Source organism: Crossiella sp. S99.2 (genome assembly GCF_023094165.1).
Lineage (GTDB): Bacteria > Actinomycetota > Actinomycetes > Mycobacteriales > Pseudonocardiaceae > Crossiella.
This window is the reverse complement of record NZ_JALMDK010000004.1, coordinates 1-114,085: the sequence shown is the minus strand read 5'-3', so window position 1 is coordinate 114,085 and position 114,085 is coordinate 1. Positions and strand designations below refer to the sequence as shown.

General features: G+C 70.2%; 115 protein-coding genes and 2 pseudogenes (1 of these 117 cut by a window edge). 60 read left to right on the top strand and 57 right to left on the bottom strand.

The window, feature by feature from the left end:
* On the bottom strand, positions 1-548 hold the 5' portion of the coding sequence (locus MZC64_RS16315) for an alpha-ketoglutarate-dependent dioxygenase AlkB (protein WP_247757557.1). The gene continues 76 nt to the left of window position 1, outside the view; only the first 548 of its 624 coding nucleotides appear in the window; its start codon is at positions 546-548; its stop codon lies beyond the left edge, outside the window.
* A gap of 318 nt (positions 549-866) precedes the next feature.
* On the opposite strand from MZC64_RS16315, the gene MZC64_RS16310 reads away from it, so the two are divergent.
* On the top strand, positions 867-1,478 hold the full coding sequence (locus tag MZC64_RS16310; protein ID WP_247757556.1) for a TIGR03086 family metal-binding protein: 612 nt from the start codon (positions 867-869) through the stop codon (positions 1,476-1,478).
* Here MZC64_RS16310 and MZC64_RS16305 read toward each other — a convergent pair.
* Positions 1,475-1,843: a helix-turn-helix domain-containing protein gene (locus MZC64_RS16305; RefSeq protein WP_247757555.1), complete on the bottom strand. Its 369-nt coding sequence runs from the start codon at positions 1,841-1,843 to the stop codon at positions 1,475-1,477. The two genes, MZC64_RS16310 and MZC64_RS16305, sit on opposite strands and share 4 nt — an antisense overlap.
* Before the next feature lie 128 nt (positions 1,844-1,971).
* Here MZC64_RS16305 and MZC64_RS16300 point away from each other — a divergent pair, with 128 nt between their 5' ends.
* On the top strand, positions 1,972-2,826 hold the full coding sequence (locus MZC64_RS16300) for an SDR family oxidoreductase (protein ID WP_247757554.1): 855 nt from the start codon (positions 1,972-1,974) through the stop codon (positions 2,824-2,826).
* 103 nt (positions 2,827-2,929) lie between these two features.
* On the opposite strand, the gene MZC64_RS16295 is transcribed toward MZC64_RS16300, so the two are convergent.
* Positions 2,930-3,901: an aldo/keto reductase gene (locus MZC64_RS16295; protein ID WP_247757553.1), complete on the bottom strand. Its 972-nt coding sequence runs from the start codon at positions 3,899-3,901 to the stop codon at positions 2,930-2,932.
* Between the two features lie 76 nt (positions 3,902-3,977).
* Here MZC64_RS16295 and MZC64_RS16290 point away from each other — a divergent pair, with 76 nt between their 5' ends.
* Positions 3,978-4,808, top strand: a complete 831-nt coding sequence (locus MZC64_RS16290; protein WP_247757552.1) for a helix-turn-helix transcriptional regulator — start codon at positions 3,978-3,980, stop codon at positions 4,806-4,808.
* Between the two features lie 214 nt (positions 4,809-5,022).
* Here the strand turns inward: MZC64_RS16290 and MZC64_RS16285 are convergent, their stop codons facing one another.
* Together MZC64_RS16285 and rox are read right to left on the bottom strand one after the other, a co-directional pair.
* Positions 5,023-5,745 carry an alpha/beta hydrolase gene (locus MZC64_RS16285; protein WP_247757551.1) on the bottom strand — a complete coding sequence of 241 codons (723 nt, stop codon included), beginning with the start codon at positions 5,743-5,745 and terminating at the stop codon, positions 5,023-5,025.
* Between the two features lie 207 nt (positions 5,746-5,952).
* Positions 5,953-7,380, bottom strand: a complete 1,428-nt coding sequence (rox, locus tag MZC64_RS16280) for a rifampin monooxygenase (RefSeq protein ID WP_247758259.1) — start codon at positions 7,378-7,380, stop codon at positions 5,953-5,955.
* 379 nt (positions 7,381-7,759) lie between these two features.
* Between rox and MZC64_RS16275 the strand changes: the two genes are divergently transcribed.
* The gene (locus tag MZC64_RS16275) at positions 7,760-9,391 is read left to right on the top strand and encodes a recombinase family protein (protein WP_247757550.1); all 1,632 of its coding nucleotides are present in this window, start codon (positions 7,760-7,762) and stop codon (positions 9,389-9,391) included.
* A gap of 99 nt (positions 9,392-9,490) precedes the next feature.
* Here MZC64_RS16275 and MZC64_RS16270 read toward each other — a convergent pair whose 3' ends face one another.
* The 33 genes from MZC64_RS16270 to MZC64_RS16115 all read right to left on the bottom strand — a co-directional run bounded on the left by MZC64_RS16270 (position 9,491) and on the right by MZC64_RS16115 (position 34,868).
* Entirely contained in the window at positions 9,491-9,760 is a 270-nt protein-coding gene (locus tag MZC64_RS16270; RefSeq protein ID WP_247757549.1) for a hypothetical protein, read from the bottom strand.
* Positions 9,757-10,029 (bottom strand): hypothetical protein, encoded by a 273-nt coding sequence (locus MZC64_RS16265; protein ID WP_247757548.1) that lies wholly within the window; start codon positions 10,027-10,029, stop codon positions 9,757-9,759. The genes MZC64_RS16270 and MZC64_RS16265 overlap by 4 nt, the downstream gene beginning before the upstream one ends.
* Before the next feature lie 140 nt (positions 10,030-10,169).
* On the bottom strand, positions 10,170-10,403 hold the full coding sequence (locus MZC64_RS16260) for a hypothetical protein (protein ID WP_247757547.1): 234 nt from the start codon (positions 10,401-10,403) through the stop codon (positions 10,170-10,172).
* Positions 10,404-10,407: 4 nt separating this feature from the next.
* On the bottom strand, positions 10,408-11,094 hold the full coding sequence (locus MZC64_RS16255) for a peptidoglycan-binding protein (protein WP_247757546.1): 687 nt from the start codon (positions 11,092-11,094) through the stop codon (positions 10,408-10,410).
* Positions 11,094-11,216 (bottom strand): hypothetical protein, encoded by a 123-nt coding sequence (locus tag MZC64_RS47830; RefSeq protein WP_282105432.1) that lies wholly within the window; start codon positions 11,214-11,216, stop codon positions 11,094-11,096. Before MZC64_RS47830 ends, MZC64_RS16255 begins: the two co-directional genes overlap by 1 nt.
* A gap of 95 nt (positions 11,217-11,311) precedes the next feature.
* Complete coding sequence (locus MZC64_RS16250; RefSeq protein WP_247757545.1) at positions 11,312-13,561, bottom strand: hypothetical protein; 2,250 nt, start codon at positions 13,559-13,561, stop codon at positions 11,312-11,314.
* Between the two features lie 4 nt (positions 13,562-13,565).
* Complete coding sequence (locus tag MZC64_RS16245) at positions 13,566-14,390, bottom strand: hypothetical protein (protein WP_247757544.1); 825 nt, start codon at positions 14,388-14,390, stop codon at positions 13,566-13,568.
* Between the two features lie 3 nt (positions 14,391-14,393).
* Positions 14,394-17,300: a hypothetical protein gene (locus tag MZC64_RS16240; protein WP_247757543.1), complete on the bottom strand. Its 2,907-nt coding sequence runs from the start codon at positions 17,298-17,300 to the stop codon at positions 14,394-14,396.
* A 3-nt stretch (positions 17,301-17,303) separates the two neighbouring features.
* Positions 17,304-17,633 carry a hypothetical protein gene (locus MZC64_RS16235; protein ID WP_247757542.1) on the bottom strand — a complete coding sequence of 110 codons (330 nt, stop codon included), beginning with the start codon at positions 17,631-17,633 and terminating at the stop codon, positions 17,304-17,306.
* Positions 17,634-17,704: 71 nt separating this feature from the next.
* The gene (locus MZC64_RS16230) at positions 17,705-17,989 is read right to left on the bottom strand and encodes a hypothetical protein (protein WP_247757541.1); all 285 of its coding nucleotides are present in this window, start codon (positions 17,987-17,989) and stop codon (positions 17,705-17,707) included.
* A gap of 11 nt (positions 17,990-18,000) precedes the next feature.
* The gene (locus MZC64_RS16225) at positions 18,001-18,627 is read right to left on the bottom strand and encodes a hypothetical protein (RefSeq protein ID WP_247757540.1); all 627 of its coding nucleotides are present in this window, start codon (positions 18,625-18,627) and stop codon (positions 18,001-18,003) included.
* 144 nt (positions 18,628-18,771) lie between these two features.
* The gene (locus MZC64_RS16220; protein WP_247757539.1) at positions 18,772-19,212 is read right to left on the bottom strand and encodes a hypothetical protein; all 441 of its coding nucleotides are present in this window, start codon (positions 19,210-19,212) and stop codon (positions 18,772-18,774) included.
* Positions 19,209-19,517: a hypothetical protein gene (locus MZC64_RS16215; RefSeq protein ID WP_247757538.1), complete on the bottom strand. Its 309-nt coding sequence runs from the start codon at positions 19,515-19,517 to the stop codon at positions 19,209-19,211. The genes MZC64_RS16220 and MZC64_RS16215 overlap by 4 nt, the downstream gene beginning before the upstream one ends.
* A 6-nt stretch (positions 19,518-19,523) precedes the next feature.
* A complete protein-coding gene (locus MZC64_RS16210) occupies positions 19,524-19,829 on the bottom strand; it encodes a hypothetical protein (RefSeq protein ID WP_247757537.1) in 306 nt (101 codons plus the stop codon).
* A gap of 7 nt (positions 19,830-19,836) precedes the next feature.
* Positions 19,837-20,316 carry a hypothetical protein gene (locus tag MZC64_RS16205; protein ID WP_247757536.1) on the bottom strand — a complete coding sequence of 160 codons (480 nt, stop codon included), beginning with the start codon at positions 20,314-20,316 and terminating at the stop codon, positions 19,837-19,839.
* Complete coding sequence (locus tag MZC64_RS16200) at positions 20,313-21,206, bottom strand: P22 phage major capsid protein family protein (protein ID WP_247757535.1); 894 nt, start codon at positions 21,204-21,206, stop codon at positions 20,313-20,315. Before MZC64_RS16200 ends, MZC64_RS16205 begins: the two co-directional genes overlap by 4 nt.
* A 55-nt stretch (positions 21,207-21,261) precedes the next feature.
* Entirely contained in the window at positions 21,262-21,774 is a 513-nt protein-coding gene (locus MZC64_RS16195) for a hypothetical protein (protein ID WP_247757534.1), read from the bottom strand.
* A gap of 150 nt (positions 21,775-21,924) precedes the next feature.
* Positions 21,925-22,638 (bottom strand): hypothetical protein, encoded by a 714-nt coding sequence (locus MZC64_RS16190; protein WP_247757533.1) that lies wholly within the window; start codon positions 22,636-22,638, stop codon positions 21,925-21,927.
* A 10-nt stretch (positions 22,639-22,648) separates the two neighbouring features.
* Positions 22,649-24,034, bottom strand: coding sequence for a phage portal protein (locus MZC64_RS16185; protein WP_247757532.1), 1,386 nt, complete (start codon positions 24,032-24,034; stop codon positions 22,649-22,651).
* 16 nt (positions 24,035-24,050) lie between these two features.
* Positions 24,051-25,727 (bottom strand): Terminase, encoded by a 1,677-nt coding sequence (locus tag MZC64_RS16180; protein WP_247757531.1) that lies wholly within the window; start codon positions 25,725-25,727, stop codon positions 24,051-24,053.
* Positions 25,717-26,154 carry a hypothetical protein gene (locus MZC64_RS16175; RefSeq protein WP_247757530.1) on the bottom strand — a complete coding sequence of 146 codons (438 nt, stop codon included), beginning with the start codon at positions 26,152-26,154 and terminating at the stop codon, positions 25,717-25,719. Before MZC64_RS16175 ends, MZC64_RS16180 begins: the two co-directional genes overlap by 11 nt.
* Before the next feature lie 19 nt (positions 26,155-26,173).
* On the bottom strand, positions 26,174-26,836 hold the full coding sequence (locus MZC64_RS16170) for a protein Mom (RefSeq protein ID WP_247757529.1): 663 nt from the start codon (positions 26,834-26,836) through the stop codon (positions 26,174-26,176).
* Positions 26,837-27,335: 499 nt separating this feature from the next.
* Positions 27,336-27,569, bottom strand: coding sequence for a hypothetical protein (locus MZC64_RS16165; protein ID WP_247757528.1), 234 nt, complete (start codon positions 27,567-27,569; stop codon positions 27,336-27,338).
* Positions 27,570-27,574: 5 nt separating this feature from the next.
* Complete coding sequence (locus MZC64_RS16160; protein WP_247757527.1) at positions 27,575-27,952, bottom strand: HNH endonuclease signature motif containing protein; 378 nt, start codon at positions 27,950-27,952, stop codon at positions 27,575-27,577.
* A gap of 118 nt (positions 27,953-28,070) precedes the next feature.
* Positions 28,071-28,712: a hypothetical protein gene (locus MZC64_RS16155; protein ID WP_247757526.1), complete on the bottom strand. Its 642-nt coding sequence runs from the start codon at positions 28,710-28,712 to the stop codon at positions 28,071-28,073.
* A gap of 80 nt (positions 28,713-28,792) precedes the next feature.
* Positions 28,793-29,548, bottom strand: a complete 756-nt coding sequence (locus MZC64_RS16150; protein WP_247757525.1) for a hypothetical protein — start codon at positions 29,546-29,548, stop codon at positions 28,793-28,795.
* A 169-nt stretch (positions 29,549-29,717) separates the two neighbouring features.
* On the bottom strand, positions 29,718-30,524 hold the full coding sequence (locus MZC64_RS16145) for a hypothetical protein (RefSeq protein WP_247757524.1): 807 nt from the start codon (positions 30,522-30,524) through the stop codon (positions 29,718-29,720).
* 156 nt (positions 30,525-30,680) lie between these two features.
* On the bottom strand, positions 30,681-31,091 hold the full coding sequence (locus tag MZC64_RS16140) for a hypothetical protein (protein ID WP_247757523.1): 411 nt from the start codon (positions 31,089-31,091) through the stop codon (positions 30,681-30,683).
* Between the two features lie 339 nt (positions 31,092-31,430).
* Positions 31,431-32,432, bottom strand: coding sequence for a hypothetical protein (locus MZC64_RS16135; protein ID WP_247757522.1), 1,002 nt, complete (start codon positions 32,430-32,432; stop codon positions 31,431-31,433).
* Positions 32,429-32,947 (bottom strand): hypothetical protein, encoded by a 519-nt coding sequence (locus MZC64_RS16130; protein WP_247757521.1) that lies wholly within the window; start codon positions 32,945-32,947, stop codon positions 32,429-32,431. Before MZC64_RS16130 ends, MZC64_RS16135 begins: the two co-directional genes overlap by 4 nt.
* Positions 32,944-34,098: a hypothetical protein gene (locus MZC64_RS16125; RefSeq protein ID WP_247757520.1), complete on the bottom strand. Its 1,155-nt coding sequence runs from the start codon at positions 34,096-34,098 to the stop codon at positions 32,944-32,946. Before MZC64_RS16125 ends, MZC64_RS16130 begins: the two co-directional genes overlap by 4 nt.
* 114 nt (positions 34,099-34,212) lie before the next feature.
* A complete protein-coding gene (locus tag MZC64_RS16120; RefSeq protein ID WP_247757519.1) occupies positions 34,213-34,437 on the bottom strand; it encodes a hypothetical protein in 225 nt (74 codons plus the stop codon).
* Positions 34,434-34,868: a hypothetical protein gene (locus MZC64_RS16115; RefSeq protein ID WP_247757518.1), complete on the bottom strand. Its 435-nt coding sequence runs from the start codon at positions 34,866-34,868 to the stop codon at positions 34,434-34,436. The genes MZC64_RS16120 and MZC64_RS16115 overlap by 4 nt, the downstream gene beginning before the upstream one ends.
* A gap of 574 nt (positions 34,869-35,442) precedes the next feature.
* On the opposite strand from MZC64_RS16115, the gene MZC64_RS16110 reads away from it, so the two are divergent.
* Positions 35,443-35,880 (top strand): hypothetical protein, encoded by a 438-nt coding sequence (locus MZC64_RS16110; protein ID WP_247757517.1) that lies wholly within the window; start codon positions 35,443-35,445, stop codon positions 35,878-35,880.
* Between the two features lie 167 nt (positions 35,881-36,047).
* Positions 36,048-36,401 (top strand): hypothetical protein, encoded by a 354-nt coding sequence (locus MZC64_RS16105; RefSeq protein WP_247757516.1) that lies wholly within the window; start codon positions 36,048-36,050, stop codon positions 36,399-36,401.
* Here the strand turns inward: MZC64_RS16105 and MZC64_RS16100 are convergent.
* Positions 36,398-37,741: a hypothetical protein gene (locus MZC64_RS16100; RefSeq protein ID WP_247757515.1), complete on the bottom strand. Its 1,344-nt coding sequence runs from the start codon at positions 37,739-37,741 to the stop codon at positions 36,398-36,400. The genes MZC64_RS16105 and MZC64_RS16100 overlap by 4 nt on opposite strands.
* 316 nt (positions 37,742-38,057) lie before the next feature.
* On the opposite strand from MZC64_RS16100, the gene MZC64_RS16095 reads away from it, so the two are divergent.
* From MZC64_RS16095 to MZC64_RS16070, 6 genes and pseudogenes are all read left to right on the top strand, one after another.
* Entirely contained in the window at positions 38,058-38,705 is a 648-nt protein-coding gene (locus MZC64_RS16095) for a bifunctional DNA primase/polymerase (protein ID WP_247757514.1), read from the top strand.
* Between the two features lie 237 nt (positions 38,706-38,942).
* Entirely contained in the window at positions 38,943-39,092 is a 150-nt protein-coding gene (locus MZC64_RS16090; protein WP_247757513.1) for an albusnodin family lasso peptide, read from the top strand.
* Between the two features lie 61 nt (positions 39,093-39,153).
* The gene (locus tag MZC64_RS16085) at positions 39,154-40,965 is read left to right on the top strand and encodes an albusnodin/ikarugamycin family macrolactam cyclase (protein WP_247758246.1); all 1,812 of its coding nucleotides are present in this window, start codon (positions 39,154-39,156) and stop codon (positions 40,963-40,965) included.
* 2 nt (positions 40,966-40,967) lie between these two features.
* Entirely contained in the window at positions 40,968-41,720 is a 753-nt protein-coding gene (locus MZC64_RS16080) for a lasso peptide biosynthesis B2 protein (protein WP_247757512.1), read from the top strand.
* A 10-nt stretch (positions 41,721-41,730) separates the two neighbouring features.
* A complete protein-coding gene (locus tag MZC64_RS16075) occupies positions 41,731-42,303 on the top strand; it encodes a GNAT family N-acetyltransferase (RefSeq protein ID WP_247757511.1) in 573 nt (190 codons plus the stop codon).
* Between the two features lie 129 nt (positions 42,304-42,432).
* Positions 42,433-43,401 (top strand): annotated as a pseudogene (locus MZC64_RS16070) (Rv2578c family radical SAM protein); the annotation flags it as partial.
* A gap of 85 nt (positions 43,402-43,486) precedes the next feature.
* Here the strand turns inward: MZC64_RS16070 and MZC64_RS16065 are convergent.
* A complete protein-coding gene (locus MZC64_RS16065; protein WP_247757509.1) occupies positions 43,487-44,002 on the bottom strand; it encodes a PaaI family thioesterase in 516 nt (171 codons plus the stop codon).
* A gap of 60 nt (positions 44,003-44,062) precedes the next feature.
* On the opposite strand from MZC64_RS16065, the gene MZC64_RS16060 reads away from it, so the two are divergent.
* On the top strand, positions 44,063-44,500 hold the full coding sequence (locus tag MZC64_RS16060; RefSeq protein WP_247757508.1) for a helix-turn-helix domain-containing protein: 438 nt from the start codon (positions 44,063-44,065) through the stop codon (positions 44,498-44,500).
* 1 nt (position 44,501) lies between these two features.
* Here MZC64_RS16060 and MZC64_RS16055 read toward each other — a convergent pair whose 3' ends face one another.
* The 6 genes from MZC64_RS16055 to MZC64_RS16030 form a co-directional block, all read right to left on the bottom strand.
* Entirely contained in the window at positions 44,502-44,819 is a 318-nt protein-coding gene (locus MZC64_RS16055) for a hypothetical protein (protein ID WP_247757507.1), read from the bottom strand.
* A gap of 274 nt (positions 44,820-45,093) precedes the next feature.
* On the bottom strand, positions 45,094-45,642 hold the full coding sequence (locus MZC64_RS16050) for a GNAT family N-acetyltransferase (RefSeq protein ID WP_247757506.1): 549 nt from the start codon (positions 45,640-45,642) through the stop codon (positions 45,094-45,096).
* Between the two features lie 41 nt (positions 45,643-45,683).
* Positions 45,684-46,265 (bottom strand): DUF4865 family protein, encoded by a 582-nt coding sequence (locus MZC64_RS16045; protein ID WP_247757505.1) that lies wholly within the window; start codon positions 46,263-46,265, stop codon positions 45,684-45,686.
* A gap of 112 nt (positions 46,266-46,377) precedes the next feature.
* Positions 46,378-47,499 (bottom strand): hypothetical protein, encoded by a 1,122-nt coding sequence (locus MZC64_RS16040; RefSeq protein WP_247757504.1) that lies wholly within the window; start codon positions 47,497-47,499, stop codon positions 46,378-46,380.
* Positions 47,496-48,026: a hypothetical protein gene (locus MZC64_RS16035; protein ID WP_247757503.1), complete on the bottom strand. Its 531-nt coding sequence runs from the start codon at positions 48,024-48,026 to the stop codon at positions 47,496-47,498. Before MZC64_RS16035 ends, MZC64_RS16040 begins: the two co-directional genes overlap by 4 nt.
* A gap of 64 nt (positions 48,027-48,090) precedes the next feature.
* The gene (locus tag MZC64_RS16030) at positions 48,091-48,528 is read right to left on the bottom strand and encodes a nuclear transport factor 2 family protein (RefSeq protein ID WP_247757502.1); all 438 of its coding nucleotides are present in this window, start codon (positions 48,526-48,528) and stop codon (positions 48,091-48,093) included.
* A 208-nt stretch (positions 48,529-48,736) separates the two neighbouring features.
* On the opposite strand from MZC64_RS16030, the gene MZC64_RS16025 reads away from it, so the two are divergent.
* From MZC64_RS16025 to MZC64_RS15990, 8 genes are all read left to right on the top strand, one after another.
* Positions 48,737-49,348, top strand: coding sequence for a TetR/AcrR family transcriptional regulator (locus MZC64_RS16025; protein WP_247757501.1), 612 nt, complete (start codon positions 48,737-48,739; stop codon positions 49,346-49,348).
* Positions 49,345-50,133 carry a TIGR03084 family metal-binding protein gene (locus MZC64_RS16020; protein ID WP_247757500.1) on the top strand — a complete coding sequence of 263 codons (789 nt, stop codon included), beginning with the start codon at positions 49,345-49,347 and terminating at the stop codon, positions 50,131-50,133. The genes MZC64_RS16025 and MZC64_RS16020 overlap by 4 nt, the downstream gene beginning before the upstream one ends.
* Entirely contained in the window at positions 50,126-51,820 is a 1,695-nt protein-coding gene (locus MZC64_RS16015; protein WP_247757499.1) for an acyclic terpene utilization AtuA family protein, read from the top strand. Before MZC64_RS16020 ends, MZC64_RS16015 begins: the two co-directional genes overlap by 8 nt.
* A 5-nt stretch (positions 51,821-51,825) precedes the next feature.
* Entirely contained in the window at positions 51,826-52,974 is a 1,149-nt protein-coding gene (locus MZC64_RS16010) for an acyl-CoA dehydrogenase family protein (RefSeq protein ID WP_247758244.1), read from the top strand.
* On the top strand, positions 52,971-54,569 hold the full coding sequence (locus tag MZC64_RS16005) for an acyl-CoA carboxylase subunit beta (protein WP_247757498.1): 1,599 nt from the start codon (positions 52,971-52,973) through the stop codon (positions 54,567-54,569). Before MZC64_RS16010 ends, MZC64_RS16005 begins: the two co-directional genes overlap by 4 nt.
* Before the next feature lie 11 nt (positions 54,570-54,580).
* Positions 54,581-56,557: a biotin carboxylase N-terminal domain-containing protein gene (locus MZC64_RS16000; protein ID WP_247757497.1), complete on the top strand. Its 1,977-nt coding sequence runs from the start codon at positions 54,581-54,583 to the stop codon at positions 56,555-56,557.
* Between the two features lie 5 nt (positions 56,558-56,562).
* Entirely contained in the window at positions 56,563-57,717 is a 1,155-nt protein-coding gene (locus MZC64_RS15995) for an acyl-CoA dehydrogenase family protein (RefSeq protein WP_247757496.1), read from the top strand.
* 73 nt (positions 57,718-57,790) lie between these two features.
* Complete coding sequence (locus MZC64_RS15990) at positions 57,791-59,353, top strand: 4-coumarate--CoA ligase family protein (RefSeq protein WP_247757495.1); 1,563 nt, start codon at positions 57,791-57,793, stop codon at positions 59,351-59,353.
* Positions 59,354-59,530: 177 nt separating this feature from the next.
* On the opposite strand, the gene MZC64_RS15985 is transcribed toward MZC64_RS15990, so the two are convergent.
* Both MZC64_RS15985 and MZC64_RS15980 read right to left on the bottom strand, forming a co-directional pair.
* Positions 59,531-60,874: a threonine/serine exporter ThrE family protein gene (locus MZC64_RS15985; RefSeq protein WP_247757494.1), complete on the bottom strand. Its 1,344-nt coding sequence runs from the start codon at positions 60,872-60,874 to the stop codon at positions 59,531-59,533.
* Positions 60,875-61,045: 171 nt separating this feature from the next.
* Positions 61,046-62,092: a zinc-binding dehydrogenase gene (locus MZC64_RS15980; RefSeq protein WP_247757493.1), complete on the bottom strand. Its 1,047-nt coding sequence runs from the start codon at positions 62,090-62,092 to the stop codon at positions 61,046-61,048.
* A 150-nt stretch (positions 62,093-62,242) separates the two neighbouring features.
* On the opposite strand from MZC64_RS15980, the gene aspS reads away from it, so the two are divergent.
* The 6 genes from aspS to MZC64_RS15950 all read left to right on the top strand — a co-directional run bounded on the left by aspS (position 62,243) and on the right by MZC64_RS15950 (position 69,871).
* Positions 62,243-64,042, top strand: a complete 1,800-nt coding sequence (aspS, locus tag MZC64_RS15975; protein ID WP_247757492.1) for an aspartate--tRNA ligase — start codon at positions 62,243-62,245, stop codon at positions 64,040-64,042.
* A 5-nt stretch (positions 64,043-64,047) separates the two neighbouring features.
* Complete coding sequence (locus MZC64_RS15970) at positions 64,048-64,989, top strand: DUF389 domain-containing protein (protein ID WP_247758243.1); 942 nt, start codon at positions 64,048-64,050, stop codon at positions 64,987-64,989.
* Between the two features lie 209 nt (positions 64,990-65,198).
* On the top strand, positions 65,199-66,407 hold the full coding sequence (locus tag MZC64_RS15965) for a phosphotransferase family protein (RefSeq protein ID WP_247757491.1): 1,209 nt from the start codon (positions 65,199-65,201) through the stop codon (positions 66,405-66,407).
* A gap of 130 nt (positions 66,408-66,537) precedes the next feature.
* Positions 66,538-67,860, top strand: a complete 1,323-nt coding sequence (locus MZC64_RS15960) for a pyridoxal phosphate-dependent aminotransferase (RefSeq protein WP_247757490.1) — start codon at positions 66,538-66,540, stop codon at positions 67,858-67,860.
* Between the two features lie 92 nt (positions 67,861-67,952).
* Entirely contained in the window at positions 67,953-68,750 is a 798-nt protein-coding gene (locus MZC64_RS15955; RefSeq protein WP_247757489.1) for an SGNH/GDSL hydrolase family protein, read from the top strand.
* Positions 68,751-68,773: 23 nt separating this feature from the next.
* Positions 68,774-69,871: an alanine--glyoxylate aminotransferase family protein gene (locus MZC64_RS15950; protein WP_247757488.1), complete on the top strand. Its 1,098-nt coding sequence runs from the start codon at positions 68,774-68,776 to the stop codon at positions 69,869-69,871.
* On the opposite strand, the gene MZC64_RS15945 is transcribed toward MZC64_RS15950, so the two are convergent.
* A complete protein-coding gene (locus tag MZC64_RS15945; protein ID WP_247757487.1) occupies positions 69,852-70,601 on the bottom strand; it encodes a metallophosphoesterase in 750 nt (249 codons plus the stop codon). The genes MZC64_RS15950 and MZC64_RS15945 overlap by 20 nt on opposite strands.
* A 108-nt stretch (positions 70,602-70,709) precedes the next feature.
* Here MZC64_RS15945 and MZC64_RS15940 point away from each other — a divergent pair, with 108 nt between their 5' ends.
* On the top strand, positions 70,710-74,291 hold the full coding sequence (locus MZC64_RS15940; RefSeq protein ID WP_247757486.1) for a S8 family serine peptidase: 3,582 nt from the start codon (positions 70,710-70,712) through the stop codon (positions 74,289-74,291).
* A 65-nt stretch (positions 74,292-74,356) separates the two neighbouring features.
* Here the strand turns inward: MZC64_RS15940 and MZC64_RS15935 are convergent, their stop codons facing one another.
* Together MZC64_RS15935 and MZC64_RS15930 are read right to left on the bottom strand one after the other, a co-directional pair.
* Complete coding sequence (locus MZC64_RS15935; protein ID WP_247757485.1) at positions 74,357-75,988, bottom strand: alkaline phosphatase; 1,632 nt, start codon at positions 75,986-75,988, stop codon at positions 74,357-74,359.
* Positions 75,989-76,245: 257 nt separating this feature from the next.
* On the bottom strand, positions 76,246-76,842 hold the full coding sequence (locus MZC64_RS15930; RefSeq protein WP_247757484.1) for a uridine kinase: 597 nt from the start codon (positions 76,840-76,842) through the stop codon (positions 76,246-76,248).
* A gap of 119 nt (positions 76,843-76,961) precedes the next feature.
* On the opposite strand from MZC64_RS15930, the gene MZC64_RS15925 reads away from it, so the two are divergent.
* The 7 genes from MZC64_RS15925 (at position 76,962) to MZC64_RS15895 (ending at position 84,914) form a co-directional block, all read left to right on the top strand.
* Positions 76,962-78,293: a replication-associated recombination protein A gene (locus MZC64_RS15925; RefSeq protein WP_282105480.1), complete on the top strand. Its 1,332-nt coding sequence runs from the start codon at positions 76,962-76,964 to the stop codon at positions 78,291-78,293.
* 233 nt (positions 78,294-78,526) lie between these two features.
* Positions 78,527-78,940, top strand: coding sequence for a DUF948 domain-containing protein (locus tag MZC64_RS15920; protein WP_247757482.1), 414 nt, complete (start codon positions 78,527-78,529; stop codon positions 78,938-78,940).
* Positions 78,937-79,491 (top strand): hypothetical protein, encoded by a 555-nt coding sequence (locus MZC64_RS49115; RefSeq protein WP_374205748.1) that lies wholly within the window; start codon positions 78,937-78,939, stop codon positions 79,489-79,491. The genes MZC64_RS15920 and MZC64_RS49115 overlap by 4 nt, the downstream gene beginning before the upstream one ends.
* Positions 79,492-79,573: 82 nt before the next feature.
* Positions 79,574-82,255 carry an alanine--tRNA ligase gene (alaS, locus tag MZC64_RS15910; RefSeq protein ID WP_247757481.1) on the top strand — a complete coding sequence of 894 codons (2,682 nt, stop codon included), beginning with the start codon at positions 79,574-79,576 and terminating at the stop codon, positions 82,253-82,255.
* 70 nt (positions 82,256-82,325) lie between these two features.
* Entirely contained in the window at positions 82,326-82,838 is a 513-nt protein-coding gene (gene ruvX, locus MZC64_RS15905; protein ID WP_247757480.1) for a Holliday junction resolvase RuvX, read from the top strand.
* Positions 82,835-84,025 carry an endolytic transglycosylase MltG gene (gene mltG / locus MZC64_RS15900; protein WP_247757479.1) on the top strand — a complete coding sequence of 397 codons (1,191 nt, stop codon included), beginning with the start codon at positions 82,835-82,837 and terminating at the stop codon, positions 84,023-84,025. Before ruvX ends, mltG begins: the two co-directional genes overlap by 4 nt.
* On the top strand, positions 84,012-84,914 hold the full coding sequence (locus MZC64_RS15895) for a shikimate dehydrogenase (protein WP_308301014.1): 903 nt from the start codon (positions 84,012-84,014) through the stop codon (positions 84,912-84,914). The genes mltG and MZC64_RS15895 overlap by 14 nt, the downstream gene beginning before the upstream one ends.
* A gap of 35 nt (positions 84,915-84,949) precedes the next feature.
* On the opposite strand, the gene MZC64_RS15890 is transcribed toward MZC64_RS15895, so the two are convergent.
* From MZC64_RS15890 to MZC64_RS15875, 4 genes are all read right to left on the bottom strand, one after another.
* Positions 84,950-85,738 (bottom strand): SGNH/GDSL hydrolase family protein, encoded by a 789-nt coding sequence (locus tag MZC64_RS15890; RefSeq protein ID WP_247757477.1) that lies wholly within the window; start codon positions 85,736-85,738, stop codon positions 84,950-84,952.
* Positions 85,739-85,898: 160 nt separating this feature from the next.
* Positions 85,899-86,177, bottom strand: a complete 279-nt coding sequence (locus MZC64_RS15885) for an HPr family phosphocarrier protein (protein WP_247757476.1) — start codon at positions 86,175-86,177, stop codon at positions 85,899-85,901.
* 27 nt (positions 86,178-86,204) lie between these two features.
* Positions 86,205-87,479 carry a PTS transporter subunit EIIC gene (locus tag MZC64_RS15880; RefSeq protein WP_247757475.1) on the bottom strand — a complete coding sequence of 425 codons (1,275 nt, stop codon included), beginning with the start codon at positions 87,477-87,479 and terminating at the stop codon, positions 86,205-86,207.
* A 13-nt stretch (positions 87,480-87,492) separates the two neighbouring features.
* Positions 87,493-88,296, bottom strand: a complete 804-nt coding sequence (locus tag MZC64_RS15875) for a GntR family transcriptional regulator (RefSeq protein ID WP_247757474.1) — start codon at positions 88,294-88,296, stop codon at positions 87,493-87,495.
* Here MZC64_RS15875 and MZC64_RS47825 point away from each other — a divergent pair.
* The 9 genes and pseudogenes from MZC64_RS47825 to MZC64_RS15825 all read left to right on the top strand — a co-directional run bounded on the left by MZC64_RS47825 (position 88,177) and on the right by MZC64_RS15825 (position 95,871).
* Positions 88,177-88,737 carry a glucose PTS transporter subunit EIIB gene (locus tag MZC64_RS47825; protein WP_308301013.1) on the top strand — a complete coding sequence of 187 codons (561 nt, stop codon included), beginning with the start codon at positions 88,177-88,179 and terminating at the stop codon, positions 88,735-88,737. The two genes, MZC64_RS15875 and MZC64_RS47825, sit on opposite strands and share 120 nt — an antisense overlap.
* Positions 88,734-89,186 (top strand): PTS glucose transporter subunit IIA, encoded by a 453-nt coding sequence (locus tag MZC64_RS15865; protein WP_185007021.1) that lies wholly within the window; start codon positions 88,734-88,736, stop codon positions 89,184-89,186. Before MZC64_RS47825 ends, MZC64_RS15865 begins: the two co-directional genes overlap by 4 nt.
* Before the next feature lie 1,267 nt (positions 89,187-90,453).
* Positions 90,454-91,122 carry an A24 family peptidase gene (locus MZC64_RS15855; RefSeq protein WP_247757472.1) on the top strand — a complete coding sequence of 223 codons (669 nt, stop codon included), beginning with the start codon at positions 90,454-90,456 and terminating at the stop codon, positions 91,120-91,122.
* A 25-nt stretch (positions 91,123-91,147) separates the two neighbouring features.
* Positions 91,148-92,335, top strand: coding sequence for a chorismate synthase (aroC, locus tag MZC64_RS15850; protein ID WP_247757471.1), 1,188 nt, complete (start codon positions 91,148-91,150; stop codon positions 92,333-92,335).
* A pseudogene (locus tag MZC64_RS15845) lies at positions 92,332-92,847 on the top strand (shikimate kinase); the annotation flags it as partial. The gene aroC and the pseudogene MZC64_RS15845, both read left to right, overlap by 4 nt.
* A gap of 242 nt (positions 92,848-93,089) precedes the next feature.
* The gene (gene aroB / locus MZC64_RS15840) at positions 93,090-94,196 is read left to right on the top strand and encodes a 3-dehydroquinate synthase (RefSeq protein WP_247757470.1); all 1,107 of its coding nucleotides are present in this window, start codon (positions 93,090-93,092) and stop codon (positions 94,194-94,196) included.
* Entirely contained in the window at positions 94,193-94,621 is a 429-nt protein-coding gene (gene aroQ, locus MZC64_RS15835) for a type II 3-dehydroquinate dehydratase (protein WP_185007011.1), read from the top strand. Before aroB ends, aroQ begins: the two co-directional genes overlap by 4 nt.
* Positions 94,618-95,163 carry a GNAT family N-acetyltransferase gene (locus MZC64_RS15830; RefSeq protein WP_247757469.1) on the top strand — a complete coding sequence of 182 codons (546 nt, stop codon included), beginning with the start codon at positions 94,618-94,620 and terminating at the stop codon, positions 95,161-95,163. Before aroQ ends, MZC64_RS15830 begins: the two co-directional genes overlap by 4 nt.
* 168 nt (positions 95,164-95,331) lie before the next feature.
* Positions 95,332-95,871 carry a GNAT family N-acetyltransferase gene (locus MZC64_RS15825; RefSeq protein WP_247757468.1) on the top strand — a complete coding sequence of 180 codons (540 nt, stop codon included), beginning with the start codon at positions 95,332-95,334 and terminating at the stop codon, positions 95,869-95,871.
* Positions 95,872-95,936: 65 nt separating this feature from the next.
* Here the strand turns inward: MZC64_RS15825 and MZC64_RS15820 are convergent, their stop codons facing one another.
* On the bottom strand, positions 95,937-96,350 hold the full coding sequence (locus tag MZC64_RS15820) for a B-4DMT family transporter (RefSeq protein ID WP_247757467.1): 414 nt from the start codon (positions 96,348-96,350) through the stop codon (positions 95,937-95,939).
* Between the two features lie 40 nt (positions 96,351-96,390).
* On the opposite strand from MZC64_RS15820, the gene MZC64_RS15815 reads away from it, so the two are divergent.
* The 3 genes from MZC64_RS15815 to nusB are packed head-to-tail and all read left to right on the top strand — an operon-like array spanning position 96,391 to position 98,515.
* On the top strand, positions 96,391-97,485 hold the full coding sequence (locus MZC64_RS15815) for a Xaa-Pro peptidase family protein (protein WP_247757466.1): 1,095 nt from the start codon (positions 96,391-96,393) through the stop codon (positions 97,483-97,485).
* 41 nt (positions 97,486-97,526) lie between these two features.
* A complete protein-coding gene (gene efp / locus MZC64_RS15810; RefSeq protein ID WP_247757465.1) occupies positions 97,527-98,090 on the top strand; it encodes an elongation factor P in 564 nt (187 codons plus the stop codon).
* Entirely contained in the window at positions 98,090-98,515 is a 426-nt protein-coding gene (nusB, locus tag MZC64_RS15805) for a transcription antitermination factor NusB (RefSeq protein WP_247757464.1), read from the top strand. The genes efp and nusB overlap by 1 nt, the downstream gene beginning before the upstream one ends.
* 196 nt (positions 98,516-98,711) lie before the next feature.
* On the opposite strand, the gene MZC64_RS15800 is transcribed toward nusB, so the two are convergent.
* Positions 98,712-99,200 (bottom strand): transcriptional regulator, encoded by a 489-nt coding sequence (locus MZC64_RS15800; protein WP_016698573.1) that lies wholly within the window; start codon positions 99,198-99,200, stop codon positions 98,712-98,714.
* Between the two features lie 343 nt (positions 99,201-99,543).
* On the opposite strand from MZC64_RS15800, the gene MZC64_RS15795 reads away from it, so the two are divergent.
* The 13 genes from MZC64_RS15795 to metK all read left to right on the top strand — a co-directional run bounded on the left by MZC64_RS15795 (position 99,544) and on the right by metK (position 113,809).
* Positions 99,544-101,034 carry an alkaline phosphatase family protein gene (locus tag MZC64_RS15795; protein ID WP_247757463.1) on the top strand — a complete coding sequence of 497 codons (1,491 nt, stop codon included), beginning with the start codon at positions 99,544-99,546 and terminating at the stop codon, positions 101,032-101,034.
* Between the two features lie 103 nt (positions 101,035-101,137).
* Positions 101,138-101,746, top strand: coding sequence for a bifunctional pyr operon transcriptional regulator/uracil phosphoribosyltransferase PyrR (gene pyrR, locus MZC64_RS15790; RefSeq protein ID WP_308301036.1), 609 nt, complete (start codon positions 101,138-101,140; stop codon positions 101,744-101,746).
* On the top strand, positions 101,743-102,675 hold the full coding sequence (locus MZC64_RS15785) for an aspartate carbamoyltransferase catalytic subunit (RefSeq protein ID WP_247757462.1): 933 nt from the start codon (positions 101,743-101,745) through the stop codon (positions 102,673-102,675). The genes pyrR and MZC64_RS15785 overlap by 4 nt, the downstream gene beginning before the upstream one ends.
* The gene (locus MZC64_RS15780) at positions 102,672-103,961 is read left to right on the top strand and encodes a dihydroorotase (protein WP_247757461.1); all 1,290 of its coding nucleotides are present in this window, start codon (positions 102,672-102,674) and stop codon (positions 103,959-103,961) included. The genes MZC64_RS15785 and MZC64_RS15780 overlap by 4 nt, the downstream gene beginning before the upstream one ends.
* Positions 103,961-104,461, top strand: coding sequence for a transporter (locus MZC64_RS15775; protein ID WP_247757460.1), 501 nt, complete (start codon positions 103,961-103,963; stop codon positions 104,459-104,461). Before MZC64_RS15780 ends, MZC64_RS15775 begins: the two co-directional genes overlap by 1 nt.
* On the top strand, positions 104,458-105,588 hold the full coding sequence (carA, locus tag MZC64_RS15770; protein ID WP_247757459.1) for a glutamine-hydrolyzing carbamoyl-phosphate synthase small subunit: 1,131 nt from the start codon (positions 104,458-104,460) through the stop codon (positions 105,586-105,588). The genes MZC64_RS15775 and carA overlap by 4 nt, the downstream gene beginning before the upstream one ends.
* The gene (carB, locus tag MZC64_RS15765) at positions 105,588-108,905 is read left to right on the top strand and encodes a carbamoyl-phosphate synthase large subunit (RefSeq protein ID WP_247757458.1); all 3,318 of its coding nucleotides are present in this window, start codon (positions 105,588-105,590) and stop codon (positions 108,903-108,905) included. Before carA ends, carB begins: the two co-directional genes overlap by 1 nt.
* A complete protein-coding gene (pyrF, locus tag MZC64_RS15760; RefSeq protein WP_247757457.1) occupies positions 108,902-109,738 on the top strand; it encodes an orotidine-5'-phosphate decarboxylase in 837 nt (278 codons plus the stop codon). Before carB ends, pyrF begins: the two co-directional genes overlap by 4 nt.
* A gap of 346 nt (positions 109,739-110,084) precedes the next feature.
* Positions 110,085-110,402, top strand: coding sequence for an integration host factor, actinobacterial type (gene mihF / locus MZC64_RS15755; protein ID WP_247757456.1), 318 nt, complete (start codon positions 110,085-110,087; stop codon positions 110,400-110,402).
* Positions 110,399-111,016, top strand: coding sequence for a guanylate kinase (gene gmk / locus MZC64_RS15750; RefSeq protein WP_247757455.1), 618 nt, complete (start codon positions 110,399-110,401; stop codon positions 111,014-111,016). Before mihF ends, gmk begins: the two co-directional genes overlap by 4 nt.
* Positions 111,013-111,300, top strand: coding sequence for a DNA-directed RNA polymerase subunit omega (rpoZ, locus tag MZC64_RS15745; RefSeq protein ID WP_086789245.1), 288 nt, complete (start codon positions 111,013-111,015; stop codon positions 111,298-111,300). The genes gmk and rpoZ overlap by 4 nt, the downstream gene beginning before the upstream one ends.
* Positions 111,297-112,547, top strand: a complete 1,251-nt coding sequence (coaBC, locus tag MZC64_RS15740) for a bifunctional phosphopantothenoylcysteine decarboxylase/phosphopantothenate--cysteine ligase CoaBC (protein WP_247757454.1) — start codon at positions 111,297-111,299, stop codon at positions 112,545-112,547. The genes rpoZ and coaBC overlap by 4 nt, the downstream gene beginning before the upstream one ends.
* A 65-nt stretch (positions 112,548-112,612) precedes the next feature.
* Positions 112,613-113,809, top strand: a complete 1,197-nt coding sequence (gene metK, locus MZC64_RS15735; protein ID WP_247757453.1) for a methionine adenosyltransferase — start codon at positions 112,613-112,615, stop codon at positions 113,807-113,809.
* Positions 113,810-114,085: the final 276 nt, after the last annotated feature.

Sequence of the window (114,085 nt, the reverse complement as noted above, 5' to 3'; positions counted from 1 at the left end):
TCCCAGGTTCGCTGGCAGGAGCCGCCCATCACGATGAGGTCGCCGTGGCCCAGGGAATGCCGGAGGACCTCGCCGCCGCCGCGGGGGCGGAGTAACAGGGGACGTGGGGCGCCGACGGACAGGATGGCGACCATGGTGTCCTCGGTGGCGCCCCGGCCCAGGGTGTCGCCGTGCCAGGCGACGCTGTCCTGGCCGGTGCGGTAGTAGCACAGGCCCGCGGTGCGGAAGGGTTCGCCGAGTTCGGCGGTGTAGTGCTGGTTGAGGGCGTCCCGGGCCGCGGTGAGGGTGGCGGTGGGCAGGTCCGAGTGTTCCGGGTAGAAGCAGAGCAGGCGGGGGACGTCGACCACGCGGTCGTACATCTGGCGGCGTTCGGACTGCCAGGGCACGGCTCGGGCGAGTTCGTCGAAGAGTTCGTCGGCTCCGGTCAGCCAGGCGGGCAGGACGTCGATCCAGGCGTTGTGCGCGAGATGGGTGCGCTGGGTGCGGGCGAGTGGGGAGAGGCCGGGGGTGGCCTGGTCGAAGAGGGAGGTCTGCAGGGCTGGGGTCATGGCATCGAGACTAGCCTGGAATCGAACAGGTGTTCGATAGCCTCTGCCTGGAATCTTCCATCGTGTGACCCGATGTCGCCGAACCGGGTGGGGGTTGGTTGCGGTGGGTCTTGGGGTGGATGTGAGTCAAGGCTGTGAGCAGGGGGAATCCAAGGAGGCTCGGTCCTGCCATCGTGGTGACCGTGATGGTCAAGGCGGGATTGGCTGCGGAGAGTAGCGCTGTGGTGGCGATGCCCGGTTCACCGATGATTTCCGGCCGCTTTCCGGGTCTGTACTGACAAGTGCCGGCGGTCGGTGCGGGAAGGGGAACCGGCGGCCATGACGGGGACGGGCGGGGCGCCGCTGCTGGGCGGGGTCGACCTGCTGGAACGTGCGGTCCGGTACGCCATGGGCGGCCTGGACCTGGTGACCCCGGCGACCCTGGCCTGGCCCACCCCCTGCCCGGACTGGGACGTCCGCGCGCTGCTGCACCACCTGGAGGACTCCCTGGCCGCGCTGGCCGAAGCCGCCGATCTGGGCCAGGTCGCGCTGACCCCGGCCCGCCGCGAGCGACCCGCCGCCGACCTGGTCGGCAGCCTTCGCCAGCACGCCGCCCGGCTGGTCCGGAGCTGGCGCCGCCGGGACGGTCCGGACCTGGTGGCGGTGGCGGGCTGTCCGGTCACCGCGACTCTGGTGCTGGTCACCGGCGCGGTCGAGGTCGCCGTGCACGGCTGGGACCTGGCGGTGGCCTGCGACGGCGACCACCCGCTGCCGGAGTCCCTGGCTCGCGAACTCCTGGCCCTGGTCCCGCTGTTCGTCACCCCGGCCGACCGCCCGCACCGCTTCGGCCCGGTGACCCGCGAGGGCCCGGATGCGGGCGCGGGCGAGTTCCTGCTGGCCTACCTCGGCCGCGATCCGGCCTGGCGCGGCCGGTCCCGCTGGAGCGCCTAGCGCGCCGCCGCCTTGGCCTGGTCGAACTCGGCGCGCGCGGCCAGCACCTCGCCCATGTGCTCGCGGGCCCAGCGGTCCAGGTAGGTGACGGTCTCGGCCAGGTTGTGCCCCAGCGGGGTCAGCGCGTACTCCACCCGCGGCGGCACCTCGGCGTAGGCGGTGCGGGTGAGCATGCCGTCGCGCACCAGGCTGCGCAGGGTCTGGGACAGCACCTTCTGCGAGATGCCGGTGATCACCGCGCCGATCTCGGTGAACCGGCGTGCGCCGTCCCGCAAGGACAGCACGATCAGCACCGTCCACTGGTCGCCGATGCGGTCCAGTAGCTGCCGGGCCGGGCAGTCCCGGTCGTTCGGATCGAATTCCACGACGTCAGCTCCTTTGGTTCCCTCTAGATAGTAACTGACTTCAAAGTCATTACTAACTTTGGGGAAGTATTGGGATGCGGGGCCGGTTGGAGCGAATGGAAGAACCCCCACCGCCCGAGGAGGCAGTAATGACGATCGTGGTGACCGGCGCTACCGGACAGCTCGGCAGGCTCGTGGTCCAGCACCTGCTGACCAAGGTCCCCGCTGATCAGGTGATCGGCAGCGTGCGTAACCCGGACAAGGGCGCCGACCTGGGCATCGAGCTTCGCCAGGGCGATTTCGACCGTCCGGGGACCCTGGCCGCCGCCTTCGCGGGCGCGGACAAGCTCCTGATCATCTCCACTGACGGGGAGAGCGCAGCCGACCGGGTGCGCCAGCACACCAACGCGGTCGAGGCGGCCAGGAACGCCGGGGTGAAGCACATCTTCTACACCTCGCTGACCGCGGCGGACACCGCCAGCATCGCGCTGGCCGAGACCCACCGCCCGACCGAAGAGGTGGTCCGCGCCAGCGGCATCCCGTACACGATCCTGCGCAACAACTGGTACTTCGAGAACGACCTGGGCACCATCGCGGGCGCGCTGGCCACCGGCGTGCTGGCCACCTCCAGCCAGGGCGGCCGGTTCGCGCCCGCCGCGCGCGCGGACTACGCGCGGGCCGCGGCGGCGGCGCTGACCACCGACGGCCACCAGAACACGATCTACGAGCTGGGCGGCCCGGTCTCCTACAGCTACGCCGACCTCGCCAAGCTGATCGGCGAGGCTGCGGGCAAGGACGTCCAGTACACCGAGGTCAGCCCGGCGGAGGCCAAGGCGGGACTGCTCGGCGCCGGTCTGCCTGCGGGCTTGGTCGGGGTGATCGTGGACTTCTACCGGGCGCTGGGCCTGGGCGAGCTGGACGTGCCGCGCGGGGACCTGGAGAAGCTGATCGGCGGGCCCGCGCTGTCGCTGAGCGAGTTCGTCGCCCAGGCGGTGCGTGGCTAGCGGGTGCGCAGCCGGTCCTGGCAGATGAGCGGCGTGCCCTCCTGCCAGGACCGGCAGCGCGGCGCGTTGCGGGAGACCGCAGCCGAGCTGATCGGCTGAGGTGTCAGCGGCCGTCCAGCCGGGTCGCGGCGTTGCCGAAGCAGAACGGGGCGGGTTCGCATTCGGCGATGAAGTCGCCGGGGAAGCCCAGCTCGAACGGCGCGGCCGATTCCAGGCGGTCCAGGGCGTCCTGGGGGAGGACCAGGTCGAGCGCGGCCAGGTTCTCGGTGAGCTGGGCCAGGCTGCTCACCCCGACCAGCGGCAATACCGCCTTGGACCGGCTGCGCAGCCAGGCCAGCGCCACCTGCGCCGGCCGCGCGCCCAGCTCTTCGGCGACGGTGCGCACGGCTTCGGCGGCGGCGAGTTCGCGCGGGGTGAGGGTGGCCGGGTCGACCCGGTTGGACTCCGCGGTGGCGGTCAGTTTGCCCGAGGCCAGCGGCGCCCAGGCGGTCACGCTCATCCCGAACGCCTCGGCCATCGGCAGCAGTTCGCGCTCGATATCGCGGCTCAGCAGGTTGTAGGGGACCTGGAGACCGGCGAACGGGGTCTGGCCGCGCCACTCGGCGAGGGTGTTCGCCCTGGCCACCACCCAGGCGGGGGCGTCGGAGATGCCGGTGTAGAGGATCTTGCCCGCGCGCACGGCGTCGTCCAGCGCGCGCATGGTCTCCTCCAGAGGAGTGTGCCGGTCCCAGAGGTGCGCCCAGTAGATGTCGAGGTAGTCGGTGCGCAGCCGGCGCAGGCTCTGCTCCAGCGAGCGGGTCAGGTTCTTGCGGTGGTTGCCCGCGGCGTTCGGATCGTCGTGGTCGCGGGAGAGGGTGTACTTGGTGCCGAGCACGAACCGGTCCCGGCGGGTCAGGATTTCACCCAGAAGGGCTTCGCCGTCACCGTAGGCCGAGGCGGTGTCCAGCACGTTGCCGTCGGCGTCGGCGTAGGCGTCGATGATGCGCCGCGCCTCGGCCTGGTCGCTGAACACCATGGTGCCCAACAGGATTTCCGAGACGCGCAGGCCGGTCTGGCCGAAAAGTCGGTACCGCATGCCGTCCATCCTGCGGGTGGCGGGCCTGTGGATGGGAGACCGTGCGAGGGACCCTTTCCGCGTAGGGTCGAGGATCGTGGCGGACAACGTGCTGGGTGGGTTCCTGCGGGCGCGCCGGGAGGCGGTGACCCCGGCGGAGGTCGGGCTGCCTGCCGGCCCGCGCCGGCGCACACCCGGACTGCGGCGTGGTGAGCTGGCGGAGCTGGCCGGGATCAGCGTGGAGTACCTGACCCGGCTGGAACGCGGCAGCGACCGGCACCCCTCGGGGCAGGTGCTGGGCGCGCTGGCCGACGCGCTGGGCTTCACCGCGGACGAGCGGGTGCACCTGTACCGCCTGATCAAGGCGAGTGCCGGGACGGCCTGTGCGTTCGCCTTGAGCCAGGTGGCCGAACTGCGGCCGACCGTGCGCACGTTGCTGGACCAGCTCGACCCGGCGCCGGCGTGCGTGCTCACCCCGCAGGGCGAGGTGCTGGCGAGCACCTCGGGGTTCCGGCGGCTGGCCGCGGCGACCGGGTTGCTGGATGAGGAGCCGGTCAACCTCACCCGGTTCGTCTTCAGCGATCCGCGCGCCCGCACCCTGTTTCCGGACTGGGCCCGGGTGGCGGACGAGCGGGCCGCGGTTCTGCGCACCGCGGCGGATCTGGGCGACCATCCGGCGGCGGTGCTGGCCGAGGAGCTGGCGATCATGCTGGGCGCGGAGTTCAGCCGCCGGTACGCCGCGGCCGTGGTGCTGCCCGCGTGGACCGGTGTCGAACACTGGGCGCATCCGGAGGCAGGGCCGCTGACCCTGGGCTACGAGAGCCTGCCGGTGCCGGGCACGGACGAACTCCGGCTGCTCGTCTACCTGCCGGTGGACCAGGCCACCGCGGAGGCACTGGCCGCGTTGCAGTCCGGGGCGGTGGTGTGATCGAGGAGCTGAAAGCCAGTCGCGCCAACGGGAAACCCGTGCCGCTGTGGTGATGTCCGTTGCCGGGCAACGAATCCGGTGGATCCACCGCTGACCGGTACCGCCGTGGCCGATCGATGTCGGCCACCGCCATCGAGGAAGGCCGGGACCTGTCCTCGATGAGCGGCGTCGTGGTCGGCCGGCTACCGGCTGCCGCCGGTCTGACGGCCCGGCCTCACTTCAGGTGCCGGGTGAAGAATCGGGCCGCGTCGTCCACCTCGAACCACGGGGTGCCGGTGTGCCCGCCCAGGTTGGCGTGCAGCGTTTTCTCCTGGGCGCCGAAGGTGTCGAACAGGTCCAGGGCCTGCTGCCGGTCGTTGCCTTCGTCGTCCCACTGCAGCAGGAACTGCAGCGGCACGGTGACCCGCCGGGCTTCCTCGCGCAGGAGTTCGGGCACGAAGCTCATGCCGAAGAACACGGCGGCCGAGACGCGCGGCTCGACCATCGCCAGCCGGATGCCGATGGAGTTCATCCCCTCGTAGCCGACCGGGCCGCCGATCTCGGGCAGTGACAGGAGGGCATCGAGGATGGTCCGCCATTCCGGGACCGCCTTGTCGACCATCGGGACGATGAAGGCTTCGAGGATCTCCTCGATCGGCTCGCCGGCCTCCTTCGCTCGGCGGAGGTCGGCGCCTGTCTGCTCGTCGGCGGCGGAACGGGGCCGGTCACCGCAGCCGGGGGCGTCGATGGCGGCGGCCGCGAAGCCGTACTCCGCCGCGTAGTGGCGGGCTCGGGCCACCAGCCGGGGAAGCCTTTTGTGGAAGCCGCCGGGGTGTCCGATCAGGATCAGCGGGGCCGGTTCGGATCCAGGCGTCCACAGGATGCCGGGGATCTCGCCCAGGGTGAATTCGCGTTCGAGGACGCCGTCGTCGAGGCGCTGTTCAGCGGTGAATCGCACGGTCGTGCCTTTCGGGAGTGCTCGTGAACGGCGCTCCCGGACGACCTAGCGTCCGACCGTGACCCCGGAGGGGAGCACCCATGTCGCTACGTTCACGGGTACCACCTCCTCGTTCTTTCGCACGGCCGCCGGAAAGCTAGCAGCGGTCGTCGTGGTCCGCCAACGGGTTTTCGCGGCGGCTCCTGTGTTTTTGCTGCCCAGATGACCTCAGGTGGCGGGGCGGCCGAACCAGCGGGCGAGGTGGTCGTCCAGATCCTGCTGGTGTTCGCCGATCCAGGCGACGTGGCCGTCAGGGCGGAGCAGGAGGGCCGGAACATCCAGTGCCGCGGTGGGATCCGCGATGAGGTCGACTCGATCCGACCAGCCCTCGACGGTCAGCCATTCGGTGCGGTCGAGCACCAGGCCGCGGCCCCGATGTAGCTGGTCGTAGAGGCGGCCTTGTTTCAGGTCGAGGTCGCGCAGGCGGCGGCCGAGCAGGTCGAGGCCCGCGCCGAAGTCGTAGCGGATGCCGATCGCGGTGATCTTCTCGATCAGATGGCGGTTCACCTCGTCGAAGTCCATCAGTTCGGTGAGCAGCCTGCGCATGGCCCGCGCGCCCGGTTCAGCGGAACCCAGCAGCATCTGGGCGCGGGTGTTGTCCAGCACGTCCGCGGCGACCGGATGACGTTCGGCCTGGTAGGTGTCCAGCAGGGTCTCCGGCGCCCAGCCGCGGATCTGTGCGGCCAGTTTCCAGCCGAGGTTGATCGCGTCCTGCACGCCCAGGTTCAGGCCCTGCCCGCCGGCGGGCGGGTGGATGTGCGCCGCGTCGCCGGCCAGCAGCACTCGCCCGACCCGATACCGCTCGGCCAGCCGGGTGGCATCGCCGAAGCGGGACAACCAGCGTGGGGAGTGCACGCCGAAATCGGTTCCGGCGATGGCCCGCAACGCTCGTCGGAAATCCTCAAGAGTGGGTGGCTCCGCGCGATCCTGGCTGACTTCCGTGGCCGGGACGACGACGCGATAAACCCCTTCGCCGAAGGGGTCGAGACTGAATACCTTGTTGGTCTCGCGAATGTGGGTCACCTTGGCGGCGATCTCCTCCTGTGACACACCCACTTCCAGCTCGCCCATCAGTGTGTCGGTCCGCGAGGGTTCGCCGGGGAAACCGACGCCGAGCAGGGTGCGCACCGTGCTGCGCCCGCCGTCACAACCGACGAGATAGCGGGAACGCAGCCGCTCCCCGTCGGCCAGTTCGACGGTCACCCCTTCGTCGTCCTGCTCGACACCGGCCACCGCGCAACCGCGCCGGACCTGCGCGCCCAGTGCGATCGCATGTTCTTCGAGCAGGTGAACGATAACCGGCTGCGGGATACCCAGCAAATAGGCGTGCGCGGTATCCAGGCCCTCGGGCGCGGGTTTGGCGATGGCGGCGAAGAAACCGCCTGCCGGACGCTGTCTTCCGTGTTCGAGAATGCGATCGAGCAGTCCGCGCATGGCCATCAGCTCGATACTGCGAATATGCAGGCCGACGATGCGGACGAAAGAAACGGGCTTGGTTTCCTTCTCCAGGACGAGCACCCGCATATCGTGTAACCGTAGTTCGGCGGCCAGCATCGCACCGGTCGGCCCACACCCGGCAATGATCACATCGAACATGAACCGTCCATTCGGAAAATTCTGTCCCATCCAGTCGGCATGTGTTCCTAATCCAGTGTGCGGCACCCCCGGGTCTTGTCGCAAGCGATATATGGTGAAACGGGAGGGGGCTTGTCCGATTGATTTCGAGAGCGTTCGGCGAACCGGGAATTCGACGCTGGCCGGTGCGGCGGCGGGACGCGAGCCAACCTGAGCTTGCGTTCGAATCGAACGTATGTTCGACTCGCTGGCATGCGATGGGAAGCGCAACGGGTCGACGCCGGGCAGCCGGCGCTGCTGTCCCTGTCCGGGTTCATCCGCTCGGTCCGCGCGCCTGAGTTACCCCGAGTGTGTCAACCAACCACACTCGAACGGGCAACTACCAGCAAGGACACCGAGCATGAGTGCACCCACCCCCCGTAGGCGACGCCGGTTTAAGAAGCAGGTTAGCGAGCGACTGCCAGCCATCCCGTTTACCCCTGAAGACGATGCGTCAGTGTGCTATTCCCGGCAGTCGCATTTCTCGGATGAAAGCACGTCTAGTGAAAGTCAGAACCGTGACACGCATCGATGGTCGAACGCCTACGATGTTCCGATCGCTGCTACGGTAGAGGACCTTTCTGTTTCCGGCGACCTGGAACCCCACAAGCGCAATGGACTCAAGGTATGGCTGTGTGATGCGCCGCCGAAGCCGTGGAAGACGTTGGTTGTCTCTAAATTGGACCGCCTGGTTCGCAATGTAATGGATGCGCTGACGCTGCTGGAGTGGCTTAGGTCGCGGGGAAAGCGGCTAATTTCCATCGCCGAGGGAATCGACTCCAGCAACTCAATGTCCGAGTTTCTGATCACGTTGATCGCGGCATTCGCTCGCATGGAACGTGAACGGATGAGGGAACGTTTTCGTTCGTCGAAGGCGACCCTTAAGGCGGCGGGTCGTTGGTCGGGCGGAGGTCACATTTATGGCACTATGCCAGTTGAGTTGCCTGGTGGTGGCTGGTTTCTCGGGATTGATCAGTATGCGGTCAGGATTCTGCATAAGCTTTCCAAGATGGCGCGGACTGGGGTGAACCTCACCGATATGTGCGCCTGGTTGAACGAAAACAAGGTACTGAGTCCAACGGACCGGCAAATTCAGTTGTATGCAGAGCGGCAGCGGAAAGACCCTGAAACGACCGAATTCAAAGGGTACAAGTGGCAAAGGACCGTGGTTCGCCGATTGTTGGAGCATCCGGACCTGGTCGAGCTTGGCATCTTTGAGCCCGCCGAGCAGGCGGAGATTTCTGCCAGGCTAGAAGAAAAGTCGCGACGGAAAAATCGGGGAAGCAATCAGCCTCGCGCTTTTTCTGGGGTGCTGGTGTGTCCGGATTGCCTTGAGCCTCTGTGGCATCGTGGCCACCATGATGAGCGGATTCGTGCTGACGGAACCGTGGCTGTGTACGACTATCGGTACTGGCGTTGTGGCACTCCTGAACACGGTTTTGCGATGCGTGCGGATGAGATTGAACCTTTGGCAGAGCAGGCTTTCTACAAAATCTTCTCAATGGTTCCGGTCCGTGAGCGCATCGTGATGCCACCAACCGATCACGCGAACGAGATCGCGAAGCTGGAACGGGAATACACCAAGGAGATGTCCAAGGTAGCGCGCGCCGGTAAGCCGGAAGATCGAAGTAAGGCCATGGCGAACGGAGCAATGATCTTGGCGGATATCGACACGCTCAGGGCGCTTCCGGTCGACCCGGGGGGTGTGCAGTGGGTGCCGACCGATCGGACCTGGAAGGAAGAGCTAGAGGGGCTGCAATCGCAGGACCGGCGGCTGAGGTGGCTGGAACTGGGGTTCCAGTTCGCGGCCAAGAAGCGGCCGGATGGTTCCTGGTCGGCCCGCTGGCGGTTGCCTGACGGCTGGCAGGAAGCAATGCCGGAACTGGCCGCGTGGAACGAACGGGTAGCCGACAACGGCGCAACCATTGAGATCGCAGACTTGCTCAGCCCGACGCCGACCGGGCGCACCGAGACGCAGCCCGGGGACAGCTAGCGCTCGGCCGAAACGACAACAAGGACCCCCTCCGCGCAAGGCGGAGGGGGTCCTTTTCTATGGGAAGCAAGGGAATCCGCTGCCCCGGCAGATGGTTCGTTACCGGAACGGCCGTGCTGGGCTCAGGAGGCCGCACACGGCGCTGATCCTGGCGGCCACCTGGTGGACGTCCGCGCCGTCCACGGAGAGCCACAGGCCGCTGTCCTGCTCTGCGGCGAGCGTCGCCGTGATCGGGCTGGCGTCCTCCGTGCGGCCCTGCCTGGTCAGGGCAGGGCCTGGACGCTGCGGCGTGCCGCTGAGGGCCTGTACGGCCCGCACAGCGGCCACCATGTCCGGACTCGGCGCGTGCAGGGTTGCGCCGCTACTCACCTGGTGGCCTCCCCGGTGTCGAGGGTCAGGGCACGGCCGGAGTCGTCGCGCGGGTCGGCTACCGGGGTGACGCGCCGTTCGGTGACCAGCACGATGCCGAACGCGCTGAGCACGGCGACCACCGCGCCGATGGCACCGGTGAGGGCATCTCCCTGGATGCCGGTGAGCAGGCCGGAACCGACCAGTCCGGAGATCAGCGCGGACAGGCCGCCGATCCAGGACGCGGCGGTGCGCAGCGGGCGCGGTCGCGCGGGGGTGGGGGTGGGCAAGGTGGGTGGTTCTCCTTTGTGGTGGTGTGGGCTGGCTTCGGGGGTGTTGATGAGCCAGCGGGCGGTACGGGAGAGCAGGAACCCGGCGAGGGCACACCCGAGGAAAGTCAGCTGTGCGAGGTCGCCGAGTTGGTGGGGGTTCAGTCCTTGTGTTCCAGCTCGGCCAGGCCGGTGCGGATGACGTGCTCGGCGTGGTCGACGTAGTCGCGGAGCTTGCGCCCGAGCACGATCACGACGACGCCTGCGATCACGACCAGTGCCCGCCCCACTGCGCGAGGCCGGCGGCAGAGCTGCCGGGCGGAAGGCTCCGCCCGGCACTCTTCCTGCAGGCGGTTCGGGTCGGGCGGGGTGGTGTCCGCGGTCGGGGCGGTCATCGGCTCACCCACCCAGCAGCTTGCGCCAGGTCAACGGGCCGACGATGCCGTCAGCGCCGAGTCCGGCGCGCTGCTGCATGTAGACCACCCGGGCATGGGTGGCCGGACCGAAGACGCCATCGGTGGCCAGCCGGGCGAGCTTGGGGTACCAGGCATTGAGGATGCGCTGGACCTCGGCCACGGCCGGGCCAGTGCTGCCGCGCCGGATGGTCGGACGCCCGCCCGGGTTGGTTCCCGGCCCTGGGCCGGGGCCACCGCCGGAGAGCCCCCAGCCCTGGGTGGCGTCATAGCCGGACTGGGTCAGGCTGACGGAAATGTGGGTGTGGTTCACGTGGGGGTTGGTGCCGGTGTAGGTGCGCCAGGACCAGCCCGAGGCCGGGGACGCGATGCGCCGGGCGGAGATCACGTAGGAGCCGTTGCCCAGCGCGGGGTGTCCGCGCTGTCCGAGGGTGCGGACATGTTCGGCGATGTGCAGGCCGATGCCGGTATCGCCCCCGTGGCCGGAGTCGAAGTCATAGGCGCGGACCACGCCCACACCGTTGCTGTCCTTGACCCACGGGTTGTGGTCGGACTTGCGGGAGGCGTGGGCCGGGTCGCCGATCCAGCCGTCGCTGGCCTTGTCGCGGCCGGGCCACCGGGCGTTGACCTCATCGCGGAGCACGGCCAGGCAGCGTGCGAGTCGGTAGGCCATTAGCCGGTGACCTCCTCGCCCATCAGGGATTCCGGGTTGTCGTCCTCGCCCGGGGCGAAGTCGGAAACCTCGACCTCGGCCGGGTGGTGGTCATCGTCGTAGAGCACGTCAGGTGCGGTCACAGAGTCCTTTCAGCGTTGCGGGGCAAGGGATTGTGTGAAGGCGTGCGGCATCACCTCCTCGGCCTGTGGTGCGGGGAGGGAGTGCGCGCCGTGGCTCAGGGGGCCGGGGGTTCGGCGCGCAGGGTGAGGGAGTCGGACAGACCGTCTGCTGTGGACAGGGTTCGGCGGATGCCGATCACGCTGGCGCGGATCGGTCCGCCGAGTCCGTCCGGGTCGAGCACGGTCACGACGTCGCCGAGCTGCAACCGTGGATCACCCGGTACGGGGATCTCGGCCAGCACGGGTGTGGGGTCGGCCAGGTCGGTCAGCAGCGAGCGCGCCACGGCAGCGGCGGAGCCGGGTTCCTGACGGAAGGCGTTGCCCTGCAAGGCCAAGGTCCGTCGTCCGTAGCGCTGCGCGGAGGCCGGGTTGTCCCACAGGTGGTCTGTGGCCGGTTCGTCGCTGATCTCCAGTCCGTTGATCCGCAACGTGGGGCGGTCGCCGAGGGCAAAGCGGATGGTGAACGGGTGCGGGTTGGTGATGTCGAGCTGCACTGTGGATTCGTCCTCGAACTGCCGCACCCGCACGATGACGCCGTCGGCGAACTCGCCGCTGCTGGCGTCTACGGCCACGAAGGAGTGGCGGACGTCGTCATCCCAGGCTTGCGGGGACAGGGCGTGCAGGTCGGCCTGGGCCACCTGGACCCGGCGCGACATCTGCACGGTGACGAAGAACTGTCCGGTGATGGTGTCGAGCTGTTCGGGGGTGCGGGGTTCCCACACGGTCACGGCGCTGGTGACTTGCAAGCGGGGGGCGGTGCTGGCGCTGACGGCGTTGCGGACGCTGTCCAGGGAGGTTGAGACGGTCAGGCCGGACAGGGACACGGCCGCGTCCAGGGTGCGTACCGGGGCGGCGCTGGCGCGTCGGCGGGCGCTTTCCCTGTTGGCGAAGCGGAAGCGGCCGGACTCGTCGAACTCGACCACGCCGTACTCCGCGCCCACGGCGGTGCGGATGACCTCCCAGGAATCGGCGGAGACGACATCGGGCAGGCCGTAGATCCAGTTCAGCCCCGTGTCCAGGTCGGCTTGGGAGGCGTGCGGGGTTCCCCAGTCGGCAGGGATCTCCGGGGCGTAGCTGATCTGCATGCACTGCACCGGAACCGGTGACGCACCGAGGACGGTGGCGTGCCTCCCGCCGGTGTAGGTGGACAGGGTGCCGATCGTGGCCGTGTACGGGCCGTGCCGGACACCGTCCACGTGCCAGACGGCGGTGAAGTCGTGGACCTCGGCGTCCCAGTGCACCCAGCAGCCGACCGCGTGCCAGGCCGGTTCTCCGGTCAGGCTCGGCCCGTCCAGGGTCAGCACCTTGTTGCCCTGGGTGTGGACCTCAAGGGTAAGAATTCCGTTGGCGCGCAACAGGATGTCGAAGGTTGTGCCGAACTGGTCCTGGTGCCCGCTGGTGCCCATCCCCAGCAGCAGGCCACTGGAGTTGCTGGACAGGGCGTTGCTGGCACCGGCCAACAGGTGGAACTCAAAGGCGTGCCCGGCCCCGTGACCGGGGCGGAACTCCCGCACGCAGCGTGCGAGGAACTGCGCGAACATCTTGCTGGTTCCGTTGAGCGCCAGGCCGTAGCGGCCCGGTACGTACTCGGGGGTGCCGGGTTCTTCGGGGAAGCCGGTGACGTCACCACGGTTGCCGACGTCCGGCCATGCGCCGCCGTGCCCGGTCATGGCCCACATGCAGTCCGTCCGGGGCGGCGGGGAGAAGTAGATTCCGTTGCGCCGCAACACGTAGTCGATGACCCATTGCGTGTTCGTCCTGTTGCGCCACGGCCAGATCCGGCGGTTGTAGTAGGCGGATCGGTGTTCCGCGCCGAGTGGGAGCGTGACCGGGTTGCGTAGGCGCTCAGCCGGGTCGAGCGCGTCCAGGGTCACCGTGCGCTCGGCGGAGTTGATGCTCAAACCCCGTGTGGTGCCGTGGAACTGGGGCACCAGGCGCGGGCCGTCCTGGGTGGCCAAGCCGATCTCAGCGCGGACCGGGGTGTCTTCCCGGGGCCGGGCGTGCAGCGGGCTGTCCCGCCGGTAGGGGGAGAGCAGGCGGGCGATGTCGCGCGGGTCGCCGTTGCGCGCTCCGGCCAGGGTCGCCGACAGGCGGGCGGTGGTGTAGCCCTCGACAAGGCGACACTCGGCCGGGAGGTCCCCGGTCAGGGAGCGGTCCACGGTCACCGACTCGGTGACCTCGGTCAGGTCGGCGAGCGGATGGGCGTAGCGGCCGTCGCGGTCCCAGTCCGCGCGCAGGCGCACCAGAGGGGTGCGCACCGCGCCGTGGGTGGCCGCGGCTAGGGCGGTGTCCTCGGGCATCTGCACCGGCTCACACCTCCCACAGGGTCACGGTGGTGCCGTGCAGGCCGGGTAGCGGGTAGGCGGTGGTCACCGAGTCCAGCGCGACCACGGCGGACCCGCCCCCCGGCGCCCACGGCGTGGGCTGCGGGGCGGCCTCGGCCTGCCAGGCTTGGGTGGTGACCGCGCCGCCCGGCCCGCCCGTGGGGAGGAGCAGGCCGAGGCGGAGGTATGCGGCCGTGGCGGGCACCAGCGCCGTGACGTGGGTGCGCCGCAGCGTCGGCCCGGGGGTGATCGGGGTGCCCTCGGTCAGCGTGAGTTGCGCGCCGCTGGCGGTGTAGGCGGCCACTACCGCGCGTACCGCCACCTCGGCGGAGACGTAGGCGGAGAAGGTGACCGGCTCCCCCGGCAACGCGGGAACCTCGGTGTCGGCGGTGAGCTGGCCACCGCCGGGCGGGGCCTCCCAGCGCAGGCCACCGGAGAGGGGTAGCGGGCTGGGCTGGGAGATCCACCGCAGGGTGCCGCCGGTGGCGGTGAAGCCCTGCACCGAGCGCAGGCCGGTGCCGGTCGCGGCGGCCTGCACCGGCAACCTGTTGACCCGCTGCGGGTCGATCAGCCACAGCGGGCCGTCCAGCAGGCCCAGGTGCAGCGCGTCCAGGTAGGCCGCCGAGCCTGGGTCCAGGTAGGGCCAGGACAGCACCCAGGTGCGCCGCACCGCGATCCGGTCGATCGTGGGCCGCCCGGTCAGCGAGCGGTGTACCGCACCCACCCGGGTCGCGGTGGCCTCCGGTGCCTTGTCCGGGGCCGGGGACGGCAGTTCCCGCAGTGCCCCGAGCGGGCCGAGGAAGAACGGCACGGCTCACCTCCTTGCGTTGCTGGTGTTGGTGGCATTGACCAAACGGGCCACCCCGGAGCCCTCCACCCGTAGGCGGGCGTGGTCGAGTGCGGCCATGACTCCGGCCGTGACGGCCGCCTGCATCACCTCAGCGTCCACAGTGGACGATGGGCTTCCGTTGCTGGGCAGGGTGGGACGTGCCTCGGGCAGGGCGGTCACGCCCTGACGGGCCACCCGCTGTGCCATGGCGGAGGCTGCGGCGGCCGGGATCGCTGCGGTGTCCTCGATCCCCAGCGCCAAACCGGCGCTGACCTGGGTACCGATCTTGGCGAACACCGTTGAGGGAGAACGGATGCCCAACCACTGCATGACCTGGTCGATCAGGCCACTGACCTTGGAGCGGAGCCAGTCCACCACCCAGTTCCACCCAGCCTTGAGGCCGTTGATCAGTCCGTTGATCATGTCGCGACCGGCTTGCATCAGCCAGGTACCGGCACCCCCGAACACGTTGAGGATGCGCTCATTCAAGGACATGACGAAGCCCACCACGCCGTTGATGGCAGAGCGCACCACGCCCGAAATGGCCGTCCAGATGCCAGACACGATGGTCTTGAGACCGTTCCACGCCCGGTCCCAGTCGCCGGTGATCAGGCCCAGCACGGTTTCGATCACGCCGCGTACCACCTGCATCGCACCGCCGACGATCGCGGCCAGAGAGCCGAACACCGTTGTGGCAACAGCGATCAGCCCCTGTAGCACAGGCACCAACAGGTTGATGATCAGCTCCACCAGAGGAGTGATCGCGGTTACGAGGGTGGCGAACAGGTGTGCGCCCTGAATGATCACCGGCATCAGCGAGGTCAACAGGTTGATCAACGGGGGCAACAGCGCGGTCACGATCTGCAACACGATGGGCAGCAACGGAAGCAGCGCGTTGACCACGGCAAGAAACGCCTCGGCCAACGGCGGGATCAGCGGTGCCAGGCCGGTGATCGCTTGAGTGAGCACCTGACCCACCAGGGTGCCGACTTCGGCCAGCACCGGTGTGGCGGTGGCCAGGGCGGTCGTGATCACCTCGGCGAGCTGGGTGATCGCGTCGACCAGCACGGGCAGCACGGGCATGACGGCGTTGAGCGCGGCCAGCAACACCGTGCTGAACACGTTGGACAGTGCGCCCAGGATCGGCAGGACGGCGGTCAGCGCCTGCACCAGCGCCCCGCCGACCTGGGCCACGATCGGCACCAGCGCGGCTGCGAAGGTAGCCAGGGCTGGGGCGGCCTGTGCGATGGCTTGCACCATCAGGCCGCCGAGCTGGCTCAGCAGCGGGGCCAGTACCGCGGACAGGGCGGCGATGACCGGCGCGAGTTGTGCGATAGCTCCGCCGATCGCACCGCCGAGCAGGCCGATGACCTCACTCAGCGGCGGGGCGAGTGCTTCCACGACCGGGGCCAGCGCGGCCACGGCGGGCACCAGCATGGAGGCGAACGCCTGTGCCGCAACGGCCAGCACCGGGGCAAGCGCGGCGATCATCTGCCCCAGCGGGGCAATAGCCGGGGCCAGGGAGCGCAGCGCGTCGCCGAGCATGGGTCCGATCTGGGCCACGGCGGGCGCGAGCGAGGTCACCAGGGCCTCACCGATGGCGGCCACGATCGGACCGAGGCCAGCGGCCACGGCGGCCAGCCCGCCGAAAATCTGTTGCAGCGCAGTGATTCCCTGCGCTGATTCAAGGAACTCGGCTACCTGGCCGGTGATGTTGACCAGTACCGTCAGCATGTTGCCGCCGGATGCGGAAGCGGCGGAGAACACCGAGGTGACGATGCTGAACACGTTGCCCAGCAACGCACCGAGCTGGCGCAACACATCAATGGCGGCAGAGATCCATCCGGCGAGCTTCCCGGATTCCCTTGCTGTGCTGATGAATTCGCTGAATGACTGCGCAGCACCGATCGCGCCGGAAGTGAGCTGCGGCAGGAAGGTGCTGCCCACGGTGGCCACGTCGGTGAAAGCCGAGACCAGCGGGGCGACCGCGCCGGTCAGGTTGCCGATGGCGGTACGGGCGTTGCCCAGGATGAGTGTGATGTCAGCGGCGGTGTCCCACTGCTCCAGAAAGCCTGTGACCTGGCCAGCTGCGATGTTGAGTTCGGAGGCCACTCCGGTCAGGGCGGTGCGCAGGATCGGCAGGTACTGACCGCCGAGGTCTCGCACAGCGAACCCGAGTCCAGCGAACAGTTCGTCCTGCACGTCCAGGCGCATGCTGTCGAAGGCCGGGCGCAGCGCGCGCACCTCGGTGGCTGCGATGCGGGCGTTCGGCGCGAGCTTGCCGAGGGCTTCGGCGAAGGCTGCCGGGGTGCTGGCGCTGAGCGCGTCGGAGAACCCGGTCAGCCCCAAGCGCAGGGTGTTGATCGCGACGGCGGCGGCCAGGCCCGCAGCGGGCATCACCAGCAGCGCGCCGGAGGCGGTGGCCGCCGCTCCGCCGAGCGCGCCGACGGCTCCGGCGGCCTGGGCCAGGGCGGCGGCCATGACCGCGCCGCGCAGGGTGGCCGCGCCCACGGCCGCCGTCATCGCGGTGAACTGCGCCGTGGCGCGGTTGCTGCTCTCTCCGAGGGCGGAGAGGCTGCGTACCGCTGTGCCCACCGAGCTGTCCAGGGCTACCCGCACGTCAATGTCCCGAGTGGACATACGGCGGATCAGCGCGCCGAAGGCAACCTCTGCGGGCTGGGAGATCAGCTCGGCCAGGATGTGCAGCGCCGGGCGGCCACCCTCGCGGGTGGCCGCCTGGACCTGCTGGCGCAGCAGCGCCGTACTGAGTTCGGCGGTGATGCCCAGCGCGGGCGCGGCCCGTTCGCCCTCCCGGACTCCGTCCCGGATCACGCGGGAGATTCCGCGCAGGGACGGGAGAAGCGTCAGGTAGGCGTGCCCGACGTTGGCCATCGATCACGCTCCCCTCATCATGAGCGCGATCTCTCGCAGGGGGCGTGTTTCCGGTTCACCCCCTCCCGGTGGAGAGGGGTTTTCGGTGGTGTTGCCGGGAATCAGCGGCGGGGCTAGCTGGTCTTCGGTGAGCTTCTGGCCGAGCATCCCGGCCAGCAGCGCCCACACGGCGGTGAGCCTGCGTTCCACGGCCAGCAGCAACAGGTCTGTGCGCGTCCAGTCGGCGTCGGGGGCCAGGGTGCGCCACAGGGCCGCGTCCTGGGGCAGGTGCTCCACCAGCAGGCACACCCTGCGCAGGGACAGCTGTCCCCGGTAGAGGTCAAGCAGATCCACGCCGTAGACGCGGAGTAGGTCGGCTTCCAGGGCTTCGGCGGTCGCGCGCTGGCCGAGCAGGCGCGCGACCGTTACCGGTTTCCCCGCCCCAGCTCCCCGACCAGGGCGGCGGAGAACTCCTCAGCATCGGCCACGGTTCCGGCCACGGTGCGCCACTGCGCGTACTGCTCGGTGCCCAGGATCAGCCGCAGCGCCAGCAGAGGCTTGCCGTGTTCCTCGGCCTCGACGGCATCCAGCGGGAACGCCTCGGCCCGGGGCAGAGTGAAGCTGAGGCCGCGCCAGGTCACGGTGGGGTCGTTTCCCTTGCCGGTCTTGGGTTTGGCCTTGGTGGCCTCGGCGCGCTGGCGGGTGGTCATGGTGGGGCTCCTCACTTCTCAGCTGCTGCGGCAGGACCGGCGGGCGGGGTGGTGGCGGCCAGCACGGCGGGATCGTTGGTGAGCCACACGGCCAGGACGGTCGAACCAGACGGCGGGGCCAGGGCGGAGAAGGTCAAGCCCCAGCGGGCTTCCTGGGTGCGCGACCACTGCGCCTCTTCGGTCTCGGTGACCTCGGCGCGCGGGAGGTAGAGCCGGTGGGCGTAGACCTCGGTGTCACTGACCTGATCCGTCCAGTCCACGCACAGCGCGCGGGCGTCGCCGCGTGGGATGGTGGACAGCTCCGCCCGGAACTTCTTGGACCCGGCTGCGGTTTCGGCGAAGACCATGCCGGAGAAGTAGGCGCTCAGCACGGCCGCCTTGCTCTCCTGGAGGGCGGACTTCACGGTCAGCTCGTGGGACTTGAGGATGAATCGGGCGGGGGTGAGGGTCTGCCAGTGCTCGGTGGGCTCGCGCTCGATCTTGCGGCTCAGCGTCACGCCGTCGGAGGTGGTCAGCCCGAGGCCGGTCCAGGCGGCCGGAAGTGGGCTGGTGGCGTCGGTGGGTTCGGGTGTTCCCGGTGCGGCTAGGTACAGCTCGCCCGTGCCGGGCACGCGCACGAAGGAGGAGTTGAGGGACAAGAGGAGGAGCCTCCGTAGGGGGTGGGGTCGGGGCGGTGTGCTCCGCCCCGCTCGGCGAGGCCGGCGGGGACCGACCCGGGCGGATGATGGGCGCCGCTGCCCGCGACCGCGGACACGCAGACGGGGCGGTGTGGCAGCCCCGGGTCAGCCGGGGCCGGGACGGCGGGCGGGGGTGCGCACCAGCAGCACCGCGTTCGCGGTGGCCAGCGGTTCGCCGGTGTAGGGGTCGGTGCCCGCCACCGGGCCGGTGTTCGGCTCGGCCGAGATCAGCGCCCCGGTTGCGGTGGCGGGGTTGCACAGCACCCCCAGTGCCAGGCCCACCAGGGCCACGGCGGCGTGTTCGGTGTGGTGCCAGGCAGTCAGGCGCAGCGTGGCGCGCTGGATGGCGGGCCACTGCCAGGTGTGCCCGTCCACCGCGACCAGCAGCCACGGCAGGGACGGCGGTCCGCCGTCTCGGCCCCGGCCCACCTCGGTGGAGACCTGCACCCCGGTGGCGGGCGGGTCGGTGTGCGCGCCGAGCTGGCGGCGCAGCACGCGCGCGGCCAGCTCGGCGACGTCGACCGGCACCGGCATGGGTCTGCTCACTCCGGCCCGTCCCCGTCGAGGCCGAGCGCGGTCAGGCCGTTCTCCTCGGCCGAGCGGGACAGCAGGCCGTGCCGGGCTTGCATGCCGATGCCTGCCGGGTGCGGGATGCCCACCGAGACCCGCGCCCGGTCGGTGTCGGACTCGGCCGCCACGGTGACCGGCACCGGCTTGCCGCTGGCCAGCAGGCGGCCCTGTGCGCGGGCGGTCTGCGCCACGGCCTGCGCGGTGGTGGTCAGCAGCTCCCGGACTTGCGGGCTGGTCAGGAGTTCCGCGATCCCTGCGTGGTCAAGGCGTACCTCGGCCATGGCCTCTCACCCCTCCACATGCCGTAGGTCGGTCTCGTAATGGATGTGGCCGTGCCGGGGTTTCCACCGTTCAGGTTCGCCCTGCACGTCGTAACTGCGGCCCTTGTGCACGATGCGTTCGCGTGGGTACACCGGGTCGTAGGTGAACAGCCACGAGATCGAGCCGATGGCGTGCCGCCCGACCTCGGCGGTGTCGGTGGACTCGCGTGGTTGGAGCAGGCCGCGTAGCGGGCGGCGTGCCGCGCCGGGGCCGTAGTCCAGGCGCGGCACCGGGTTTCCGTAGGCGTCGGGGAGTTCGCGGGGGCTGATCACGATCAGCTCATGGGGTAGGTGCAGGCGGGTCCTCCCAAGGGAACGGTTCTCCGGTTCGGCCGTAGCGGTAGAGCACGGGGAGCCGGTAGGGCGGGTCGGTGTGTTCTCCGGCCCCATACGGGGTGCGGGTGGAGCGCAGGCCGCTGCGGCGGGACAGGCGACGCAGCACGGCGCGTTCCTCCTCGGTGAGGTAGACCCCGGTCACGGCCGGGTCGCCGTAGCGGTAGGTGTACTGACCGGCCGTCTCGGACTGGAACCCATCGGGGTTGCGCACGGCCCGCGCTGCCGACTGGCACACCACCGCGACCACGGCCGGGGGTGTGGTGGGGATCAGCAGCGCGGGCGGCACTTCGGCGCGCACCAGCGCGGAGGCATCGGCCAGTGCGGCCAGCGCGCCGTCCTCATCCGGTGTTCCGGCCAGGGGGCGGCGCATCCGGGTTTCCAGCTCGGCCAGGCTCGCCAGCGGCGGCACGGCCGCAGCGGTCATGCCGCTGCGGTGGTCAGGCGCAAGGAGCGCTTGAGCACGCCCTCATCCAACGTGGTCGTGGTACCGGCCAGGGTGGAGACCACCGAGCGGTCCTGCTGGTAGCCCGGGTCATAGTCGCGGATCAGGCGCAGGGCAATGTCGTTGTAGGTCATGGACTCCCCGAAGGACGCGCCGGAAGGAACCTCCATAGCCCTTGTCACCAAAGGGAATCCTGTGCGGTGGTAGGCCACGGCGGAGCCATCGGCGATGTAGACCGAGGGGACCACGTTGAAGCCGTACAACCGGCCGATGACCGCTTCGCGCAGGGCGGCCGTCCAGGTGTCGCTGTCAGCGTTGATCAGCCGCTTGTTCGGGTCGTCCAGGATGACGGCCTCGATTTCGGCGCTGACAGCCAGGAAGCGGTCTTCGCGGGGAACACCGGCCTTGTTCAGCCGGGTTCGGGCGGCCAGGATCTGCCGGTGCACGTCGCTGCCGTCCGGCTTGAACGTCAGGGAGCCGGTGAGCGCGTTCATCTGCGCGGCAACCATCACCTCGACCTCGGTGGCAACGGACTTGGCCTGTGGCACGGCAACGCGGGTGGTGAAATCGGCGATGTGCAGGGAGAGCTGTTCGTCGGTGACGGCGACGCCCTTGTACAGGTAGTCCGACAACTTGACGTCCACCGCGTGCTCCACCACGTCGTCAATGACGATGGGCTTGTTCTCGGCGCGGTTGTAGCGGCGGGCGGGGCCGACCACGGTTCCGGTGCGCACGGTGACGGTGTCGCCGCGCTTTCCGGCGAAGTCGGCTTCGGCGTCGCGCCACGTGGTGGCCGCCAAGACGGTTTGCTGTTCCAGCGCGGCCAGCGATGCCGACGCGATTTGCTTGGGTGTCAGTAGGACGTTGGGCATACGGGGTGGTCAGTCTCCTTGGGATGGTAGGCAACAGCCGGGGGATGAGCGGGCGCTACTTCTTGCCCCAGACCAGCCGGGCAATCTGTTCGGGGGTGTCCTGCACCGGCACCGAGTCGCCGACCGGGGAGGCCGGGCGCAGGGACTCCACCGGCCGCACCGGCGCGACCGGCGCAGGGGCAGGGGCAGCGGCGGGGGCCTGCGCGGCGGCCAGGGCCGTCACGGCGGCCAGCACGGCCGAGGCGTCCTGGCTCAGGGCCTGTTCGTCCTCGCCGCGCAACCGGTCGGCCAGCACGTCCGGCAGACCGACCGCGCGAGCGGCCACCAGCTGATTCAGCCGCTGCTGGGCTGTCGCAGCCTCCGAGCGGGCCTGCTCATACCTGCTGGTCAGGTCGCTGACTTGGTCCTGCAGGACGGTCAGATCCCCGCCCGGTTCGGCCCTCGCCGGCGGCGCGGCCTCGGGCGGGGGACTCACCGCGGCCGGGGCGGGCACCGGCGGGGACTCCGGTGGAGTAGGGGGCGGTGCGGTGGGCGCCGGGCTGGTTTCGGGCGGACTGGTCTCGGACACGGGGGCCTCCTCGGCAAGCGGGGTGAGGTGGGAAGCCCCGGGGTGCTGCGGCGTGGGCCAGCAGCACCCCGGGGAGGAAGGGCCGTCCCGGCCCCGGGCAGGAACCAGCAGGGGTGTGGTTGGTCTGGTCTGCCGGGGCCGGGAGGCGGGTCAGGTGGCCGCGCGCCGGTCGGCTTCGTAGGCGCGGCGGAAGGCGTTGCGCGCCTGTTTGGCGGGCAACCCTTCGGCGTGCTTCTTGTAGAGCTGGGCGAAGCGGCGGGAGGCTTCCGGGAGGGCGGGGGTGGTGGTGTAGACCGGCTCGGCCTCGCACCCGCATCCGTCGTGGTAGCCGTCCTCCGGGTTGCCCTTGTCGGTCAGGGCCGAGGACTTGGTGAGGTAGACCGCGCCCCGGCTGGCCAGCATCGCGCAGAAGGCGCACGGGTCCCCGTCGGTGACGCGCATGTAGCCCAGGGCGCGGGGGTCGCTGCGCAGGTAGGCCAGCATCGCGGCGCGACCGGCGGCGCGGGCCTGCCGCACGGTAGCGGCGGCCACGGCCGGGGCGGCATGGTCGGCGGCCTGCCGTGGGTCCATGCCGCGCCCGGTCAGCCGCTTGATCCGGACCGGGCCGGTCACCAACAGGGAGACCAGCAGCGCGGCCCGCCAGGCCGGGGAGTCGGTCAGCCTCGGCAGGCTCCACCCGTCTCGGCCGATCTCCAGTCCCCGAAACCGTTGGTAGTACTGCGCGCTCAGCCGCTGGGAGGTGGCGCGGTGGCGCGCGATCTGGTCGGCGACCCGTGCTGTCCAGGTGCGCGCGGTGGCATCCAGGCGCAGCGGGTCCAGGGTCTCCCAGACCGAGAGGACGTCCTTGATCACCAGTCCGGCCAAGCTGCCTTGCCTACGGCGGTGGTCCTGGGTCGCCTGGGCTGCCGCTGGATTGGTTGCCATCGAAAGGATTGCCTCCCTCCGTGGTACTGGCCTCGGTGTGGCGGGTGAGGGTTTCGGCCAGCAGCGCGTGACCGTCGAGGCTGGCGGGCATCTGCGACCAGCGCGCCACATCGGTGTCGGTCACGCCCGGGATGCGTTCCCAGGCCGCGCGGGGCGGGATCTCCAACATGGTCACCGCCTTGCCCCAGGCGTCCATCACGGCGGAGAGAGACCGGTTTTGCGTTTCGCGCCAGTGGACGTGTGCGGCCAGATCGCGCCAGCCCTCGGCGTCTCCGGCGACCAGCGCGCACAGCCGCAGCACCTGTGCCCAGGACTCCCCATAGGAGGTGCGCCGTTCGCCGACCCTGCGTTGCAAGCCGGACTCGGCCGCGTCCAAAGCATCGGCGGCCAGGTTGGTCAGCGACCCGTGCAGCGCGTGCGGCGGGGTCTGGGTCAGGGCGGCCAGGTGCCGCAGGATCTGTTCCAGGGCATCGATGTAGCCGCGCAAGTCGGTGTGCTCGAACGTGCCGAACCTGGTCTCCGCACTGTCCGAATGCAGCAGCCGGTCCGGGCCGATCGCGGGTTCGGTCTCCTCGTCCAGCTCAAGGCCAGCGGCCCACCGTTGCCGGTGCGCCCCGTGCTCGCCGGACTGCATCAACAGAAACGTGCTGTAGTTCAACCGGTCCTGCACATCCAAGATGGGTTCCACCACACCGGGGCTGTCCCCGTCCAAGTCCTCCTCGTCTACAAAGGACACGACCGGGCACAGGCCAAGTCCGTGTTCCTGGTGGGAGATGTAGGCCAGGCCGGTGTCATCCTCGGCCAGGTCATAGACCGCCTGGTCATCGATGAGCCGGTACAGCGTGCGCGGGCCGGACGGTGTCCAGGACACCGAGCGGGCCACGGCGTAGACGGGCCACTCGTCGCGGTCATCGGCGTAGACCGCCGTCATGCGCCGGGGCGAGTAGCCCCGGATCACCGGCGACGGTTCGCCCGGCAGCACCAAAGCGAAGGCCAGGCCGTATTTCAGGGCGGAGCGATGAACCGCGGCTTGGTACCGCCCCATGGAGTTGGCCACCCAGTGCGACCAGGCGGCCGGGGCGGGGCTGTTGGGGTCGGTGGCGCGGTAGCCGTCCACGATCAGGTTCTGCGACAACAACTGCACCAGCAACCGGCACCAGTTGGTGCGGCTGCGCTTGAGCGTCCACAGGTAGGCCGCACGTGCATGCTTGGGCGCGAACGGCAGATCGTGCTCCCCGCGCACGTAGCGATGGATGCGCTCGTGTCGTTCCTTGTCCGGCCACCGATCGATCACCCTGGCCGCGACGTCGGCCGCGTCTTTCTGGCTCAGGGCCACATGATCACCTCCTGTATCAGGTGAAGATCCGCAGTTTCCCGGCGCGCTTCTTGGCTCGGTCGGTCCACTTCGGACTGGCCAGTACCAACCGGCGGACGTGGCGTGCGCCGATCAGGCACACACCGAGGTCGATCTTGTGGGGCGATTCCGCACCCTCCTTGCCGATCAGCAGGCCGAAGCGGGTCGGCCTGCGGCGAGCGTTGAGCATGTGCCTGCGCAGACGCAGATCCCCGTCGTGTGTCAGGGTTTTCTGGCGGATGTCGACCAGGGCGCGTTTCACCGCTGGCGCGAAGTCGGCGGTTCGGCCACGCATGTCATAGCCCACGGCGTGGCGGTTACGTCCGGTGGTGGCCTCGATCAGCAGCCGGTCCCCGTAGCTCAATGCCCAGTCGTCCACATAGGACTCAAACTCGGCGACGTCGGCGAAGAAGGCCACCACGTCGAATCGGGCGAAGGCTTCGTGAACGGCTAGGTCTGCCTCGGTCTTGTTGACCCGCCAGCCCTTGCCCTGCAAGCCATCCGGCTTTTCCTGACAGTGCACCACGGCCGGATGCCCGTCAGACATGCGCACGGCGACAAGGCACGTGGCATCATCGGAGGTGGAGCCGTCGAAGAAGAGAACCACCGTGTCCTTGTCGGACAAGGGTTTTCTGGCGGCGTCAGCGCAGGCGTCCCATTCCTGCGCGGTGACGAAGGCAGCGGCGGCCGACCCGCGCTGGTTGAAGAAGTACCGACGGGACTCCTCGACCAATTTGGTGACGTCCCAGAACTCGTTTTCCACGATGCCCGGCAGGTCCATCCAGTCGGCGGACGGGCCGTAGACCTCGGCCAGCGCGGCGACCATGCTGTCCATGTCGGTCATGTCCACTTCCGACGGTGCTTCGCGGTGATCCCACAGCAGCCGGGTAGCGCGGGTCCGCTTCTCGCGGATCGCTTGTGCTTGCGCGTCAACGGCTTCCAGTGAGGATGACTCGCCCTGCTGGTACATGGTGGAGGTCATCAGCGCCCACGGCTCAGCGGCCCGGCGCTTGCGCAGGTTGCGGTCCACGGTCTTGAACATCTGCCGCAGCTCGTTCGTGACGTACAGGTGCGGTTCGTCGAACACGCACATGGATTCCTTGCCGCCGTCCTTGGACGCGCTGGAGGCGGTGGAGGGGATGATCTCCCCGCCGCCCGGCAGAGCGATGCGGGTCAGCCCTACCGCGTTGCCGCTGAGCGCCTCGCCTAGCTTGCCTTCGGAGAGGTTGTAGTGCACCACGTCATAGGTGTTCCCGGCCTGACTCTCTTCTGTTGCCAGGCAACGAATGTAGGGGTAGGTGACCGCCTTGCCCATGGGCTCGCCCGGGGCGTAGACGTAGGTGAAGTCCAGCCAGGTGAACACCTCGCCCCCCTCGGCGAACCCGGCGAAGCGGGCGGGACCGAATGCCTCGAACAACACCACGGTGCCCGCAAGCTCGCTCTTGGCGCGGCCCTTCGGGCGCACCAGCGCGGCCCGGGAGTACAGCCGACGCCCGGCGCTGTTGAGCGCGTAGGCATCGGCGATGAACGCGGCGAACTCGTCATCCAGGGCGAGCGGATCTCCTTGCACATCACCGGGTCCGTGTACTGCGAAGTGCTCGATCCAGGCCGAGGCCAGGAAGCCGAGGGAGCGCATGCGGTCGTGTCCGGGTGCGTAGACCAGTTCACGGGGCACCGCCTAGCCTCCGACGTCGATCGGCCAGCCGGGTCACGGCCGCAGGGTCAACGGGTGCGGCCTGGCCCTGTTCCGGGCTGGTGTAACGGATGCGGAGCTTGAGCCGGTCCTCATGGGTCAGGCCGAGCTTGCCGTAGCGCAAGCGCAGTTCGGCGGCCACCTTGGGGTTGCCGGACCAGTACTGTTCCACCAGCACCACGGTTTCCAGCGCGAACAGCCAGTCACCTTCGGTCCACAGGCGACAGTGCGGCATGCGCCGGACTGCCTCCCACCACGCCAGAGTCCTTGCATGCCAAGGGGTGTCGTCGTTCTCGGGCAGGTCCGGGGACTCGCCGGTGTAGGGGGTGGCCTCGACCGTGGTCCACTCGTAGGTCTTGGCGTTGCGGTTGCGGGGGTTCTCCGATGGCGGGCGGCCGGTCAGTGCCACGGCACACCCCCTTGTCCCGTCAGCGGTCGGGCTTGGGGTAGGGCTTGGCCAGGTGCGCGATCCTGCGGCGCATCGTGCGCGTGAGCGGCAGGACGTAGCGGTGCTTGAGGCTGGCCACCTTGAGGTGCTGCACCTCGGGGTCGATCGTGCGGCGCACGAAGTCCTCGGCCTTCTCCCCGGGCGGCCGGTTGACGGCCATGTGCCGCAGCGTCCGGCCATGCACCACCCGGCCGCCGGAGAGCCGGTAGTAGGAGTTGTAGGGCGAGGTCATGCCGGTGTAGATCCAGTTGCCTGCCTGGTAGATCCCGCCGTGGTGGCCGTGCTCGGTGTCGGCGTAGGAGACCACGGCCAGCAGGCCGGGACAGGCTGCGCGGAGCTGCCGCAGCGCGGCGGCCACCATGCGCGTGACCGGTTGTTCGTGCTCCCGCAACGCAATGCGCGTCAGCTCCACACATTGGGCCTGGCTCAAGTTGTAGGGAGAGCCGATGTTGTTGGTTGCGCCTCGGCCGAACAGGATCGCCCCGGTGAACACCCCGTGCTCCCAGACACCGAAGCAGGCGTTCTTGCCTGCGGCAGGCATGCGGGCGCTGTAGTGCCAGTGGCGGACGGCATGGCGCGCGGCCGAGGTCCGGCAGGGGGCGACCAGCAGCGGCACCGTGGGGTCAGTCTGGGGGCTGTCCACTTCGCGCCAGGCGGGCCGCTCGGGCGCGGGGGGACTCGCGGCGAACCCAGGTGATCCGGTCCAGCTCGGGGAGTTCGTCAGCGCTGGTGGGGCGGAAGTCAAGGTCGCTGACCTCCGTCCCTCGGGGTGCCGGGATGGGGAACAGCGGTTCGGTCACGCGCGGGTACTCCGGGACAGGGGTGGTGGGCAGGGCGGAGCTGGCCGCCCGGGGGTTGGCGCCCGCGGTCACACGGGCAGGGCGGCCAGCCCCGCCCTGGTGAGCGAGGCCGGCGAGGAGGTCCCCGGGCGGGAGAGGCCGCCCGGTGCAGGCGACCGCGGTCAGGCTGACCGGGCGGGACACGGCACGGTGGCCCACCCGACGGGGTGGCCAGGGTGAGCAGCGGCGGCAGGGGTGCCGGGGCCGGGCCGGAAGTCTGGAGTTTCGTACACGCCGCGAGCAGCTATGACGTACCGGTTGGGCTGGTCAGGGGCAGGGGGGTACCCCCCACCCTGGGCAGGCTCAGCCCGTCCGGCGCGGCCGGTTCGCCTTCCCCCCACTCACCGAGGGTGACTGATCCGGGGTCATCTCGGGGTTGTCGTCGGGCAGCTCGGCCCCGGCCTGACTGGTCTCGTCGTCCTGGTGCTCACGCACAGCGAACCCGGTGGAGAGCAGCCACTCAGCGGAGGCGTGGTCACGCTCGACCACGGTTCCGGCCCGGTGGCCTCCGAGGTCATGAAGCAGGCGGATCAACATCACGGTCACCTTTCGATCAGGCCGGGGTGCGGCTCGGTGGGTCGGTGGGTCGGCTCGCGCTGCGCTGCGGACGCACGGCCGCCTTCCCTGCCGCTCTTGCTGGCGTGGCAGGCCGCGCAGATCCCGCGCAGGTTGGCGTCGGAGTGGTCGTCTCCCGGCCTGATGTGGTCGACCTGGGCAGAGGGCACCAGCCAGCAGACACAGCACGTGGGGTCACGGCGCAGGATGCGGGCGCGGATGCGCGGCCAGTCGCGGGGAAGCCGGGAGGCACGGGTACTTCCGGACCAGGCGGCCACCAGCACCACCCCCTCCGGCAACGGCACGGCGGCAGGCCGGGCGGGGACAGGTGGGAGGGTCAGCGCGGGCCGGGTGGCCCCGGACATGACGGAGCCCCGGCACCAGGGGGGAGAGGTGCCGGGGCTTCCATGGTCAGCGCGTCAGGGGGGTAGACGTCACCGACAGTTATTCACCTTACGTTCGGTGCAGGTCAGGCGCAAGTGGTTAGGCGGGCGGGTGTTGCGCCCGGTAGTCGCGGACGTGTTTCAGGGCGGTGGTGTAGGCCGTGCCGGTCCGGCGCTGGACCTCGGCCACGGACAGCGTCTCGCCCTCGGCTTCGGCCTCGGCCAACAGGGCGCTGATCCGCCCGGCAACCTGGCCTTTGGGGATGGCGTCGGTCGAGCCGGGCGGCCTGCCCCCGCGTGGCGCGGACGCGCGTTCCTGCCGCCGCTGGCGGTGGTCCAGGACAGTGGAGCGCAACCAGAACTCGGTACCGCACACCACCGCGTCAGCCGGGGGCACCAGCATCGTGCGCTCCGCATCCGGCGCGGCTTCGCGCTCCTGCTTGGCGTAGGCGTGCCAGGTCCCCGCTGAGATGCCCAGCAGGGCAGCGGCTTCGGTGACGTCCAACAGGTCGGCCGCGTCCTCTGTGGAGGGAACCGGCGGGATCGGCTGACCGGCCGCGTGTGCGCGCACCTGGTCCAGGTCCCACAGACGCGGGTGGCCCCGGCTCGGCGTGCCCGTGGTCAGGGTCGGCGGGTGCTTGGGGTGCTCCCACGGCTTCAACCGCTTGAGCTGGTGAATGCTCAGTTCGTAGACCTCGGCCAGTCCGGCCACGTCCACCGCTGTGCGGCCTGCGGGAATCACGGTCCTGCCTCCCTGTTCCTGTGGTGCCGGGAATGCCGGTGCCCCGGCTCCCTGGGAGGGGAGCCGGGGCACCAGGTCTATCAGTCGCGCACCGCGCGCCGGACGTCCGGGATGTTCACCCCGTCGCGGGGGACGTAGCCGGTCATGCGTCCGGCGAGCCATCCGTCCTCACGGAGCTTGATCCCCTTGTCCATGTGCAGCACGGGGTACAGCTCAGCGAACTTCGCCTCCACCCGCACCTGTTCGGCCACCTGGATCTCAGCCACGGTGTCGGAGTCGGTGAAGCCGTTCCGGATCTCCCTGTGCAGCTTGCGAACCATGAACGCCACGCCGTACCCGAACCCTGCCATGTAGGAGCGGCGGAAGTCGCGTCTCACGCCGTTGATGCGGCCGTCCTTCCGGTCCTTCAACTCGGCGTTCATGACCTGGGAGGACAGAACGTCCACCGTGGCAACGATCTCCGGCAGCACCAGGCCCAGCGCCTTGCGGGCCGAGACGGTGCCCACGATCAGCACCACGCGCGGCGTGTCCTTGTCCTTGTTGAACTGGTTGTTGATGGTGGCCACCTTGCAGCCGAAGGCTTCGGCCACGGCCGCGACCAGTTCGGCGCGCGCCTTGCCGTGGTAGCCGTCTTCGCTGATCTCGTACCGCAGCACGTTGACGGCTTCACCCTTCTTGCCGTCGGTGTAGCGGTTGATGGCGTTGGCCAGCACCTCCCCCAGCAGCCCGCGCAGTGAGGTGACGATGATCTGTCGCGCGGAGTGCCCCCGATCGGCCGTGCCCTCTTCGCGGAGGGCCGCCAGCGTCAGGCGGATGGTTTCCTTGTACTCGTTCATGACTCTCTTTCCTTGTTGCGCAGAGGGTTTCGGTCTGCCGGGTCCGGTTTCCTATTCCGTTCCCGACAACAAGAACTATACAAGCAATGCGGTGCACTTGGCGAGTGAGTGTGGTCCGCCCCACACCCGGTGTCCCGGTCCCGCAAGGGAACCGGGACACCGGAGTTCATCAGAGTCCGAGCTCCCTGCGGAGTTCGGCAGGCAGTGCGCGCATGGGGTCCTCGGTCTGCCACACGCTCTGCGAGTCCGGCTCTACCCAGTCACGCCCCGCATGGAACGCGTCCATGTTGTAGTCCATCGGGGGTTGCTCCCCGATCAGCTTGGGAAACAAGGACTTGAACGTGCTGGCCACCGACTTGTCCTGTTCGTCCATCACGGTTCGCGCCGTGATTCCGTTGCTGCTGAACAACTTCACTGACTCAGAGCTGGTGTCCCAACGGAGCCACCGCCGGTAGCCGTCGACCCGGTCAGCCAGCAGCGAGGCCCATCCGACCAGCCAGCTTGTGTTGAAGAAGTAGCGTTCAACCGCGAGTTCCCAGCGGCCATCTCCGGCCAAGCCGTCAACGTGGCGCGTGGCCGCCTCCTCAGCATGATGGGTCGCCAGGGTGGACATAGTCGGCAGGATGAGTTTCAGCCCGTCCACGGTGATCTGAGGACCCACGATCAGCACATGGCGAGCATCGGGACCCAGGTCATTGCCCACGGTGGCGACCCGGCAGCCCATACCCAGCGCCAAGAGGCAGACCGCCTCGGGCAAGGCCCGGTCGGCCAGGATGCCACCAGGAATGTCCTGGCGCACCAGGGCAATACCCTGCGGTTCTGCCAGCCTGGCCATTTGCCGCGCGTCCGCTCGGACGCTGGCACGGATCACGGCCGCGCCAGCCCAGTAGAGGCGGTCCAGGGCAACGATCTGGTCGGCGGTCTGGGTAGCGGACTTCGTCCGCAGTTGCACCAGTCGCTTGGTAGTGGTTCGCATGATGCTCGTTCCTTTGCAGCGCAGAGGGTTTGCCGTGGCGGAGACGGTTTCCTAGTCCGTCTCCGCCACGGGTTTCCTTGAATGTGTTGCTACGCAAGGGAGTTCTTGCGTAGCAATCGACGGGGGTGCCGGGTTGTCCGGCACCCCCGCATCAGATCACCGTCCGACCGGCGCGAACCCCGTGTTGGCGTAGGCGAGGGAAACGATCTGGTAGCAGATCAGCTTTTCCCGCGTGGCGCGGTCGTCCTGCCAGTGGACCTGGAACACGCCCATTTCCACCGGTTCCCACACGTTGCGGTGGGATTCCAGGAACCAGTGGTTGTAGGCGTGTGCCAGCGATCCGGGGCAGTCCCCGTCGAACCCGGCCCGCACGCACAGCGTGCACCGGCCGCCACGGCGCGGTTCGGTGCCGTCGGTCATGAACAGCACCCGGGGCTTGCCGGGCTTGAGCAGGTCGGCGACGTTCGCGCCGTACTCCGACACGGCCCGTTCTCCGTCGGTCAGCAGGGGCAGCACGTACACGGCCCATACCGTGATCATGCCGTCCCGGCTCTGGCCTTCGGTCATGGTTGGCGTCCTCTTTCCTTTGTCGCGCAGAGGGTTTCTTGGCGTGATGGCCGGTTTCCTAGTCCGTCCCTCACACCAAGAACTATACAAGAAATACGAAGCATCGCACTGGGTTGAACGGGTGATCCAGGACACATCCGCAATGGGCCGGGGAGCACCAGGCGGTCAGCGGTCAGCGGGGACGCGCGGCGAGGGCGACGGACAGGCCGAGCGGGCTAGGACACCGCCCGGCTATGCTGGTGCCGTCCTTTCGCGCAGAGGGGACATAGGGCGGGACCGGCTTTCCTAACGCCCCGGACTCAAACGCCGGGGGCGTCGTCGGTCCCGCCCGCCTTCGTCTCAGGCCGGGCGGGCCTGGCTGCCCCTACGCCGCTGCCAGGACACCAGCACCTCCGTGCGCGGGTACAGCGGCCGGTTGCGGCTTCCCTGCCGGGTCCAGCCGTCCTCGCTCCGCCAGCGCCGCAGCGTGCCCACCGGCACCTCCAGCCACGCCGAGATGGACGCCAGGTCCGACACCGGCGAACCCAAGGCGTGACCAAGCTGTTCCCACCGGTCCCGGGTCCAGAACGCCCGGCAGGACGGGCAGGTGATCCGGTCGCTGGTCAGCCGGGCGCGCAACCGCGCGTCACACGGGCGGGGCTCCCGCTCGCCGGGGTGGACGACCATGGTCGGGCAGGTGCCCACGGGCACGGTGCGTTCGACCAGGCCGTGCGCCACGCGGAGCTGGCGGCGCAGCTCGGCCACCTCGGCGGCCATGTCCCCCACCCAGTACTGGCGGGTGATGAAACCCAGCCACCGCAACAACAACGCGACCTCGCCGGACACGGTCCGCCGGTTCACACCGAGCAGGGCGGCGGCCCGCTCATGCAGTTCGGCCACCGGTCCTGCCAGCCGGACGGCCCACGGCTGGCGCGTGGTCCACTCCAGCCAGCCCAGCAACCTCAGCGCGTCGTTCAGCTCGGCCTCGGAGACCTGCGGCACCATGCCCGCGTCCTGGCGGAGGTTGTCCACCCAGCTCGACAAGACGTCCAGCACGGGCAGCGGGTCGCCGTCCTCCCCGGCCTGCGTGCGGGCATCGGTCAGGGCCAGCACGGAGTCTCGGACCGGGGACCGGGATGCGAATCCGGGCGCTCCCCGCCCGGCCGCGGTCGCACCCCCGGCCCCGGGCAGCAGGGCGTCGTCCAGGCTGGCGTACAGGTCCACGATCTCGCGCAGGTCCACGCGCAAGCGCTCGGTGCAGGGCTCGCAGGTGAGGTAGCCGGGCACCGAGGGGAACGGGTTGCCCGAGAGCGCCCGGCAGCCCAGCACGCACGGTACGACGGTGAACAGGGACTCACTCATGCCGGGTTCTCCTTGCTGCTGAGGGCTTCTCGGCCCGCCTCGATTCGGGACGGGTGCACGCGGGTGGTCACCTGGCGCACCTCGGTGCGGTGGTTGGGCCAGCAGATGACCCCGGCCTCGGCGCGGCAGTCCGCGACCGGGCAGACCACGGCGAGCGCGGCGGCCTGCTCAGGGCTGCGGGTCCAGCCGGTCCGCTGGTACATCTCGGCCATGCCGCGCCGTGCCGCAGCGGAGAACCTGCTCCGGTCGGCCGGACCGGGCGGAGGTTTCGGTGCCCGCGCTGCGGAGCGCTCCCGCGCGCGCCGGACGCGTTCGCGGATGTCGGCCGGGGTGATCTCGTTCGAGGTGGCCGAGTGCGCAGCTACGGCGGCTTGGCACTCCCCGAGGGTCAGCCCGCGTAGCTGGTGCTGCCAGGCCAGCACGTCGGCCTCACCAGGGCGGCGGCGGTGGTAGGCGGCCATCATGGCCAGCAGCGCGGCCACCTCGGACCGGCTCATGTAGTCCTGGTCGTTCATCGGATGCTCTCCCCGGCCGGGGTGGTCACGGTGGTGGTGGAGACGAGTTCGCGGAGGCTGGACGGTCCACCGGCGACGCGGGCGCGGAGCAGGCGGCCGGTCTCGGTGTCGTCCTGGTCCTCGATCGCGTAGCGCGCGGCCAGGGCCAGCCCTGCGGCCACCGCGTCGTCCGTGCGGGACCGGGGCAGGCTGGCGCGGCTGATCTCCGGTTCGCGCATGGCCTCGGACACCAGCTCGGGCAACAGGCCGGTGCCCAACCTCTTGCCTGCCCACAGGCGCAGGCCGTTGCCGATGTGCTGTTCGGGGATGCCCTCGGCCAGCAGCCGGGCGACCTCGGCGGCCAGCCTGCCCGTGACGCGCTGCGGCTGTCCCGGCACGTGCTCGGTCACCAGCTCGCGGGCCTCCTCGCGCACACACGCACCCTCACGTGCGCGCGGGTCGCCGCCCCCTGGAGTAGTCACCCTGGCGAGAGGGACAACCTCCCCCTTCCCCCCTCCCCCTTCCCCCAGAGGGTTCGCGGAAGGGTTACCGGAAGGGTCCGGCGACTGGTCGTCCTGCAGCGCCTCCCCTGCTGGTTGACCTGCGGTTTCGGCGGGGGCGGGACGCCCGGGTGCGTCCGGCCCGCCTCCGGCCGGCCGGACGCACCCGGGCGGCCCGCCGTGCGTGGGCGCCGGGGCCTTCCCGGGCGGGTTGCCCGGCTCGGTGACTGTGTCCGCGGTCGCGTCCGCGGCCTCGCTGATGGGGCGGGACGTGGCTCCGCGTCGGCGGCCTGCGGCAGCCAGCTCGGGCGGCATCGTGCGCTCCCCGGCGACCAGCGCGGCGGCCACGAGCTGCGGGCCGGGGCCGGTCACCTCGCCCGGCAGGCGGCGCAGCTCTTCGGCCAGCGCGGTGCGCAGCACCCGGGAGGAGATCCGGAACGCCTCCCGCAACGCCGCGCTGAGCACGTTGGGCTGTTTCCAGATGCCGTCACGCCGGATCAGCGCCCGCACAAGAACTTCCTCCGCGTCGTGGTCCACGACCACGAACCGCGCTTCGGACAGCTCACCGAGGGCCGCAGCGATGCCGTCCACGGTGCTGCTGGTCGAGGCCGAAGCCCAGCGCCGCAGACGCAGCGGCAGGGCACCGGAGTAGGCCATGTCCTCTTGGGACATGAGGAACAGGTACAACCTCTGCGCTGCCTCCGACAGCGCCCGGAAATCCGGGTCGTCCCAGATGGAGCAATAGACTCGGGCATGATCGCGCGCCACGGGGGTGCGTCCTCCGATTCAGATCCGGTGTGCGGCAAGGGAAAGGCGCGCACGTATCCGGGCAGCGGTGTAGGTCGACATGCGGCAGCGCTGGGCCACCTGGTGATCGGTCAGGCCGTTGCGGTGGCACCAGGACACCGCCAGTTCCCGCGCACGCGGGGAGACCTGTTCGGCGACCAGCTCACCGGCCAGGCACCGGCGCGCGTCGTCCGCGTCCTGGTGCTGGCCGTGGTTCAGGCTCACCGTTTGGCCTGCTTTGTGTTGTCCGCCAACGGCTTGAGGTCCAGCCGGTAGACCGGGACCAGCTTGCCCAGGTTCTTGCCGTGCCGGTCCGTGCTGGGCACGTACTTGCCCGTGGGCCGCAGTACGCCGAGCCGGGTCAGGCCGTTGGTGGTCGCGCCGACAGTCGGCGGGCGTACCCAGGTTGGCCGCAGGTTGCGCCACCGGTTGGCGTTGGTCTCCCGGGCCGGGTGGGATAGCGCGTCGCAGACGATGACGGTGACGTTGGCGTTCAGGTGGTCCTGGTTGCGCGGGTCCAGCAGCAACAGCGCGGACACCGACGCGATCGGGTCGGCCGGGGACAAGGGGGCCGAGGCTGCGCTGCGCACAACCTCGGCCACCAGGTCCGCCAGCCCCTCATGGGGCCGGGAACGCCCGGCCTTGCTGGTGCTCATGCCACCCGTGCGGGCTGCCGAGACGGCCCGCACGTAGGTGGCGCGTCATGCGACACCGACCAGGCGGTGCCGTCCCCAGAGGACGACGCGGTGACTTTCTGTGATCCCATGGTGGCCGCCTCCTTGGCGGCAGGGCTGAAGATCGGGCGGGGTGGTCGCAGATCCGCCGAACGCCTCAACCAGCAGACGTCCGGGCCGGACTAACAGCGATAACCACACCGACAACAGCGCCGTCACTGTGCCGGAACCGGCACAGTGGATCACCACCAGACGCACGAATCCCCTCCTACGCGCACGTCACCACCGCCCCAGGTGCCCCCCGGGCGGGGGACACGGGGTGACTCCGTGTGATCCCCACATTGGGGGACCCGCCCCGACTGTGTCAAGTTCGCAAATCCGTGAACACGCCGCTGTTGCAAGTTTCTGCAACAAGGGCGGGATAGTGTGAGGTGACACCTGGCGGCGATGCGCGCACCTGGACCGGTGCGCCAAGATCGCCGTGATCAGTACGGCGGGTCAGGCCGTACAAGAAGTGAGCGCGACCGGCGGGCCGGGCGCGCTGGGAGAGGCACCGATGAGCACACCACTGTCCCCTGTGGACGAACTCCGCATCCGCTACACCAAGAGCGAGCGGCATCCCCAGGGAGAGAGTGTCCGCGAGATCGAGCGGCGCAACGGCTTAGCCGGTGGCGCGCTGTCCAACGCCCGGCGACGGACTCGGGACGGAAAGCTGCCCTCCCTGGCTGCGCTCGAACGCTGGGCCGAGGCACTGCCCGCGCCGCTCCCCGAGGTCTCCCGGGCGTTCGCACAGGAGTGCGGCGTGGATCTGGCGGCCACGCTCTCAGCCGAGGAGGAGCAGATAGTCGCCGACTATCGGGCGCTCTCCGCCTCCGAGCGGGCACTAATCCGGGACCTGCTCAGCCTCTCCGCCGACCGCGTCCGGGCCGCCCGGGTCGAGCCAGGTGCAGCAGGTCGAGAGAGTGTGTACACCGAAGTGCCGTCGTCTCGCTGACGTGCGGCTGTCTGCCGAAGCGCCTTGCGTGAGCATTCAGCAAGGAGCAGGATGCAAATTTCAGAAGACGTTGATGGCTCAACCAGTCGGGGGGCTGGAGAGGGTGAGCCAGAGGAGCACGTCCCGCTGACGGACTGTCGGGCGGGACGTGTACGGAGGGGACAACCGTGCACGCGCAGTACCTGCTGATCGAAGTTCACCGACAACTCACCGCGCCGTGGGAGCTGCGGATCAACCCTGACGGGTCCCGCACGATCCTTGCCCACCCTGACCTGCCGCTTACCAACGGGTTCGCCGAGCTGGTCAACGATGTCCAGGCGGCCAACCGCTGCCCCTGCACCCGCCAGCTCGGCGACGCGGACACCGCCCCTGGCGCCACCTGCACCGCCCTGCGCGTCAGGCCGGCGTCGACCGCGGGGCGGCACACGGCCCGCCCCGAACTGGCCACCGACACGCCTGGCGGGATCGTGCAACCCCGGACGGCTGCTGACGATGAACGGCCGCCCGGCGAATGCGCCTAGCCGCGTCGGCCGTCCCGTGGCGTCGGCAACAGCTCGGTGATCCGCATGTTGAGTTCCCGGACCTCGCCGTGACGTGCATGCGGTACGCCTGCGTCACGGAGCTGTTCAAGCGCCTGGAACACACGGACGGACCGGACGCTACTCGCCGAGTTCAGAACCTGGTTGCCGAGTAGCACGGCCTCGCGCGGGTCCTCGCGTGCCATCGTGAGTGCGGCCAGGTTGGCCATTGCCAGGGTCTTACCGCGCGAGTGCCCGTCCGGGAAGCTCGCAATGGACGCAGCAAGCTGCACCCGGACCTCCGCGTATTCCCCGCCCTGCAAGGCCAGGCCGAGGCGCGCTCGTCCACAGTCGCGCCGAAGCCGTGACACGTCGTAGTACCGCGCCCACTCGGGTTCATCGCCGGTGCCGACCTCGAACACGTCTTCGGCTCGACGTATGGCCGCAATGCAGTCGACTTCCCGCTGTTGCCCCATGGCACCGAGCGCCCGAGCATGCCGGGAGTGGATCATTGAGCGGACGACCGGCGGCATGAGGTCGAGTCGCACAAGTGCTGACTCGGCGTAGGTGAGAGCCTCGGGCTTCTTCTCGTGTACAGCGAGATTTGCCAAGCCGGACAACGCTTTCGCTCGCATCGGCCAGTCTCCGCCTTCCGTCGCGCAGCCCACGGCGAAGTGGAAGCACCGTTCGGCTTTGCGGAGGTGACCGGAGTCGAAGCAGATGCCCGCCACGGTGTCGGCAAGTTCACTGAGTGCCGCGTACAGGTCGGTCCGCAGGTCATCGGTAAGGCTGGCGTGACGCAATTGCGCGGACTGCGCAAGCTGAGCGTGCGCACCCTGCGCATAGGCGCTGCCACCGAAAAGGTGATCCTGCTCGGAAAAGAACTTGGACATCGCCAGGATCTGACGAATGTCCCCTTGGTCCACTCGCTGATTTCCGCTGGGGTTCGGCTGGTGGGCGTCGAATACGGCCAATGGGTCGGTCATGGCGAGACCCGCGACACTACCGGCCATCGCTCGCATGAAGGCGCGTCGCTTCACGTCGTCCCCTCCATTCACTGTCCGGGGGCTGCCTCCCACGGTAGCGCCCCGGGGGCGGCTTCCGCGAAGGCCAAGTTCGGCGTCTGTCGCTGCGCCGAGGACCGCCCGGAGCGCAGCCCGTGTAGCCGCGTGCGGCTTGTTGATCTCCCGCCGTTCGAGCTTGCTGATGTAGTCACCATCAGTCGCACCACGCGTGCCCGTATGGTGCTCTAGCTGGTCATTTAGGCGTTGCGCCAGCTCTTCTTGCGTCAGCTCCAACGCCAGCCGCCGCCCCACAAGAAGATCGTTCTTCTCCCCTGCCACGGCTTCCCCTCCGCGATCGATCGACTCCGCAGTGTAGCCGTGCGACCAGGTCGTTCGGAACTTTCGCCGCCGTTCCTCCTAGCTTTCCTCCTAGCTCGATCCCTAGTTGATCACCTACCTGAACCCTCCTAGTGATCCTCCGTTCCGCCCGGAATTCAACAGGAGCATCGTGATTGACGTGCCGCGCAGGACGAAACGGCACACGCCAGGAATCGAATCTCCGTGGTCCGACTCCTAGCAGGCCGGTGATCGGAGTTTGGCCCCCCGACGCTGCCACCGATCACCGGCTTCCCAATCCAATGAGAAGAGGAATTCAATGCTCGCCCCGGCAGGCACCGAAGTCCGTTCCGAGGAGGGCCGCCCCATCGAAAACGCGCTGAAGAACGCGCTCCGCTACGCGGCTTACGGGTGGCCGGTCCTGCCGGGTACCGCATGGGATGGCTTCCGCTTCCGCAACCCCGCGACCGGGCAGCCCGAGGACCGCCTTCGCCCGGCCGTCGCCAAGGAGCAGGCGACCACCACCGCCGAGATCATCCTCCGCTGGTGGAGCGATAAGGCGCACGTGATGCCTTCCGTCCTGCTTCAGACCGGCGACGTGTTCGACGTGCTGTCTGTTGACGCGCCCGTTGCCCGGATGGCGTTCGAGCGCGACACCTTGCAGGAGAGGTGCGGCCCCGTCTTGTTCAGCCCGTGGGCCGGGCGGACGTTCTTCTTCGTGCAGCCCGGCACCCTGGTGGACCCTGGCGCACGGCAGAATCCGGGCGATCTCGCACTGCTGCCGTCCAGCAGTTGGGTTCCTGTCCCGCCGACACGCGCGCACGGAGTCAACGCGCACTGGTTGGTCAGCCCGGAAGTGATGCAGGGCCAGCTCGCCGACGCGAACACCATCCGCGAAGGCTTGGCCGGGGCTATGCGTGCGAAGGGGTTGCGCGCGTGGAAGAACCGCCAGCCCATCACGAAGTGAACTCCCCCTGATCTTCGCCCGTTCAGCCACACCGGCCCCGGCTGGACGGGCCTTCCCGCCGGGCGGCGGGGAACTGCCCCCAGCAGCGAACCGCCGCCCGGCCGCGGTTACAGCTCAACTTGCCGCCCGGGTTCGTCCGGCCTGCCTCCGGCCGGCCGGACGAACCCGGGCGGCAAGCCCCGAAGTTTCGGAACGCGCCACCAAGGCGCGATCCGGTTACGAGATAAGGAGAGCGCCATGGACACCCACTCCACCGAACCGCAGAGGCCACCGAACGAGCAGGCCGCGCCGACTGTCCTCCTGATCGACCTGGGTGACGTCGCAGACCTCACCCTTGGCGGTCAGCCGCAGAGCGGCCCGGAGGACAAGCGCTACTTCTACCAGTAGCCGTCCGTGGCGGGTGCCCGTCTGGGGGCGGGCACCCTCCTCTTGCTGAGTTGGGGTGTTCATGTACTGGTTTGGTGGTTTCAGCGGGCCGACTGACGCCCTGGTCCTGCCAGTCGGCGCGCATTTCCCGCTGCGGGAGAAGGAAAACCTCTGGTCGGTCGGCCCGTGGTTCGTTGACGAAGAGCAGACGGCGAGAGACCAGGTCCGGCAGGTGGCGATTTTCGGCCCCTGCGGAAACACCGAGGCAGAGCTTCATTCCCTGGTGGCGAACGGGGTTCCTGACGACGTCGCTTACGCCTGGCCGGGGTCGTACACCGTGGTCGAGCTGACGAGCAGCGGCACAACGATCTGGACCGACCTCGGCGGAGCCTGTCCGATCTACGTGCTTGAACGCGACGGTGGCGCGATGTGGGCATCAAGTTCCCGCGCACTGGCCGCGCTGACCGGTCAGCGAATCGACTGGGACCGAATGGCCGTCTATCTGGTTGCGCCCGGGATCACGCCGCTCACCGACGGCCGTTCCATGTTCGCCGACATCCGGCACATACCTGCCGGGCACCGCCTGTTTCTGCCTCGCCGTGGTGCGCCAGTCTGCCAACGAGTGTGGACGCCCACACCGACCGCCCGGACTGTGGACCTCCGGACCGAACTGGCGTCTGCTGTCGCGGTCCGGCTCAACAGCTCTGCCATGCCAACCGCCGACCTGTCCGGCGGGTTCGACTCCACCGCGCTGTGTCTCCTCGCAGCCGAACAACTGCAACCGGACCTCACCATCAGGGGGGTCACGGTCCACCCGAAGGGGATCACCAGCGGCGGAGACATGGACTACGCGCGCGTCGCGGCGAACCGGCCGGGGATCGAGCACCACCTGTTCCCCCTGGACGAGAAGCACGCTCCGTATGGGCGGTTGGAGAACGTCCCGATCACGGACGAACCCGCCCCGTCGACCATCGCCCACTCCCGGTTCGCTGCTCAACTCCGTTGGATGCAAGAGGCGTTCGGCTCCGATTGCCACTTCACCGGCGACGGCGGAGACGCCCTACTGTGCACTCCGCCGGTCTTCCTTGCCGACCTGGTGCGAGCAGGGAAGATCCCGCGCATGTACCGCGACGCGGTGAGGTGGGCGCGGGTACGCCGATGGAAGGTCGGACCGCTGCTCAACGGTGCGTTCGGTACCGCTCGCTCCGACCCACGTCAGGCGCTCCACCGGGTGGCGGGAGTGCTCGCGGGCGGGCTCCCGGCGAAAGCGAACAACGGCGGAGTGTCCTGGTATCCGCAACTCCCTGTCCCTGCGTGGGCCACGAAGGACACGCGAGCAATGGCGTCGCGGCTGGCACGCGAAGCCGCAGAGCGCACCGCGCCTGCAACAAGCGGTCCGATCACTCCCGGGTACGTCGCCGACGTGATGGCCGAGGTCGGCCGTACCGCCCGCGCCGATGCACAGCTGGCCGAGAGCTACGGAATCCCGCTGCACAACCCGTTCGTCGACTCCCGGGTTATCAACGCCTGCCTGTCCCTCGATCTCGAAGGGCGCCCGGGGCCAGCCGAGTACAAGCCCCTGTTGCGCGACGCGCTAGGGGACCTGCTGCCAGGCAAGCTGGCCGGGCGACTGACGAAGGGCTGCTTCAATGCGGATCACTTCGCTGGCCTGCGGGCGGCCCAGTCCACCCTGTTGGACTTGGTAGACGGCCGATTGGCTGACCGGGGCCTTGTCGCGCCTGACCGTCTGCGGCAAACCCTCGCACAGGCAGCGGCTGGTCTGCCGGTCGCAAACGCCTGCGTCGATCCTGTCGTCTCAGCGGAGGCGTGGTTGCTGGCGCTGGACACCGCGCCAGCAGTGAAGTGGACCGATGCCGCGCCGGGGAATGAGTGATCATGACCTTCTACTCCGCGCCCCGCTACGTGGTCGCCTGTGAACTGGGTCCCGCAACCGCGTTGGTCAACTACCGCACCGGCCGACTGCTCATCCTGGTTGGACCGGCCGCAAGCTGGTGGACCGACCTCGCCAGCAGTGGCGATACCACTACCTGTCAGACGCTGCTCCCCGCCGATGGTGCGTTGCTGTGCGAACAGCTCACGGCCGCTGGGCTACTGGTGCAGACAGCCGAGGCCGAGCCATGGAGTCCACCCGTAGCCGGGAAGCCCTGGGTGCCGAGCTGGGGAACCCAGGAAGTGCTGGCGGGCCTCGGGCCGCTGCCGCGTGCCCGGCTCCGCGCTCGGCTGGTTGCCGCCGTGGCAATTCTGCTGGTCTTCGCCGTCCGGCATTTCGGCCGTCGCGGTGCTGACATGCACCGGCTGGTCAGCGTGCTGCGGTGGTGCGTTCGGCGCGCTGACCGGCCTGCAACCCCGGCACAAGCTCATCGTGCAGTCGCGGCAGTTCGCCGCGTCGCAAATCTGTTTCCTGGACGTGTCGCGTGCCTGGAAGAATCCGCCGCTGTGGTGTTCCTGCTCAGCGCTTCCCGCTGCTGGGTGACCTGGTGCCACGGAGTCGCCGCCGATCCGGTACGACTTCACGCATGGGTGCGAACGAGCAACGGGCACGCGGTGGCTGAGCCGCCATCAACAGCGCGCTTCGCGCCACTCCTCACGATCACCAAGCACCCGCACAAGGGAGACGATCACCATTAGCGCCGAACCCGTGATCTGGATCAAGAACGCGACCTGTGGACTCGGCCCGCAAAGGGCTGACCAGGTCGAAGACATTTGGCGGTGGGAGCAGGACCCCCGCGTGATGCTCGGAATGGGACGACAGAACCCGGAATCCCTGGAAGGCCGCACCGAGGGCTTCAACATCCAGATGCGCGGCACCGGGCACTCCACCCGCTTCATGATTTACGACGTCACCGGGGACAAGCCGGTGCCGGTCGGAACGTCCGTCCTGCTGGTCGACCACGCGGTACGGACCGCTGAGTTCTTCATCCTTATCGGTGACAGCGCGAACCGTGGTCGGGGGATCGGTGCTGAGGCCACGCGGCTGACGCTGGACTGGGCATTCCACGTCACGGCACTGCGGTGCGTACACCTGATGGTGCTCGAACCGAACACCAGCGCGATCAAGGCTTACGAGAAGGCCGGATTCCGTCGCATCGGAACCCGACGCCATTCGGGTCACTGGCTGGGTCAGGTGTGCAATGAGGTGCTGATGGACGCGGTACCAGAGGACTTCTCTGGTCCTTCCGCGATCACGCCACTGGCTGAGCGCAGCGGCTGATCGGTCGCCGATCCAGCGTTCCCGGGGTTTGACCGGTCCGGCTCAAACGGCCAGGTCAGACCCCGGCCGTGTCTTGGCAGGTCCCGGTGAGGCCACTGCTACAGTGTCGGAGGTTGGCAGACCTGGGGGTTCGCCGGCGTCACCTTCCACGAGGTCCGCGCCAAGTCGGTGCTCAACCGGGTGCCCGCCGCATCCAGCATGCCCTTCGGCTGGACGGTCAACCCCTACCGCGGCTGCGCGCACGCCTGCACCTACTGCTTCGCCCGCAACTCGCACACCTACCTCGACCTGGACGCCGGACGGGACTTCGACACCCAGGTGATCGTCAAGGTCAACGCGGCCGAGGTGCTGGCCAAACAGGTCCGCGGGCCGAAGTGGGCGCGCGAGCACGTCGCGATGGGCACCAACACCGATCCGTACCAGCGGGCCGAGGGCCGGTACCAGTTGATGCCCGGCATCATCCGCGCGCTGGCCGACTCCGGCACCCCGCTGTCCATCCTGACCAAGGGCACCGTGCTGGCCCGCGACATCCCCCTGCTCGCCGAGGCCGCCACCCAGATCCCGGTCGGGCTGGGAGTTTCCCTCGCCCTGCTCGACCGCGACCTGCAACGCAGCCTGGAACCCGGCACCCCGAGTCCGCAGGCCCGCCTGGACCTGGTGCGCCGGCTCGCCGACGCCGGCCTGCCCTGCGGCGTGTTCGTCGCCCCGGTGCTGCCCTGGCTCACCGACAGCACCGAGCACCTGGACGAGTTGTTACGTCAGATCGCCGCCGCCGGCGCCAGCGGTGTCACGGTGCTGGCCCTGCACCTGCGCCCCGGCGCCCGCGAGTGGTTCCTGCGCTGGCTGGCCAGGGAACACCCCGATCGGGTCGCGGGCTACCGCCGGATCTACGGTCGCGGCAGCTACGCCGACAAGCGCTACCGGACCTGGCTCGCCGAACGATTGGCACCGCTGTTGCGACGCCATGGTCTGGACCGCCGCGGCCGGACGCTGACCGGGGTGCCGGGCGATGAGGGTGCGGTGTGGCCGGAAGGCAGCCTGCCCGAAGGCGCCCCCACCGCGGCCGCGGTCGACCAGGAACAACTCACCCTGTTGTGAGGCGCGGGTTTCTGCTGTTAGTCACGGCTGAGGTCGTGAGCCAGCCTGGTCAGCAGGCGTTGTCGGCCGCCAGGGCTTGTGCGGGTCAGGTCGGCATGATCAGGCAGCTGCTGCTGGCGGTCGCGACCAGCTTGCCCGCCGCGTCGGTGACACTCGCCTCCGCGAACGCGATCCGCCGCCCCGGCTTGGTCACCCAGCCCCGCGCGATCAGTTCGCCGCTGTCCGCGTGCACCGGCCGCAGGTAACTGACTTTGATCTCCACCGAGGTGTAGCCCGTCCCGGCCGGCAACGTGCTGTGCACCGCGCAACCCGCCGCGGAGTCCAGGAGCGTGCAGACCAGTCCGCCGTGCACCACGCCGATCGGGTTGTAGGCGGATTCGTCCGGCGTGCAGGCGAACACGACCTCGCCCTCCCGCACCGACACCGCCCGGAACCCCATCAGCCCGGCGATCGGCGACGGCGGCAACTCCCCGTCGACCATCCCGGTCAGGTACTCCAGCCCTGACAACCCCGCGCCGACCTTGGCCAGCGCGAACGGGTCGTACCAGGTCACCGTCTTGCTCCGGGGCTCACCCCAGGACGCGGGCGCCAGCTCACTCATGTGCGGGACCGTATCATCTAGGTTCGCAAGTCGAACTCAACTCATGGGAGAATCACACCCGTGACCGCCCCCAGAACCTGCTCGGTAGCCCTGTCCCTGGAAGTCCTGGGCGAACGCTGGTCACTGCTGGTCCTCCGCGAGGTCTTCCTGGGCAACCGCCGCTTCGACACCATCCGCCACCACACCGGCGCACCCCGGGCAATCCTCACCGCCCGCCTGAACACGTTGGTGGCCAACGGGATCCTGTCCCGGCAGGAGTACCGCGAGGCGGGGGCGCGGGCTCGGCAGGAGTACCGGCTCACGCCGGCGGGCCGGGAACTCCAGCCGGTGCTGACCGCCCTGATGCAGTGGGGCGACAAGCACCTGGTCGCCCCGGCGCCGCCACCGCTGGAGCTGCGGCACCGGGACTGCGGCGGCCAGGTTCGCGCGATCCTGACCTGCGACCACGGCCATCAACTCCCGGACACCGGCGCCGGCCTCGACCCCCGGCCCCGGTAACTCACCCCGGCCCGGCCCTGGTAGCCCGGTCGACGGGGCCAGGCGGGCACTTGCCGGTGGGGCGGCACTTGCTGGTGGGCCAGGCGGCGCCGGCGGCCAGGCCCGCGCGACCCTCGTGGGCTGTGTCGGCGAGGCGCTCGCCTTCCCTGGCTGGCTGGTCGCGCGGGCCCTGGCTGGCCGGCCGGTCGTGCGGGCCTGGCCGCCCCTGCTCGCTGCTCAGTCCGCCGCCCGCCTCGCCGGAGTGCTCGCCCAGTCGCCCGCTCGCCCAGTCGCCGGAGCACTCGCCCAGCTGGAGTGGTCGTCCGGTTCGCGTCGTCAAGGCGGTGGCTGGGTCCACCTCAAGGCCCCGCCGTCCCCCGCCCCGCATTCCGCTCTATTTGCGGCAACGATTCGATCAGAGTGCAAGGTTCCGGCTTCGGGTCACTCAAACCGGTGAACCTCAACGTCGGTTTTGCCGGAGCTGGCAAACCTGGGCTGGGGCAGCCGAATCCAAGCTACCAGCCAACAAATCCATGCTGCCAGGCGAGTCTACGCCGCCGAGCCACCCGCTCAACCCACCTCCACCCTGCCTACCCGACCGGCCGCCCAACCCCTCACCCCGCGGGCCGGTCCAACTGCCACACCACATCCACCCCAACCTCGCCCGGGCTCAACGGCTCCCGCGGTGGCTCATGCCGCGCCACCTCCGCGAACCCCAACCGCTTCGGCACCGCCCCACTGCGCACATTCGCCAGGTCATGCCAGATCTGCACGAATTTGATGTCCGGCAACGAGAACGCCGTCTGGACCAGGGCAGCGGTGGCCTCGGTGGCGTAGCCCGCGCCGACCTGGGCCGGGTGCAGCCAGTAGCCGATTTCCAGGCCGGCTGGGCCGATTCGGCGTTCCAGGGCGGTGGCGCCGATGATGTTGCTGTTGTGGGTGATGGCGTAGCTGTAGGCGGTGTGGGTTTGCCAGCTTTGGTGGACGAAGTTCAGCCAGGTTGTCGCGGTGTCCCGGGTGTAGTCGGCTTCCGCCCAGGGCATCCATGGCCGCAGGTGGGGGAGGGCGGAGGTGACCACCTGGTGGACTTCGTCCACATCGGACAGCTGCAGGCGGCGCAGGACCAGGCGGGCCGTGGGGAGGTGTTCGGGTGGGGCGGTCATGGGGGGCATCTTGTCAACTTTGGGGTTGGCGGGCCTGGGTTTTACCAGTGGCGGCCAGTGGGGAGGTCTTTCAGTTCCGGGCGGGACAGGTGCAGGACCTGGAAGGTGACGCCGGTGCCGGCCGGGGGTTCGGTGGTCCACAGGGTGTAGCGGAGGAGTTCCCAGGTTCGGGGGTCCAGGGCCAGGGCGGTGCTGTGCACGCCGGGGGTTTTGGCGTGGGTTTGCAGGTCGGCCACGGCGGATTCGACGGCGGCGCCTGGCTCGGGGGAGCAGAGGGAGGACAGTTCGGTGGTGGCGGTGCTGGGGGGCATCGCGCTGGCTGGGCCGTGCTCGAAGGCCAGGCCGGTCCAGTGCTGGACCACGGGGCGGCCGAAGTCGTTGCAGATGCCCTGGAAACCCTTGCCCCACAGGAAATCGTTCATGCCCCTGGTGGTGCGCCACAGGTAGAACGGGGCGTACTGGTTGACCGGGGAACCCGCCACGCCTCGTTCCCGGATCAGGTAGGACTTGAGGCCCAGACCGGGGAAGGTGTCCAGAATGGGCCCTTTGCTGGCCACCCGGGCCCGGATGATGCCCATGTCGTAGTCGGCGGGCAGGGTGATCGCGTACCGCATCGCGTGCATGACCGGTGATCTCCTTCGGAAGGGGTCCGAGGTGTCTGCCGGGTACTGTACATACCAGTAGGTACAGGGGGAAGTCGGGGTGGGTCCCGGCTATTCGACAAGGTAGTCGAGGTCAGTCACTCCGCATTTCCAGCAAGCCCGCCGACCGGCCGAATTCCGGCCATACCCGCAGCCACTCGCCCAGCTCGGCGATGACCGCCGGGTCGCGCAGGAACGGGCGCAGCCGGGCCGCGGTCTCCACCAGCTGCCGCGAACGCAGCAGCGGGCGGACCTCGGTGCCGTGCAGGCCGGGCACGCCCCAGCGTTGTTCGGCGTCGACCCGGCCCAGGGGCACCCCGGCGAGCAGGGTGGTGGTCAGGTCCTCCGCGGCGGGCAGCAGCCGGGGGCGGTCCTCGGCGCCGTTGTGGCCGTACAGCTCCAGCCGGGCCGCGGACTCGGCGACGCGGCGGGCCACCTCGGCGGGGTCCAGGGCACCTCGGCGGACGGCCTGGTCGGCGAACCACAGGTACAGCGGCACCCACACCGCCTCGGCGCTCTCCCGCCAGCCGAGCTTGATCGCGAACACGGTCAGCCGCGATCGCCACCACTCGGCCCGCTCGTGGTCGGAGGCGTCGGGGGCGGGGTCGCGCTGGTCGAGCCAGCGGGTGCGTTCGGCGTCCTCGGCGGTGGCCAGGTGGTTGAGGGACTGCTTGAGCGCGTCGAAGCGGGCCCTCGGCAGGTTGTGCAGCAGGCCGGGGGCGGAGATGCCGCTGATCGAGCCGATCTCCTCGGTGGGGGAGGTGACGAACTCCTCCTGGCCGACGATCTCGATCACCACGGCCTGGCTGTCCGGCTGCCAGTAGGAGCGGTGCGCGGGCATTTCCTGGGGCAGGTCGAGCAGGGGGATGTCGCGGCGCTGGAGTTCGGCGCGCAGGTCGGCGAAGGAGGGGTTCGGCTCGAAGGCGCCGTAGTTCTCCCGCAGCAGCGCGGGGGTGTCGCCGAAGCCGATGGCCAGCCGGTGCACCTGCGCGCTCAGGTGCACCCCGTGCCAGGGCGCGCCGCGGCGGGACTCGCGTTCCCAGAAGTACTCCAGCAGCCCGTAGTCCAGGTTGAGCGCCTCGGTGGAGACCGTCTCGACGTACTCGCGGTTGTCTGCGTCGAAGAGTTCGTCCAGCTCGGCCGGGGTCCAGTGCCGGTCGGCGCCGAGCACCGCGCCGGTGGCCACCAGGTCGGCGTAGAAGTCGATATCGCTCATGGCGCGGGCGCGGGACGCAGGTCGACGGCGGCGATCCGCTCGGTCCGGTAGCCGTCCAGGTCCTCGGTCAGCCACTGCTCGCCGTCCCGGATCTGGTGGAACCGGAAAGTTCCCGCACTGCGGCTGACCGACACGATCGAGCGAACCGGCACCGGTTCCGGCAGGTTCGCGGCCAGTTCGCACACGGCGAAGCCGAGCAGGATGCCCTGGCGCAGCATCAGCCGCTGATCGCTCTCCTCCACATCGGGTTCGCTGCCGTCGTCGGGCACCCCGGTGGAGACCGGCAGGTGGTAGCTCAGGTGCAGTTTGTTGGCCAGGCACTCCCGGCCGGTCAGATCAGGACCGGCCGGGATGCCGGAGCCGGCGAGTGCGGCGAAGACCAGCGCGCCGGAGAGCCGCGCCAGTCCGGGTTCGATGACCGCCGTGTGCAGTGACGCGTGCAGCGGCTCACTCGGCAGCGCGGTGGTGCGCAGTCCGGGGCCGCGCAGCGCCGCGACCGCGTTCTGGTTGAGCGCAACGGTGATCACCAGTGCAGTGTGCGCCACGACGGGCCCGAACGGGATGCCGGACCCGTCCTGGCGGGTGCATTCGTTACTGCTCGCCCCAGCCGCCCTGCACCATGGTCTGGAACAGCCAGCGCCCGCCGACCCGGCCCAGCAGGTCGCCGTAGCGCACGGTCTGACTGTGCCCGCCCACGGTGAACGTGGCGTCGCTGATCACGAACACCAGGTCCTTGCTGACGAAATGCGGGGTGCGCACCGAGGTGGTCTGCACGTCCTGGCCGCCGCCGAGGATCTCGGTCCACTTCTCGACGAAGACCTCCCTGGTCCAGGTCGCCGCCGAGGCGTTGCCCTCGGCGTCGGTGCTGACCACGTTGATCGGGAACAACGCCATGTCGGCCATCCGCTCGACCTGGACCGCGGCCGCGGCGCCGTCGTACTCGGCGAACCAGGCGAGCACGCTCGCCACGTCCTCGCTGGTGGGGACGTATCCGGCTCCGTCGGTGGGGAGGACATGGGTTTCGGTCACTGGCGCTCCTTCTTGTGCTGCTCAGTCGGGCCTTGCTGCGGGCAGGCGAAGTACCACCTGGCTCGTATGGCGTACGGTACGGCGTACGATTCGATTCGGCAAGCAGGATTGACTGTGATGCGGGTCACGGTCGAGTGGGCGGGAAGGTGGAGTGCTCAACTAACAAGCAGGCTTGACTGTTTGTTAGTTGAGCGGGATGCTCTGCGGCATGAGCGCGCCCTCCAGGCAGCGGCAGGCCGACCGGAGCCGGGAGACCCGACGGAAGCTGATGGTGGCGACCGTGGACTGCCTGGTGGAACGGGGCTGGGCCGGGACGACGACCACCTTGGTGGCGCAGCGGGCCGGGGTATCCCGGGGCGCGCAACTGCACCACTTCCGGACCAGGGGCGAACTGGTCGCCGCCGCGGTGGAACACGTGGGCGCGCTCGGCGTCGAGCAGCTGCGGGCCCAGGCCGCGACCGCCTCCAGCGGCGGCGGGCACACCGTGGCCGTGGTGGAGCTGCTGGCCGACTTCTACGCCAGCCCGCTGTTCACCGCGGCCCTGGAGCTGTGGGTGGCCGCGCGCACCGACGCCGAACTGCGTGAGCTGGTGCTGCCGTTGCAGACCCGGCTGGGCCGGGAAACACACCGGCTGGCCCTGGAACTGCTGCGGGTAGACGAGGCGCAGCCCGGGGTGCGCGCGGCGGTGCAGGCGACATTGGACCTGATCCGCGGACTGGCGCTGGCGAATCTGCTCACCGACGACAGCCGTCGGCGCAAGCGGATCGTGCGGCAGTGGGCGGCGATGCTGGACGAGGCGTTGCGAGGGGAGCGGGAATGAGCGCGGTGGCGGGCTTGCTGGCGGATCTCGACGCCGAAGGGGGTGACCTGGACGCGCTGGTCGCCGGGCTGGACGCGGCCGGACTGGCCACCCCCACCCCGGCGGCGGGCTGGAGCATCGCGCACCAGCTGGCGCACCTGGCGTGGACGGACCGGCAGGCCATCCAGGCGGCCACCGATCCGGCCGGGTTCCTGGAGGCGGCCAAGGCGGCCAATCCACTGTCCTATGTGGAGGACGGGGCCAATGAAGGCGTTGGCGAGGCGCCGGAATCACTGCTCGGGCGGTGGCGGGACGGGCGGGCCGCGCTGCGGGCCGCGCTGGCCGCGGTACCGGCTGACGCGCGGATTCCCTGGTTCGGGCCGCCGATGAAGGCCACCTCGATGGCCACCGCGCGGATCATGGAGACCTGGGCGCACGGCCAGGACGTGGCCGACGCGCTCGGCGTGCGGCTAGTGCCGACCCACCGGTTGCGGCACATCGCGCACCTGGGCGTGCGGACCATGGGGTTCGCGTTCGTCTCGCGCGGTGAGTCCGCGCCGGAGACGCCGGTCCGGGTGGAGCTGATCGGGCCGGACGGGGACCGCTGGGAGTGGGGGCCGCCGGAGGCGGTGGACCGGGTCAGCGGGGACGCCCTGGACTTCTGCCTGCACGTGGTGCGCCGCCGGCACCCCGACGACCTGGGGCTCACCGTCACCGGCCCGGTCGCGACCAAGTGGATGAGCATCGCGCAGGCCTTCGCCGGACCGCCCGGAGCCGACCGCGAACCCGGGCAGTTCAATGCCTGACCAGGTGCTGCGGATCGGGAACGCCTCCGGCTTCTACGGCGACCGGTTCAGCGCGGTTCGCGAGCAACTATATGACGGCGAACTGCATATCCTCACCGGCGACTATCTTGCCGAACTGACCATGCTGATCCTGGGCCGGGACCGGCTCAAGGACCCGGCGCTCGGCTACGCGCGCACCTTCCCCCGGCAGCTGGAGGAGTGCCTTGGGGTGGCCCTGGAACGCGGGGTCAAGATCGTCACCAACGCCGGTGGCCTCAACCCGGCCGGGCTGGCCGCGGCGTTGCGGACCTTGGCCGAGCGGCTGGGACTGGCCGTGCGGGTCGGGCACGTCGAAGGCGACGACCTGCGCGGGCGGGCGGCGGAGCTGGGCTTCGGCGAACCGTTGACCGCCAACGCCTACCTCGGCGCCTGGGGCATCGCGGACTGCCTGCGCGCCGGGGCCGATGTGGTGGTCACCGGACGGGTCACCGACGCCTCCCTGGTGGTCGGGCCCGCGGCCGCGCACTTCGGCTGGGACCGCCAGGACTGGGACGCCCTGGCCGGGGCCACCGTGGCCGGGCACGTCCTGGAATGCGGAACCCAGGCCACTGGGGGCAATTTCGCCTTCTTCGCCGATCTTGACGATCCGCGGCGGCCCGGGTTCCCGATCGCGGAGATCGCCGCCGACGGCAGCTCGGTGATCACCAAACACCCGGGCACCGGTGGCGCGGTCACCGTGGACACCGTGACCGCGCAACTGCTCTACGAGATCGCCGAACCCGCCTACCCCGGCCCCGATGTCACCACCCGGTTCGACACCATCCAGCTTGAAGACGCCGGGCCGGACCGGGTGCGGATCCACGGGGTCACCGGGGTCGCGCCGCCGGAACGGCTGAAGGTGTGCCTGAACCGGTTGGGCGGCTTCCGCAACTCCACCACGTTCGTCCTCTGTGGACTTGACGTGCAGCGCAAGGCCGAGCTGGTGCGGGCGCAACTGGAGGACGCCCTCGGCGCGGACGGGCTGACCTGGACCCTGGCCCGCACCGACCGGGCCGACGCGGACACCGAGGAGACCGCCAGCGCCCTGCTGCACGCCACCATCAAGGACGCCGACCCCCAGCGGGTCAAGGCGTTCTCCCGGTCGGCCATCGAACTCGCGCTGGCCTCCTACCCCGGATTCCACGTCACCGCGCCACCCGGTGACGGCACGCCGTTCGGGGTGTACTCGGCCGCCTACGTCGACCGCGCCGAGGTGCGGCAGCTCGCGGTGCTCCCGGACGGGACCCGGATCGAGGTCGAAGAGCCCCCGGTGGCCACCGCTGGGCCGGTGGAACCCTTGGCGGGCACCGATCCCGTGCCCTTCGGTGGGCATGAGAACACCCGGCGCGGGCCGCTCGGCCGGATCGCCGGGGCCCGGTCCGGGGACAAGGGCGGGGACGCCAACCTCGGCGTGTGGGTCCGCTCCGAACCCGCGTATCGGTGGCTGTTCCACCACCTGACCGTGGCCCGGCTCAAGGAACTGCTGCCGGAATGCGCCGAGCTGACGGTGGAACGGCACGCGCTGCCGAACCTGCGCGCGGTGAACTTCGTCATCCGCGGCCTGCTCGGGGACGGGGTGGCCTCCTCGACCCGGTTCGACCCCCAGGCCAAAGCCCTGGGCGAATGGCTGCGGGCCCGAGTCGTCGAAGTGCCGGAGGTGTTGTGGTGAGCGAGATCCTGGACCCCTTCGAGACACCCGAGCGGCGAACGCTGCGGGAGACCGTGCGCAAGTTCGTGCAGCGCGAAGCCGTGCCGCAGCTGGCCCAGTGGGAACGTGACGGCGAAGTGCCGCGGTCACTGCATAAGGCCGCCGCCGGGATCGGGTTGCTGGGCATCGGTTTCCCCGAGGAGGTCGGCGGCAGCGGCGGTGACCTCCTCGACATGGTGGTGGTCAACGAGGAAGTGCTGCACGCAGGCGGGTCCTCCGGGCTGCTCGCCGCGCTGTTCACCCACGGCATCGCGTTGCCGCACATCGTGTCCGCCGGTGGCCCGGAGCTGATCGACCGGTTCGTGCGACCCACCCTGGCCGGGGAGAAGATCGGCTCGCTGGGTGTCACCGAACCCGACGGCGGGTCGGATGTGGCCGCGCTGCGCACCGTCGCGGTGCGGGACGGCGACCATTTTGTGGTCAACGGGGCCAAGACCTACATCACCTCCGGCGCACGCGCCGACTTTGTCACCACCGCGGTGCGCACCGGCGAGGCCGGGTACGGCGGGGTCAGCCTCCTGGTGGTGGAACGCGGCACCCCCGGGTTCACCGTGAGCAGGCGACTGGAGAAACTGGGCTGGCACTGCTCGGACACCGCCGAACTGTCCTTTGTGGACGCGCGGGTGCCGGTGGCCAACCTGGTCGGCGCGGAGAACGCCGGATTCGCCGAGATGATGCGGCAGTTCCAACACGAGCGGATCACCCTGGCCGTGCAGGCTTACGCCACCGCGCAACGGTGTTTGGACCTCAGCGTGCAGTGGGTGAAAGCCCGCGAAACCTTCGGGCGGCCACTGGTCAGTCGGCAGGTGGTGCGGCATCAACTGGTCGAGATGACGCAACGGATCGAACTGGCCCGCACCTACACCCGCTCGGTCGCGGCCCGCGCCGCCGCCGGACAGGAAGTGGTGGCCGAGGTGTGCCTGGCCAAGAACGCCGCCGTGGCCGCGTGCGCGCACGTGGTGGACGCGGCGGTACAGCTGCACGGCGGATTCGGGTACATGCGGGAGGCCGAGGTGGAACGGCACTACCGGGACGCGCGCATCCTGGGCATCGGCGGCGGCGCCAGCGAGGTGCTCGCCGATCTGGCCGCGCGGCGATTGGGGTACACGGCATGACCGTCCTGAAGTCCACAGTGGACACCGCGGCAGTGGAGCACCTGGCGAACCGGGAGGCCATGCTGGCCAAACTGGCCGCGCTGGACACCGAACACGCCAAGGCCCTCGCCGGTGGCGGCGCCAAATACGTGGACCGGCACCACAAACGCGGCAAACTGCTGCCGAGGGAACGCATCGAACTGCTCATCGACGAGGACACCGCGTTCCTGGAACTCTCGCCCCTGGCGGCCTGGGGCACCGACTACACCGTCGGGGCCAGCCTGGTCGCCGGGATCGGCGTGGTCAACGGTGTCGAGTGCCTGATCACCGCCAACGACCCGACCGTGCGCGGCGGGGCCAGCAACCCGTGGACACTGAAGAAATCCTTCCGGGCCATGGACATCGCGGTGGCCAACCGGCTGCCCGTGCTCAGCCTGGTCGAATCCGGCGGCGCCGACCTGCCCAGCCAGAGCGAGATCTTCATCCCCGGCGGGCGGATGTTCCGCGACCTCACCAGGGCCTCGGCCGCCGGACTGCCCACCATCACCCTGGTGTTCGGCAACTCCACCGCCGGCGGCGCCTACATCCCCGGCATGTCCGACCACGTGGTGATGGTCAAACAGCAGGCCAAGGTCTTCCTCGGCGGGCCGCCACTGGTGAAGATGGCCACCGGCGAGGAATCCGACGACGAGGAACTCGGCGGCGCGGAAATGCACGCCGCCGTCTCCGGACTCGCCGACCACCTCGCCGAGGACGAACGGGACGCGCTGCGGATCGGGCGGGACATCGTGGCCCGGCTTAACTGGCGCAAACTCGGGCCGGGACCGGGCCGCGCGGTGGTCGAACCCCGTTACGACACCGAGGATCTGCTGGGCATCGCGCCGAGTGACCTGCGGTTGCCGTTCGACCCGCGGGAGGTGATCGCGCGGCTGGTCGACGGCTCGGAGTTCGACGAGTTCAAACCCCGCTACGGCACCAGCCTGGTCACCGGGTGGGCCAGCCTGCACGGCTACCCGGTGGGCATCCTGGCCAACGCGCGCGGCGTGCTCTTCAGCGCCGAGGCACAGAAGGCCACCCAGTTCATCCAGCTCGCCAACACCGCCGACGTGCCGCTGATCTTCCTGCAGAACACCACCGGCTACATGGTCGGCAAGGAATACGAGCAGGCCGGGATCATCAAACACGGCGCGATGATGATCAACGCGGTGTCCAACAGCACCGTGCCGCACCTGACCGTGGTGCTGGGCGCCTCCTACGGCGCCGGCAACTACGGCATGTGCGGGCGGGCCTACGATCCCCGGTTCCTGTTCACCTGGCCCAACGCCAAATCCGCGGTGATGGGACCCGCTCAGCTCGCCGGAGTGCTGTCCATTGTGGCCAGACAAGCCGCGATGGCCAAGGGCGCACCGTACGACGACGAGGCGGACAAGAACCTGCGGGCCATGGTGGAAGGGCAGATCGAGGCGCAGTCGCTGGCGCCGTTCCTGTCCGGGCGGCTCTACGACGACGGTGTGATCGACCCACGGGACACCAGGACCGTGCTCGGCATCTGCCTCTCGACTATCCACAGTGCACAAGTCAGCGGCACCAGGAACTTCGGCGTCTTCCGGATGTGAGGTCCACCAACGTGATCACCCGAGTCCTGGTCGCCAACCGCGGCGAGATCGCCCGCCGCGTGTTCCGCACCTGCGCCACGCTGGGCATCGGCACGGTGGCGGTGTTCTCCGACGCCGACGCCGAGTCCCCGCACGTCACCGAGGCCGACCTCGCGGTCCGCCTGCCCGGGGTGACCCCAAGCGAGACCTACCTGCGGGCCGAGGCGCTGATCGCCGCCGCGCACAGCAGTGGCGCGGACGCCGTGCACCCCGGCTACGGTTTCCTGTCCGAGAACGCCGAGTTCGCCCGCGCGGTGCTGGCGGCAGGGCTGGTGTGGATCGGACCGCCGCCGGAGGCCATCGAGGCTATGGGCGCCAAGGTGGAGGCCAAGAAACTGATGGCCGACGCCGGGGTGCCGGTGCTGCCCGAACTGAGTCCGGAGGACGTCGCGGGAACCCGATTCCCGTTGCTGGTCAAGGCATCCGCCGGTGGTGGCGGGCGCGGGATGCGGATCGTGCGGGCCGCCGAGGAGCTGGCCGGTGCGGTCGCGGCGGCCAGGGCCGAAGCGGCCAGCGCGTTCGGTGACGGCACCGTGTTCTGCGAGCCGTACCTGGAACACGGGCGGCACGTGGAGATCCAGGTGCTCGCCGACGCGCACGGCACAGTGTGGGCACTGGGGGAGCGGGACTGCTCGGTGCAGCGCCGCTACCAGAAGGTGGTGGAGGAATCCCCGTCCCCGGCGGTGGACGAGAAGCTCCGGGACGCGATGTCGGCGGCGGCGGTCGCGGCGGCCAAGGCCATCGGTTACCGCGGCGCGGGCACCGTGGAGTTCATGGTCTCCGATCAGGGCGAGTTCTACTTCCTGGAGACCAACACCCGGCTCCAGGTCGAGCACCCGGTCACCGAGGCGGTGTTCGGCATCGACCTGGTGGCCTGGCAACTCGCCATCGCCGACGGCGCCCCACTGCCCGCCGAACCACCGGTCTCCCGCGGCCACGCCATCGAGGTGCGGCTCTACGCCGAGGATCCGGCGGCGGACTGGCGGCCGGGAAGCGGGCCACTGCACCGGTTCTCGGTGTCCGGAGTGGACAGTGAGTTCACCGGCGCCCCGGCCGAACGCGGACTTCGCCTGGACGCCGGGGTGGTGGACGGGTCGGTGATCAGCACGCACTACGACCCCATGCTGGCCAAGGTGATCGCCTGGGCGCCCACTCGCGCCGAGGCCGCCCGCCGACTCGCCACCGCCCTCGCCGACGCCCGCGTGCACGGCCCCGCCACCAACCGGGACCTTCTCGTCCGGGTGCTGCGGGATGAGGACTTCCGCGCCGGGAAGGTCGACACCGGATTCCTGACCCGGCAAGGACTCGACGTCCCCCTTGCCGACGAGCAGGGGGTCCGGATCTCGGCGCTGGCCGCCGCGCTGGCCGAGGCCGCGGCCAACCGGGCCGGAACGGGCGTGCAGCCGTCAGTGCCCGGCGGTTGGCGCAACCTGCACTCGGCCGGTCAGGTCAAGGCTTACGACAGTCCACAAGGGACAATCGAGGTTCGCTACCGGTTCGGCAGAGACGGGATTGTCGCCGAGGATCTGCCCGAGGTGACCGTGGTGTCCGCCGCGCCCGAGGCGGTCGTGCTGGAACTTGACGGCGTGCGGCGGACCCTGCACGTGGCCCGCTACGGCGAGCAGGTGTTCGTGGACTCGCCATTCGGCGGCGTGGCACTGCGCCGGTTGCCGCGCTTCGTCGAACCCGGCGACGCGCACGCCGAAGGATCACTCCTGGCCCCCATGCCCGGCACCGTCGTCGCGGTCACCGCCGCACCCGGCGACACCGTGCGCGTCGGGCAGGAACTTCTTGTGCTGGAAGCGATGAAGATGCAGCACCCGGTGCGCTCGCCAGCCGATGGCGTGCTCATCAAACTCGCCGTGACGGCGGGCGCCCAGGTCGAGGCCGGGGCCGTGCTCGCCGTGATCGAACCCGCCCCGAACGAGCAACAGCCGATGGAGGACTGACGGACATGGACTTCCGGGAGACCGACGAACAGCGCGCGCTGCGGGCCTCAGTGGCCGCGCTGGCCGCCAAGTACGGCCACGGCTACTGGGTGGACAAGGCGAAATCAGGGGAGAAGACCACCGAACTGTGGGCCGAGGCCGGACAACTCGGCTACCTCGGCGTCGCCGTGCCCGAGGAGTACGGCGGCGGGGGTGGCGGCATCACCGACCTCGCCATCGTCTGCGAGGAACTCGCCGCCGGCGGCTGCCCGCTGCTGCTTCTTGTTGTGTCACCGGCGATCGCGGCCACCGTCATCGCCAAATCCGGTACCCCCGAACAGAAGAAGAACTGGCTGCCCGGCTTCGCCGACGGCTCGCTGAAGATGTCCTTCGCCATCACCGAACCCGACGCCGGCTCCAACTCGCACCGGATCATCACCACCGCCCGAGCCGACGGCGACGGCTGGCGACTGAGCGGCGGCAAGTACTACATCTCCGGTGTGGACGAGAGCGACGCGACCCTGGTGGTGGCCCGCCTGGAAGACGCGCGCACCGGCAAGCTGCGGCCCGCGCTGTTCGTGGTGCCCACCGACGCGCCCGGCTACACCTACCAGCCGATCCCGATGGAGATCACCTCCCCGGAGCGGCAGTTCACCCTGTTCTTCGACGACGTCAAGCTGCCAGCGGATGCCTTGGTGGGCGGGGAAGACGCCGGACTGGCCGCGTTGTTCGCCGGACTGAATCCGGAGCGGATCACCGTGGCCGCCTACGGTTGCGGCATTGGGCGGTACGCGTTGAGCAAGGCGGCCGATTACGCGCGCACCCGCAAGGTGTGGGACTCGCCGATCGGCGGACACCAGGCCGTCTCGCACCCGCTTGCCAAGGCGCACATCGAGATCGAGCTGGCCCGGCTGGCCACCCAGCGCGCCGCCTGGGCCTACGACCAGGACGACCCCACCGCCGCGGAGGCCGCCAACATCGCCAAGTACGCCTCCGCCGAAGCCGCCATCGCCGCGGTGGACGCGGCCGTGCAAACCCATGGCGGCAACGGGATGTCCACCGAATACGGGGTCGGCACGCTGTACGGGGCGGCCAGGGTCGGGCGGATCGCGCCGGTCAGCCGGGAGATGATCCTCAACTTCGTCGCCCAGCACACCCTGGACCTCGGCAAGTCGTACTGACACGGTGGTAACGCGCGGCACCCCCAGGATCGACGAACGCGCATAAGGCAACGACGCCCCACCGGAGGTCCCCATGATCCACCGCAGCCCGTTCCCCGACGTCGACATCCCCGACCTGCCAGTGCACACCTACGTGCTGGCCGGGGCGCGGGAGCGGGGCGATCACCCGGCGGTGATCGACGGCAGCAAGCCGGACGGGCCGCGGTTGAGCTACGCCCAGCTCGACGCCTCGGTCGGCAGACTCGCCGCCGGGCTGCACGAAGCGGGATTACGCAAGGGCGACGTGCTGGCGTTGTTCAGCCCCAACACCGTCGTCTACCCGGTGGTCTTCTACGCCACCACCACCCTGGGCGCGATCGTCAGCACGGTCAACGCGTTGTACACCGTGGACGAACTGACCAGCCAGCTCCGCGACTCCGGCGCGAAGTTCCTGGTCACCATCTCGCTGTTCCTGGACCGCGCGGTGCCCGCGGCCCAGGCGGCGGGGATCGAGCACGTGATCGTGTGCGACAGCGCCGAGGGATATCGGTCGATCCAGGACCTGATGGCCACCGACGGGCCGGTGCCGGAGGTGGAGATCAACCCGGCTGAGGATGTGGCGGCGATGCCGTATTCCAGTGGCACCACTGGAAAAGCCAAGGGCGTCATGCTGACGCATCGCAACATCGTGGCGAACATGGCCCAGTCCAGCGGTATGCAGCCGACCGGGCCGGACGATCGGATCCTGGCCATCCTGCCGATGTTCCACATCTACGGCATCACCGTGTTGCTCAACCACGCGCTGCACTACGGGACGACGGTGGTGGTGCTGCCACGGTTCGAGCTGGAGTTGTTCCTCACCGCGTTGGCCGAGCACAAGGTGACCAAGGTGCCGGTGGCGCCGCCGATCGTGGTGGCACTGGCCAAACATCCCCTGGTGGACAAGTTCGACCTGACCGCGTTGCGGGCGGTGTTGTGCGCGGCGGCGCCCCTGGACGCGGACACCGGGCACCTGTGCGCGGAGCGGCTGGGCGTGCGGGTGGTGCAGGGGTACGGGATGACCGAGCTTTCGCCGGTGTCGCACGTGGTTCCGGACTCGGATGCGCATCCGCCGGATGGCACGGTGGGCAAGCTGATCCCGAACACCGAGTGCCGGATCATCGATCCCGCCACCGGAGAAGATGCCGCGGCGGGCGAGGCCGGGGAGTTCTGGATCCGGGGGCCGCAGGTGATGAAGGGATATTTCGCCAGGGGTGCGGACACGGCTTCGATGATCGATGAGGACGGGTGGCTGCACACCGGGGACATCGGGCGGGTGGATGAGGAGGGGAACTTCTTCATCGTGGACCGGCTCAAGGAGTTGATCAAGTACAAGGGGTATCAGGTGCCGCCCGCGGAACTGGAGGCGGTGTTGCTGTCGGATCCGCGGATCGCGGACGCGGCGGTGATCGGGGTTCGGGACGCCGAGGGGGAGGAGGTCCCCAAGGCGTTCGTGGTGCGGGCCGCGGGGCAGGAATCGTTGGGGGAGCACGACGTGCTGGAGTACGTGGCAGGCAAAGTCGCGCCGTACAAGAAGATCCGGGTGGTGGAGTTCATCGACGCGGTGCCCCGGGCGCTGTCGGGGAAGATCCTGCGCCGGGAACTCCGCCGGCGCTGACCCCTTCCCGGAGTGTTGGCCGTTGTCGTACGCCACGTTGGCCCAAGTGGTACGGCGAGTTGGGCCTAATGGGCGTACGAGTTGGGCCAAGTCGGCGGGCGGTGGTCCGGAACGGCCAACGTGGCGTACGACAACGGCCAACACGCCGTCCGGTTCGGCCAACACTCGGGGGGTGGGTTAGTCGAGGGGGGTTTCGGTGGGGCGGAGGGGGCCGGAGAAGCGGGGGCCGGCGAGGGTGCGGCCGAGGCGGCCGAGGCCGGTGCGGACTGGTTGGGCGAGGAACTCGCCGAGGACTACGCCTGCGGCCAGGGCGAGGCCGATTCCGGCTGCGAGGAGGAGGGATTGGGCGCCGGCTGAGATGTTGCGCTCCACCGCGAGCTGGAAGAGGGCGTGGTAGGTGGTCAGGCCGGGGAGCAGGGGGGTCAGGCCGGAGACGGCGATGATCAGGGGTGGGATGCGCAGGCGGCGGGAGATCACGCCGCCGACGAAGCCGATCAGGATGGCCGCGCCCGCGGAGGCGACCAGAAGGTCGGTGCCCAGGACGGTGAGGAGGCCGTAGGAGGCCGTGCCCGCGGCGCCCGCCAGGCCGGCGACGAACAGGGCGCGCAGGGTGGCGTAGCTGGCCCAGGCGAAGCAGAAGGAGGTCAGGCCGCCGGCGACGATCATCAGCGGGACGTGGGCGAGCAGCGGGGGCGGGGGTTCGGCGATGGCGATGTGCATGCCCTGCGAGACGGCCAGGCGCAGGACCAGCAGCACGCCGATGACCAGGCCCGCGGTCATCAGCATGACCTCCATGGCCCGGCCGGCCGCGGTCACGTTGTAGCCGGTGATCGCGTCCTGCACGGTGCCCACGATGGACAGGCCGGACAGCAGCACGATGATGCCGGTGACCACGACCAGGGACGGCCGGACCAGTTGGCTGCCGGGGTCGAGGGCGTGCACCGACAGGGCCATGCCCATGGCCAGCACGCCGCCGATCACCTGCTGGAAGAAGAACGGCAGCGCGAGGCGGTTGACGATCCGGCCCACCCGGTCGATCAGGGCGGTGGTGAACGCGGCGATGCCGGCCAGCAGTGGGCCGCCGCCGAGCAGCACCGCCACCGAGGCGGCCATCGCGGCCCAGGCCAGGGTGGCCACCCAGCGGGGGTACGGGTGCGGGGCGCTGGAGACGGCTTCCAGACCGGTCAGGGCCTCATCGGCGGTGAGGGCGCCCGCGGTGATCCGGCGGACCAGCTGCTCCAGCGCGGACAGCCGGGTGTAGTCCAGGCTGCGGGCCCGCACCACCCGGGTGGTGGTGACGGGGGCGGCCAGGTTGCCGCGGTGGCAGCAGGCGGTGATCGAGGTGAAGGTGACGTCGACGTCGGTGGTCGGCAGGCCGTAGGCGTTGGTGACGGCCAGCATGGTGGCCGTGACGTCGGCCGCGCCCGCGCCGCAGGCCAGTTGCAGTTCGCCGATGCGCAAGGCCAGGTCGAGCACCTGGTGCACCGTGGACGCGTCCGGCACCTTCGGTCCGTGCAACATGGCACTCATGATCGTCGGTTCCGGCTGATTCCGCCGCAGCAGAAGTCCCCGCAGACCCACCACACACCTCCGCCACCCGCACGCCGCCGATCGGGGCATCGCCGGAGCGCGGCCCGCCGTTGCACGGTGTAGCCAAGGTCACGTGTGGTGGGTCAGGACAGCGGGTAAGCGTCAGGGCTTGAGCACGATCCGGATCGGGTTGCCGATCTTGTTCGCCAGGCGGTGCACGGCCTCGGGAGCCTCCTCCAGGGGGAGCACCTCGGTGACCGAACCGGACAGGTCAAGGCGGCCGGTCGAGACCAGGCGGACCAGGGTGTGCAGGTCCCGCGGCTCGGATCCCCAGGCGCCGCGGACCTGGTGCTGGGCGGCGTTGAACCGGGCCGCCTGCTCCAGGTGCAACGGGGCCTGGGTCATGCCGACCAGGACCAGTTTGCCGTGCGGGGCCAGCAGATCGTCCGCGGCGGCGCGGGCGGCCGGGTGGCCGACCAGGTCGACCGCCAGGTCCAGGCCGAGGCCCCCGGTCGCCGCGCGGACCTTGGCCGGCAGGTCCGGCTCGGCCGGGTCGAAGGCGTAGTCCGCACCGGCTTCCAAGGCCCGTTCACGCGCCAGGGGCAGCGGGTCGAAGGCGATGATCGGGGCCGCGCCGGCCAGCCGGGCGATCCGCACCGCGTGCACGCCCAGCCCGCCGATACCCCACAGGCCGACCGCCTGGCCCACCTTCAGCTCGCCCTTGTGCAGCAGCGCCGAGTACGGGGTGGACACCGCGTCCGGGATGATCGACCCCTGCTCGAACGGCACGTTCTCCGGCAGCGGCACCACCGAACGGTGACTGGTCACCAGGTAGTCCGCCCAGCCGCCGTCGTAGCTGACCCCACGCGCGGGCGGCAGCAGGCAGAAACCGGTGTGGAACAGGCAGTTCGGGCAGGAGCCGCAGCGATCGCCCGCCGCCAGGACCACCCGGGCGCCGGGCTGCCAGATGTCGGGCACGTCCGCGCCGACCTCGGCGATGGTCCCGGAAACCTCGTGGCCCAGGGTGATCACCGTCTGCCCGGTCAGCGTGCGGAACCCGGACAGGCTGCCGTCGATGATGTGCACGTCGGAGAGGCACACGCCCGCCGCGGCCACCTTCACCAGCACCTGGCCCGGACCCGGCTTGGGCACCTCGATCTCGTGCAGCCCGAACTTCCCGGATTCCAGGTCGAACCTCGCCGCGCGCATGCGTGCCCTCCATCGTTACCCGTTGGTAGTTGGCACGCTACCGCGCGCGACCGGCGGTTCCGGGGCAGCCGGGGAAACCTGCTGGCAGTCCCCCCGGGGGCGTTGGTTAACCTGCTCGGAAGCACTTCTGCCGACCAAGGAGATCAACCCGTGTTGCGCACGCACGAGGCCGGAGCACTCCGCGCCGAGCATGCAGGCCAGACCGTCACCCTCACCGGCTGGGTGGCGCGGCGTCGCGATCACGGCGGAGTGATCTTCATCGATCTGCGGGACGCCTCCGGTGTCGCCCAGGTCGTCTTCCGCGAGGGCGAGATGGCCGAGCGGGCGCACCGGCTGCGCGCCGAGTTCTGCGTCAAGATCGTCGGCGAGGTCTCCCAGCGCCCCGCCGGCAACGAGAACCCCGAGCTGCCCACCGGCGCCATCGAGGTGCTGGCCACCGGCCTTGAGGTGCTCAACGAGTCCGCGCCGCTGCCCTTCCCCCTCGACGACCACCTGGAGGTCGGCGAGGAGACCCGGCTCAAGCACCGCTACCTCGACCTGCGCCGCAGCGGCCCGGCCAAGGCCATGCGGATGCGCAGCGAGGTCAACCGGGTCGCCCGCGATGTGCTGCACCGCAACAACTTCGTCGAGATCGAGACCCCGACGCTGACCCGCTCCACCCCCGAAGGCGCCCGTGACTTCGTGGTGCCCGCCCGGCTGCAGCCCGGCTCCTGGTACGCGCTGCCGCAGTCCCCGCAGCTGTTCAAGCAGCTGCTCATGGTCGGCGGCCTGGAGCGGTACTACCAGATCGCCCGCTGCTACCGGGACGAGGACTTCCGCGCCGACCGGCAGCCCGAGTTCACCCAGCTCGACATCGAGATGAGCTTCGTCGAACAGGACGACGTGATCGCCCTCGGCGAGCAGATCATCGCCGCCATCTGGCGCGAGACCCTCGGCGTCGAACTCGCCCTGCCCATCCCGCGGATCGCCTACGCCGAGGCGATGGCCCGCTACGGCAGCGACAAGCCCGACCTGCGCTTCGACCTCGAACTCGTCGAGATGACCGAGTACTTCGCGAACACGCCGTTCCGGGTGTTCAAGGCGCCCTACGTCGGCGCGGTCGTCATGCCCGGCGGCGCGAGCCAGCCGCGCAAGCAGCTCGACGCCTGGCAGGACTGGGCCAAGCAGCGCGGCGCCAAGGGCCTGGCCTACGTGCTCGTCCAGGAAGACGGCACCCTCGGCGGCCCGGTCGCCAAGAACCTCTCCGAGGAAGAGCGCGCCGGACTCGCCGCCGCCGTCGGCGCCAAGCCGGGTGACTGCGTGTTCTTCGCCGCCGACACCGCCAAGGGCGGCCGCGCGCTGCTCGGCGCGGCCCGGGTGGAGATCGCCAACCGGCTCGGCCTGATCTCCGACGGCGACTGGAAGTTCGCCTGGGTGGTCGACTTCCCGCTGTTCGAGGCCACCAGCGAATCCGACGCGGAGAACGTCGCCGTCGGCTCCGGCAGCTGGACCGCACTGCACCACGCCTTCACCTCGCCCACCCCGGACTCCATCGAGGACTTCGAGAAGGACCCCGGCTCCGCGCTGGCCTACGCCTACGACATGGTCTGCAACGGCTTCGAGATCGGCGGCGGCTCGATCCGTATCCACCGCGCCGACGTGCAGCAGCGCGTCTTCGGCGTGATGGGCCTCTCCGAAGAAGAAGCCCAGGACAAGTTCGGCTTCCTGCTGGACGCGTTCAAGTTCGGCGCGCCCCCGCACGGCGGCATCGCCTACGGCTGGGACCGGATCTGCATGCTGCTCACCGGCGCCGACTCGCTGCGCGACGTCATCGCCTTCCCCAAGAGCGGCGGCGGCTACGACCCGCTCACCGCGGCCCCCGCGCCCATCACCGCCCAGCAGCGCAAGGAAGCCGGCGTGGACTTCAAGCCCGCGCCCAAGCCCGAAAGCAAGGACTCCGCCACCGCGTGAGTTCGCTGCTGCACCTGCGTGTCGTCAACCAGCCGGAGCACACCGAAGCGGTGCTCCGGCTGCTTGACGAGTGCCCAGGAGCCACCCACCTGGTGCTGCTGGCCGGCGCGGGCGTCGCGCCCAAGGGCGATGTCATCGAGGCCGACGTGGCCAGGGAGTCCCTGGACGACCTGCTCACCGAACTCTGCGCGCTCGGCATCGACCACCACGGCGCGATCACCCTGGAAAGCATCGACACCACCCTGTCCGACGCCGCCGACCAGGCCGAGAGCGCCGCGCCCGGCGAAGGCGCGGACGCGGTGGTGTGGGAGGAACTGCTCTCCCGCACCGGCGAGGAATCCCGGCTCAACTTCACCTACCTGGGCTTCCTCACCATCGCCTGCCTGCTCGCGGCCATCGGCGTGATCACCAACTCCGCGGTCACCATCGTCGGCGCCATGGTCGTCGGACCCGAGTTCGGGCCACTGGCCGCACTGGCCGTCGGCCTGGTCCGGCGACGCTGGGACCTGGCCCGGCGCGCCCTGGCCGCCCTCGTCCTCGGCTTCTGGGGCGCCATGGTCGTCACCGCCGGACTGGCCGCGCTCGGCAACGCCGCCGGACTCTTCGACAGATCGATCATGGACGTCAACCACGCCGTCGACTTCGTCTTCCAGGTCGGCCCGTTCTCCTTCATCGTCGCCCTGCTCGCCGGAGCCGCCGGAATGCTCGCCCTCACCTCCGCGAAATCCGCCGCGTTGGTAGGGGTTTTCATTTCAGTCACCACCGTGCCCGCCGCCGGATACGCGGCACTGGCGCTGGTGCTCGGCGAACCCGGCCGGGCCGGCCAGTCCGCGCTGCAACTGCTGGTCAACCTGGCAGGCATCGTCCTGGCGGCCGCGATCGTGCTGCTGCTGCGCAACCGTCGGAACAAATATCAGGACAACGGCCGGCCGCTCGCCGACGGGTGAAAACCGGACAATCGAGGGAACTTCAGCGTGGTTGTCGATCGTTGGTAGTACGCCGGGTGGGTGGAATCGGCGCGCAGCAGAGGGCTTGCGCCGCAACGAGATCGGAACCGAAAGACAATGTCCACAGGCTTGTTGGTCGGGATAGCTTTGCCAGAGCGTAACCAGATCATGCCGATCCGTGATAGCCGAGCCCGGTAGGGTCGACAACGATGAGCGTGGAAATCTCCACCGGCCCGCTGGACGTCCACAACGAAGTGGCAGCGGAGGTGGCCGAGACGGTCGCCGCTGCGCAGGCTGTGCTGCGCCGCCGCTTCGGCGCGACCGTCCGGCTGAGTGATGCCGAGGATCTGGGCGGTAGCGACCGGTCGGTCGTACTCCGCGTGCGAGTGGTCGAGACCCCCTTCGCCATGCCGCGCACGCTGGTGATCAAGCGATACCGAACCCCGCTGCTGCCAGGGCAGACCGCGGACCCCTTCGCACACGAGGCGGCCAGCAGTCAGCTGTTCACCGCGCTGTCGGTGGGCGAGCGGGTCAGCCCCGAACTGATCGCGCACGGACCGGCCGAACGGCTGCTCGTGCTCGAAGACCTCGGCCGCGCCCCCACCCTGGCCGACAAACTCCTGGGCGATGACGCCCGCGCCGCCGAACGCGCGCTGCTGGCCTGGGCCAGGGCACTGGGCCGGGTGCACGCCAACACCGCGGGCCGCGAAGCCGACTTCGACGCGCTGATGCGCCGCCTCGGCCAGCGCAGCTGGACCGACCCGATCGCGCCCGAGGCCCGCACCGCCCTCACCGAACTGCCCGCGCTGCTCTCCGAAGCCATCGGCGTCACCACCCCGGACGCGGTGGCCGAGGCCGCCCGCAACACCTCCTGGCTGCTCGGCGGCACCCGCTACCGCGCCTTCAGCCCCTCCGACGTGTGCCCGGACAACAACCTGGTCACCAACCGGGGCGTGCGGTTCCTCGACTTCGAGTGGGGCTGCATGCGCGATGTCGCCCTGGACGTGGCCTACCTGCGGGTGCCGTTCCCGTCCTGCTGGTGCTCCTTCGCCCTGCCCCAGGGCATGACCGAGGCCATGCTCGCCGCCTGGCGCTCCGAGGCCAGCACCGTCTGGCCCGACCTGGACGACGACGCCGTGCTGCTGCCCCGGCTGCTGGACGCCCAGGTGCTGTGGGTGTGGCTGTCCACCTGGTGGCTGCTGCCGCGCACCACCGAGGTCGACCGGCCCATCGACGCCAACCAGTTCTCCCCACGCCGCAGCGCCGCCCTCGCCGACCGCTGGCGCAGGCTCCGCGCCGACGCCGTGGCCTGCGGCAAACCCGAGATCGCCGAACACGCCGAAGCGGTGTCAGCCGCCATCGTGCGCCGGTTCGGCCAGGACGCGGAGCAGCTTCCGCTCTACCCCGCCTTCCGCTGAAAACCTTCCGGCCCGGCCCGGAACAATAATCACGATATTCTTGTAGATCGGGTGAACCGTTCGCGGACGCTCCTCGTATGACGTGGCTGGGATCTCCACCCTGCCGCTGAGTAACTGGGGAGTTACTGCATTGACCACACGAGCTGACTTCACGGCGCTGGTCGCCGACGACATCCTGCCCAGCCGCATGCCCGACGTCGGGCTGCTGCGGGCCTACCTGGCCCAGGGCTGTCGGCACGGCGACCCGCTGTGCCTGAGCTTCGGCGAGACCTGGAACCAGGTCCCCGCCGGACTGCTCGACCACCTCCACGAACGCCCGCTGTACGCCCACGGGTACCAGCTCTCCATGTACGGCCTGCCCGCCCTGCGCCAGGTCGCCCGCGACTACATCGTCACCTCGCACCGCCTCGACGGCATCGCCGAAGCCGGCCGGGACTTCGAGGTCGCCGCCACCTGGACCGGCACCCGCGGCGCCATGTTCGACTTCGGCCGCTATCTCCTCGATGAACTCGGCTCCGACGGTCGCACCCCGATCGTGGTGGCCGCCGGACCCAGCTGGGACTACGAAGGCGTCTTCCACAGCCTCGGCTACCAGGTCCGCTACCTCCATCTGCGCCCGGAAACCGGTTTCCGCCCGCTGGCCGAAGAACTCCAGGACGTCATCGACCGGATCGACTCCACCCCGGAAGAACGCCTGGCCATGGTGGTGGTCAACGCCCAGCACAACCCCACCGCGGTCAACTGGCGGCCCGAGTTCGTCGCCGCCGCCGTGGACACCGCGCACCGGCACGGCGCCGGACTGCTCGTCGACGACGCCTACTTCGGCGTGCACGACCCCGAGACCACACCCACCTCCGCGCTGCGGGTGCTGCTGTCCCGGCTCGCCACCGCCCCGCCCAACGCCCACCGCCGCTGGCTCGCCGTGCGCTCCCTCGGCAAGCAGTTCCACTGCAACGGGTGGGGCCTCGGCCTGATGACCGCCGAACCGGCCACCCTGGACCTCCTAGTGAACCGGTACCGGCTGCACAGCTCGCTGATGTACGGCGGGATCTACCAGCACGCCATGGCCGACTGGCTGGCCGACCCGGCCAGCGCGGTGTTCCTGGCCGAGCAGTGCGCCGAGTACGCGGCCAAACGCCGCCTGGTCGACCGGCTCTTCCACGGCAAGCTCAACTACCCGGCCGGGGCGGTGCACACCGGCAGTTGCACCTCCTACCTGCTCTTCGCCCTGCCACCGGCGTACCAGGAGATCCCCGAGGGCACCGTGCGGTTCCGGGACGACACCTTCGCCCGCACCGGGGTGCTCTTCGCGCCCGCCTGGCCCTGGCCGTACGCGCCGACCGGGTCGCCCATGCCGTACATGCGGATGTACCTCGGTCCCGGCCAGGACAGCCTCACCGAGGCGGTGCACCGGATGGTCTCGGCCGGGATCGACTGGCAGATGCAGCCGTGAACGTCCGGGCGGGGGCGAAAGTTCCCCGAGGCGTCTCCGCCCGGTCATCCTGATCTCACCGGCAGTGAGCCGAGCGCCCTGATCGTGGAAGCGTGACGGTTCAGCTCACCGCCCCGGCGCTCGTCCCCGGTGCCACCGGGCGAGCGGTACGCAGCCTGGTCGCGCTCGGCGACTCCACCACGGTCGGCATCGGCGACCGAGTCCCCGGCGGCTGGCGCGGGTTCGCCCCGCTGCTGGCCGACGGGCTCGGCGCCGAGCTGCACAACCTGTCCTTCCAGGGCGCGCGCATGCGCTGCGTCCGCGACCAGCAGCTGCCCCGCGCACTGGCCCAGCGGCCCGACGCCGCGGTGCTCGTCGTCGGCATGAACGACACCCTGCGCTCGGACTTCGACGCCGAGGCGATCAAAGCCGACCTGGACGAGGTGGTCGGCAGGCTCACCGCGGCCGGGACCACCGTGCTCACCGCCCGCTTCCACGACCACGCCCGCGTCTTCCGCATCCCCGGCCCTCTCGCCCGCGCGCTGCGTTCGCGGATCGCCGAGGTCAACGACCTCACCGACGAGGTGGTCGGCCGCCACCGCATCGGCTGCCTCGACCTGGACACCCTGCCCGGCGCCTACGACCTGCCGACCTGGAGCGTGGACCGGCTGCACCCCTCCGAACTCGGCCACCGGATGCTGGCCCGCGGCTTCGGCGAGTTGCTGGAAGCGGCCGGTTGCCAGGTGCCCGACCCGGTGTCGATGACCTGCGCGGGCGGAGTGAAGATCACCCCGCTGCACCACGTGGGCTGGCTGCTGTTCAAGGGCCTGCCGTGGCTGTGGCGGCGCAGCTCCGACCTGCTGCCCTATGCCGCCCAGATCATCTGGCGGGATATCAGAAGCAGGCGGTGAATCCACGGGGTAGCCTGCCGCGCATGCCGTTGGTTGATCGTGTGCTGCTGGGCCCCGGACCGTGCAACCCCTACCCGGAGGCCACCCTCGCGCTGGCCGCGCCGCTGCTCGGCCACCTGGACCCGGAGTTCCTGCGCGTACTGGACGAGACCTGCGACCGGCTGCGCACCGTGTGGGGCACCGCGAACCGGCGCACCCTGCCGCTGTCGGGCACCGGCTCGATCGGCATGGAAGCCGCCTTCGTCAACACCGTCCGGCCCGGCACCGTGGTCGTGGTCGGCGTCAACGGCCTCTTCGGCGTGCGCATGTGCGAGGTCGCCTCGCGCTACGGCGCCGAGGTGGTGCGGGTGGACCACGAGTGGGGCGCCCCGATCGACATCCGCCGCATCCTCGACGCGCATCCCAAGCCGGACCTGGTGGCCGCGGTGCACGCCGAGACCAGCACCGGCGTGCTCAGCGACATCGGCGGCCTGGCCCAGGCCGTGCACGCCCGCGACGACCAGGCCCTGGTCATCGCGGACTGCGTCACCTCCATCGCGGGCATGCCGCTGCACATCGACGAGTGGGGCGTGGACATCGCCTACGCCGGCACCCAGAAATGCCTCGGCGTGGCCCCCGGCCTGGCCCCGTTCACCTTCTCCGAACGGGCCTGGGCGCGCCGGGTGGAGCGGCCCAGCACCTGGTACCTCGACCTCGGCCTGATCGGCGACTACGTCAGCGGCGGGGCGGGCGGCGGCCGCACCTACCACCACACCGCGCCCACCGCGATGATCGCCTCGCTGCACGCCGGTCTCGGCCGGATCCTGGCCGAGGGGATGCCCGCGGTGCACGCCCGGCACCAGGCTGCCGGTGCGCAGTTGCAGGACGGACTGGCCGAACTGGGGCTGAAACTCTTCGCCGCGGACGGGCACCGGCTGCCGCAGCTGACCACCGTGTGGGTGCCCGAGGGCGTGGACTCGGCGACCATCCGCACCCGGCTGTTGCGGGACTTCGACATCGAGATCGGCGCGGGCGCGGGGGAGTACGCCACCCGGGTCTGGCGGATCGGCCTGATGGGCCCCAACGCCACCCCGGCCAAGCCCGCGCTGATCCTGGCCGCGCTCAGGTCGCTGCTCGGCTGAACACCGCCAGGGCCTCCCGGTCGGTGGCCCGCGCCCGCAGGTAGTAGTCCGCCCACGCCGCGGCGTCCGGATAGCCGGACTCCGCGGTGATCCGGCGGCAGGCACCGTCCAGGTCGAAGTCGGTGCGGCGCAACTGGATCGCGCCCTCGTCCAGGAGGGCCCAGTGTGCGCCGGTCCGGCCGTAGGGCATGCCGATGCTGCCCGGGTTGACCACCAGGCGCCCGGAAGCGAGGCGGGCGAAGGGCATGTGCGTGTGCCCGCACACCACGGTGCGCACTGATTCGTCCACAGTGGACAGTGCCTGGTCGAAGCGGTCCAGTGGGCTGTCCACCAGGATGATCTCGTTGTCCTCCCGTGGCGTGCCGTGGCAGAACAGCACCGGGCCGAAGCCGATGACGTCGAGGGTGACCGGGTGTGGCAGTCCGGCGAGTCGGGTGAGCTGCTCGGGGCGGAGCTGCCGGGCGGCCCAGCGGCAGATCTCGTCGGGCACCGGCAGGGTCTGATCGGCGGCCAGGGCGACCAGTTCGCGGTCGGCGTTGCCGCGTACCCACACCGCCCGATCACCCAGTCCCGCCAGCACATCCAGGGTTTCCACGGGCATCGGCCCGGCGGCCAGATCACCGGTGAGCACGATCCGCTCCGCCGCGCGCACCGCCGGTTCGGCCAGTACCGCTTCCAGGGCGGGCAGCACGCCGTGGATGTCGGAGAGCACCGCGACCGCTCGTGTCATGTCCACCAATCTCACGAACTTCTCGTCGACAAGCAACCTAACGGTCCGGTTTGTCGTAGATGTTCGCGTAGCGAGAACACGGGAGTTCTCGCCAACGAGGGAGCATCCATGGGGACGTACTTCAGTCATGGTCGCCGTTGGGGCGCGACCGTGGCGCTGCTCGCCCTGGCCGGGGCGGCGCTCACCCCGGTCACGGCGGCCGCCGAACCGCCATCGCCCGCCGCACCACCGCAACGCGTGCTCACCCTGCTCAGCGGCGACCAGGTGGTGGTGCGCGGTCAGGACGTGGTCACCGTCCGGCCCGGTCCCGGTCGCGAAGAGCTGGCTTTCCACAAGGTGATCCTCAACGGGCACCGGTTCGTCTACCCCTCCGACGCGCTGCCGCTGGTGCGCGCGGGCCGCCTGGACGAGACCCTGTTCGACGTCACCGAGTTGCTGCGGCAGCGGTTCGACGAGACCGGCGTGCTGCCGGTGCTGCTGACCCGGCCGCCGCAGTCCAGGGCCCGCCGGGACCTGCCCGCGGCCAGCACGGTCACCCGCGAACTGCCCGCGCTGGGCGTCACCGCGCTGACCCGGCCGGCCGAGCGCGCCGGGGAGTTCTGGGCCTCGCTGACCGGACCGTCGTTACGGGCGGCCGAGGGCAAGTTCTGGCTCAACCGCAGGCTTTCGCTCAACCTGGACCAGAGCGCGGCGGTGATCGGCGCACCCCAGGTCTGGCAGGCCGGGGGCACCGGATCCGGGGTCAAGGTCGGCGTGCTCGACTCCGGCTACGACCAGCAGCACCCGGACCTCACCGGGCGGGTCGCCGCCGCGGAGAGCTTCCTCCAGGGCGTGCCGGTGCAGGACAGCAACGGTCACGGCACGCACGTGGCCTCCACCATCGCGGGCACCGGCAAGGCATCCGGGGGCCGGTACCGCGGCATCGCCTACGACGCCAACCTGCTCATCGGCAAGGTGTGCGACGAGTACTGCCCCGAGGACTCGATCCTGGCGGGCATGCAGTGGGCGGCCGACCAGGGCGCCAAGGTGGTCAACATGAGCCTCGGCGGCCCGCCCACCGACGGCACGGATCCGTTGTCCCAGGCGGTGAACACGCTGTCCGCGCAGAAGGGCACGCTGTTCGTCATCGCCGCGGGCAACAACGGCTCGGAGGAGGCCGTCGAGTCACCCGGCTCGGCCGACGCCGCGCTGACGGTGGCCGCGAGCACCAAGTCCGGGCAGCTCGCCCCGTTCTCCGCGCGCGGTCCGCGGCACCTCGACCACGCCGCAAAGCCGGATATCACCGCACCCGGCGTGGACATCGTGGCCGCGCGCGCCGCGGGCACGCTGCCGCAGTTCGCGGTCAGCGAGCAGTACCTGCGGCTCTCCGGCACCTCGATGGCCACCCCGCACGTCGCGGGCGCCGCGGCCGTGCTGGCGCAACGGAATCCGGGCTGGACCGGGGAACAACTCAAGGCCGCGCTGATGGGCACCGCCACCCCGCTCCACGGCGTTGACGTCTTCGGTCAGGGCGTGGGCAGACTGGACCTGGCGCGGGCGCACCAGCAGCGGGTGCGGGTCGAACCGGCCTCGCTGTCCATGGGCAGCGTGCCCACCGGCGGCGAACAGCCGGCGAAGCGGAAACTGCGCTACAGCAACGATTCCGACCGCCCGGTCACCCTGAAACTGGACCTGCCCGCGCACGGCGGCCTGCTCACCGCCGACGCCAAACAGGTCACCGTCCCGGCCAAGGGTTCGGCCGAGGTCACCGTCACCGCCGACTTCACCAAGGCCACCGGCCTGGTCGGCGCCCGGCTCACCGCCACCGGCGACGGCGTGCAGCTGCGCACCTCGGTGGTCGCCGAACGCCGCCCCGCCGACCACATCGTCACCGTGAAATCCTTCAGCCACCAGGGCAAAACCGACGCGTTCACCCTGCTCGTGCTGCAGAACCTGGACACCGGAAAGGCCAGGATCCTGCACAACAGCAGCGAAGGCGTGCCGGCCGGCCGGTACCGGGTGATCGGCCAGGTGATCGACACCGAATACCCGCCCGGCCTGCCCAACGGCGTGTTCACCGACCGGGTCAAACTGGTGCAGGAGATCACCGTCGACCGGGACACCGAGATCGTCCTGGACGGCCGCAAGGCCAAGCCGATCAACGTGCGGGTGGACGATCCCCAAGCTGTGCAGACCCCGTTCCAGCTCGGCCACGAGGTCGGCGTGTTCTCCGACCTGCCCGGCAAGCAACGCGCCGGGGTGGCCATGCTGTCCAAGCCGGGGCGCGAGTTCGTGCTGCCCAGCGCGCCCGCGCCCGGACTTGTGTTGTACAGCAACACTTCCTGGAACCGGCCGCTGCTCTCCGCCAAACTCGGCGACCGCGAACTGAACCCGAGGGACTTGAACCCCCTGGGCTTCCGCGGTGAGCGCACCGCCAAGGTCGCCGACACCGGCGGCGGCACCCCGGAGGAGATCGCCAAGGTCGAGGTGCGCGGCGCGTTCGCGCTGATGCAGCCCGGCCGCCAGCCCACCGTGGAGATCAACCGGCGGGTCGCCGCCGCGTTCGCCGCCGGTGCGGCCGGGGTGATCCTGGACGACGCCGGCGCCGAGTACCGGCCCGAGTGGCCCGGCCCGGTGATCAACGTCTACGGCGAGGCCAGCGCTGCGCTGCGGGCTCAGCCCGGTGGCAGTGTCACCGTCCGCGGCATCGCCAACTCGCCGAGCCTGTACGTGCTGCACGACCGCGTCACCGGGCGGCTGCCGGACGGGATCGACTGGCTGCACGCGGCCAAGGACCTCGGCAAGGCCCGCACCCGGATCGCCCAGCCCGGCACCGGCGAACTGCCCACCGCGGTACAGGCCAACGTGCAGGTGGGCGGCATGTGGTTCGGTTCGGTCGCCCCGGTCCGGGTGCCCGCCGAACTCGACGTGTACTACACGCCGGGCCTGGACTGGATCACCGGCGCGGCGCTGGGCCAGACCGAGCGCGCGGCCTACGGCATCCAGGAAACCCTGCCGATCACCTTCCGCGCCGGGCAGATCGTGAAGCAGTCGCTGTTCACTGGGCCGTTCGGCCCGGAGCTGCACCGGCCCGCGATCACCCGCACCGGCGACAAGGTGCGGGTCGAGCTGCCGATGTTCTCCCAATCCGGCGGCCTGCCCGCGTCGGGGTACTTCAGCCCGGACTTCGACAAGGGCCGCACCTCCTTGTCCGCCAACGGGAAACGCCTCGGTGGCAGTGACGTCCCCGGCATCGCCACGGTGGACGTGCCCGAGCGGCGCCAGCTCCTGGAGCTGACCGCCGAGGGCAGTCGCGCGCTGCCCGGGGTGGACCTGGGCACGAAGTCCAGCGCCACCTGGAAGGTCCACAGTGGACAGACGGCGAAGGAGACTTCGCTGCCGTTGCTGGACATCCGCTATGACCTGCCCCTCGACTTGGCCAACCGGGCCAAGCCGGGCGAGTTCGCCTTCGCCGTCAACGCCCCGCACCAGGCCGGATCGGGTGGCCGGGGCGCGGTGGCGGTGACCATGGAGGCTTCCACCGACGACGGCGCCACCTGGCATCCCGTCCCGGTGCTGCCCGCAGGGAAGTCCTGGACCGCCAAGGTGACCAACCCGGCCAGTGGGTTTGTTTCCTTGCGTACCAAGGCGATCGACGCCGACGGCGGTTCGGTCACCGAGACCTTGGTCCGCGCCTACCGCGTGGGCTGAGCGAGGACCGGGGGTCGCTGTCGCGGGAGACAGCGGCCCCCGGGTCCTGCTGGGATCAAACGGGGTCACACCAGGGGATTCGTCACTGACTGCACCCGCTGCGTCCCAGCCTTGACCAGGAACGAACGGCCGTGCCGCACCGCGCTGTCCGGCTTGGTCCGGTCGGCCAGGTAGTACCAGTCCATCTGGGTGCCCGCCGGGGTGATCTCCAGTACCGAGGCGCCGTGCGAGTCGTACTCCACCCACTTGATGTGCCGGTTCAGCCCGGTGATCGCCTTCTCCACGATCACCGAGGCGGTGCGCGGCGGCACCTTGAGCACATCGTCGATGTTGTCCGAGGTGACCGAGGTGCACACCAGTTCGGTGGCCAGGGACGGGCTCAGCGGGTACAGGCCCGCGTCCGCCGGGATGTCCGCCGCCCAGGAGGAGTGCACATCGCCGGTGAGGAACACGGTGTCCTTGACCTTGTTGTCCGCCAAGGCTTTCAGCACCTTGCGCCGATCGGCGGTGTAACCGTCCCATTGGTCGGTGAGCACCGCCCCGCCTTCCTGGGGCAGGCCGAGCAGCTTCAGCAGCGGCCCGAGCAGTTCCGCGGGCAGCGGCGGGATCAGCGTCGGCGTGATCATCACCGAGGTGCCGACCAGCTTCCACTGCGCGGTCGAGCCGACCAGGCCGTCGATCAGCCAGCGCAGCTGCTCGGTCCCGGCGATGGTCCGATCCGGCCGGTCCACCTCCCCGGAGAGCGCCTTGACCTGCTGTGACCGGTGCGTGCGCAGATCGAGCATGGTCAGCTCGGCGAGCTTGCCGAAACGCAGCCGCCGGTAGAGCCGGTCCCCGGCGTTACGCACCGGCATCCACTCGAAGTAGGCCCGGTGCGCCGCGGCCTTGCGCGCCGCGTACTCGCCCTCGGCGCCCGGGGTGTGGTTGCCCGCCCCACCCGACCAGGCGTCGTTCGCCACTTCATGATCATCCCAGGTGGTGATCCAGGGACAGGCCGCGTGCAGCCGCTGGAGGTGCGGGTCGGTCTTGTACTGCGCGTGCCGCTGCCGATAGTCAGCGAGACTGAGTATTTCGCGCGGCGGCATATGCGGCCGGACGTAGGCGCCGACCGGGAAACCGCCTGGTTCGTACTCGTAGAGGTAGTCGCCCAGGTGCAGCACCGCGTCCAGGTCACCGCGTTCGGCGAGGTAGCGGTAGGCGGCGAAGTACCCGGCCTGCCAGTTCGAGCAGGACACCACCCCGAACCGCAGCCGGGACACCGCGGCGTCGGTGGCCGGGGCGGTGCGGGTGCGGCCGACCGGGGACCGGACGCCGCCGACGGTGAACCGGTAGTGGTAGTCGGTGGCCGGGGACAGGCCGCCGACATCGACCTTGACCGTGTGATCGCGGGCCGGGCCGGTGCTGGTGACCCCGGTGGCGGCCAGCACGCCGAATCCGGCGTCCACGGCCACCTCCCAGCGCACCTCGACCTCGGGGCCGACACCGGACCCCGGCGTCGACTCGGAGGTGGGCGTGACCCGGGTCCACAGCAGCACGCCGGTGGGCAACGGATCACCGGAAGCCACCCCGTGCCCGAAAACCGGGACGTCAGCGGCAGCGGCCAGACTCGTGGTGGGCAGAGCAGTCGCAGCGGCCACACCCAGGGCCGCGGCTCCGGTGGCGCGCAGCACGGCCCGCCGGTCCAGAGGATGATTCATGTTCAGCACTCTGGCGTGGCCGGGCCGGGTCGAGAAGGCGGCCGTTCAGGTGTTCATCCGCCGGTAAGGAGCCGGTCGAATTACGGTGTCGCACCCGGTCAACCAGCTGCTAGCCGGGACCCGGCTCGCCACCGATCAGGGCTCAACCCGCCGCCGACCGGGGCTCCGCCGGCCGAGGCCCAGCCCGTCACCGAACGACGCTCGGCCAGCTGCCCGCCGAAGCCCAGCCCGCCGCTGCCCGAAGCTCCGCCAGCGCCTCAGCTCACCCGCGCCAGCGATTCGGCCGGAGCCGCCGCGAGCGCCGTGAGCTGCTCGACAGCCTGACCGGGCGTGAGCGCGCGCAACCCGGCCGAGGTCCCCCTGGCCACCACCCCGGGCTGCTCCCGCAGCAACCGCAACCCCCGCCGCACCAGCGTCGGCCACGGCTTGCGCGCCTCGGCCACATCCCGGGCGAACCGGCGCACGAAGGTCACCAGGCGGTTCGGCGCGAGCACGATCCCGTCCGCCAGCACCCCCGCCGCCCGGCAGCCCGCCACCAGGCGCTCCGCGAACAGGCCCTCGGCCAGGAAGAACGGGCCGTCCGCCCGGATCTCGTGCGTGCCCACCCGCCGGTCCTCGTTCATCGAGTACACCGGCGCCTGCACCACCCCGGTGCCCGCCAGCTCGACGATCGCGTTCAGCGCGGCCTGGGTGTTCCAGGAATCCGGGTGGTCCCAGTCCGCGCGACCCGACTCGTCCACCGGCATCGCCGGGTCGTCGCCGTCGCGGTAGAAGTCGTCGAGATTGAGCACCGGCCAGCCGAGTTCGGCGGCCAGGTGGGACTTGCCCGATCCGGAAGGACCCGCGAGCAACACGACACAGAGCTGAACGGCAGGTGACGGCACGGGTACTGATCCTCGCACACCACTGACCGGAACTGTCAGCCTTGCCGGGTAGCGTCCCGCACGTGGACGACGGTCTGTACGAAAGCGGTCTGTTCGCGGCCGAAGCCCAGGAGAAAGCGGAGGAACACCTGACGGCCAACGCGCCCCTGGCGGTGCGCATGCGCCCGCGCTCCCTGGACGAGGTGGTCGGCCAGCAACACCTCCTCGGCCCCGGCGCCCCACTGCGCCGCCTGGTCGAGGGCGCGGCCCCCGCCTCGGTGCTGCTCTACGGACCGCCCGGCACCGGCAAGACCACCCTGGCCACCCTGGTCTCGCTGGCCACCGGCCGCCGGTTCGTGGCGCTGTCCGCGCTCAACGCCGGGGTCAAGGAGGTCCGCGAGGTCATCGGCGAGGCCAAACGCAGGCTCGGCCGCACCGCCGAGTCCACCGTCCTGTTCATCGACGAGGTGCACCGCTTCTCCCGCACCCAGCAGGACGCCCTGCTCGGCGCGGTCGAGGACCGCACCGTGCTGCTGGTCGCCGCCACCACCGAGAACCCGTTCTTCTCCGTCGTCTCCCCACTGCTGTCCCGCTCCCTGGTGCTGCAACTCAAATCGCTCACCGACTCCGACATCCGCACCGTCGTCCGCCGAGCCGTCACCGAAGAGCGTGGCCTCGGCGGCACGCTGACCCTGGCCGCCGACGCCGAGAACCACCTGGTCCGCCTCGCCGCAGGCGACGCCCGCCGCTCGCTGACCGCCCTGGAAGCCGCCGCCGACGCCGCCGCCAGCACCGGCGCCACCGAGATCAGCCTGGCCACCGTCGAGGCCACCGTGGACAAGGCCGCCGTCCGCTACGACCGCCAAGGCGACCAGCACTACGACGTCACCAGCGCCTTCATCAAGTCCATCCGCGGCTCCGACGTCGACGCCGCCCTGCACTACCTGGCCCGCATGATCGAAGCCGGCGAGGACCCGAGGTTCATCGCCCGCCGCCTGGTCGTGCACGCCAGCGAGGACATCGGCATGGCCGACCCCACCGCGTTGCAGGTCGCGGTCGCCGCCAGCCAGGCCGTGCAACTCATCGGCATGCCCGAAGGCCGCCTCGCCCTGGCCCAGGCCACCATCCACCTGGCCACCGCACCCAAGTCCGGCGCGGTCAACTTCGCCATCAGCGCCGCCCAGGCCGACGTCCGCAAGGGCGCCACCGGCCCCGTCCCGGCACACCTGCGCGACGGCCACTACGCGGGCGCGGCCAAACTCGGCAACGCCCAGGGCTACCTGTACCCGCACGACGTCGCCGAGGGCGTGCTCACCCAGCAGTACCCGCCCGACGACCTGATCGGCGTCGACTACTACGAACCCGTCGACCGGGGCGCCGAACGAGTCCTGGCCGACCGGGTGCCCAAGCTGCGCCGCATGATCCGGGGCGAACAGCCCTGACCACCCGGCCACGCCCGCCAACCCGCACCGGGCTGCGCGTGGCGACGGCCGCCGAGTCACCCCAGCAGTAACCGGCGTGAGGTCCACGACACCGGCGCGGTAGCCTGTCCCCGATCATCCACAGCGCCTGCGACACGCCTGAAGACCTGCGTGACCGCGCGTGGGCCCTCCCGTCGTGGCGCTGTGACATGTTCTTCGGGGAAACACCGACTTCGACAACGCATGGAGGGCTCGTGTCACCAGGGCAGATTGCCGCGTTGGTCGCGGCTGGCGCCTTCGTGCTGCTGGTGCTGCTGCTCGCGATCCCGCTGCTGAAGCTGGGCCGCACGCTGGACGAGGCCACCATCGCCATCCGCAAGGCGCACGAGAACACCGATCCGTTGTTCACCGGCGCCAACACCACCCTCAACCACGTCAACACCCAGCTGGAGCGGGTGGACGGGATCACCGCGAACGCCCGCGCCGTCAGCGGCAACGTCTCCGCGCTGACCTCCCTGTTCACCGCCACGCTGGGTGGACCGCTGGTCAAGGCCGCCGCGTTCTCCTACGGCGTGAGCAAGGCGCTGCGTGCCCGGCGTAAGCGCACCGCCGCCATGGAGCCCACCGGACGGCACTCCCGGCGCTCCCGCAGGAGTGGTAAGCGATGAGGCGGCTGTTCTGGCTCGGCCTCGGGGTCGCTGCCGGAGTGGCGATCGCCCGCAAGGCCACCGCCACCACCAAGCAGCTCACTCCGGCCGGCATCGCGGAGAACCTCGGCGACGCCGTGCGCGAGCTGGCCGGCGCTGTCGGCTCCTTCGGGGCTGACGTCCGCGCGGGCATGACCGAACGCGAGGACGAACTGGCCGACGTGGTCGCCCGCGCCCAGGAACCCCTCGGTTCCCGCTCGCGCAGGCGCAACCGCCCGGCCCGCGACACCAGCGGCCACAGCACCAGCACCCGGGGCTCCGGCAGCCGCGACACCGGCGCCCGGGACACCGGCAGCCGCGACACCGGTAGCTGGGACTCCAGCGGCCGGGACACCGGCGCGCGCGACTCCGGCGGCCACGGCACCGGCGGCCGGGATTCCAGTGCCCGCGCCCAGAACAGTCGCGACACCGGCGCCCACCGCGCCGACGACGCCGGCTGGCTGACCGGTCTGGACGAGGCGCCACGGAGCGGATCGGAGGGGAGCCGGCGAGCGCGCTGGGCGGAGGGCTGAGCCCACGCCCCTGCCCTTCGCCGCCCCCGCCGACCACCCGTCAACCCCGCGCCCCGGCGCGCAGCCACACCTAGGACATCTCGTGCAGACCCATGACATCCGCCAGCGGTTCCTCGACCACTTCCAACGCAACGGTCACCGCGTCGTGCCCAGCGCCTCGCTGATCCTGGACGACCCGAACCTGCTGTTCGTCAACGCCGGCATGGTGCCGTTCAAGCCGTTCTTCCTCGGCGAGGCCCCGCCGCCGTCCCCGACCGCCACCAGCGTGCAGAAGTGCGTGCGCACCCTGGACATCGACGAGGTCGGCAAGACCGCCCGGCACAACACCTTCTTCCAGATGGCCGGGAACTTCTCCTTCGGCGACTACTTCAAGGACGGCGCCATCCAGCTCGCCTGGGAGCTGGTCACCAAGCCGGCCTCCGAAGGCGGCTACGGCCTGGACGAGTCGGTCCTGTGGACCACCGTCTACGAGGACGACGACGAGGCATACGACCTGTGGCACAACAAGATCGGCGTGCCCAAGTCCCGGATCATCCGCCTCGGCAAGGGCCCCAACTTCTGGTCCATGGGCGTGCCCGGCCCCTGCGGCCCGTGCTCGGAAATCCTCATCGACCGCGGCCCGCAGTACGGGCCGGAGTTCATCGACCAGGGTGACGGCGCCGAGCCCGACGGCGACCGCTACATGGAGTTCTGGAACCTCGTGTTCATGCAGAACCTCCGCGGCGAGGGCACCGGCAAGACCGACTTCCCGATCCTCGGCGACCTGCCGGCCAAGAGCATCGACACCGGCATGGGCATCGAGCGGGTGGCCATGCTGCTCCAGGGCGTGCCCAACGTCTACGAGACCGACCTGATCCGCCCGGTCATCGCCAAGGCCGAGGAACTCTCCGGCCGCCGCTACGGCGCCGACCAGACCGACGACGTGCGTTTCCGGGTCATCGCCGACCACGCCCGCAGCGGCGTGATGCTCGTCGGCGACGGCGTCACCCCCGGCAACGAGGCCCGCGGCTACGTGCTGCGCCGCCTGCTCCGCCGCATCGTGCGCTCCATCCGCCTGCTCGGCGTGCAGGAGCCGGTGCTCGGCGAGTTCACCCAGGTCGTCGCCGACGCCATGGCCCCCTCCTACCCGGAGCTGAAGACCGACTTCGACCGCATCGACGCCGTCATGCGCGCCGAGGAGGACGCCTTCCTGGCCACCCTCTCCAGCGGCTCGAAGATCTTCGACACCGCCGCCCAGGAAACCCGCTCCGGCGGCAGCACCCAGCTGCCCGGCGACAAGGCCTTCCAGCTGCACGACACCTTCGGCTTCCCCATCGACCTCACCCTGGAGATGGCCGCCGAGCAGGGCCTCACCGTCGACGAGGAGGGTTTCCGCACCCTCATGGCCGAACAGCGCAACCGCGCCAAGGCCGACGCCGCCGCCCGCAAGACCGGGCACGGCGACCTCACCGTGTACCGCTCGGTGCTGGAACAGCACGGACCCACCGAGTTCCTCGGCTACACCGACCTGCAGAGCCAGGCCCGCGTCGTCGGCCTGCTCGTCGGCGGCCAGCCGGTCGCCAAGGCCGGCGCGGGCACCGAGGTCGAACTCGTCCTGGACCGCACCCCCTTCTACGCCGAGGGCGGCGGCCAGATCGCCGACACCGGCCGCCTGCTCGGCGCCGGCGCCGAACTCGCCGTCTCCGACGTGCAGCGCAGCGTGCCCGGCCTGTTCGTGCACCGCGCCACCGTGGTCTCCGGCGAGATCGGCCTGGACGACGTGCTCGAGGCCGAGGTCGACGTGGCCCGGCGCAACGCCATCCAGCGCTCGCACTCGGCCACCCACCTGGTGCACGCCGCCGTCCGCGGCGCCTACGGCAAGCGCGCCGCCCAGGCCGGTTCGCTCAACTCACCCGGCCGGATGCGCTTCGACTTCACCACCCCCGGCCCGGTCTCCTCCTCGGTGCTGGCCGAGGTCGAGGAGGAGGTGAACGCCTACCTCCAGGAGGACGTGGAGGTGAAGTCGTTCACCACCACCATGGACAAGGCCCTCGAACTCGGCGCCATGGCCCTGTTCGGTGAGAAGTACGGCGACTCGGTGCGCGTGGTCGACATGGGCGAGTACTCCCGTGAGCTGTGCGGTGGCACGCACGTGCGCAACATCGCCCAGCTCGGCGTGGTCAAGCTCGTCGGCGACGCCTCCATCGGCTCCGGCGTGCACCGCGTCGAAGCCCTGGTCGGCATGGACGCCGTGCGCTACATCAACAAGGAACACCTCCTGGTCACCCAGCTCGCCGACCAGTTCAAGGTGCCCGCCGCCGAACTGCCCGAACGGATCTCCGGCGTGCTGGCCAAGCTCAAGGCCGCCGAGAAGACCATCGAGCAGCTCCGCGTCGGCGAGGTGCTCCGCTCCGCCGGGGACATCGCCGACCGGGCCATCCAGCTCGGCGAACTGTCCGTGATCGCCGAACAGATCCCCGACGGCGTGCCAGCCGGCGACCTGCGCGCCCTGGCCACCGAGGTCCGCAACCGCCTGGGCAACCGCCCCGGCGTGGTCGCCCTGTTCTCGGTCGACCCGGACGCCGCCAAGGTCGCCTTCGTGCTGGCCACCACCTCCGCCGCCCGTGACCTCGGCCACGCCGCGGGCAAGCTCGTGCCGAGCTTCGCCGGCGAACTGGGCGCCCGCGGCGGCGGCAAGCCCGACATGGCCCAGGGCGGCGGCGACAACCCCGGCGGCGTGCCCGCCGCCATCGCCGCCCTGCACCGCAGCCTGGGCGGATCGTGACCAGGCCACTGCCAGCCGGGCCACTGCCAGCCGGGCCGCCGATCCCGCCCACCGGCGAGACGGACGGCTCGTGACCGGCGCTGACCAGCCCGCACGTCAGCCTGACCGCCCCGGCGCCCACGACGTGGGCCCGGGGCGGCGGCTCGCCGTGGACGTCGGCTCGGTCCGGGTCGGCATCGCCCTGAGCGATCCCGCCCCCATGCTCGCCACCCCGCTGGTTACCCTGTCGCGTGACGAGAAGACCGGCCGGGACCTGGACGAGCTGGTCGCCCTCGTCAGCGAACACGAGGTGGTCGAGGTGATCGTGGGCCTGCCCAGGACCCTGGCCGGCCGGCACGGCGACGCGGCGCAGACCGCCACCGCCTACGCCGACCGGCTCGCCGAGCGCATCGCGCCGGTGCCGGTCCGGCTGACCGACGAACGCCTCACCACCGTCAGTGCCGCGCGGATGCTCAGTCAGCGCGGCGTCAAGGGCAAGCGGCAGCGTGCCGTCATCGACCAGGCGGCCGCCGTGGAGATCCTGCAGTCCTGGCTGGACGCCAGAGCCAACGCGGTGGCCGCACGCGGCGAGGAGAATCGGTGAGCAGCGACGATCTCGGGTTGTTCGACGAGGGGCAGCACTCCTCCGAGGAGCGCACGGCCCGTGACAAGAAGGCCAAGCGCACCAAGTTGCTGATCGGCGCCGGGGTGGCCGCCGTGGTCATCGGCGTCGGCGTGTGGATGGGCGCCCTGGAGCTGATCGGCCTCGGCTCCTACGACGACTACGAGGGCTCCGGCGAGTCCGACGTGGTCGTGCAGATCGAGGCCGGCACCATCTCCAAGACCGGCAAGACCCTCGCCGACGCCGGCGTGGTCGCCAGCGCCCGCGCCTACACCGAGGCCGCCGAGGCCAACTCCAAGCTCGGTGGCGTCCAGCCCGGCTACTACCTCCTCAAGATCAAGATGTCCGGCGCCACCGCGGGCGCCCGGCTGCTGGAGAAGGAAGCCCGCGTCGGCGACTTCGAGGTCAAGGGCGGCTACCAGCTCTACGACACCAAGCAGCCCGACAACAAGGTCAACCCGGGCATCCTGTCCCGCATCGCCGAGGCCAGCTGCGCCAAGGTCAACGGCAAGGACACCTGCGTCACCGCCGACGCCATCCGCCAGGTGATGGAGAAGGCCGACCCCGCCGCCATCGGCGTGCCCGACTGGGCCATCGGCGGCGTGACCAAGGCCGACCCCAAGCACCGCCTGGAAGGCCTGATCGTGCCGGGCCGCTACGACATCAAGCCAGGCGCCTCACCCGAGGAGCTGCTCAAGTCGGTGCTGAGCACCTCGGCCACCCGGCTCCAGGCCGTGGGCATGCCCAAGATCGCCAGAGACACCGGCTTCAGTGATTACGACGTGCTCGTCATCGCCTCCCTGATCGAACGCGAGGGCATCACCAAGGACTTCGCCAAGGTGTCCCGGGTGCTGTACAACCGCCTGGCCAAGGACATGAAGCTGGAGCTGGACTCCACCATCAACTACGCCCTGGACCGCCCGCTGGTGCGTACCAGCAAGGAGGACCGGGACCGCGCAGGCGCGTACAACACCTACGCCAACACCAACCTGCCGCCCACCCCCATCGCCTCACCCGGCACCGAGGCCATCCTGGCCGCGACCAAGCCCGAGGCGGGGAACTGGATCTTCTTCGTCAAGTGCTACAAGGACGGCACCTCCTGTTTCGCCGAAACCAACGCCCAGCACAACCAGAACCGCACTGAGGCCATCGCCCGTGGCGCCTACTGACCCACGCCGGGCAGACCCACACCGGGCAGGGGCGCCGCGTCGAGCGGCGATCCTGGGCGCTCCGGTGGCCCACTCGCTCTCGCCCGTCCTGCACAACGCGGCCTTCACCGCGCTCGGCCTGACCGGCTGGCACTACGAGCGAATCGAGTGCGACGAGCAACGCCTGCCCGCCCTGCTCGCCGAAGCCACCCAGGCGGATCCACCCTGGGCCGGCTTCTCGGTGACCATGCCCGGCAAACGCCTCGCCCTGGACCTCGCCACCGAGGCCACCGAACGAGCCCGCCTGGTCGGCGCCGCCAACACGTTGACCCCACTGCCGGAGCAGGGCTGGCGAGCCGACTGCACTGACGTCGACGGCGTCACCGGCGCCCTGCGCGCCGCCGGCGGCATCACCCGCCTCAGCCACGGCCACGCCACCATCCTCGGCGCCGGCGGCACCGCCCTGGCGGCGATCGTCGCCCTGGCCGAACTGGGCCTGACCGAACTGACCCTGGCGGTCCGCGACCCGGCCCGCGCGACCGACGCCGTGGACTGCGCCGCCCGGGTGGGCCTGAAAACCGAGACAATCCTCCTCTCCGAGGCGAACCTCGCCCACCTAGCCGCGAACACCCAGGTTCTGGTGAGCACCGTGCCCCCGGCCGCCACCGAGCCGCACGCCACCGCCCTGGCCGCCGCACCCTGCGTGCTGGACGTGATCTACCACCCGTTCCCGACACCCTTGGCCACCGCGGTCCTGGCCCGCGGCAACCGACTGGCCACCGGCCTGGACATGTTGCTGCACCAGGCTTTCGGCCAAAGCGAGCAGTTCACCGGCCAACCGGCTCCCCGCGAAGCCATGCGCACGGCCCTGCGCGCCGCCACGGACAACCTGCTGGAACTCCCGCTATAGCACGGGTGAGCAGTCGGGCGGCCCGCGCCCGCCGCTCAGGTACCGGCTAAGCCGCTCTCCAGCACCGCGGGCGTGTACCCCTGGGCATGCCCCAGTTTGTTGGCGTGGAAGGAATCCGTGGTGGGGGAGACCAGGGGGTTGACCCAGCTGGGCGAGCCGCAGATGCCGTGTCCGGCGAACCGGTCCCGCACATCCACATACCGCGCCCCGGCGGCCTTGGCCCTGGCCGCGGTGGTGTCCGCGAGCAGGTCGGCGCCCGCGTTGAGCGCCGCGCGTTTGGCCGCGCTCAGCCCGCCGGAGCAGGACTTCGCCTCGAACAGCCGCGGGTAGCCGAGCACGAGCAGCCGGGCGTTCGGTGCCTTGGCCAGGATCGCGGCGTAGGCGCGGTCCAGCCGGGCGGGCAGTTCGTCCCGGACGAACGCCGCGGCCCGATCCGCCCGGCGCTTGCACCCCGAGTCTCCACTGAGGACACACGTGGTCATCACGTCGGTGAAGTCGAGGTCGTTGCCGCCGACCGTGATCGTCACCAGCGAGGTACGTTCGCCGAGCGCGCCCAGCTGCTGGTTCAGCACGTCCACAGTGGACGCGCCGGAACAGGCCGGGAAGTGGAAAGCGCTGGGGGCTAAGGCTTTCGCCACCAGCTGTGGATAGGCATGGCGACTTCGTCTGCACGCGCCGCTGCCGCGTTCGTAACCGCCGGCGCCGACTCCGGAGGCGTAGGAGTCGCCCAGCGCCACGTAGTCGCCGCCGGCGGCCGCGGACGCGGGCAGTTGGCCGAACAGCAGGGCGGTGAGGGCGAGCAGACAGGGGAGCAGGAAACGCATGGGGACTCCAGGGATGGCGAGGGAACGTGCCATTCCGGAGTACCACCCGGCTCGCCCCGCTCGCGAGCCGCCAGGGTCTGCTTGACCCCTTCGTGTACAACGACCAGCCCTGTGGACAACCGCGCGCGGCTTGTCCACAGGGCTGGTCAGAGGAGCGTGATCAGGCCGGTTTCTCCTGGTCAAGGTCGGTGTCGATGAGTGCGGCCACTGCTGCCAGGGCCGCCTCGGCGCCCTCGCCCTCGGCGGCGAGCACCACCTCGTCACCGTGCATGGCGCCCAGGGTCATCAACCCCAGCACGCTGGCCGCGGCCACCGGCTCGCCACCCTCCTTGCGGATGGTGACCGCCACCGGCTGCTCCGCCGCGGTCTTGGCCAGCACGGCCGCGGGCCGTGCGTGCAGACCGACCCGGCTGGCCACCGTGACCCGCAGTTCCGGCATGTCCTTCTCCTCCTTGGTAGTGCCCGCTCAGGCCTTCTTGGCCCGAGCGCTCTTGTCCTCTTCGGCGTCGGCGGCCGCACTCGGGTCGATCGCCGTGTTGTCCTCCTCGCGACCAGGGGTCGCCAGGTTCCACTTCGTGATCACGAACCTGAACAGGAAGTAGTAGACCACCGCGAAGACCAGGCCGATCGCGGCGAGCCCCAACGGGTTCTTGGCCAGACCGAGGTTGAGGAAGAAGTCGATCGCGCCCGCCGAGAACGAGAACCCGTGATGGATGTCCAGCGCGTTCACCAGTGCCAGGGACACACCGGTCAGCAACGCGTGGATGATGTAGAGCGGCCACGCGACGAACATGAACGCGAACTCCAGCGGCTCGGTGACGCCGGTGAGGAACGCGGTCAGCGCGGCGGAGAGCATGATGCCGCCGACCAGCTTGCGGTGCGCGGGCCTGGCGGTGTGCCAGATGGCCAGCGCCGCCGCGGGCAGGGCGAACATCATGATCGGGAAGAAGCCGGTGAGGAAGGTGCCCGCGCTCGGGTCGCCAGCCAGGAACCGGTTGTAGTCACCGTGCACGACCTTGCCGGTGGCGTCGGTGAAGTCGCCGAAGACCTGCCACACGGTGGTGTTGACGATGTGGTGCAGACCCAGCGGCAGCAGCAGCCGGTTCAGCACACCGAAGGCGCCGCCGCCGATGATCACGTTGGCGGTGATCTGCTGGCCGAGCCAGGTCAGGCCGTCGTTGAAGTACGGGTAGATCAGCGCCAGCGGCACCGCGAGGACCGCGATGACCACCGACAACAGGATCGGCACGAACCGGCGACCGCCGAAGAAGGCCAGGTACGGCGGCAGCTTGATGCGGTGGTACTTCTGCCACAGCAACGCGGCGATCACGCCGACCAGGATGCCGCCGAGCACCTTGTAGTCGACCAGCGGTTGTTTCGCGCCCTCCGCCGCCTTGCCCAGCACGACGGGGGAGAGGGCCTTGAACACGCCCTGCATCACCAGGTAGCCGACCACCGCGGCCAGCGCGGTGGAGCCGTCGGACTTGCGGGCGAACCCGATGGCCACACCGACGGCGAACAGCAACGGCAGCCCGTCCAGGATGGCGCTACCGGCGGCCGCGATGACCGCGGCGGCATCCTTGAACCAGGAGAACGAGCCGAGTAGATCGTCGCTGCCGAGGCGAGCGAGCAGACCGGCCGCGGGTAGCACCGCGATCGGCAGCATCAGGCTGCGGCCCAGCTTCTGCAGTGTCGCCAGGCCCTTCACTTCGCGACCGCCGGTCGCTGGAGTGGCGCTCATGACCGCTCCTCGCTCATCGGGTACCTCCCGGGTCGGGGTGGGAGCCGGAACCGGGCAGGTTCCGGTCGAGCTGCATGGTCACCTGGTAGAGATCGCCCCGGTACCACGAGGTCATGTCCTCCACCGGCCGCCCACCACAGGTGGAGACGCGGCGGAAGACCAGCACCGGACTGCCGGGCCGGACACCCAGCAGCCGTGCGGTGGCGGGATCGGCGCCGTCGGCCAGGACCGTTTGCCGGCCGTGGTCCAACTGCACCCGATAGGTGTCGGCGAGCAGGCCGTACAGCGAGCGGGAGAGGTTCTGCTGGAGGAGCCCTGGCACCTCGCGCGGGTTGTACCAGCCACGTTCGACGGCCATCGGCGTGCCGTTGGCCAGCCGCAGCCGGAACAGCCAGTACGCGGGCTCGTGCGGACGCAGTCCCAGCGCCGCCGCGGTGTTCTCCGGTGGGACCACCTCGGCGAAGTCGAGTACCTCCGTCGCCGGTTCCATGCCCCGGCGCCGCATGTCCTCGGTGAAGGAGGCCAGGTGCAGCTGTGCCTCCACCCGCGGACGCGCGGTGAACGTGCCCTTGCCGCGGACCCGGCTGAGCAGGCCCTCGGTGACGAGCTGGCCGACCGCTTCGCGCACGGTCAGCCGGGAGACCCCGTAGTGCGTGGCGAGATCCCGTTCCGAGGGCACCGGGGAGCCGGGGGGCAGGTGCTCCTCGGCGAGTCGGCGCAGGATCTCGCGCAGTTGCGCGTGCTTGGGGGTCGGTCCCTCCACCAGGCGTGCCGCCGGTCCGAGGAACGGGTCCTCGATGTTGCTGCTGCCGGCCACGCACACCTCCTTGTCGCTGTCCGGTCCTTCTCGTGGACCACCGTCTCGCCCCGCCGCCCGCGGATTGGTACGGTCCGGTCTAAACCAGTTAGTGCGGGAGGATGCTCCGCGACCGCGACGGGTGTCAACGGCCGTTATGGCTTCGTGTCGCCCTGGTGGCAGCATCCGCACACCGCGGATCGAACGGCACAGTTGGAGGAGGTCACGGTGGCGGACAAGGCGGCGGCGATTCTCGCCGGGCTCGGCGGAGCGGACAACATCGAGGAGATCGAGGCGTGTATCACCCGCTTGCGGTGTGAGGTGCTCGACGGCGGGAAGGTCGACCAGGCGGCGCTCAAGGCCGCGGGCGCGCACGGGGTGATGCAGCAGGGGACCGTGGTGCAGGTCGTGGTGGGTCCGGAAGCGGACAACCTGTACGACGACATCCAGGACCTGATGTGAGCCTGACGATCCTGTCCCCGGTGACCGGCACGGTCGTGCCCATGAGCGAGGTGCCGGACCCGGTCTTCGCCCAGGCCATGGTCGGCCCCGGTCTCGCGATCGACCCGGCCCGTGAGGCGGGCGAGGCGGTCGCCCCGGTCGACGGCACGGTGGTGACCCTGCACCCGCACGCCTACGTGGTGGCCACCGACAACGGCATCGCGGTCCTGGTCCACCTGGGCATCGACACGGTGAAACTCAAGGGCGAGGGCTTCACCCAGCACGTGGTCAAGGGCGAGAAGGTCCGCGCGGGCCAGCCCATGATCACCTGGAACCCGGCCGACATCGAAACCACCGGCTACTCCCCGGTCTGCCCGGTAGTCGCCCTGGACGCCCCGGCGGACAAGCTGTCCGACCTGCGCGAGCCCGGCCCGGTCACCGCGGGCGAGGCGTTGTTCAGCTGGAACTGAAACGCGAGGGCCGCTCTCGGACTTTCCTGAGCTGAGAGCGGCCATTCGAATGGCTCGGCAATCTTGCGCGTGCAGGCAATTTCTCTGACGTTTGACGTCACTTTGTCGGCTTTCTGGCGTTGGCTTCTGTTGCTAAGGCGCGTCAGCCGGGTCTCTCGAATGCTCGGTATTCCGATCTTGTCTGGGACTGGTTCGGCCCGATTAAAACAGCATCGTCCTTCGGTTCGGTCCCCATATCCCGGAACTCAAGCCCAGTCCTCCTGCCTTGCCACCTGCGCTTCAACTCCGCGGTGGCCGCGGCTTGACTGCACTGCCTCAGGCCCTGCCACACGAGTCGTCCACAAGTGACCGAACTCGGACCCCGGTCTCAGGGCTGGTCGCTCTTTTCCGGATCGCACAACGCGCCGGCACCCAGTTCTCCTCAGCGCCCGCCCGGTCAACCTTCGCGCGCTTCTTCCTTGGAAGCCCTCCACATCACGGCTTGCCCGCCACTGCTTTTCTCGTCCCACCGCTGTCTTCCTTCACCACGACTTTCCCACCCAGCCGTCGCCCCGAGCCCGCCGTCATCTCCGCTCGCCTGCCCGCCGGTCCTGCCCGCCCCGCCTATTTACCTGCCCCGCCTACTTGCCCGCCCCGCCTACCTGTCTGTCTCGCTAGCCTGCTTCGTCCGCCTGCCGCTGCTCGCACCCTGCCGCCGCTTCCCGCGCCACTACGCGCCTGTCACCACCGTCTTTCGCTGCGGCTCCCGACCAAGATCCCAGCCGCCTTCCGTCGCCACATCCCCACGACCGTCCCCAACCATCACTCCCCAACCGCAGCCCGCCGCCGCGCTGGCGCTCGCAACCCGCTGTCAGCCCCCTGCCTGCCCCAACCGCAGCCCATTGCAGCCCTGTCGTTCGCAACCCGCCGCCGACCCTGCCTGCCTCCAACCCAGCCCCTGCCCTGCCCCCAACCCAGCTCCTGCCGCAGCTCTCTGGGCCCCCAGCCCCCTCCCACGCCCAACCCCAGCAGCTCCCGCCAACCCCCAGAAAACCCTCGCCCTCGCCTGCCCTCTCACAATCGCCCGCGCGCGAGGGGGACCCCCCATTTCCAATCTATCCAACACCCCCGGGAATTCTGCAAATCGTCAATCCACAGGCTCCAGTTATCCACAACCCGCAGCTCAGTTCGCTAACAGTGAAATCAGCCAACGCCCTCCCCAAATACCCACCTTCGTGTGACGGATTCTGGTCAAGACGTCCGCATCGAATATGGCAGCATCAATGCCATGCCCCACCTCCCCGCATTCCTCGCCCTCACTCTCGGTGCCCTCGTCGGCACCTTCGCCGGAACCTCCGCCCGCGCCCTGCTCCGCAGACTTCCCCGCGGAACAGCCCTCCCGCCGCCCTGGCTCGTCCCGACCACCGCCGTGCTGACCGCGATCCCCGCCGGGCTCGCCGGCGCCGGCCTGCTGAGCTGGGCCTGGCTGCCGGTTCCGGTCATGCTCGCGTGGCTGGCCGTCCCACTGGCGGCTGTCGACCTCCGCCACCGACGGCTGCCCGACCTGTTCACGCTCTCCGCGGTGCCGGTGTTCGCGGCCCTGATCACGCTGGCCGCCGTGCTCGGACCGGATGGTGGGATGGCGGTACGGGCGGGACTGGGCGCGGCCTTGTTCTTCCTCACACACCTCGCGGTGCACCTGATCAGCCCAGGCTCACTCGGGGCCGGTGACGTGAAACTGTCCGCCAGTGTGGGTGGGCTGGCTGCCGCGGTGTCCTGGCCTGCGCTGATCGTTGTCACCGTGCTGGCGGGAGTGGTGACCGTGATCGCTGATCTTGTGCGGCGACTACGGGTGCGGGCGCCGCCCGTGCACCGCGGGGTGCCGCACGGGCCGGGGCTGCTGGCCGCGACCTGGCTGGTCACGGTTCTGGCGGGGCAGGGCGGAGTCCTGGGCTAGTGGGCTGACATGGCAGGATCGTGTCGTGTTGCGCTGGATCACTGCTGGGGAATCACACGGACCGGCCCTGGTCGCCGTGTTGGAAGGTCTGCCCGCCGGAGTGGAGGTCACCACGGGGGAGTTGGCCACCCAGCTCGCCCGGCGGCGACTCGGCCACGGCCGTGGGGCCCGGATGAAATTCGAGGCTGACGAGGTCGAGTTCCTCGGCGGTGTCCGCCACGGACGCAGCCAGGGCGGGCCGGTCGCGGTCCGTATCGGCAATTCGGAGTGGCCACGCTGGGACAAGGTCATGGCCGCCGATCCGGTTGATCCGGAGGAGCTGGCCAACCTGGGGCGCAACGCACCCCTGACCCGGCCCCGGCCCGGCCACGCTGATCTGCCCGGCATGCTCAAGTACGGCTTCGACGACGCGCGGCCGGTGCTGGAACGCGCCAGCGCCCGGGAGACCGCGGCGCGCACCGCGCTCGGCACCGTGGCCAAGGCGTTCCTGAAGCAGGCGCTCGGCGTTGACGTGCTCAGCCACGTCATCTCCATCGGCACCGTCGCCGCGCCCGCCGGGGTGCTGCCCACGCCCGCTGACCTGGAAGCTGTCGACGCCAGTCCGGTGCGGGCCTTCGACGCTGCGGCCGGCGAAGCCATGGTCGCCGAGGTCGACGAGGCGAAGAAGGACGGCGACACCCTGGGCGGGGTGGTCGAGGTGCTGACCTACGGGCTGCCGCCGGGTCTCGGCTCGCACGTGCACTGGGACCGACGGCTGGACTCGCGGCTGGCCGGTGCGCTGATGGGCATCCAGGCCATCAAGGGTGTCGAGGTCGGTGACGGCTTCGAGACCGCCCGGCGGCGAGGCAGCCAGGCGCACGACGAGATCGAACCGGGCAGTGGACCGTCCGGAGTGAACCGCAGGTCGAACCGAGCTGGCGGACTGGAAGGAGGCATCACCAACGGCGAGATCCTTCGTGTGCGCGCCGCGATGAAGCCGATCTCCACCGTCCCCCGCGCCCTGGCCACGGTGGACACCGCGACCGGCGAACCCGCGGTGGCCATCAGCCAGCGCTCCGACGTGTGTGCGGTCCCGGCGGCCGGTGTGGTCGCCGAGGCCATGGTCGCCCTGGTGCTGGCCGACGCGGTGCTGGAGAAGTTCGGCGGTGACTCCGTCGAGGAGACCCGGCGCAACGTCGAGTCCTACCTCAAGGCCCTGGAGAACCGCCGGTGAGCCCACGAGCGGTGGTCGTCGGACCGCCCGGATCAGGCAAGAGCACGGTCGGCGAGCTGTTGGCCCAACGGCTCGGGCTCGGCTTCCAGGACACCGACACCCTGGTGGAGAAGACCGCGGGCAAGGCGGTCTCGGAGATCTTCACCACCGACGGCGAACCGGTGTTCCGGCGGCTGGAGGAGCAGGCCATCGCGGCCGCGCTCACCGAGCACGACGGGGTGCTGTCCCTGGGCGGCGGCGCGGTGCTGTCCGAGCGCACCCGGGCACTGCTGGCCGAGCAGACCGTGGTGTTCCTCAACGTCGGCATGGCCGAAGGCGTGCGGCGCACCGGGTTGTCCACGGCGCGGCCGTTGCTGGCGGGGGTCAACCCGCGGGCCACGTTCAAGGCGTTGCTGGACGCGCGGCTGCCGCTGTACCGGGAGGTCGCCACGGTGGAGGTGGCCACCGACGCGCTGACCCCGGACGAGGTCGTCACCGCGGCGCTCGGCGGCCTGGCCACGAGCACGGCCGCACCGGCAGCAGGCGACTCGGTTGCGGGCGACCCGGCAACGGGCGGCCTGATGGCAGGCGACTCGGGTGCGGGCGGCGCGGCGGCGGGCAGCTCGGTTGCAGGTGAACCGGCAGCCGGTGGTCCGGCAGCGGATGGCCCGGCAGTCAGTGGCCCGGCAGCGGGCGGCTCGGTTGCGGGCGGCACGGCGGCAGGCGGCGCGGGAGCAGGCAGCGCGGCGCAGGCGCGGATTGAGGAAGGGACACGATGACCGAGCCGGTGCGGATCCGGGTGGACAGTGGCGCGCCCTACGACGTGATCGTCGGGCGAGGGCTGCTGGGCGAGTTGGTGGAGACGTTGCGCGGGGTGGGCAAGGCGGCCATCGTGCACCAGCCCACGCTCGCCGAGACCGCCGAGACCGTGCGCGCGGAACTGGCCGCGGCCGGGGTCGACGCGCATCGCGTCGAGGTTCCCGACGCCGAGGACGGCAAGGCGCTGGGTGTGGCCGCCTTCTGCTGGGAGGTGCTGGGCAAGATCGGGCTGGACCGGACCGGGGTCGTCATCGGCCTCGGGGGCGGGGCCGTGACCGACCTGGCCGGGTTCGTCGCGGGCACCTGGATGCGTGGGGTGCGGGTCGTGCACGTGCCGACCACGCTGCTCGGCATGGTGGACGCTGCGGTCGGCGGCAAGGCCGGGATCAACACCGACGCGGGCAAGAACCTGGTCGGGGTGTTCCACGAGCCCACCGCGGTGCTGGTCGACCTGGCCACCCTGGACGGGTTGCCGCGCAACGAACTGGTCGCCGGGATGGCCGAGGTCGTCAAGGGCGGGTTCATCGCCGATCCGGTCATCCTCGATCTGATCGAGGCCGATCCGCAGGTCGCGCTCGACCCGGCCGGGGACGTGCTGGCCGAGCTGGTGCGGCGCAAGATCCAGGTCAAGGCGGATGTGGTGTCGGCCGACCTCAAGGAGTCCTCCTTGCGGGAGGTGCTCAACTACGGGCACACCCTGGCGCACGCCATCGAGCGGCGGGAACGCTACCGGTGGCGGCACGGGGCCGCGGTCAGCGTCGGACTGGTGTTCGCCGCCGAACTGGCGCGGGCCGCCGGGCGGCTGGACGATGCCACTGTGGACCGGCACCGCAGCGTGCTCCAGTCCCTCGGCCTGCCGGTGAGCTACGACGCCGATGCCTTCCCCCAGCTCATGGAGGGCATGCGCGGGGACAAGAAGAACCGGGCCGGGCTGCTGCGGTTCGTGGTGCTCGACGGGCTGGCCAAACCGGGCAGGCTCGAAGGACCCGACCCGAGCCTGCTCGCCGCGGCCTACTCGGCGATCGCCAAGGACGACACCGCCGCCGGGGGAGTGCTGCTGTGAACGTGCTCGTGCTCAACGGCCCCAACCTCGGCAGGCTCGGCACCCGCGAACCCGCCGTGTACGGCAGCACCACGCACGACGACCTGATCGCGCTCTGCCTGCGCACCGGCGCGGAACTGGGCATCGAGGTCGAGGTGCGGCAGACCGACCACGAAGGCCAGATGCTGGAGTGGCTGCACGAGGCCGCCGACGCGCGGACACCTGTGGTGCTCAACGCCGGGGCCTGGACGCACTACTCGATCGCGGTGCGGGACGCCTGTGCCGCGCTCACCGCGCCACTGGTCGAGGTGCACATCTCCAACGTGCACAAGCGCGAGCAGTTCCGGCACCACAGCTACCTCTCCGAACTGGCCGCCGGGGTGATCGTCGGACTGGGTGTGGACGGCTACGCGCTGGCGTTGCGATGGTTGGCCGGCAAGGCATGAGCCTGCCGGTCCTGCGCACCGACCGCCTCGTGCTCCGGCCGCTCACCGCCGGTGATGAGGAACGCCTGGTCACCGCGTTCGCCGGGGAAGGACTGGACGGGTCGCCCTACACTTCGGTCGACCTGGCCGACCCGGAGGCGTTGCGGGCGCTGCTGACCATGAACCTGGTCGAGCAGCGCACCGATGGGCTGGGGCACTGCGTGTTCGAGGTCGACGGGGTGGCCGCCGGATTCGGGCACCTGTCCGCCTTCCGGCAGTTCCCGCCGCCGTTCCTGTCCATGGGCTGGGCGATCGGCGGCGGCTACCGCGGCAAGGGACTGGCCACCGAGGCGGTGCAGGCACTGCTCCAGCACGCGCACGACACAGTGGGGGCGCCCGCGGTGTGGGCGCTGATCCACCCGGACAACCTGCCCAGCAAGCGGGTGGCCGAGCGGGCCGGGTTCGTCAACGTCGGCTGGCAGGAGAAGCTCGGCCAGTCGGTGGAGGTGCACGTGTCGCTGCGGGCCAGCCGCGCCCAGCCTCGCCGACTGGTGCGGACCTGAAAGAGGGTGCTGGTGCGGAGCCGAAAGAGGGTGCTGGGGCGGAGCGGACCGAGGGCATTGGCGCGGAGCGGGCCGAGGGCAGGGAGCTGCGCGGGCCGGGGGCACGGAGCTGAGTGGGCTGATGGCGTGGAGCTGAGCTGACCGAGTGTGCTGGTGAGGAGCTGAGCGATGGTGGCGACGCTGCTGCGGACCCGGCGACTGGTGTTGCGGCCGCTGGAATTGGCCGATGTGCCGCGGCTGGCCGAGGTGTTCGCCGATCCGGACACCTCGCGCTGGCTCGGGCGGGATCTGTCCCGGCCCGAGGCGGTGCGGGAGTGGGCCGAGGAGCGGACCTCGGCCGGATATCCCGAAGGCATGGGGTATCTGACCTTCCTGCTCGACGGCGCCGTCATCGGTTACGGGCACCTGCGGCCCTCGCACGAACTGCCCGCGCCCGCGGTGGAGACCGGCTGGTCCATCGGGCGGGCGCACTGGGGACTGGGGCTGGCGGGGGAGGCGGCGCGGGCGTTGCTGGACCACGGGTTCGAGGGCTTGGGGTTACCCGCGGTGTGGGCATTGGTGCGACCGGAGAACGCGCCGAGTTTGCGGCTGGCCGGGCGGCTCGGGTTCGTCGAGGTGGCCTCGGGGGTGCACTACGGGGCTGAGCACCGGGTGCTGGTCCGGCTGGGGGAGAACACGCCCCGAGCGGGTGCGCTGTCCCGGCGCTGACCGGCGGGAACGAAGCCGTGGGCGGGCCGGAACCGGGCTGTGGCAGGCCGCGGCGGGCGCCGTGGTCAGGCCGGGTCGGGTGGCTGGGTGGCCGGGGTTTGCGGGCGGCGGCCGAGCAGGGCGCCCAGTAGGGCCGGGCCGGCGATCAGCAGGGCGGTGAAGGCGGCGCCGCCGGTCATCGCGGTGCCCAGGGACTCCAGGCCGGTGGCGTCTACCAGGGTGGATTGGGCCAGGACGCCCAGGAGGCCGGCTATCGGGCCTGCCAGCAGGCCGGTGTAGAACCAGGTCATCGCGCAGGCCGGTCTGCGGCGGCCGTCGACCGTGCCCCAGGCCAGGACCAGGGCGACCAGGAAACCCAGGGTGAGCGTCTGGGTCAGGGTGGTGGCCGGGGGGTTGTAGACGCGGATGGCGGCCACCGCGGTCTGCGCGGCGGCGTGCAACACCGCCAGCACCAAGCCCCGCCACACCCAGCTCCGCATGAGGGCGCACAGTATCGGTCGGGCCCCGTAGGCTCCACTCATGCCCGAGTCGCACGCCCGTCGTCGTGCTGCCCTGCGCGCTGAACTGCGCGCCCGGCGGTTGGACGCCATGCTGGTCACCAACCTGCTCAACGTTCGCTACCTCACCGGGTTCACCGGGTCCAACGCCGCCCTGCTGGTCTCGGCCGCGGATGAGGCCGCGGACGAACGCGGCACCGTCTTCTGCACCGACGGGCGCTACCTCACCCAGTCCGCGGCCCAGGTCCCCGACCTGGAGCGGCTGATCGAGCGGCCCTGCGACGTGGCCTTGCTCACCGGCGTCCCTGGCGGGCGGGTCGGATTCGAGAGCCACCACGTGACCGTGGACGGGTTCGACCTGCTGGCGGCGGCCGGCGAACGGGTCGAGCTGGCCAGGGCGCCGAAGCTGGTCGAGCAACTGCGGCTGGTCAAGGACGAGGACGAGGTGGAGGCGCTGCGGATGGCCTGCGCGGCCGCCGACCGGGCCCTGGCCGACCTCATCTCGCACGGTGGGCTGCGGCCCGGCCGCACCGAGAAGGAGGTGGGGCGCGAACTGGAGGACCGGATGGCCGAACACGGCGCCGCCGGACCCTCCTTCGAGACCATCGTGGCCGCCGGAGCCAACTCCGCGGTGCCGCACCACCGGCCCACCGACGCCGTGCTGATCACCGGTGACCTGGTCAAACTCGATTTCGGCGCCCGGGTCGGCGGCTACCACTCCGACATGACCCGCACCCTCGTGCTGGGCCGGGCCGCGGACTGGCAGCGGGAGCTGTACGACCTGGTCGCGGCCGCGCAGGCAGCCGGGCGGGAGGCGCTCGCGCCGGGGGTCGAGGTCGCCGCGGTGGACGCCGCGGCGCGCGCGGTGATCGAGGCCGCGGGGCACGGCGAACGCTTCCTGCACGGCCTCGGCCACGGCGTCGGACTCGAGATCCACGAGGCTCCGAGCCTGTCCAAGCTCGGCGTAGGTACACTGACCGCCGGCATGGCGGTCACCGTCGAACCTGGCGTGTACCTGTCCGGTCGGGGTGGCGTCCGCATCGAGGACACGCTCGTGGTGCGCGAGGGCGCGCCCGAGCTGCTCACCCTGACCACCAAGGATCTCGTGGTCGTCTAGCCGCACGAACCTCGTTCACGACAACAGGAGAACCCACCACCGTGGCCACGACCAACGACCTCAAAAACGGACTGGTGCTGAAGATCGAGGACCAGCTCTGGACGGTCGTCGAGTTCCAGCACGTCAAGCCGGGCAAGGGCCCCGCGTTCGTGCGGACCAAGCTCAAGCACGTGCTGACCGGCAAGGTGGTGGACAAGACCTTCAACGCGGGTGTGAAGGTCGAGACCGCCACTGTCGACCGCCGTGAGATGACCTACCTCTACCGCGACGGCGAGCAGTTCGTCTTCATGGACCTGGACACCTACGACCAGATCCCGGTCGAGGAGGTGACCGTTGGCGACGCGGCCAAGTACCTGCTGGAGAACGCCAACGCCATGGTCGCCTCGCACGAGGGATCGCCGCTGTTCGTGGAGCTGTCCGCCTCGGTCGAGCTGATCATCCAGCACACCGACCCCGGCCTGCAGGGCGACCGCTCCACCGGCGGGACCAAGCCCGCCATCCTGGAGACCGGCGCGGAGATCCAGGTCCCGCTGTTCGTCTCCACCGGCGAGAAGGTCAAGGTGGACACCCGGGACGGGCGTTACCTCGGTCGCGTCAACTCCTGATGGGCGCCAGGAGCAAAGCCCGCAAACGCGCGGTCGACGTCCTCTTCGAGGCCGACCAGCGCGACCTCGACCCGGTCACGCTGCTCTCCGGCCGGGTCGGCTCGCCCGACGTGCCGCCGGTCAACGACTACACGGTCACCCTGGTGGAAGGCGTCACCAGTCACCGTGACCGCATCGACGAACTGATCATCGAGCACTCCGAGGGCTGGTCGCTGTCCCGGATGCCCGCGGTCGACCGCGCGGTGCTGCGCCTGGGCCTGTTCGAGCTGCTGTGGGCCACCGATGTGCCGGACGCGGTCGCCATCGACGAGGCGATCGAACTCGCCAAGGCGCTGTCCACCGACGATTCGCCGCGCTTCGTCAACGGGGTGCTCGGCCGGATCGCCGGGATCGCCGATCACCTGCGCGCGGCCAACAACGGCTGAGCCGCAGGAACAACGGAACACAGACCGCGGGGCGTCCCTGATCAGGGGGCGCCCCGCGGTGTTGTCAGCTGTGCAGGGGGAGGCGCGCTGATCGGGGGCCGCGGCGGGGGAGGGACCTCACCGCGGCCGGAACTCCGAAAACACTGGACTGCCTGGGTTGGTGGGTGGTTCCACGACAACCACCCACCCGCCTTGCTCAGTCTTCCTTGGCCGGACGGGCCTCGGGCGGCAGCACGCCCCAGTCGATCAGCTGTTCGGTCAGCTCACCGGGGGACATGTCGTAGATGATGGCCAGCGAGCGCAGGTCCTCGGTGCGGATGGAGAGCACCTTGCCGTTGTAGTCCCCGCGCTGGCTCTGGATGGTGGCCGCGTACCGGGCCAGCGGCCCGACTTTCTCCGCTGGTAGTTGCTGCAACCGCTCCAGATTGATCACGATCTTGGTGGCCGGCTCGGCGCCCGAGGGCACCCGGCCCTCCGGCAGCAGTTCCGCCACCGGGACGCCGTAGAAGTCGGCCAGTTCTGCCAGTTTCTGCACCGTGACGGCCCGGTCCCCGCGCTCATAGGAGCCGACGACAACGGCCTTCCAGCGACCGCCCGACTTCTGCTCCACGCCATGCAGGGACAGGCCCTGCTGCTGGCGGATCGCGCGGAGCTTGGCACCCAGCGCCTTGGCGTAGTCGCCCATGTGGCGGTTCTCCGTTCGTTCGCCCCGTCAGCCGGTACCACTTACCGCGGGGAAAGCTCAGATCAATACGGAGAGTAATGGTTACTCGTCGAAGTCACCAGGTCAAGCTGATCTCGTTGCGGCATGCGGGCGAGCGGGGCGCAACCACCCGGATGGTTGACCCTTCGCACGTCATCGCCCCAGTTGAGCGGGCAGTAACCAGTCCTGTGTCAGCCCGTGAGCAAGTTGGTGACGGCGTGTCGTTCACCCTGCGGTCATTCGGGTGACGACCGGTCTTAGCCCGTTGGCTCCTCGTGCCCGCCAGAGTTCGATAACACATCTAGACCACTTCGAAGGAGGATGCATGCGGCTACCACTGCGTCGCTCGGCGGGGGCGATCGCTGCGGCGATCGGGCTACTGCTCACCGCGATCTCACCCGCCGCCGCGGTCGACCCCGCGCCCAAGGTGCTGGTCATCGGCATCGACGGGCTGCTGGTCTCCCGGATCGCCGACGCCACCGCGCCCACCCTGCAGGGACTCCAGCGCACCGGCACGGAGGCGCGCAGCCTGCTCTACGCCAACCCGATGGCCGCCACCTCCTCCGGCCCCGGCTGGTCCACCATCCTCACCGGCACCTGGCCCGACCAGCACGGCGTCAAGGAGAACTCCTTCGCCGGCAACCGCCTCGCCGAGTATCCCGACTGGCTCAGCCGGGTTGAAGCCGCCGATCCGGGCAAGGACACCTGGGCCGCGATGGACTGGAAGCCCATCGGCGACCGCATCATCGGCGACAAGATCGACACCAAGATCGTCCTCGATGGCGACCGGGACGGGTACGTCGCGCACGACGCCACCATCGTCCAGCGCGCCGAAGCGCACCTGAAGAACGACAAGGCGGACGCCTCCTACGTCTACCTCGGCCAGCAGGACATCGTCGGGCACAACAAGGGCGCGGCCAGCCCCGAGTACCTGGCCGAACTGGCCCGGATGGACGGCTACGTCAAGCGACTCCTGGACGCCGTGGCCGCGCGCAGCAGCCGCGCGGCGGAGAAGTGGCTGGTCATGCTCACCACCGACCACGGGCACACCCCCGGCGGCGGCCACGGCGGACCCAGCCTGGACGAGCGCTCCACCTTCATCCTGGCCACCGGCGACGGCGTGCCCGCCGCCAAGCCCCGCACCACCCGCCTGGTGGACCTCGCGCACACCGCGCTCACCCACCTCGCCGTCACCCCCGACGCCAAGCTGGCAGGACGCTCGCTGTTCGCGCCGGTCACCGACCCGTTCGAGACCGCCCAGCTCAAGCCCGCGCAGACGGAGAACATCCCGGCCTCGGTGCTCGGCTGGACCCAGCAGGTGCCCAGCGGCTGGAGCGTGGACAACGCGGCCCAGCCCGGCGGCGGCGTGCCCGAGTGGCGGGGCTGGACCCTGACCACCGACGCGTTCTGGTCCTCCGCGCAGACCGGGCAGAACCGGGAGACCTTCGTCCGCGGCCGCGGCGTGATCGCGGTCGCCGACTCCGACGAGTGGGCCGACACCACCGATGCCACCGGCAAGAAGTTCGACTCCACCCTCTGGACCCCGGCCGAGGGCGGGACCGGCGGCAAGCTCCGGGTCGACCTCACCCACTACTACCGGCAGGAAGGCGGCCAGCTCGCCCAGCTTCTTCTGCAGGTTGACGGCGGCACGCCGGTCGAGGTCCGGAAGTGGACCGCGGACACCCCCGGTGGGCGGGAATCAGTGACCGTGCCACTACCCAGCGGCGCGAAAAACGCCCGGATCGGGCTACGACTGGCCGGGGTGAACAACTGGTACTGGGCGGTAGACGAGGTTTCTGTCACTCGGCAGCCCTGAAACTACTGATGGGGACCGGCGGTGCTTCGCTGGTCCCCGTCTTGTTTGTTACCGTGCGGACACATCCTTTAAGGACCCGTCCCGTGAGGCGGAGAAGGAGGTCATCCTCGTGCCACGCCCCGAGCGGGGTGGCGCGGCGGATCCGGCCGGAGAGCGTGAACTGCTCTCGGTCGGCGATGTCGCGCGCACCATCGCCCGCATGGCCCACCAGGTCATCGAGAAAACCGCGCTGGACGCCGCGGGCAGCGCGCCCGTCGCCCTGCTCGGCATCCACACCCGCGGCGCGCCCCTGGCCCGCAGGCTCGCCGAACGCATCGCCGACTTCAGCGGCGTCGAGGTCGAGCTGGGCTCCCTGGACGTCACGCTCTACCGCGACGACCTGCGCCGCCGCCCCAACCGTCCGCTGGAACGCACCCGGCTGCCCGAGACCGGCATCGACGACCACCTGGTGATCCTGGTCGACGACGTGCTCTTCTCCGGCCGCACCATCCGGGCCGCCCTGGACGCGTTGCGCGACCACGGCCGCCCCGCCGCCGTGCAACTGGCCGTGCTCGTCGACCGCGGCCACCGCGAACTGCCCATCCGGGCCGACTACGTCGGCAAGAACGTGCCGACCTCCCGCAGCGAGGAGGTCGCCGTGCTGCTGTCCGAAGTGGACGGACGGGACGCGGTCGTGCTGCGCCGGAGCGAAGAAGGAGACCCCCAGCGGTGAAGCACCTGCTGACCACCGCGACGCTGGAACCGAGCTGGGCCACCACGCTGCTCGACACCGCCGCGGAACTCAAGAAGACCTTGCTGGGCCGCGAGGTCCGCAAACTGCCCACCCTGCGCGGGCGCACCGTGCTCACCCTGTTCTACGAGAACTCCACCCGCACCAGGGTCTCCTTCGAGGTCGCGGGCAAGTGGATGAGCGCCGACGTGGTCAACGTCTCGGCCAGCGCCTCCTCGGTGAACAAGGGCGAATCCCTGCGCGACACCGCGCTCACCCTCTCCGCCATCGGCGCGGACTGCGTGATCATCCGGCACCCGGCCTCCGGCGCCGCGCACCGGCTGGCGACCTGGCTGGAGGGCACCGGCACCGCGGTGATCAACGCCGGTGACGGCATGCACGAACACCCCACCCAGGCGCTGCTGGACGCCGCCACGCTGCGCGAGCGGCTCGGCGACCTGGCGGGCAAGCGGATCGGGATCGTCGGCGACCTGCTGCACAGCCGGGTCGCCCGCTCCAACGTGCACCTGCTGCGCACCCTCGGCGCCGAGGTCGTCCTGGTCGCCCCGCCCACCCTGGTGCCGGTCGGGGTCGAGCAGTGGGGCGTGCCGGTCAGCTACGACCTGGACGCCGAACTGCCCGCGCTGGACGCGGTCATGCTGCTGCGGGTGCAGGCCGAACGCATGCACGGCGGTTACTTCCCCTCCGCCAAGGAATATTCGATCGCTTACGGCCTCAACGAGGCCCGACTGCGGATGCTGCCCGAACACGCGGTCGTGCTGCATCCCGGTCCGATGCTGCGCGGCATGGAGATCGCCTCCGCGGTCGCCGACTCGCCCCGCGCGGCCATCACCGACCAGGTCAGCAACGGAGTGCACATGAGGATGGCGGTTCTGTACCACCTGCTGGCCGGAGAGGAGGCTGTCGCGTGACCACCCTGATCAAGGGCGCCCGGCTCTACGGCGCGGGCGAACCCGTGGATGTGCTCATCCGCGACGGTGTCATCGAGACCATCGGCGCCGACCTGAGCGCCGAGGGCGCCGAGGTCGTCGAGGCGCAGGGCCAGGTGCTGCTGCCCGGTTTCGTCGACCTGCACGTGCACCTGCGCGAACCCGGCCGCGAGGACACCGAGACCATCGCCACCGGCTCCGCCGCGGCCGCGCTCGGCGGCTACACCGCGGTCTTCGCCATGGCCAACACCGACCCGGTCGCCGACAACGCGCTCATCGTCGAACACGTCTACGCCGAGGGGAAGCGGGTCGGCCTGGTCGACGTGCACCCGGTCGGCGCGGTCACCGTCGGCCTGGCCGGCACCAAACTCGCCGAACTCGGCACCATGGCCAAATCCAAGGCGAACGTGCGGATGTTCAGCGACGACGGGCACTGCGTGCACGACCCGCTGATCATGCGCAGGGCGCTGGAGTACAGCAAGGCACTGGACGCGGTGATCGCCCAGCACGCCGAGGAGCCCCGGCTCACCGTCGGCGCGCAGGCCCACGAAGGGGAGAACGCGGCCCGGCTCGGCCTCCAGGGCTGGCCCGCCGCGGCCGAAGAGTCCATTGTGGCCCGTGACTGCCTGCTCGCCCAGCACGCCGGGGCGCGCCTGCACATCTGCCACGTCTCCACCGCGGGGACCGTGGACGTGCTGCGCTGGGCCAAGAACCGCGGCACCCAGGTCTCGGCCGAGGTCACCCCGCACCATCTGCTGCTCACCGACGACCGCCTGGACACCTTCGACCCGGTCAACAAGGTCAACCCGCCCCTGCGCGCCGCCTCCGACGCCGAAGCGCTGCGGCAGGCCCTGGCCGAGGGTGTGCTGGACTGCGTGGCCACCGACCACGCCCCGCACGCGGTGCAGGACAAGGACTGCGAGTGGGCCGCCGCCCGCCCCGGCATGCTCGGCCTGCAGACCGCGCTGTCGGTGGTCGCGCGGACCATGGTGGAGACCGGGTTGCTGGACTGGCGCGGCGTGGCCAGGGTGATGAGTGAACGCCCCGCCGCCATCGCCGGACTGCCCGACCAGGGCCGTCCGCTGGCGCAGGGCGAACCGGCCAACCTGGTGCTCGTCGACCCCGAGGCCCGCTGGACCGTGCGCGGCCGTGAGTTCGCCAGCATCGCCGCCAACACCCCCTTCGAAGGCATGGAGCTGCCCGCCAGGGTCGTGCTCACCATGCTGCGCGGCGAGATCACCGCCGCCGACGGGAAGGCGCGCACCTGATGCGGATCCTGCTCACCCTGGCCATGATCGCGCTGATCCTGTTGTGCGCCTACGGCATGCTGCACGGCTGGCGCAAGCGCTCCCGCCGTCAGGCCGCCGAACTGCCCCCGTTCCCCGCCGTCCCGGCCGGACTGTCCACAGTGGAACCACTGCTGCCGCCGGAGACCGGCGTCTACGTCGGCACCACCGCGGCGGAGAACTGGGTCGACCGCATCACCGTCGCCGACATCGGCCACCGCGCCGAGGCCACGGCCACCCTCTACCCCGAGGGACTGCTCCTCGACCGCATCGGCGCCAGTCCACTGTGGATCGACGCCGGCACGATCCGCGACGCCCGCACCGCACGCGGGCTGGCCGGCAAGGTCGTCGGGAACAACGGACTGCTGGTGATCACCTGGGCACACGGGGAACACCTGCTGGACACCGGTTTCCGCGGTGACGACAAAACCGGCTACTCCGACTGGATCGCCGCAATCACGCAAAGGAAGGCAGCGCAATGAGTCCGCGTAACGCCGCCGTGCTCGTGCTGGAAGACGGCAGAACCTTCCGTGGCGAGGCCTACGGCGCCACCGGCGCCTCGCTGGGCGAGGTCGTCTTCTCCACCGCCATGACCGGCTACCAGGAAACCCTCACCGATCCGTCCTACCACCGGCAGATCGTGGTGCAGACCGCGCCGCAGATCGGCAACACCGGCTGGAACGACGAGGACGACGAGTCCAGCCGGATCTGGGTCGCCGGGTACGTCGTGCGCGACCCCGCGCGGACCCCGTCCAACTGGCGCTCCACCCGCTCCCTGGACGAGGAGCTGGTCAACCAGCACATCGTCGGCATCGCCGGGGTGGACACCCGCACGCTGACCCGGCACATCCGGGACCGCGGCGCCATGCGCGCCGGGATCTTCTCCGGCGCCGAACTCGCCGACACCGAGGCGCTCATCCAGCGGGTCCGCCAGGCCCCCGCGATGGCCGGCGCCGACCTGGCCGGGGACGTCACCACCGCGCAGACCTACGTGGTCCCGGCGCTGGGTGCGAAGAAGTTCACCGTGGCCGCCCTGGACCTGGGCATCAAGGCCAACACGCCGCGGATGATGTCCGCCCGCGGCATCGAGACGCACGTGCTGCCACTGGGTTCCGGGATCGAGGACATCCTCGCGCTCAACCCGGACGGGGTGTTCCTGTCCAACGGGCCCGGCGACCCGGCCACCGCCGAACACGCCGTCGCGGTCACCCGCGAGGTGCTGCGCCGCAAGCTGCCGCTGTTCGGCATCTGCTTCGGCAACCAGATCCTCGGCCGCGCCCTGGGCCGCGGCACCTACAAGATGCGCTACGGGCACCGGGGCATCAACATCCCGGTCATCGACGTGGCCACCGGCAAGGTCGCCATCACCGCGCAGAACCACGGCTTCGCCGTCGAGGGCACCCCCGGCGAGCGGTTCGACTCCGAGTTCGGCGCGGCGATGATCAGCCACTACTGCCCCAACGACGACACCGTGGAAGGCCTGCGCGCACTCGACGTGCCCGCCTTCAGCGTCCAGTACCACCCCGAGGCCGCGGCCGGACCACACGACGCGGCCCCGCTCTTCGACGAGTTCGTGAACCTCATGGCCGACAAGGACGGGAACAACTGATGCCGAAACGCACCGACATCAAGCACGTCCTGGTGATCGGGTCCGGCCCGATCGTCATCGGCCAGGCCTGCGAGTTCGACTACTCCGGCACCCAGGCGTGCCGGGTGCTGCGGGAGGAGGGCCTGCGCGTCTCGCTGGTCAACTCCAACCCGGCCACCATCATGACCGACCCGGAGTTCGCCGACGCCACCTACGTCGAGCCGATCACCCCGGAGTTCGTGGAGAAGGTCATCGCCAAGGAACGCCCGGACGCGATCCTGGCCACCCTGGGCGGGCAGACCGCGCTCAACACCGCCATCGCGCTGCACGAGCGCGGCACCCTGGACAAGTACCAGGTCGAGCTGATCGGCGCCGACATCGACGCCATCCAGCGAGGTGAGGACCGGCAGAAGTTCAAGGACATCGTCGCCTCCATCGGCGGCGAGACCCCGCGCAGCCGGGTCTGCAACACCATGGACGAGGTCCGCGCCACCGTCGCCGAACTCGGCCTGCCGGTCGTCATCCGGCCCTCCTTCACCATGGGCGGCCTGGGCTCGGGCATGGCGCACACCCAGGACGAGCTGGAACGCCTGGCCGCCACCGGCCTCGCGGAGAGCCCGGTCACCGAGGTGCTCATCGAGGAGAGCGTGCTCGGCTGGAAGGAGTACGAACTCGAACTCATGCGCGACCACCGGGACAACGTGGTCGTCATCTGCTCCATCGAGAACATCGACCCGATGGGCGTGCACACCGGCGACTCGGTCACCGTCGCCCCCGCGATGACCCTGACCGACCGCGAATACCAGCACATGCGCGATGTCGGCATCGACGTGCTGCGCGCGGTCGGTGTGGAGACCGGCGGCTGCAACATCCAGTTCGCCATCCACCCGCAAACCGGCCGCATGGTCGTCATCGAGATGAACCCCCGGGTGTCCCGGTCCAGCGCGCTGGCCTCCAAGGCCACCGGCTTCCCGATCGCCAAGATCGCCGCCAAGCTGGCCATCGGCTACACCCTGGACGAGATCCGCAACGACATCACCAAGGAGACTCCGGCCTCCTTCGAGCCGACCCTGGACTACGTGGTGGTCAAGGTCCCCCGGTTCGCCTTCGAGAAGTTCCCCGGCGCCGACCCCACGCTGACCACCACCATGAAGAGCGTCGGCGAGGCCATGTCCATCGGCCGCAACTTCACCGAGGCCCTCGGCAAGGCCCTGCGCTCGATGGAGACCAAGGCCGCCGGGTTCTGGACCCGCCCCGACCCGGACAACGCCACCCTGGCCGAGACCCTGCGGAAGCTGGAACGCGGCCACGACGGGCGGCTCTACACCGTCGACCTCGCGCTGCGCCTGGGCGCCACCGTCGAGCAGGTGCACGAGGCCTCCGGCATCGACCCCTGGTTCGTCGACCAGATCGCCTCCCTGGTCGAACTGCGCGCGGAGATCCTGGCCGCGCCGGTGCTCGACGAGCCGCTGCTGCGCCGGTCCAAGCGGGCCGGGCTCTCCGACCGCCAGATCGCCGCGCTGCGCGACGAACTGGCCGGTGAGGACGGGGTGCGCACCCTGCGGCACCGGCTCGGTGTGCGGCCGGTCTACAAGACGGTGGACACCTGCGCCGCCGAGTTCGCCGCGCAGACCCCGTACCACTACTCCGCCTACGAGCTGGACCCCGACGCCGAATGCGAGGTCGCGCCCCAGCCGGATCGGCCCAAGGTGCTCATCCTGGGCTCCGGGCCCAACCGGATCGGCCAGGGCATCGAGTTCGACTACTCCTGCGTGCACGCCGCGCTCGCCCTGCGCGAGGCCGGCTACGAGACCGTCATGGTCAACTGCAACCCGGAGACCGTCTCCACCGACTACGACACCTCCGACCGGCTCTACTTCGAGCCGCTCACCTTCGAGGACGTCTTGGAAGTGGTGCACTCCGAGCAGCGCTCCGGCACCGTGGCCGGGGTGATCGTGCAGCTGGGCGGGCAGACCCCGCTCGGCCTGGCGCAGAAGCTCACCGACGCCGGCGTGCCGGTGGTGGGCACCCCGGCCGGGGCCATCCACCTGGCCGAGGACCGCGGCGCCTTCGGCGACGTGCTGGTCGGCGCCGGCCTGCCCGCGCCCAAGTACGGCACCGCGACCAGCTTCGTCGGCGCGAAGAAGATCGCCGACGAGATCGGCTACCCGGTCCTGGTGCGGCCCTCCTACGTGCTCGGCGGGCGCGGCATGGAGATCGTCTACGACGAGCAGTCCCTGGCCGGCTACATCGCCCGCGCCACCGAGGTCAGCCCCGAACACCCGGTGCTGGTGGACCGCTTCCTCGACGACGCCATCGAGATCGACGTGGACGCGCTCTGCGACGGCGCCGAGGTCTTCCTGGGCGGCGTGATGGAGCACATCGAGGAAGCAGGCATCCACTCCGGCGACTCCGCCTGCGCGCTGCCGCCGATCACCCTGGGCCGCACCGACATCGAGGCGGTCCGCCGCTCCACCGAGGCCATCGCCCGCGGCATCGGCGTGCGCGGCCTGCTCAACGTGCAGTACGCGCTCAAGGACGACGTGCTCTACGTCCTGGAGGCCAACCCGCGCGCCTCCCGCACCGTCCCGTTCGTCTCCAAGGCCACCGCGGTGCCCCTGGCGAAGGCGGCGGCCAGGGTGATGCTCGGCGCGAAGATCTCCGAACTGCGCACCGAGGGCATGCTGCCGGCCACCGGCGACGGGGCCGAACTGCCCGCCGACGCGCCGGTCGCGGTCAAGGAGGCCGTGCTGCCCTTCCACCGCTTCCGTACCCCCGAGGGCAAGGGCGTGGACTCGCTGCTCGGACCGGAGATGAAGTCCACCGGCGAGGTCATGGGCATCGACACCTCCTTCGGCAAGGCCTTCGCCAAGTCCCAGGCCGCCTCCTACGGCTCCCTGCCCACCAGCGGCAAGGTGTTCGTCTCGGTGGCCAACCGGGACAAGCGGGCCATGGTCTTCCCGATCAAGCGACTGGCCGACCTCGGGTTCGAAATCCTTGCCACCGAGGGCACCGCCGAGGTGCTCCGGCGCAACGGCATCCCGTGCACGGTCGTGCGCAAGCACTTCGAGGAGCGCGGCGAGGCCGTCGGCGGCGACATCGTCGACCTCATCAACGCCGGCGGCGTGGACATGGTCATCAACACCCCCTACGGCAACTCCGGGCCGCGCATCGACGGCTACGAGATCCGCACCGCCGCGGTCGCCAAGGACATCCCCTGTATCACCACCGTGCAGGGCGCTGCCGCCGCCGTACACGGCATCGAGGCCCTCATCAGGGGCGATATCGAGGTCCGGCCGCTGCAGGCGCTCCAGGCGGCGCTCAAGGACGCCCGGTGAACGCGAGCTTCGGCGCGCGGCTGAGCACAGCGGTCTCCGCCAGGGGACCGCTGTGCGCGGGCATCGACCCGCACCCCGGCCTGCTCGCCGACTGGGGCCTGACCGCCGACGTGGCCGGCCTAGAGCGCTTCGCGCTGACCGCGGTGGAGGCCCTGGCCGGCGAGGTGGCCGTGCTCAAACCGCAGGCCGCGTTCTTCGAGACCTACGGCTCCCGGGGCATGGCAGTACTCGAACGGGTGATTGCGGAGGGCCGGGCGGCGGGCGCGCTGGTGCTCGTGGACGCCAAACGGGGCGATATCGGGTCCACGATGGCCGCCTATGCCGCCGCATATCTGACCGAAGGTTCACCTTTGGCGGGTGACGCGGTGACACTTTCGCCGTATTTGGGATTCGGTTCTCTGGACCCGGCCGTGCGCGCGGCGACGGAAAACGGCAGAGGAATTTTCGTGCTCGCGCTCACATCCAACCCGGAGGCGCGCACCGTCCAGTCCGCCCGGACCGCGGACGGAAAAACGATCTCACAGTCCATTGTGGACTCGGCGGCGGAGGTCAACTCCGGGGCCGATCCACTGGGTGGGATCGGCGTGGTCATCGGGGCCACCGTCGGCCGTCACGGACTGGAGTTGTCGCAGCTCAACGGCCCTATTCTGGCGCCGGGCTACGGTGCGCAGGGGGCCGGCCCGGCCGAGTTGAAGGCGGTGTTCGGGGACGCGCTGCCGCACGTCCTGCCGGCCAGTTCGCGGGACATTCTGAAGCACGGACCGGACGTCGCAGCACTTCGCGGGGCTGTGCGCCGGACCCAGCGGGATGTGGCCGCGCTGTCCTCCGTGTGACCTACAAGATCGGGGCGACCAACCGCGGCGGGTGGCGTCAACCCGGTCTGAGCTGGTAGTAGTTGCGGCCGGTGCCAGATGCGGCCGACGAGAACGGCGTCCCGAACTGGGGTACGAAACCAGGCCGGAACCGAAAATTTTCGAAGGACGACATCGAACCAAGTCCGTCGCGAGAACGACGACCCGGCGCACGGGATTCAGCCCCCAGGCTGATTTCCGGCGGAGGACGGGCCTACTCCAGCACCACTCGGCGTAGAGAATCCGGACCCGCGTTGTGCCGAGTCGGAAGCCCTCGGTACGGTCGCGGCACCTTTCCTAGAGGACACCCCACATACGGAGGAATAACGTGGCCCTTCCCCAGCTGACCGAGGAGCAGCGGGCCGCAGCGTTGGAGAAGGCGGCTGCGGCTCGTCGTGCCCGCGCGGAGCTCAAGGAGCGCCTCAAGCGCGGCGGCACCAACCTCAAGGACGTGCTCAAGGCCGCGGAGACCGACGAGGTCCTGGGCAAGATGAAGGTCTCGGCCCTTCTTGAGGCCCTTCCCGGCGTTGGCAAGGTTCGCGCCGCTCAGATCATGGAGCGGTTGGAGATCGCGGCGAGTCGTCGTCTTCGTGGACTCGGTGACCGGCAGCGCAAGGCGCTGCTGACCGAGTTCAGCGCCGAGTGACCGACTCAACAACCACGAGGGGCCGGCTGGTAGTACTGGCCGGCCCTTCGGGCGTCGGTAAGAGCAGCGTGGTCGGGCGGCTGCGCAAGATCATGCCCGGCTTGTGGTTCAGCGTGTCCGCCACCACCAGGGCCCCGCGCCCCGGCGAGGAGGACGGCCGCGACTACCACTTCGTCACCCCGGCCGAGTTCGACCGGATGATCGCCGGGAACGAACTGCTGGAGTGGGCCGAGATCCATCGCGGCACCCACCGCTCCGGCACCCCCCGCGGCCCCGTCGAGCAGCGGCTTTCCGCAGGTGAGCCCATTCTCGTCGAGGTCGACCTGCAGGGCGCGCGGGCCATCAGGGCCGCCGCGCCCGAGGCGGTCCAGGTCTTTCTGGCCCCACCCAGCTGGGAGGTGCTCGTCGGCCGCCTAGTTGGTCGCGGCACCGAACCGGAGCACGTGGTGCGCCGCCGGCTGGACACCGCCCGGGAGGAACTGGCCGCCAAGGACGAGTTCGACGTGGTGATCGTCAACCACGACGTGCAACGGGCCGCCGAGGACTTGGTAACCTTGTTGACCGGCACTGATACTCATCCGGTGCGCAACACGACCGCAGGAGCATGCGAGTGAGCATCCCCACTGAGCTGGGTGTCCTGGCCGAACCGGCCAACACCCCGCTGGGCATCACCAACCCGCCGATCGACGACCTGCTCGAGAAGGTCAGCTCGAAGTACGCGCTGGTGATCTACGCCGCGAAGCGGGCCCGCCAGATCAACGACTACTACGCGCAGCTCGGCGAGGGCCTGCTCGAGTACGTCGGACCGCTGGTGGAGCCGGGCGCGCGGGAGAAGCCGCTGTCCATCGCCATGCGCGAGATCCACGCCGGTGTGCTCGAACACACCGAAGGCGAGTGAGTTCCACCCCAGCAGAGCACCGGCCGCGGGTCGTGCTCGGCGTAGGTGGCGGGATCGCCGCCTACAAAGCCTGTGAGGTCCTGCGCAGGCTGACCGAGTCCGGCCACGCGGTGCGCGTGGTGCCGACCGAGGCGGCACTCCGCTTCGTCGGCGCCGCCACCTTCGAGGCACTCTCCGGGCAACCGGTGGCCACCGGCGTGTTCACCGACGTGCCCGAGGTCCCGCACGTGCGCATCGGGCAGACCGCCGACCTGGTCGTCGTCGCCCCCGCCACCGCGGACCTGATGGCCAAGGCCGCCGCCGGCATGGCCGACGACCTGCTCACCGGCACGCTGCTCACCGCGCGCTGCCCGGTGCTGATGGTCCCCGCCATGCACACCGAGATGTGGGAACACCCGGCCACCCAGGCCAACGTGGCCACCCTGCGCTCCCGCGGCGTGATCGTCGCCGAACCCGCTTCCGGGCGGCTGACCGGCAAGGACACCGGCAAGGGCCGGCTGCCCGAGCCCAGCGAGATCGTGGCGCTGGCCACCCTGCTGCTGGAGCGCCCGGACGCGCTGCCGCGCGATCTCACCGGCCAGCGCGTGGTGATCTCCGCGGGCGGCACCCGCGAACCCCTCGACCCGGTCCGGTACCTGACCAACCGGTCCTCCGGCAAACAGGGCTACGCCCTGGCCAGGGTCGCCGCCCAGCGCGGCGCCCAGGTCACCCTGGTCTCCACCGTCACCGGCGGGATCCTGAGCGACCCGGCCGGGGTCGAGGTGATCCCGGCGAGCACCGCCGACCAGCTCCGCGAGGCCGTGCTCAGTGCCGCTGAGCAGGCAGACGTGGTGGTCATGGCCGCCGCCGTCGCCGACTTCCGACCGGCAGAGTTCGTGGATCACAAAATTAAGAAAACCGAAGGTTCCGAGCCACAGCCGCTTGAACTCCGGCGAAACCCTGACATCCTGGTGGAGCTGGTCAAGGGACGACGTCCGGGTCAACTGGTCGTCGGGTTCGCCGCGGAGACTGGAGATCCAGGCGGCGACGTGCTCGACCACGCACGAGCGAAGCTCGCCCGCAAGGGTTGCGACCTGCTGGTCGTCAACGCGGTGGGCGACGGCAAGGCCTTCGAGGTCGAGCACAACCAGGGATGGCTGCTCACGGCAGACGGCGCAGAGGCGCCCATCCCACAGGGCTCGAAAGCCCGGTTCGCGTCCACAGTGTGGGACGCGATCCTGCGGCTTTCCCGCTCTGACCGCCTGTGAGCCATGCTCTGGGCACCCCCAACTAAGCTACTTAGCCGTACCTAACTTGTCTCCAGGGGAGAACCGTGAGCCAGAACAGCCGTCTCTTCACCAGTGAGTCCGTGACCGAAGGGCACCCGGACAAGATCTGCGACGCCATCAGCGACTCGATCCTCGACGGTCTGCTGTCCAAGGACCCGCGCAGCCGGGTCGCGGTGGAGACGCTCATCACCACTGGCCAGGTGCACGTCGCGGGCGAGGTGACCACCGAGGCCTACGCCGACATCCCGACCATCGTGCGGGAGAAGATCCTGGAGATCGGCTACGACTCCTCGGCCAAGGGCTTCGACGGCCACTCCTGTGGCGTGAACGTGGCGATCGGCTCGCAGTCCCCGGACATCGCGCAGGGCGTGGACACCGCGCACGAGTCGCGGGTCGAGGGCACCGAGGACGAGATCGACAAGCAGGGCGCCGGCGACCAGGGCCTGATGTTCGGCTACGCCAGCACCGACACCCCGGAGCTGATGCCGCTGCCGATCGCGCTGGCGCACCGGCTCTCCCGCCGCCTGACCAAGGTCCGCAAGGACGGCGTGCTGCCCTACCTGCGTCCCGACGGCAAGACCCAGGTCACCATCGAGTACGCCGGTGACCGCCCGGTCCGCCTGGACACCGTGGTCGTCTCCAGCCAGCACGCCGCCGACATCGACCTGGAGCAGATGCTCGCCGTCGACATCCGCGAGCAGGTCGTGCTGCCCGAGCTGGCCGGCCTGGACATCGACACCAGCGACGTCCGCCTGCTGGTCAACCCCACCGGCCGCTTCGTCATCGGCGGCCCCATGGGCGACGCCGGCCTGACCGGCCGCAAGATCATCGTCGACACCTACGGCGGCATGGCCCGCCACGGCGGCGGCGCCTTCTCCGGCAAGGACCCGTCGAAGGTCGACCGCTCCGCCGCCTACGCTATGCGCTGGGTCGCCAAGAACGTCGTCGCGGCCGGCCTGGCCACCCGCGCCGAGGTCCAGGTCGCCTACGCCATCGGCAAGGCCGCCCCGGTGGGCCTGTTCGTGGAGACCTTCGGCACCGAGAAGGTCGACCCGGAGAAGATCCAGCAGGCCATCACCCAGGTCTTCGACCTCCGCCCGGCCGCCATCATCCGCGACCTGGACCTGCTCCGCCCGATCTACGCCCCGACCGCCGCGTACGGCCACTTCGGCCGCACCGACCTGGACCTGCCGTGGGAGCGCACCGACCGCGCCGACGCCCTCAAGGCCCTCCTGGTCTGAGCTTGACCACAGCGAACGGCCGGGCCGCCCACGGGCAGCCCGGCCGTTCACTGTGCCCGGCGTGTTGGCCGATCTCGTACGCCGAGTTGGCCCAAGTGGTACGCCACGTTGGCCCAACTGGGACGCCGAGTTGGCCCAAGTCGGCGGACGGCGGTCCGTGACGGCCACCGTGGCGTACAAGTTCGGCCACCGTGGCGTATGACGTGCCCCGAAAAATCCGGACTCGACCCAAAAGGAAAATATCACGCCGCCGACTGGTTCACAAACCACCCGGCC

Coding starts and splice junctions, on each gene's coding strand:
- MZC64_RS16310 (WP_247757556.1), top strand. CDS start 867: ATGACGGGGACGGGCGGGGCGCCGCTGCTGGGCGGGGTCGACCTGCTG.
- MZC64_RS16300 (WP_247757554.1), top strand. CDS start 1,972: ATGACGATCGTGGTGACCGGCGCTACCGGACAGCTCGGCAGGCTCGTG.
- MZC64_RS16295 (WP_247757553.1), bottom strand. CDS start 3,901: ATGCGGTACCGACTTTTCGGCCAGACCGGCCTGCGCGTCTCGGAAATC.
- rox (WP_247758259.1), bottom strand. CDS start 7,380: ATGTTCGATGTGATCATTGCCGGGTGTGGGCCGACCGGTGCGATGCTG.
- MZC64_RS16275 (WP_247757550.1), top strand. CDS start 7,760: ATGAGTGCACCCACCCCCCGTAGGCGACGCCGGTTTAAGAAGCAGGTT.
- MZC64_RS16260 (WP_247757547.1), bottom strand. CDS start 10,403: ATGACCGCCCCGACCGCGGACACCACCCCGCCCGACCCGAACCGCCTG.
- MZC64_RS16255 (WP_247757546.1), bottom strand. CDS start 11,094: ATGGCCTACCGACTCGCACGCTGCCTGGCCGTGCTCCGCGATGAGGTC.
- MZC64_RS16240 (WP_247757543.1), bottom strand. CDS start 17,300: ATGGCCAACGTCGGGCACGCCTACCTGACGCTTCTCCCGTCCCTGCGC.
- MZC64_RS16230 (WP_247757541.1), bottom strand. CDS start 17,989: ATGACCACCCGCCAGCGCGCCGAGGCCACCAAGGCCAAACCCAAGACC.
- MZC64_RS16215 (WP_247757538.1), bottom strand. CDS start 19,517: ATGGCCGAGGTACGCCTTGACCACGCAGGGATCGCGGAACTCCTGACC.
- MZC64_RS16205 (WP_247757536.1), bottom strand. CDS start 20,316: ATGACCGCTGCGGCCGTGCCGCCGCTGGCGAGCCTGGCCGAGCTGGAA.
- MZC64_RS16200 (WP_247757535.1), bottom strand. CDS start 21,206: ATGCCCAACGTCCTACTGACACCCAAGCAAATCGCGTCGGCATCGCTG.
- MZC64_RS16165 (WP_247757528.1), bottom strand. CDS start 27,569: ATGTTGATCCGCCTGCTTCATGACCTCGGAGGCCACCGGGCCGGAACC.
- MZC64_RS16160 (WP_247757527.1), bottom strand. CDS start 27,952: ATGTCCGGGGCCACCCGGCCCGCGCTGACCCTCCCACCTGTCCCCGCC.
- MZC64_RS16150 (WP_247757525.1), bottom strand. CDS start 29,548: ATGAACGAGTACAAGGAAACCATCCGCCTGACGCTGGCGGCCCTCCGC.
- MZC64_RS16145 (WP_247757524.1), bottom strand. CDS start 30,524: ATGCGAACCACTACCAAGCGACTGGTGCAACTGCGGACGAAGTCCGCT.
- MZC64_RS16140 (WP_247757523.1), bottom strand. CDS start 31,091: ATGACCGAAGGCCAGAGCCGGGACGGCATGATCACGGTATGGGCCGTG.
- MZC64_RS16135 (WP_247757522.1), bottom strand. CDS start 32,432: ATGAGTGAGTCCCTGTTCACCGTCGTACCGTGCGTGCTGGGCTGCCGG.
- MZC64_RS16130 (WP_247757521.1), bottom strand. CDS start 32,947: ATGAACGACCAGGACTACATGAGCCGGTCCGAGGTGGCCGCGCTGCTG.
- MZC64_RS16125 (WP_247757520.1), bottom strand. CDS start 34,098: ATGTCCCAAGAGGACATGGCCTACTCCGGTGCCCTGCCGCTGCGTCTG.
- MZC64_RS16115 (WP_247757518.1), bottom strand. CDS start 34,868: ATGAGCACCAGCAAGGCCGGGCGTTCCCGGCCCCATGAGGGGCTGGCG.
- MZC64_RS16110 (WP_247757517.1), top strand. CDS start 35,443: ATGAGCACACCACTGTCCCCTGTGGACGAACTCCGCATCCGCTACACC.
- MZC64_RS16095 (WP_247757514.1), top strand. CDS start 38,058: ATGCTCGCCCCGGCAGGCACCGAAGTCCGTTCCGAGGAGGGCCGCCCC.
- MZC64_RS16090 (WP_247757513.1), top strand. CDS start 38,943: ATGGACACCCACTCCACCGAACCGCAGAGGCCACCGAACGAGCAGGCC.
- MZC64_RS16085 (WP_247758246.1), top strand. CDS start 39,154: ATGTACTGGTTTGGTGGTTTCAGCGGGCCGACTGACGCCCTGGTCCTG.
- MZC64_RS16080 (WP_247757512.1), top strand. CDS start 40,968: ATGACCTTCTACTCCGCGCCCCGCTACGTGGTCGCCTGTGAACTGGGT.
- MZC64_RS16065 (WP_247757509.1), bottom strand. CDS start 44,002: ATGAGTGAGCTGGCGCCCGCGTCCTGGGGTGAGCCCCGGAGCAAGACG.
- MZC64_RS16050 (WP_247757506.1), bottom strand. CDS start 45,642: ATGACCGCCCCACCCGAACACCTCCCCACGGCCCGCCTGGTCCTGCGC.
- MZC64_RS16045 (WP_247757505.1), bottom strand. CDS start 46,265: ATGCACGCGATGCGGTACGCGATCACCCTGCCCGCCGACTACGACATG.
- MZC64_RS16040 (WP_247757504.1), bottom strand. CDS start 47,499: ATGAGCGATATCGACTTCTACGCCGACCTGGTGGCCACCGGCGCGGTG.
- MZC64_RS16025 (WP_247757501.1), top strand. CDS start 48,737: ATGAGCGCGCCCTCCAGGCAGCGGCAGGCCGACCGGAGCCGGGAGACC.
- MZC64_RS16020 (WP_247757500.1), top strand. CDS start 49,345: ATGAGCGCGGTGGCGGGCTTGCTGGCGGATCTCGACGCCGAAGGGGGT.
- MZC64_RS16015 (WP_247757499.1), top strand. CDS start 50,126: ATGCCTGACCAGGTGCTGCGGATCGGGAACGCCTCCGGCTTCTACGGC.
- MZC64_RS16005 (WP_247757498.1), top strand. CDS start 52,971: ATGACCGTCCTGAAGTCCACAGTGGACACCGCGGCAGTGGAGCACCTG.
- MZC64_RS15995 (WP_247757496.1), top strand. CDS start 56,563: ATGGACTTCCGGGAGACCGACGAACAGCGCGCGCTGCGGGCCTCAGTG.
- MZC64_RS15990 (WP_247757495.1), top strand. CDS start 57,791: ATGATCCACCGCAGCCCGTTCCCCGACGTCGACATCCCCGACCTGCCA.
- MZC64_RS15985 (WP_247757494.1), bottom strand. CDS start 60,874: ATGTTGCACGGACCGAAGGTGCCGGACGCGTCCACGGTGCACCAGGTG.
- MZC64_RS15980 (WP_247757493.1), bottom strand. CDS start 62,092: ATGCGCGCGGCGAGGTTCGACCTGGAATCCGGGAAGTTCGGGCTGCAC.
- MZC64_RS15965 (WP_247757491.1), top strand. CDS start 65,199: ATGAGCGTGGAAATCTCCACCGGCCCGCTGGACGTCCACAACGAAGTG.
- MZC64_RS15950 (WP_247757488.1), top strand. CDS start 68,774: ATGCCGTTGGTTGATCGTGTGCTGCTGGGCCCCGGACCGTGCAACCCC.
- MZC64_RS15945 (WP_247757487.1), bottom strand. CDS start 70,601: ATGACACGAGCGGTCGCGGTGCTCTCCGACATCCACGGCGTGCTGCCC.
- MZC64_RS15940 (WP_247757486.1), top strand. CDS start 70,710: ATGGGGACGTACTTCAGTCATGGTCGCCGTTGGGGCGCGACCGTGGCG.
- MZC64_RS15935 (WP_247757485.1), bottom strand. CDS start 75,988: ATGAATCATCCTCTGGACCGGCGGGCCGTGCTGCGCGCCACCGGAGCC.
- MZC64_RS49115 (WP_374205748.1), top strand. CDS start 78,937: ATGAGGCGGCTGTTCTGGCTCGGCCTCGGGGTCGCTGCCGGAGTGGCG.
- MZC64_RS15890 (WP_247757477.1), bottom strand. CDS start 85,738: ATGCGTTTCCTGCTCCCCTGTCTGCTCGCCCTCACCGCCCTGCTGTTC.
- MZC64_RS15885 (WP_247757476.1), bottom strand. CDS start 86,177: ATGCCGGAACTGCGGGTCACGGTGGCCAGCCGGGTCGGTCTGCACGCA.
- MZC64_RS15880 (WP_247757475.1), bottom strand. CDS start 87,479: ATGAGCGCCACTCCAGCGACCGGCGGTCGCGAAGTGAAGGGCCTGGCG.
- MZC64_RS15855 (WP_247757472.1), top strand. CDS start 90,454: ATGCCCCACCTCCCCGCATTCCTCGCCCTCACTCTCGGTGCCCTCGTC.
- aroB (WP_247757470.1), top strand. CDS start 93,090: ATGACCGAGCCGGTGCGGATCCGGGTGGACAGTGGCGCGCCCTACGAC.
- MZC64_RS15830 (WP_247757469.1), top strand. CDS start 94,618: ATGAGCCTGCCGGTCCTGCGCACCGACCGCCTCGTGCTCCGGCCGCTC.
- MZC64_RS15825 (WP_247757468.1), top strand. CDS start 95,332: ATGGTGGCGACGCTGCTGCGGACCCGGCGACTGGTGTTGCGGCCGCTG.
- MZC64_RS15820 (WP_247757467.1), bottom strand. CDS start 96,350: ATGCGGAGCTGGGTGTGGCGGGGCTTGGTGCTGGCGGTGTTGCACGCC.
- MZC64_RS15815 (WP_247757466.1), top strand. CDS start 96,391: ATGCCCGAGTCGCACGCCCGTCGTCGTGCTGCCCTGCGCGCTGAACTG.
- nusB (WP_247757464.1), top strand. CDS start 98,090: ATGGGCGCCAGGAGCAAAGCCCGCAAACGCGCGGTCGACGTCCTCTTC.
- MZC64_RS15800 (WP_016698573.1), bottom strand. CDS start 99,200: ATGGGCGACTACGCCAAGGCGCTGGGTGCCAAGCTCCGCGCGATCCGC.
- MZC64_RS15795 (WP_247757463.1), top strand. CDS start 99,544: ATGCGGCTACCACTGCGTCGCTCGGCGGGGGCGATCGCTGCGGCGATC.
- MZC64_RS15775 (WP_247757460.1), top strand. CDS start 103,961: ATGCGGATCCTGCTCACCCTGGCCATGATCGCGCTGATCCTGTTGTGC.
- carA (WP_247757459.1), top strand. CDS start 104,458: ATGAGTCCGCGTAACGCCGCCGTGCTCGTGCTGGAAGACGGCAGAACC.
- carB (WP_247757458.1), top strand. CDS start 105,588: ATGCCGAAACGCACCGACATCAAGCACGTCCTGGTGATCGGGTCCGGC.